The following is a 115,343-nucleotide window of genomic DNA, read 5'->3' as shown; positions in this document are numbered from 1 at the left end:
GGGTCCCAGCAGGGCGCAGGCGATCGACAGCGGATAGATCCCCAGGTCGAGCAGGGCGCCGCCGCCGAGTGCGCGCTTGTTGACGCGGTGCTCGGGGTCGCGCGTGGCCGAGAAGCCGAAGTCGGCCTGCACCTGGGTGACGGCGCCGATCTCGCCGCCGGCGATGAGGCGCTTGACTTCGGCCAGCGCCGGCATGAAGCGCGTCCACATCGCCTCCATCAGGAACAGGTTGCGCGCCCGCGCCAGCGCCACCACTGCATCCGCCTCGCGCCGGTTCATCGCGAACGGCTTCTCGCACAGGACCGCCTTGCCGCCCTCCAGGGCCAGCAGGGCGTTGGCGGCGTGCAGCGGATGCGGCGTGCCGATATAAATGATGTCGACGTCGGGCGCCGCCGCCAGCGCTTCGTAGGAACCGTAGGCCGCCGCAGCGCCGAATGCGCGTGCAAAGGCGTCGGCGCCAGCCTGGGTGCGCGAGCCGACCGCCGCCAGCACCGCGCCCGGCGCGTGCTGCAGGCCGGTTGCAAACGCGTGCGCGATGGCGCCGGTGCCGAGAATGCCCCAGCGGATCGGCGCGGTCATCGTGTCGCTCCCTTCACGCCCAGGTAGTCCTGCAGCACGGCCACCACCAGCGCATGATCCTGCGCGCCGGGCAGCCCGGAAACGGTGATCGTGCCGACCTGTCCCGTCCCCTTCACCACGACCGGAAAGGCGCCGCCATGGGCCGCATACTCGCGCGGGTCGAGCGTCGGAATGGCGTCATGGTCGCCGCCGCTGCGCACCGTCTCGACGTGGGTATAGTAGGAGCTGTGCCCGGTGCGGTTGGCGAGGTTGCTCTTGCGCCGGATCCAGTGGGCGTGGTCCGGCGGCGCGCCTTCCATGCCGTGCGCGAACAGCACCTGGCCGTTGCGCGCGATCTCGACGCTTACCACGGCCTGTTGCGCACGTGCGCGTTCCACCAGCTGCAAGCCGATCCGCAGCGCGGCTTCGTTGCTGAAACTGTCGAATTGCAGCGCCTGTTCCTCGCGCAGCAATTGCGCGAGCGGGTCGGTCGGGTCGGTCATCTTCACGCCTTGTCGGGTCAGTTCGGACAGCGCCGCCGTCACGTACACCAGCGGTGCATTCCAGTTGATGGCAACCTCGTTGCTGGCATAGCTGCACACGTGGTCGAGCCAGGACAGCGCGGGCAGGGCGCTCGGGTAGGGCGGGCACTCGGCCTTGTCCTGCTGGAAGGGTTGCGGGCCGCCGACCACCCAGCCCGGCACCGGCGCGGCGACGCTGTCGCCCTGCGAGGGTCGGTGGTGCGGATGCAGCGGCGGACGCGCCCCGAAACCGGTCACGAACGAGCGCCCGAAGGCATTGCGGCCAAGGACATAGTCGAGCGCCGACTGGGCGGCGTCCAGGTACTCCCGCTTGCCGTTCAAGCGGTAGCCCTGCACCAGCATCATCGCCTGGTTCAGCATCACCGCATTGCTGCCCCAGACGAAGTCAAGGCCGCGCATCGGCACCCGGTAGCCGGAGCCGCGCCACTCGTTGGTCAAGCGCGCGGCCAGGCCGTCGATGCGGGCGGCGATCAGGCCGCGGTCGGCCAGCGGCGTGAGGCGATCGCGATGGTGCGCCAGCGACATCCAGGCCAGGCCGCGCACGTCGTCCCAGGCCGGGTAGGTGGCCGACACGGTTTCCGGCTGCAGCGCAGTGTAATAGCTGTCCTTGCCGCTGCTGATGTAGAGCTCCGCCGCGGCCCAGGCGCGCTCGTCGTCCACGCGCGCGTCGCCGTATTCGCCGGTGACCACATCGGCCGGATTCTTGAACAGTACGGCCGGGTTGGCCGCTGCCCACTCCCAGGCACGCTCGGCCGCCGCCAGCATCCGCGCGGCCATGCCCGGATACTGCTTCTGATACGGCGCCAGCACGCGGCTGGCGGCGGCCATGGTGGCGGCGAAGTTCAGCGCCGCCGAGGTGCTTTTCGCGACCACGTAGCGCGGCCCGGTGGCGCCCGATTGCGTGGCCTGGTGCGGCATTACCATGGCGTCGAAGGTGAGGTTGGTCAGCTTGTGGTACACGCCGCCGTCCGCCGGGTCCTGCATCGTCAGCATCCACGCCAGGTTCCACATGGCCTCGTCGACGACGTCGGGCACGCCGTTGCCCGATTCCGGGATGTTCACGTCGAGCGCATCGAACGGGCGCGGGAAGTGTTCGTAGGCCGCCAGCAGGGTGTAGGTCGAGATGGCCGAGCTGGGAATGTACTTGTTGTAGTCGCCGGCGTCGTACCAGCCCTTCGGACTGGCGATGACCGTGCCGGCCGGGCGCGTGGCGGACGCCGCCGAGGCGTGCACCAGCACCCGCTCGTCCGGGTGGCCGGCGGGACGCGCCCAGGTGCCGGCGTGTCGCGGCGCCAGCGCCAGCGCGGTGCGGTTGTAATAAAAGGCTTTTAACGCAGCGGCGCCGAGCGCGCGGTAGCTGTCGGCGCCCACCGTGAACGGCGCCGACGGCGCGGCGCCGGGCGCCTGCAGGCGGTAGCGGCCGGGCCGGGTGAGGGCGCTGAAGTCGGCCAGGCGCACGGTCTCGCCGGAAGGGTCCCAGCGCAGGGGCGCGGCCAGGGCGCCGTTGAAGACCGGCTTGCCGCTGGCGTCGTCGACGACCTCGAACGCGGCGGTCGCCGACGCAGGCATCACGGCCAGCTTCTGCGCCGCCGGCAGGAAGCCGATGCTGTTGACCTTGATGCCGGGGGCGGTCTGCGCGCAGGCCGCGCCGGCCGCCAGGCACAGGAGGGAGAGAGATGAGCGCTTCATGCCGGCACCGCCCGGGCATCGGCCGCCGGCGTGTTGCCGTCGCCATGGTGGAACGGGGCGAACCAGGTCGCCAGGAACGAGGGAATCGTGGCGATCATCACGAAAACGAAATAGCTGACATAGCCCAGCAGCTCCTGCAGGTGGCCGCTGATCACGCCGGTGACCAGGCCGCACAGGCCCATCACCCCGGTGCCGAACGCGTAATGCGTGGTCGTGTACTTGCCGGGCGCGAGCTGCTGCATCAGGTAGATCATGAAGCCGACCGCGCCGAAGCCGAAGAAGAATTTTTCGACGACGACGCCGGCCGTGATCGCCACCAGGCTGGCGGGCTGGTAGATGCTCATCAGGAGGAAGGTCGCGTTCGGGATGTTGACCGCGCAGCACAGCACGAACAGGGTCGCCTTCAGGCCGCGCCGCGCCACGTACCAGCCGCCCAGCAGGGAGCCGAGCAGCACTGCCGCCAGCCCGTAGGTGCCGTAGACCAGTCCCAGCATCTCGTTCGACAGCCCGAGGCCGCCCCGGGACACCGGGTCGACCATGAAGAAGGGCCCGATCTTTTCCAGGAAGCCGATACTGAGCCGGAACAGGAAGGCGAAGGCGATCATGCGCCACACGCCCGGCTTCTGGAACAGCGTGACGAAGGCGTCGACCAGGATGCGCGCCGCGCCGCGCACGTCGGCAGGGGTGTCGGCGGCGCGCGCGCCCTCGGGCATGAAGCGGTAGTGCCAGGCCGCCATCAAGAGCGTGATCGCCGCGACCAGGAAGAAGATGATGCGCCAGGCGTCGATCCATTCCGGCCCGAAGACTTTCGGGTCGTGTCCGAACACGTGCGTATGCAGGTAGCCGCTCAGGTAAACCATGCCGCCGGCGGCGACGATCGGGCCGATGTTCCACGACAGGCTCTGGATGCCGCAATACAGCGACTGGGCACGGCTGTCGAGCGAGGTGACGTAGACGCCGTCGCTGGCGATGTCCTGCGTCGCGCCGACGAACGAGAGTGCGAAGAAGACCGGCATCAGGAACAGCATGTAGCCGGGCAGCGCCATCGCCAGCGCCACGCCGGCGAAGCCCAGGCCGATCAGCGCCTGCGCGCACAGCACGAAGAACTTCTTGGTGCGGTACATCTCGACGAAAGGAGCGAACAGCGGCTTGACCGTGTAGGCCAGGATCAGCAGGCTCGAATACTGCGCGGCGCGGCCATTGTCCATGCCCAGGTTCTTGAACATGATGGCGGTGACGCTGGTGAGCATCACGTAGCCGAGAGCCATCGTGAAATACCCCGTCGGTACCCACAGCAGCGGCGAAGCTTTGGTATTAGCGCCCATGACCGGCCGCCTCCAGCCGTTGCGAACGCGGCTGCGCCATGCGCCCGCGCATACGGCGCGGCGAAGCCGTGTATTCCGCGCGCGCCAGGTGCGCGGCCAGCATGTTCGACGCACCGGCCAGCGCCGGCTCGGACGCGGTGATGACCCAGGTCGCAATTCCTGCGGTAAAAGCGGAGAAGCGCCCCTTGTTCTCGAAGCGCGCGCGGAAGGGAGAATTAGCGAAGTAGTCGCCCAGGCGCGGCACCACGCCGCCGCCGATGTACATGCCGCCATGCGCGCCGAGGGTGACCGCCAGGTTCGCGGCCACCGTGCCGAGCATGCCGCAGAAGCAGTCGATCGCTTCGCGGCAGAGCGGATCGCTGCCGTCCAGGGCGCGCGCGACGATGTCGGCCGGCGCCAGCGAGAGGTCGACTTGCGCGCCGCGGCTGGCGGCGATCGCTTCGCGGATCAGGGCAATGCCGGGACCGGAGACGAAACGTTCGGCCGATACGTGCTCGTAACGCTGCCAGCCATAGCGCAGCACCGCCACCTCGCGCTCGTCGGACGGCGAAAAGGCAACGTGCCCGCCTTCGCTGTGCAGCGCGGTCCAGCGCCCATCGACGGCCACCAGCCCCGACACGCCGAGACCCGTGCCGGCGCCGACCAGGCCGATGGCGCCGCCCGCACGCGCCGCCCCGCCGCCGACCTGCACCAGGTCGGCCGGGCCGAGGCTGGGCAGGGCCATCGCCAGCGCCGTGAAATCGTTCACCACCAGCAGCGTCGTCAATTGCAGTTCGGCGCGCGCGGCCTCGATCGAGAACGCCCAGTGGTGGTTGGTCATGCGGATGGCGTCGCCGTCGACCGGATTCGCGATCGCAATCACCGCGTGCGCCACCTGCTCGCCGCAACTCGCCAAATAGGCGTGCAGCGCATCCTGGAAGCGCGGGTAGTCGGCGCAGCCCAGCGTCATCGGCGCCTGGATAGTGCCGGGGCCGGTCTCGAGCGCGAAGCGCGCGTTGGTGCCGCCGATGTCGGCCAGCAGGCGCGGGCCGTCGGTGTAGGTGTGCATGTCTCCTCCGTATATTTTTTTATAGAGTCGGTATTGCAGTATGCTTCAGCGGCGCGCGAGAAAATCGCGGTACCACAGCGCGCTCTCCTTCAGCGTGCGCTGCTGGGTCGCGTAATCCACGTGGACGATGCCGAAGCGCTTCTCGTAACCCGAATTCCATTCGAAATTATCCAGCAAGCTCCACAAGAAGTAAGCCTTGACGTCGACGCCGGCCGCCATCGCCGCGCGCAACGCCTCCAGGTGGCTTTGTACAAAGGCGATACGCGCGCCGTCGTGCACAGTGCCATCGGTCACGACGTCGGCGTTGGCCATGCCATTCTCCGTGATGTAGACCGGCGGCAGTTCGTACTCTTCCTTCAGCTTGAGCAGCAGTTGGGTCAAGCCCTGCGGGTAGATCTCCCAGCCCATGTCGGTAAAACCCTGCGCGCCAGGCATCGGCAGCGGCGGCGTGGCGGCGCTGCACCAGGCGCGGAAGTAGTAATTACAGCCGAGGAAATCGATCGGCTGGCGGATGATGTCGAAGTCGCCGGGGCGCACCTCGGGCGCATTCGCGCCATGCGCGCGCAGGGCCAGTTCCGGATAGTGGCCCTTGAAGATCGGGTCCATGAACCACTGGGTCGAGCGCGCGTATTCGAAGGCGGCCAGGTCGCGGTCCGCCTGCGAATCGGTCGCCGGGTCCGCAGTCCATTGGTTCAGAACGATGCCGAGTTTGGCGGGCGTATGCAGGCCGCGCATCGCCGTCATCGCCAGGCCGTGCGAGAGCAGCAGGTGGTGCGAGACCTGGATCGACTGCTTCAGGTCGGCCACGCCGGGTGCGAACTGGGCGTTGCCGTAGCCGAGGTTGGCCGTGCACCAGGGCTCGTTGTGGGTGGCGATCGCCTCGATGCGGTCGCCGAAGCGGCGCGCGACTTCGTGTGCATAGTCGGCGAAGCGGTAGGCCGTGTCGCGGTTGAGCCAGCCGCCCTCGTCCTGCAAACCCTGCGGCAGATCCCAGTGGTAAAGCGTCAGGTGCGCTTTCACGTCGCGCCGCGCCAGTTCGTCGAGCAGGCGGTCGTAGAAATCGAAGCCGGCCGGGTTCCAGGCGCCGCGGCCCGTGGGCTGGACGCGCGACCAGGCCATCGAGAAGCGGTAGGCGTCCACGCCCAGCGAGGCGAGCAGGGCGACATCGTCGCGGTAGCGCCGGTAGTGGTCGCAGGCGACCGTGCCGTCGCTGCCGTCCTTGATGTTGCCGGGGCTGGCACAAAAGGTGTCCCAGATCGACGGACCCTTGCCGTCGGCGTCGGCGCCGCCTTCGATCTGGAAGGCGGACGTCGCCACGCCCCAGGTGAAGTCGGATGGGAAGTCGTTACGAGTGTCAGGTGTGAGGCGATTGGTCATAAGCAGCTTCGTGGAATACGGTGGAGACGGGGGAAATGCGGCGAACGCCGGCCCGCATCGAACGCAGGCCGGCGTCCTGGCTTCAGAAATCGAAGCCGGTATTGATGCCGACCGTGCGCGGCGGCTTGTACTGCGCCAGCCACGGGCCGAAGCCGTTAAAGGCACTGGTCTTGATCTTCTTGTCGTTCACGTTGCGGACAAAAGCGTCCACCCACCAGCCCTTGTTCTGGTAGCGCAGGCCGAGGTCGGCGGTTGCATACGCTTCCTGGCGGTCTTCCGGCCCGAAGTTGAAGACCGACAGTTCCGCATCGGTCTCGTAACGGGCGGTCACGCGCGGCACCAGGATGGCGCCGTTGTCGAAGTCAAAGGTGTGCTGGTACATCACCGTGGTCGAGAAGCGCGGCGCGTGCGGCATCTTGTTGCCGGTGACGTCGAGGCAGGTGTCCGACGGACTGCTGTTGGCAATGGTGCAGGTCGGCAGTGTGTAGTCGTTGGAGCCGGCGATCAGGTAGCCGAGCTTGGCGCGCAGCAGGGCGAAGCTGACCGAGAGGCGGTCCTTGGCCGAGAGGCGCGCCGCGATTTCCGACTCCAGGCCGTAGACCTTGGCGCCTTCGGCGTTCGAGATCGACAGGCCGCGGCTGCCGTCCGTGAAGTTCACCGGGGAGCTGAACTGGAAGTCCTTGAAGTTCATGTGGAACAGCGCATTGTTCACGCGCAGGGCGCCGCCCATGAACGAACTCTTCGAGCCGAGTTCGTAGTTGGTCAGGGTTTCCGGCTCGTAAGGCAGGCCGCGGTCCTGGGTGCCGCCCGACTTGTAGCCGGTCGAGACGCTGGCATACACCATGTGGTCGCGGTTGATGTCGTAGTTGACGCGCGCCAGGCCGGTCACTTTGCTGCCCGAGAATTTGCCGTCGTTGCCCGGCACGTCGGCCGCGAAGCCGGGCTGCACGCGTGGATCGATCGACGGGTTCAGCGGCAGCATCGGCACCGCGCCGCCGCGCCAGGTATAGGCACGGCCGCCGATGTTCTCGCGCTTGTCGTGGGTGTAGCGCACGCCGCCGGTCAGGTGCAGGCGGTCCGAGACGTTCCAGGTGGCCTGGCCGAAGACGGCGGCCGAGTCGACGGTTTCCTTCGGCTGGATGAAGGAACCCTGCCAGGCGACGCTGCCGCTGTCCTTCGTCCCGTTCATGATCGGGATGTCGAAGCGGATGCTGTTCTTCTCGCCGCCGTAGTACACGCCGGCCTGCCAGTCGACCGAGCGGGTGCCGGTCGACTGCAGGTAGACCTCGTGGCTCTGGCTGCGGTAGTCGGAATCGGTGGTGGTGTGCTCCTGCCATTTGGCGCCCGAGATGATGGACGTCGGCACGGTGGCGCCGCCGTCCTGGTCGAAGCGCATCGAGCCCTTGTACTTCGAGAGGCCGGCGACATAGGTCAGGGCCAGGTCGGAGTTGATGTCCCAGCTGACGCGGCTGCGGATGTTGTGGCTGTCGCGCTCGATCCAGGGCGCGCTGTCGCTCAGCATCGACCAGTGCTCCTGGCCGGGGCGCGGGGTCTGCATCAGGTTGGCGTTGGGGGTGCCGCGGTCGGCGAACTTTTCGTAGGCGACGTCCCAGCGCACGTTCGGCGCGACCTGCCACAGCAGGCTGACGCGCGCCGCGCTCTGGTCCTGGGCGTTGTACTTGCGGTCGCCGACGGCGAAGTCGTTCGGGTTGATCGGGCGGAAGGCGGCCGGGTTGCCGCCGGCCGCGGCAAACGCCGCGCGCTGCTGCTCGAGCGGCACGCCAGGGAAGGTCTGATAGTCGACATAGCCGTCGTGCTGCTCGTGCACGATCGCCACGCGCAGGGCTGCCGTATCGGACAGCGGCACGTTCACCGCGCCGCGCATGCCGTAGCGGTTGTAGTCGCCGACGCCGCCTTCGACATAGCCGCTGCTGCTGCCCAGGGTCGGCTTGGTGGTCTGGATGTTGACCGCGCCGACGGTCGAGTTGCGGCCCCACAGCGTGCCCTGCGGACCGCGCAGCACCTCGATGCCGTCGACGTCGAACAGCAGGGCGGTGGCACCTTCGGCGCGCGGCGAATACACGTTGTCGACAAAGGTGGCCACTTCCGGGTCGGCGTACTGGGTCTTGGCGCTGTCGTTGCCGATGCCGCGCAGGGTCATGGTGGTGACGCCATGGTCGCCCTGGGCCGTGGCCTGGAAGCCGGGCACCAGCGCCACCACGTCGAGCATGGTCTGCACGTGGTTGTTGGCCAGCGTGGCGGCCGACAGGGCGGTGACGGCGATCGGGGTTTTCTGCAGCGAGGTCGAACGCTTGGTCGCGGTAACCAGCACTTCGGCCATCGGCTGGCCATCGGCGCTGGTCGATACCGTTGCGGGCTGCGTTTGCGCAGTGGCGGCGTCGGCGGCCGCACCGGCGGCGCCGGTTTGCGCGTGCGCGCTGCCGAGGCTGGCAACGAGGGTCAGGACGGCGAGTTGGATCGGGGCGAGCGCGCGCCGGCGCTGCGATGCGTTGGTTGTCATGCTGTCTCCAAAATTTGAATTATTTGAGTTATGTCGTTACAGCGGTTACTACTCAGAAGCTTTTCAAGAAATCGATTTCATAATTCTTGAAAACGGTTTCATGGTATGTTCGTCAATAGCGAAAAGTCAAACGATATTTTGCGATGTGAATGGGTTTTTACTTGGGAGCTGGTGCAGGTCGAACTTATGAAAAGTTTTCATGAGAAGTCAGAGGAGGGCGCGTCGTGTTACACTTCATGAAACACCCAGGCGGCGCCTCCGAGCGTCGAAGTGAACGCCCCCATGAAAAACGACGCCAGTTTCAGCAGCACTGCCACTACCACCCTGCACCAGGTTGCCCAGGCTGCCGGCGTGTCGCCGGCGACCGTGTCGCGCTTCCTGAACGGTACCGCCAAGGTCTCCGACGACAAGCGCCGCAGCCTCGAACGCGTCATCGAAGAGCTCAACTACAAGCCGAACCGCCTGGCGCAAAGCCTCAAGATGGGCAGTACGCGCACGATCGGCGTGCTGACCCAGTCGCTCGAAAGCGGCTACTTCAGCCGCGCCATGGTCGGGATCGAGGATGCGGTCAAGGCCTCCGGCTACGCGCTCCTGATCATGAGCGGGCACTGGCATGCGGATGAGGAAGCCGAGCGCGTCGAACTGCTGATCGCGCGCCGCGTCGACGGCGTGGCGATCCTGACCGGTAACCTGAGCGACAGCCAGATCCTCGGTTTCTCGAAGCGCGTGCCGATCGTCGCCTTCGGGCGCAAGGTGGCCGGCGACCGGGTGCTGGGCTTTAGTCTCGACAATTACCAGGGCGCCTGCGAAGCGATCGAATTCCTCATCGCGCAAGGCCACCGGCGCATCGCCATGATCACCGGCCCCGACGACCACGAAGATGCACGGGCGCGCCTGGCCGGCTACCGCGACACGCTGGCGCGCCACAAGATCGAGGTCGATCCGGGCCTGGTGGTGCCGGGCGACTTCCAGGAATCCGGCGGCCTGCTGGCGGTCAACAGCCTGCTGGCGTCGAACCAGCGCTTCACCGCCATCTTCGCCAGCAACGACCTCTCCGCCTATGGCGCGCGCCTGGCCCTGTACCGGCGCAGCATCCGGGTACCGGACGACATCTCGATCGTCGGCTTCGACGACCTGCACAGCTCGATGTACACGACGCCGCCGCTGACCACGGTGCGCCAACCGCTGTACGAAGTCGGCATGAATATCGGGCACCGGATGCTCGACATGCTGGGGCATCCGCAAGCGGAGATGGAGATGCCGGCGCTGAGCCTGGTCGTGCGGGAGTCGGTGCGGCGGATTTGAGGGGACGCTGAGGGCGGCGCACGGGCCTCGAAAAAATGGCCTGACGTGACAATTGAATAGTTTTCCCTATGGAAAGTAATGCTACAGTGCAATGCTGTCGCATGACATAACAATAACGGTCTCGGACCTCAACAGGGAAAATCCATGTCACTTCTTCCACGCCGCACAGCGCAGGCTGCCGCGGCACTCTCGGCACTCGCGGTCCTGACCGGCTGCGCCACCCAGGCGCCACCGGTTGCCTCGATCGAAGCGCCGCACACCACGCTCCAGCAAAAGCAGGCCCAGCAGGCAATTGCACAGGCGCCGGCCGCCCGTCCCGCGCTCAAGCGCAAGATCGCCATCGGCCGTGTCTCGAACGAGACCACCTACGGCCGCTCGCTGCTGCGCGACAACGCCGGCGATCCGGTCGGCAAACAGGTATCCGACATGCTGGCCAAGGCGCTTACCGAATCGGGCGCCTACGTCGTGCTCGAGCGCAGCGACCTGTCCAAGCTGAAAGACGAAGCCCAGCTCACCGGCGCCAAACAGGAGCTGGTGGGCGTCGATGCGCTGATCATGGGTTCGCTCAGCGAATTCGGCCGCAAGGCGGTCGGACAGTCCGGCTTCGTATCGAACAGCAAGAAACAGGTAGCCTTTGCCAAGATCGACCTGCGCCTGGTCGACGTCGCCACCGGCCAGAGTTTCTTCGCCGCTTCCGGCGCCGGCGAATCGTCGACCGAAGCGTCGACCACCTTCGGCTTTGGCTCGCAGGCAGGCTACGACGGCACCCTGAACGACGCCTCGATCCGCCAGGCGATCTCGGAAGTCGTCAATCGCCTGAGCACCGAACTGCAGCGCCGCCCATGGCAGACCTCCCTGATCGGCAACGAGCAGGGCAGCTGGTTCATTGCCGGCGGCAAGTCGCAAGGACTAACGCCGGGCATGGTGTTCTCGGTGCAGACGATCGGCAAGAAGGTCAAATCGCCGCAGACCGGTTTCGAGATCACGCTGCCGGGCAAGGAAGTGGCGCAGTTGCGCGTCGATGCGCTGTTCGGCGACACCGAAGTGAGCGAAGGCGCGAGCGCCACGCTGGTCGGCGGTTCGCTGCAGGGCTATACCTTCGACCAGCTGACCGTGCGCGAAAAGGGAGGCCAATGATGCGTACCGACGTGATGTTCAAGCGTGCCGCCGCCGCGCTGGCCTTGGCGACCCTGGCTGCCTGCGTGTCCTACCCGACCGAAAAATCGGGCGTGGCCGACACGCGTCCCCATATCGCGTTCCGCGTCGCCGACGGCGCCGATGCGAATGCACGTGTGCTCGTCGACGGACTCGACATGGGCCGCGCCGCCGATTTCGCCGAAGGCAAGGCCGCGCTGCGCATCCTGCCGGGCACGCACCAGTTGACGGTGCGTACGGGCGACAGGACCCTGGTCTCCGAAAAATTCTACGTGGCCGAGGGTGTGTCGCGCACGTTCGACGTGAAGGGAAGTGCGCAATGAAAAAGCTGCTGACGATCGTCGCCTTGCTGGCATTGACCGGCTGCGCGACCAACAACGCCTTGTACGACTGGGGCGGCTACGATGCCTTGCTGTACCAGTCCTACAAGAAACCGGGCGAACTCCCGAAAAACATGCAGACGCTGGCGACCCACATCGCCGCCGTCGAAAAGAGCGGCAAACGCGTCGCGCCGGGCTTGCATGCCGACCTCGGGACCTTGCAGCTGCAGGCCGGCGACAAGGCCGGCGCACTGGGCAACTTCCGCCGCGAGCGCGAACTGTGGCCGGAAAGTGCCGTGCTGATGGATGCCATGATCAAAACCCTTGAAGCCAAACCTGCGGAGGCCCGTTCATGAAACGCCTGTTGATTCTCGTTGCGGCGCTGCTGACCGGCTGCGCCACCCAGGCCGTCAAGACCGACCTGTCCGCTTTCCAGGCGGCCGCGCCGCGCTCGATCCTGGTCGTGCCGGCCACGAACAAGTCGGTCGACGTCGATGCGCCGAACTACCTGCTGACGACGCTGACCGTGCCGCTGGCGGAAAAGGGTTTCTATGTATTCCCGGTGCATACGGCGAAAACGGTGCTCGAGCAGGAAGGCCTGTACGAAGGCGAGCAGATCCACCAGCAGCCGCCCGCGCAGCTGGCGCAGATGTTCGGCGCCGATGCCGTGCTGTACGTGACCATCAACCAGTGGGATGCGAAGTACGTCCTGCTGTCGACTACCGTCACCGTCGACTTCGACTACAGGCTGGTCTACAAGGATGGCACCGAACTGTGGCGCGCCAACAAGCGCATGCAGTACACGCCGCAGAACCAGAATGCCGGCCACCCGTTGGCTACGCTCGTAGCAGCGGCCATTACGGCGGCGCTCGAACGTGCAGCGCCGAACTACATGCCGTTGGCGCAGATGGCGAACAACGACGTGTTCATCCACGGCCCGACCGCGATCCCGAACGGACCGTATCGCAAGGTCCAGTAAGGCGGGGGCGTCCCCGCACCGGCAACGGATGCGGGGACTTTTTTTTGACGCCTAGCGCGCCACCCCCACCAGTTTGTGCACCAATTCGGACGAGGTCGACGCCGAAAACTTGCGCATCAGTTTCGCCCGGTGCATTTCTACTGTGCGCGGACTGAGGTCGGTCTCGCGCGCGATGATCTTGCTGGTCTTGCCCTCGACCAGCAGCGCCGCGATCTCGCGTTCGCGCGGCGTCAATTCCGCCGTCACCGGGCGCTTTTCGCTCACGTCCTCGAAGGTCCACACGCCCGCGCCCAGCGGCTCGGCCGCGTTCAGCGCGCGTCCCGTCACGTGGCACCAGAACAGCTCGCCGTCGCCGCGGCGCATGATGCGTTCGTCCGAGTAGCGTCCCTTGGCGTTCATGATCGGCACGATCCGGTCGCCCGTGCGCAGGAATTCGTCCATTGTCGGATACAGCACGGCGAACGACTGGCCGTCGAGACGGCCCTGGTCGTAGCCGAACATCGCCGCCAGCGCCAGGTTCGAGGACTGGATCACGCGATTCACCGAAATGCACATGCCGACGGGGGCATGCTGGAAAATCATTTCGTAATCGATGGCGTGGGAAGGGTTCATCTGGAGCGGGTCTTGAGGCAAAGGAGGGGCAAAGGCGAGGCCATGGCCGGTAGTTCTACGGTATTGTGCTTTGAATCGGCGTATTCTATGCTGGGATTCTACTCTGCGGTACATAAAGGAATGCCTGGAGGCAGCGCGCGGCGCCAGTATCCGGGATTCCAACATCGAGCTTGTTGGCTTAATTCATAAAAGGGACGGGTATGAACAAAGTGTATCCTGACGCGGCATCGGCGCTGGCTGGTGTCGTGCAAGACGGCCAGACCATCGCCGTCGGCGGCTTCGGCCTGTGCGGCATTCCGGAAGCGCTGATCGAGGCGCTGCGCGACTCGGGCGTGAAGCAACTCACCGCCATTTCGAATAACGCGGGCGTGGACGGCTTCGGCCTCGGCCAGCTGCTGGAAACGCGCCAGATCAAGAAAATGATCGCGTCCTACGTCGGCGAAAACAAGGAATTCGCACGCCAGTTCCTGGCCGGCGAACTCGAACTCGAATTCACGCCCCAGGGCACGCTGGCCGAAAAGCTGCGCTGCGGCGGCGCCGGCATCCCGGCCTTCTTCACCAAGACCGGCTACGGCACCATCGTTGCCGACGGCAAGGAAACGCGCGAATTCGGCGGCGAACACTATGTGATGGAAATGGCCCTGGTGCCGGACGTGTCGCTGGTCAAGGCCTGGAAAGCGGATAAAGCCGGCAACCTGGTGTTCCGCAAGACCGCGCGCAACTTCAACCCGAACGTCGCCACCGCGGGCAAGGTCTGCATCGTCGAAGTCGAAGAGATGGTCGAGATCGGCGAAATCGATCCGGACCAGGTGCATACCGCCAGCATCTTCGTGCACCGCATCGTCCACAATCCAACGCCGGAAAAGCGCATCGAACAGCGCACCGTGCGCGCGAACTAAGAACACCTTCGGAGACAGAACATGGCATGGACTCGTGATGAAATGGCCGCGCGCGCGGCGCAAGAACTGCAGGACGGCTTCTATGTGAACCTGGGCATCGGCTTGCCGACCCTGGTCGCCAACTATGTGCCGCAAGACATCGAAGTCTTCCTGCAATCCGAAAACGGTTTACTCGGCATCGGCCCGTTCCCGACCGACGATGCGGTGGACGCCGACCTGATCAACGCCGGCAAGCAGACCGTCACGGCGCTGCCGGGCGCCGCCTACTTCAGCTCGGCCGATTCCTTCGGCATGATCCGCGGCGGCAAGATCAACCTCGCCATCCTGGGCGCGATGCAGGTCTCCGAACACGGCGACCTGGCCAACTGGATGATTCCAGGCAAAATGGTGAAAGGCATGGGCGGCGCAATGGACCTGGTCGCCGGCGTCAAGCGCGTGGTCGTGGTGATGGAACACGTCGCCACCGCCAAGGATGGCTCGACCTCGCACAAGATCCTCAAGAAATGCGACCTGCCGCTGACCGGCGTCGGCGTGGTCGACCGCATCATCACCGACCTGGGCGTGATCGACGTTACCGGTAATGGCCTGAAGCTGGTCGAACTGGCGCCGGGCGTGACCAGGGAGCAGGTTGTGGAAGCGACGGCGGCGGAGCTGGACGTGTCAGCGGTGTGAGTGCCTGATGCAGGAGCTGGGGCGCGGTGGATGCCGGCCCCCTCTGTTATCGACGAGCCCGGCAATGCCGGGCTTTTTGTTTTTCCGTCCAATAAGATTGGCTTGCGGATATGGTGATGTGACTCGTACACTGAGCAGTAATTAGGTCCGTTGTCGGCTAAAAGCGGTCATTAAGCCAAGGTGCCGAGGAATTTCGGTTTTCACTCATCAGCACTGAAATCGCGCTTATGCTCGGTCTACCGCCCGGACCACGTTATAATTCTGCAACACTGGAGTTTAAAATGGACCGGCTAGAGCGTAGATCGCTAGCTTCAATAAATCAAAATCGCGCCGCTACGGCCTTCTTTTTATTCGTCGTCGCGGGCCATCTTTATCAGCTGTACGATCCCTATTTTCAGAATCTTTCAGGTTGGATCGGAATCGATCGGCTATCGAGAGAAAATTCTCTCGGCACATCCGGGTCTTTTTTAGTGTTAATAGGTGCTGCCGGCCTTTATCTCATTAAAAGAGAGAGTCGTTTCACATACGGGATCATTGAGTTATTTTTTGCTGTAGCCACTACTTGGTTTTGGGCAATTAACGATTCTGGAAAGGTTGACTGGCTCGGGTGTGGGGCGGCTGTCTATCTGTTCGTTGCTGGCTTTGAAAACTGCTTTGAGGCGAGGAAATCTAACAAGAAAGCTGAGTCATTAGATATTCCTTGCTGAGAGGCCCGATGGACAAGAGTTTATCAATTTGCTGCATAGTCTATGTTGTGCGATCACGGTGAGCCTCGCTGTCGTTGAGCGGCCGCTTTGGGTCGAAAGCGGACGCTACAATACGTCTGCAATCGACCAGGAGCAGTCATTCATCACATCTGTTTGTCCACGAGCATGTAGTGCCATCCATCAAAAGCTACGATGTGGTCAGAATTAAAGAACTGCGTAAGCCAGTCGATTTTCAGCCTGACGGTATTAGCGTTCGCGCACCAAGTGTTGGCGATGTGGCAGCAGTTATCGAGGTGTACAGTAAACCTCCAGGCTATGAGCTCGAATGCAGTGGAAAAGACGGAAGCACCATTTGGCTTTGGTCATTCATGCCTGAAGACGTCGAGCTTGAAGTAGTAGCCTGACTAGAGGTCTCGCCGCTGTTCCAATGTCTGCAATGGGTCGGAAGCGGTCGTTGAGCACCTAGCTTACGTCGCCTGACTTCCTGTCGACCTCAGGCAATTTTACATAATTCACTTTGTACGAAGACAGCTTCTCTGGTTGGCTGTACGATGAAATCTTGACATGACGGCTCTAGCTGAACAAAATATTATGCTTGAGCGGAACGGCACGTTGATGCCAACTTTGTTTGCCTACTGCCGCTCATTTTCGCCTCCGCTTGAGCCGTCCTTTGTCGAGCTAAAGCTATTTTAACTGTGGCGTCGTAGTCAGGTAAGTAGCAAGCTCAAGAGTTGAAGTGGGTGTCTTGCTGCCGAGTGCCGTTATGTCTGGTCTCTCCCGTGACTCGCAATCTCGATTTTCTTTCTCGTCTTGGATTAGTTCAGTTCCTGTCGACTTCTCATAAGCTTCTCTTACGTTACAACTCATCTTAAGGCAACCGTGGAGAGTCCAATTCAGGTTTACCTCGACAGTAGCGATTTCTCGAACTTAGCCAACCCATCCAGCCGCACGGAAGAAGTCGTGGCGGTCGAAACGTTCTTAGTCGAAATGCAAGACAGGGGGCTTCTTGAGCTACGTTTTAGTGAAGCACACATTACTGAAGCTTCACCTGTCAATCCGAGCGCAATCCCAGCGGGACTTGGACGGCTATCTACTATTCAGAAGCTGTGTGGGCGGAAGTGCTTGAGTCATCCAGCTGACTTAATGCAGAGCGAAGTTGATAGTGTTCACGCAGGTGATCCATTGTCCAAGCGGAGGCGTACTGTGCGTCTCGACAATGGGTACTGGTTTCCTAGCGCATTTCGCCTTGGCTCAATTCTGCCGACAAGGGAAGAACTCTTAACTGAATTGGTATCAAATTTACCGCGAGAAGCCCGGCGCAAGTTCTTCCATAATGAAAAATTTACCCGAGAAGCCTTTGTAAGCCTATCGAGTAGGCTTCCTAACATTGAAAGCTTGAGGGAGAAGCTTCCTTTGTCCGTGGAGTCTATCATGGTCATAGATTCTTATTATCGCGGTAAGCATACACTCGTTGATGCCGAGCGCTCGATCTATGATTCGATTGCTGAGCCAGTTCACTTCGGAAGCTTATTTCAGAAAAATTGGAATCAAGCGCACGAATTGACTAAGCACCTCCGGGAAAACAGCGTAAATATGAATAGCACATTGAAAGCACAATACCAAGATATCGCAATTAAAATTAATGCACACTTGGAAGAGGGGTTGTCCATTGATCAAATTGAACGCAACATGGACGAGGCGTTCAAAGCGTTATCAAAGATGACCGGAGCGAAACTCGCTGCGAAGATAGCGCAGGGCATGGATCAGGAAAAAATATTCGCAGCCGACCCATGGGACAAATTTCCGGGCATCGCGACAGCGTCGTCATTAGCGCTTCACGTCGCGCAACGCTCTGCCCGGGCCAGACAAAGTAGAGCTCCTAAAATCAGCGATTTTGGGGATGCGTATCATGCAGTCTATTTACCTTATGTTGATGTTTTTCGCGCTGATGCATTCATTGCGTCTGTTCTACGGCAGTACAAGCTACCTTTCCCGACTGTGGTTGTCGACCGCTTCTTGGATCTTCCTAAGCGAATACAAGAGCTCATTGAGTCAAGGTCAAAGACGATGGCTTAAAGGAGTTTTCAAAGAGCCAAATTGGCGGTCTGCCCACTGCAGCAATCGCATATCCGGCTCCGGTGTCGTTTTGCTGTAGATAGTTCAGGAATTTTTTTGGCCGCCCGGCTCGCTTTAATGAGACCGGGTGCTGAAAACCCGCGAGAGCCCTAGCGAACAAATTTATGTTTTTGCGGAGATATGGACGATGTCCACTTCGGGTCGACAGCCGCCAGAGAAACGTGAGTCGCATGCAACCACCATGACGTCGTTGTTGAACACCCCTATGCTTGAGCCATCACACCCTTTGAAAAATCGCATCCGTATCCCGGTCCTCCTGCACTGGTCGCGGCTCGAACGCGTCGCCGCCGCGCTTACCGTTGTGACCGCAGCGATCGGCCTGGTCGTAGCGATCGCTGTCCGCGGTGGGAACAACAGCCTGCTACTGCTCTCGCTGCTGGGCCTGGCCTCAGGCGTCCTCGCCTGGCGCAGGCAATGGAGCGGACACGCCATCGGCCTGCTGTTCTACGGCCCGCAGCTGGCCAGCTGTTACGCCTATCGGTCGGCTGACGCCTGGCATCTGGGCGGCGCGCTGAGCCTGGCCTTCGTTGCGCACCTGCCGGCGGGCGTGCTGGTCGTGAATGGTTTCGCCATCGCGATGTTCGCGGCCAGCGCCGCGCTGTTGTGGCGGCGCTTTACAAGACGTACCAGTAGATCGTGACGTAGTGCGCGGCGCTCCCCGCCAGCACGAACAAATGCCAGATCCCATGCGCATGGCGCAGCCTGGTGTCGAGCACATAGAACACGATCCCTGCCGTATAGGTGATGCCGCCGCCCAGCAGCCAGGCGAAGCCGGCCGTGCCCAGCCCGGCGTGCAGCGGGCCGATCATCGTGGCCGCCGACCAGCCCATCGCCAGGTAGACCAGCATCGACAGCACGCGCGCACCTTTGCGCGGCCGGGTTTCCTGCAGGATGCCGACGATTGCCAGTCCCCAGACGACGCCGAGCAGGATCCAGCCGGTACTGCCGGTGAGCATCAGAATGCAGAACGGCGTGTAGCTGCCGGCGATGAGCAGGTAGATGCTGAGGTGGTCGAAGCGCTGTAAAAGCTGTTTCCAGGAACCGCTGGCGCCGTGGTAAGCCGTCGAGCAGGCGTACATCAGCACCAGCGAGAGGGCATACACGGCCGTGCTGAACAGGCCGCGCTGGCCGTTGGCGTCGAACGCACGCGCCAGCAGCGGGATGCTGGCGCCGAAAGCCAGCAGCGCCCCGCCGAGATGGGAAATGGTGTTGAACCTTTCGCCGTATTGCATCGCGCCCTCCGCTGAACAGTCGGCGACGGCGGACCGTCGCGTCCTTATTCTAGCGCGGGGCGCTGCATGCACAGTGATTGCGGAGGGCGCTGTCTTGTTAACCCAACGACCAGACGTACTGCACCGGCGCCCAGGCACGCGCCGGCTTGCCATTCGCCATCCCCGGCGTGAAGCGGCACTTGGCGATCGCGGCGCGCGCCGCTTCGTCCAGGGAAGCATCGCCGCTCGACTTCGACACTTGCGCCTCGGCCACGCTGCCGTCGGTATCGACCAGGAAGCGCAGCGAGGTCGTGCCCTGTGCGCGGCGGGCCAGCGCTTCGGGTGTGTATTCCGGTTTCGCGCAGGAATTGAACTGGGCAATCGGCTTGCTGGCGAGGGCGTCGTGTTCGAGCGCGCCGCTGCCGGCGCTGGTGGCCGTGCCGGCGCAGCCGGCCAGGCAGGCGGCCGCCATGGCCAGGACCGGAAGCGCGGCTTTCCAGTTCGATGCGGGTGTATCGGGACGAACCAATCGTTTGATGCGTGACATGAGATCTCCTCCGTTGGCCGCCTGGGCCAGGTGGTGGGTTGAGAACTGGAGACGTTCCAGTTCGGAAAGCGCAAGGGCCAGGCGCCGCGGTTCGCCCAGTTGCCTTGCCGCGATATCGTCCGCGATCAGTTCGCGCTCGACCCGAATGCGGTGCGAGAGCCACCAGACCACGGGGTGGTAAAACAGGATGGTTTCGATGACGCTCTGCGCCAGGTTGACCAGGTAGTCGTGGCGGCGCACGTGGGCCAGTTCGTGGGCCAGCAGGGCTTCCAGCAGTTGCGGCGGCATGCCCGCCACCAGCGAAGCCGGCACCAGCACCACCGGACGCCACCAGCCGGCCGTCACCGGGCTGGCCAGCGCATCGACCACGCGCAGGCGCGCGCCGCGCGCGATGCCGAAGCGGGCCGCCATGTCTGACAAACGCGCGTCCCAGTGTGCATCGGTGCGGGTGCTGCGGCCGGCGCGCCCGATCCATACCATGCCCAGCGCCAGGCGCAATCCGAGTGCGCCGGCCACCGCTGCCCAGCCGGCCACGATCCAGGCAAGGTGCGCCTGCAGGAAGGCTTGCCAGCCGCTGGCGTCGGTGCCGGCGATACCGGGCAGCATCTGCACCAGCACCGGGGTGCCGCTGGCGCCCTCGGCGGCGCCATGCAGGCGTGCGATCAATTGCACCGCCGGCCAGAGCAGGCACAGCAGCAGCGCGACGCACAGGCTCAGGTAGCGCGTTTGCGGACGCGCCTTGCGCAGCCCGATCATGGCGACCGAGGCTTCCAGGCCGACCAGCGCCGCCTGCCAGACGGAATCGAGCAGGGTCGCGCCGATGTGGCCGACCAGTTCGTGGCCGGTCATGCCTTGTCCTCCGGCTTGTCTTCTTTCAGCAGCTTTTCGATCTCGGCGCGCTCCTTTTTCGAGATGCCGCTCTTCAGGGCCGCCAGCACCAGCGCCTTGGCCGAGCCGGCAAACGCCTTTTGCATCAGGTCCTTGAGCAGGTTGGTCTGCAGCGAGGCCTGGGGCTGGGCCGGCGCGTAGACGTGCGAGCGTTCGCTTTCGTCGCGGGTGAGCAAGCCCTTGGTGTGCATGATCTGCATCAGGCGCAGCACGGTGGCGTAGGTCACGTCGGGGCGCGTCTGCTGCATCGACTCGTGCACCTGGCGCGCAGTGGCGGCGCCCAGCGGCCACAGGGTCTGCAGCAGGTCGAGTTCGGCCGCGGTGGGCTTCGGGAGTTCGGGAGGCATGGCCATGGCGGTTCCTTCGGATGCAGGGTAGGTGGATCTAGATTATCTTGTCTAGAAAAGAATGTCTAGATTATTTTGTGGGTGCGCTGGCCGGTGGAAATAAATAGACAGCTTTGTCTAGATCGGCTTATTCTTGCTGTTCAATAACGTTGACAGGAGACTTCATGCTGAAACCGCTCGCCCTTGCCGCCGTCCTCTTTACCGCCGTTGCCAGCCCGGCCGCGGCCCAGGCTTCGCCCTTGCCGGCCTATCCATTCGTGCACGTGAGCGCCGACGCCTCGCGCTACACGACGCCGAACATCGGCGCGCTCGACTTCATCGTCGCGGCGGCCGATGCCGATCCGGCGCAGGCGCGCGCGGCTGTCGAGACCCGCATCGCCGAGGTGCGCGCCTTGCTGCAGGAGCAGGGCGTCCCGCTCGAGGACATGGAAACCCGCGACGTGCGGCGCGAGCCTGGCAGGAATGCGGCGGCCGAGGCGACCGCGCAGGAATTGCGCGTCAGCGTGCACCTGATCGTGCGCGACCTGTCGAAGTGGCAGGCTGTGGTGGCGCCCCTGCTCGACAAGCCGAACCTGCTTGATTTCGCAACCTCGTTCGATATCGTCGAGCGCGAGCAGGTCGAGGCCGAGCTGATGGCCAATGCCCTGGCCGACGCGCGCCGCCGCGCCGAGATCATCGCCAGGGGAGCCAAGCGCAAGCTGGGCGCCGTCACCGCGGTCACCCCCGGCGGCGTGAAGAACGTCGGCGCGACGATCGGACTGGTGCGGGCGGACGTCGGCTTCACGCGGGTAAGGGCGGCGTCAAACGTCGAGGCACGCAATTTCCTCTCGGTCGATGCGCTCAAGCTGGTGCAGCCGGTGGACGTGGTGTTCCGGCTGGAGTGAACGTCGACCTGACTACTTCTTCTCGATCTTGCCATGCACCTCGTTCACCATCATCAGCGCCGCCGAGCCATAGAAGGTGTGGTACTCGGCCACCATTTCGCCGTTGATGATGACCGGGTCGGTAGCGACCCAGGTTTTCGCCGCTTCGATATCGGGCGTGTTGAAGACGAAGATGCCGCGCTGGCCGTCCTTGCCGTCGAGCGGGCCGGCCACGACCAGCTTCTTTTCGCCGGCCAGCCTGCCCATGTTGGCGAAGTGGCCTTCGAACATTTTCGTGCGCGCTTCGCCGGCGGGCATCTTGTTGGGGCCGGTTTTCAGGATCACCAGCACGTATTGGCGCATGCCGCGCTCGTCGGCGCCCAGGGATTTGGCCAAGTCGGCGTCGTAGGCGGGAGCGGTTTGGGCAGCCCCAGCCAGCGGGAGGGCGAGCAGGGCGGCGAGGGCGAGGGCGGGCAGGCGCATCATGGGGTCTCCGGTTTTGATTGTGGCCGGAGCGTAGCACGGGGTGGGGCGAGGGACAACGGGTATGGTTGAGCGTCGGGTTTGCATGGGTGAGACCGCGTGGGCACAAGTGCCCACCCTACGTTTGCCCATAAAAAAACCGCGCCGAAGCGCGGTTTTTACGATGTCACGGAACCTGATTACGCGGCTTCGCGCATCGGCGTCGCATGCTTGGCGTGGTCCTCGACATAGGTACCCGCCAGCACCGCGTCCATGCGGCCCTTGTCCAGCTCGTTTTCCCACTTCGACACCACCACCGTCGCCACGCCGTTGCCGACGAAATTGGTCAGGGCGCGGCATTCGCTCATGAAGCGGTCGATGCCGAGGATCAGGGCCATGCCGGCGACCGGGATGGTCGGCACCACGGCCAGCGTCGCCGCCAGGGTGATGAAGCCGGCGCCGGTGATGCCGGACGCGCCTTTCGAGGTCAGCATGGCCACCGCAAGGATGGTCAGTTCCTGCATCAGGGTCAGTTCGGTGTTGGTTGCCTGGGCAACGAACAGGGCGGCCATCGTCATGTAGATGTTGGTGCCGTCCAGGTTGAACGAGTAGCCGGTCGGGACCACCAGGCCGACGACGGACTTCGAGCAGCCGAGCTTTTCGAGCTTGCGCATCAGGGCCGGCAGCGCGCTTTCCGACGAGCTGGTGCCGAGCACGATCAGCAGTTCTTCCTTGATGTAGGAGATGAACTTGAAGATCGAGAAGCCGGTCATCTTGGCGATGGCGCCGAGCACGACGACCACGAACAGGCCGCAGGTCAGGTAGAACGAGCCCATCAGCTTTGCCAGCGGGATCAGCGAGGCCAGGCCGTATTTGCCGATGGTGAAGGCCATCGCACCGAAGGCGCCGATCGGGGCCAGCTTCATGACGATGTTGACGACGCCGAAGATGACGTGCGAGAAGTCTTCGATGATCTTGGTCGTTGGACGGCCGCGCTCGCCCAGCATCGACAGCGCCACGCCGAACAGGATCGCGATCAGGAGCACCTGCAGGATGTCGCCCTTGGCGAAGGCATCGATGAAGGTGTTCGGGATGATGTTCATCAGGAAGTCGACGGTCGACTGCGACTTCGCCTTGTCGGTGTACTGGGCGATGGCGCTGGCGTCGAGGTGGGCGACGTCGACGTTGAAGCCGGCGCCCGGCTTGGCGACGTTGGCTACGACCAGGCCGATGGCCAGGGCGAAGGTCGACACGACTTCGAAGTAGAGCAGCGCCTTGCCGCCGACGCGGCCGACCTTCTTCATGTCCTGCATGCCGGCGATACCCGCGACGACGGTACAGAAGATGACGGGGGCAATGATCATCTTGATCAGCTTGATGAAGCCGTCTCCCAATGGCTTCATCTTGGTGCCGAGCTCGGGATAGAACACGCCGAGCAGGACGCCCATCACGATGGCGAACAGCACCTGGACGTACAGGATTTTATAGAAAGGCTTTTTCATGACAACTCTTCATGAGAGGTTGATGGTGTTGGCATGATCACGAATTCTCACTGTGGCCGCTATTGTGGATATCCCCAAGCGGGTGAATACCCGTCATTACGGTTTTTGATGTGGGCATCCCAACGCGGTGAATGACGGTCATTATGGTTCTTGATATCGACATTGCAGCGGGGTATCGGACGCTGTGTTGCGAGGTGTTGCGTTCCAGGCCGATATGGAAGAGCAGACCCGTAGGGTGGGCGGCTCTACCGGAAGTGACTGGATTGACGCGACCGTGACGCCGCCCACCCTACGACCCTGCTCACCCAAGCAGGTCAATCGCGCCGATACACCTTCCCACCCTTCATCACGAAACGCACCTTGCGCAGCGCCGCGATGTCCGCCGTCGGATCGCCCTCGACCGCCACCACGTCGGCCAGCGCGCCCGGCACAAGCTGGCCGAGATCCCTGTCCTTGCCGAGGATGCCGGCCGCGACCACGGTCGCCGCGCGCAGGGCTTCCGTCGGCGTCATCCCCAGCCGCACCATCCACTCCAGCTCGCGCGCATTGGTGCCGTGCGCGAAGACGCCGACGTCGCTGCCGTTGCCGATCACGACGCCGATCTTGCGCGCCAGGGCGAAGGCGCGCGCCGCCTCCGCCATCGCCGGGGTCGGGGCGCCGCCGCGCACGTGCTTCTGGAAGTATTCGCCGATCGCTTCCGGCGCCGTGAGGGTCGGCACGTAGGCGGTGCCGCGTTCCTTCATCAGGCGCATCGTCGCTTCGCTGGCGCCGTAGCCGTGCTCGATGGTGTCGGCGCCGGCCAGCACGGCCATGCGGATGGCCGCATCGGTACTCGCGTGCACCGCCACCTTGCGGCCGGTGACGTGGGAGGCCGCGACCATCGCCTTCATCTCCTCGATCGTAAACGTCGGGCGGCTGCTGCCGTCGACGCCGGTGCGGTAGTCGGCATAGATCTTGATCCAGTCGGCGCCGCGCGCGCTCTGTTCGCGCACCGCTTTCGTCACCTCGTCGATGCCGGACGCCGCCTGTGCGCCGTAGGGAATCTCCATGTCGGGCCGGTAGCTGCGTTCGGCCGGGCCGTAGCTGAAGCTGGCGACGATCGCTTTCGTCGCGATCAGCAGGCGCGGGCCCGCCACCACCCCTCCTTCGATGGCGCGCTTGATGCCGACGTCGGCATAGTTCGCGCCTTCGGTGCCGAGGTCGCGCAGGGTCGTGAAGCCGGCCTGCAGCGTATCGGCGCCGTGCTTGCCGGCCAGGAGCGTGCGGTACTCGACCTGCTCCTTGATCACCTGGTCATCCCAGGTGGTCTCGTTATACGGGTGCAGCAGCACGTGCGAATGCAGGTCGATCAGGCCGGGAATCAGGGTCTTGCCGGGCAGGTCGATGCGTTCGGCATCGGCCGGCGCGTTCACCGACGCCGCCGGGCCGACTTCCTTCACGCGGCCGTCGACCACCAGCACCGCCCAGCCGGCGTGCGGCTTGCCGTCGCCGGTCCAGACGCGGTCGGCCGAGAGCAGCAGGCTGCGCGCTTCGAAGGCTTGCGCGCAGGCGCTGGCGAGCAGGGTGAGGGTGGTGAAGGCGAGTTTCCTGGTCCAGGTCGGCATGGCTGTGTTCTTCGAGTTGTGAAGAACTCATCATAGCGGAGCCGGCCGCGCCTGCGTGCGGTATGCTGGCGGCCACATTCATTGGAGAGGGACGTATGGCGGATGCGGGAGTGACGGCGTTGTTGAAGGAAGCGCTGGCGCTGCACCAGGCGGGGCAACTGACGGCAGCGGCGGAGCGCTACCGCGCGGTGCTGGCCTGCGCGCCGCGGCAGTTCGACGCGCTGCACCTGCTCGGCGTGGTCCGGCGCCAGCAGGGCGACGCGCCCGAAGCGGTGCGCCTGATCGAACAAGCGCTTGCCGTCAATCCGGACCAGGCGACCGCCCACTGCAACCTCGGCGCGGCGCTGCAAGACCTTGGCCGCAGCAGCGAGGCGCTGGCCAGCTTCGAGGCGGCCTTGCAGCGCAACGCCAACTACCCGCTGGCCTGGAGCAACCGTGGCAACGCGCTGCGCAAACTCGGCCGCCTGCCCGAAGCGGTCGACAGTCATGAGCGCGCCCTGGCGCTGCGCCCGAACTACCCGGAAGCCTGGTACAACCGCGCGGTCGCGCTGCTCGACCTGGGCGAGGCGCGTGCCGCGCTCGAGAGCAGCGAGCGGGCGCTGCGGGAAAAGCGGGCGTATCCGGAAGCAGCTTGCGTGCGCGCGAATGCCTTGTTCCAGCTGCGCGAGTTCGACGCCGCCTTGCGCGGCTATGACGAGGCGCTCGCGTTTGACACGCAGTCTCCCGCGGCACATACGGGACGCGGCCTGGCGCTGCTGAAACTGGGCCGCGCACAGGAAGCGCTGGCCGCGTTCGAGGCCGCGCTGGCGCTGCGCCCGGCGCACGCGCACAGCCAGCGACAGCGCGGCGATGCCTTGCTGGCCCTCGGCCGGCGCGACGAGGCGATTGCTGCTTACACGGAGGCGCGCACGCTGGCGCAAGCGGCCGGCGAGGACGCCAGCCAGGTCGATTTTGCGCTGGCCGCACTCGGCGTCGGCGCGGCGCCCGAGCGCGCCCCCGAGGCCTACGTCAAGGCCCTGTTCGACCAGTACGCCGGCCACTTCGACGAGCACCTCACCGGCGTGCTGGGCTACCGCACGCCGGCGCTGATCGATGCGGCCATCCGCCGCCATGTGGACCGCACCGGTCTCGCCAGCGTCGACCTGGGCTGCGGCACCGGCCTGTGCGCGCCTTTCCTGCGGCCGCTGTCGCGCAGCCTGGCCGGTGTCGACCTGTCGGCCAACATGCTGGCACAGGCGCGTGCCACCGGGCTGTACGACGACCTGGCCTGCGCCGACATCGTCACCTGGTTGTCGTCGCAAACGGCCGCCTTCGACCTGGCCGTGGCCGCCGACGTGCTGGTGTACTTCGGCGACCTGGACGCACTGTTCGGCGCGGTGCGCCATGCGCTGCGGCCCGGCGGCTGGTTCTGCTTCTCGACCGAAGCCGGCGCGGGAGCGGGCTACACGCTGCTGCCCTCGAACCGCTACGCGCACGCGCTCCTCTATCTTCAGCAACTGGGGGTACGGCACGGCTTCACGGTCCTGGAGATCGAGCGTTCCGTCGTGCGCAGCGAGAACGGCGCCGGCATCGACGGCTACCTGCTGGTGCTGCAGGCAGGCTGACTATCGGGGCGCGGGACGCGTTCTGACGGCCAGGCACAGTGCCCCGGTCACCAGCGCCAGCACTACGTGCATGCCGTACAACGGCAGGAAGTCGGCGCGCGTGACATGCGCATGCCCGACCAGCAGCACCGTGATCGCCACCCCCAGCACGGACCCGAGCTGGCGCGTGGCCTGGTTGACCGCGCTGCCGACCGCGTACTGCGCCTGCGGCAGGCCCGCCACCGCCGCGCCCGAGAGCGAAGGCAGCACCATGCCGACGCCGATCCCGGACAGGAACAGCCCCGGCAGCCAATCGGTGACATAGGCCGGCTCCGTTCCCGGCACCAGCAGCAGCCACAGGCCGCTGGCGGCATACACGACCGAACCGATGACGAGCAGGGGCCGGTGGCCGCTGCGCGCGGCGATGCGGCCGGCGACGATCGCCGTCGGCACCACCATCAGCGGGCCGGGCGTCACCGCCAGGCCGGCCAGCGGCAGGCTGAAATGCCAGATGCGCGTCATGTAGGCGAAAAAGGCGAAGAACATCATCGCGAAAGCCGTGCCGAAGGCGAGCGTCGCCAGGTTGACCGCGCTGTAGCTGCGGTTGGCAAACAGGGCCAGGTCGACCAGCGGCGCCGCCGCCGTGCGCGCCCAGGCGACAAAGGCGCCGAAGGCAATCGCGCTGGTGGCCGCCAGCGCGCCGAGTTCGAGGCGGCTCCAGCGCGGCGAATCGAGCTGGGTGATCGCCATCGCCAGCGCGCCCACCGCCACGATCAGGAGCAGCATGCCGACCAGGTCGACCCGGGCCCGTTTGCCGCTGACGACCGCTTCGCGCAGGCGCCCCGCGCCGAACCACAGCGACACCGCTCCCAGCGGCAGGTTGATGTAGAAGGCCCACGGCCAGCCCAGGTGCTCGACGATGGTGGTGCCCAGGCTCGGCCCGATGGCCGCCGCCAGGCCGCCGACGGCGCCCCACAGGCTGACCGCCACCGCGCGCTTCTCCTTCGGAAAAGCGTCGAGGATGATCGACAGCGAGGCCGGCGTGAGCAGGGCCGCCCCAAACGCCTGCAGCACCCGCGCCACGATCAGCCAGGCCACGCTGTCGGCCATGCCGCAGGCGGCCGACGCCGCCAGGAACAGGGTCACGCCGAACAGGAACACGCGCTTGCGACCATGGGCGTCGGCCAGGCCGCCGGCGGGAATCAGCATGGTTGCGTAGACGACGGTGTAGGCGTTGAGCACCCAGGACAGGTCGGCCGGCGTGGCGGCAGGGAAGGCGGCCTGCAGCGCGCCGAAGGCGGCGAACAGGACGGTGCTGTCGATCGAGACCAGGAACACGGCGATGCAGGCGATCCAGAAGGTCGGCCAGGGCGAGACGGTGGACTGTGATGCCGTATCGGCGGATGGCGTGGCAAGGGTAGTCATGACGTCATCCGATCAGCGCGTGTAATCGACGTATATGCCCGGCTCGTTCGACAGCCCGCGCTTGATCTGGCGCGTGAGGTCGTCGATTGCCACTTCGCTGTCGCCCCGTTCCAGCGCTGCGAAGGCGCGCGCGACGACGTCGCCAGGCGCGTTCTTGGGCACGTCCATGCCGCGCGTGAGGTCGGTGTCGATGAAGCCGACGTGCATGCCGAGTACTTGTGTATTCTGCGCGCGCAAGTCGTTGCGCAAGCCGTTGGTGGCGCTCCAGGCGGCTGCTTTCGAAACCGCATAGGCTGCCAGCACGGGCGCGCTCAGCCAGCTGGCAATCGACAGCACGTTGAGCAAGGCGCCGCCGCCATTCGCCGCCAGCACCGGCGCAAAGGCCTGGCTCACGCGCAGCAGGCCGTAGACGTTGGTTTCCATCATGCGCTGCGTGGCGCCGATGCTGCCCTCGTCCAGCAGGTTGCCGATGTCCGCGATGCCGGCGTTGTTGACGACCAACGTGACGTCGGCGCAGTCGGGCGCGGCGGCCGCCACCTGCGATGGATTGGTGACGTCGAGCGCAACCGGGATCACGCCCGGCAATGATATGGAGGCCGGATCGCGCGCGCCGGCATAGACCTTGCGCGCGCCGTGCGCCAGCGCGTGGCGCGCAAATGCCAGGCCGAGGCCGCGGTTGGCGCCGGTGATGAGGACGGTGGCGTTCTCGAGTTTCATGGTCATTCCTTTCAGGTTGGACTGCTTGTACTGAATATGATGATCGTCATATTTTGGTGTCAAAAAATGGCTGCGCAGAGGCAGCCGCCGATTCAAACGTCGTATTGGGCGATCAGCGCGGCACGGGTGGCCGGCAGCAGGGCGCGGCCATCGTCGCCAAGTGCGCGCGCCAGCTGCAGCGCGCCGACCAGGGTGCTGGCAAGCAGGAAGGCGCGCTCGGGCGGCGCCTCCGCCGGCAAGGCAGCGCGTGCCCGCTCGACCAGGGCGCCGACGCGCTGGCGCGAGGCATCGAGCAGCGTGGCGTCCTGGCGCGGCATTTCGGAACCGAGGGCGGCGACGACGCAGCCGCGCTCGCAGTTGGCGACGTGGACGTCGGCCAGGTAAGCCTCGACCAGCGCCGCGACCGGAGTCGCGCCCGCTTCCTGCAGGGCGACGATGCGGCGGTTCAGGGATTTTGTGCTGTCCGCACCCGCATGTTCGATGGCAGCCGCGAGCAGGGCCTCGCGCGACTTGAAGTGGGCGTAGAAGCCGCCGTGGGTCAGGCCGGCTTCCTTCATGACCTCGGCCACGCCGACGCCGGCATAGCCATGGCGGCGCACGGCGCGCGCGGCGGCGTCGAGGATGCGGCCGTGCGATTGTTCGCGGCGGGTCTGTTTCGATTCGGTAGTCATGACGAGTGCGTAGGAAATATGATGATCTTCATATTATGAGCATCATATTTTGAAGTCAAGCGGCTTTTTCGACGGCCTGGACCGTGAAACGGGCCTCCTGTCGTGATCCGGTTGAGGTTGCGCTCGGTCTTTCCTATATTGCTCACTTGATAAAATTGTTATGGAGAACGTCCAATGGATATTCGCGCATCGCGGCGGCTGGCTGCAGCCTGCCTGCTGCCGCTGTTCGCCTTCGCCTCGATCCCGGCCGCGGCGCAAGTCGATCTGACCAGCCTCGACCGCGACATGGCCGGGCCGCGCGCCCAGGTGCTGGTGCTCGGCACGATCCACCTGCGCGGCCTGCCGCCGAGCTTCAATCCGGCTGCGCTCGACCCGGTACTCGACAAGCTGGCCGCCTTCAAGCCGGAGATCGTCACCATCGAGGACGAGAACGGCGAGGAATGCGACCTGGCGGCGCGCCACGCCGCCAGGTACGGCGCCGATTACTGCGAATCGGTCGCGGCCGCGCGCGCCGCCACCGGGCTGGACGCGCCGGCGGCGATGGAAGAAGCGCGCAAGCTGCTCAAGGCCTGGCCGGCACAGCCCACGCCGCCGCAGCGCCGCCGCCTGGCCGCGCTGTTCCTGGCGTCCTACGACAGCGCTTCGGCCTATGTGCAGTGGCTGCAGCTGCCTCTTGGCGAACGGCGCAGCGGCGATGGCCTGGACGCGGTGCTGGTCGCGCAACTCGAGAAGCTCGGCAAGCGCAACGACGAGAGCTACCAGATCGCCGCGCGCCTGGCTGCGCGCCTCAGGCTGGCGCGCGTGTATGCGGTCGACAACCATACGGGCGACCTCACTGAGGTGCCCGACGTCAAAGCCTTCGTGCGCGAGATCGAGGCCGCGTGGGCGCAAGGCGGTGCGGTCTTCGCACCGAGGAAGAAGCGCGAGGAAGCCTTGAGCGGTGCGCCCGACCTGCTGCCGCTGTACCGCGCCATCAACGAACCCGAAGGCTTGCGCGCGCTGGCCGAAGCCAACGTCGTGCCGGCCCTGCGCGCGCAATCGCAGGCGGGCTATCCGCAGATCTGGGTCGCTGGCTGGGAGATCCGCAACCTGCGCATGGTCGCCAACATCCGCGAAACCTTCCGCGAACGCCCCGGCGCGCGTGTGCTGACGGTGGTGGGCGCCTCGCACAAGCCGTGGTTCGACAGCTGGCTGGGACAGCTGCAGGGCGTGGACATCGTGGACGTGCAGAAGGTGCTGAAGTGAGACCGCTTATTGCATGAAGCCGTCCAGCTCGGCCGCGATCTGCTGCGCCAACTGGTGGATGTGAAAACCGTCGACGAAGCCGTGGTGCGCCTGCACCGAGAACGGCAGTTGCAGGCGTCCGGCAGGGCCATCCCTGAACCGGCCCCAGGCCAGCGACGGGATGTCGGGCGAGCCGAGCGAGGCGGCCGGATGCTGGATCGAGGTGAAGTCGAGCCAGGGGATGCAGGTGATGAAAACCTGGTCCTTGCACTGGCGCGGCGACAGGGCGGCGTACGCGTTGTTCAGGGCCGTCATGGCGCAGGCTTGGTCGCGCGCCGCCATGCCGCGGGCGACGAATTCGCGCAGGTCGTCGGACCAGTCGAACAGGGCGAAATTCAGGTCGTTGTTGTGGTTGACGACGGTGAACGAGGGCATCAGGCGGTCGATCTCGATCACCTCGCCCTCGAACACGCGGTAGCGGAAGTTCTCGATCTTCAGCACCGCGCGCAGCACGGCGCACAGCAGCACGTGGAAGGGCGGCAGGCCCTGCGCCTTGCACCAGGGGCGGTAGTCGGGCAGGTCGAGCGTGAAGCAGAGGTTGACCGCGGGGCTGTCCATGCGGTCGAAGAGGTCGAAGCGGTCGCGCCGCTTGTCGAAGTTGTGCATGTCGGTGGGTGCGTGTGAGGCAAAGGGCGCCATTTTCGCACATGGGGCCAAAGCCACGCCGCGTCGGCGCATGCGGTGATCCGCGTGGGCAGAGCCCACCCTACGTATAGATGTGATCAGCCGTGTACCGTAGGGTGGGCTCCGCCCACGCGTCATCACCGTTCGATCAGCGGCGAAGCAAAACTTATTGCGCCGCCCAACCCCCATCCATGTTCCACGCCACGCCGCGCACCTGCGACCCCGCCGGCGAGCAGAAGAACACCGCTAGCGCGCCCAGTTCGTCCGGCGTCACGAATTCGCCCGACGGCTGTTTCTCGGCCAGCAGCGCGCGCTTTGCCGCATCGTTCGTCACGTTCTCGCGGGCGGCGCGGTCGTCGACCTGTTTCTGCACCAGCGGGGTCAGTACCCAGCCCGGGCAGATCGCGTTGCAGGTGACGCCGGTTTGCGCCGTCTCCAGCGCGGTGACCTTGGTGAAGCCGACCAGGCCGTGCTTGGCCGCGACATACGCCGACTTTTGCGCCGAACCCACCAGGCCGTGCACCGACGCCAGGTTGATGATGCGGCCCCAGTTCTTCTGCTTCATGCCGGGCAGGGCCAGGCGCGTAGTGTGGAAGGCGGAGCTGAGGTTGATGGCGATGATCGCATCCCATTTCTCGACCGGAAAATCCTCGACGGCGGCCACGTGCTGGATGCCGGCGTTGTTGACCAGGATGTCGACGCCGCCGAACTTCTCCTGCGCGAAGGCCATCATCGCCTCGATCTGCCCGGGCTTCGACATGTCGGCGTTGTGGTAGGCGGTCTGCACGCCGAATTCGGCGCCGATGTCGGTATGGAGCTTCTCGATCTGCTGGGCGTCGCCGAAGCCGTTGAAGACCAGGTTGGCCCCTTGTTCGGCCAGTGCGCGGGCGATGCCGAGGCCAATGCCCGAGGTCGAGCCGGTGACGAGTGCCGTTTTACCGCTGAGCATACTGGATTTCATCTTGTCCTCTGTAGGGTGGGTGTTCGGGGTTCTTGCGCGGAATTGGTAGAATTCTAATCGCTCGGGCAGTTAAAATGTGCGGCTGGGCCGAATCGAGCGTCAAAACCGAGTACCAATATCGTCAACTGGAGCAGCGTGTGAGCGAAGTCAGGATCAAGAGCGTGCAGTGCGCCTCGCCGGCCGGCCTGCACCGGATCGCCTACAAGGAGTGGGGCGATCCGGACAACCCGCGCGTGCTGGTGTGCGTGCACGGCGTGACCCGCGTGGCCGACGACTTCGATGCGCTGGCGCGCGACCTGTGCAACCATTACCGCGTCGTCTGCCCCGACGTGGCCGGACGCGGTCGCTCGGAACGCCTCGCCAATCCGCAGCTGTACGCGCTGCCCCAGTACGTGGCCGACATGGTGACGCTGATCGCGCGCGTCACCGCGGGCGGCGCCGACAAGGTGCACTGGTTCGGTACGTCGATGGGCGGCCTGATCGGCATGGTGCTGGCCTCGCTGCCCGGTTCGCCGATCACGCGCCTGCTGCTCAACGACATCGGCCCGACCCTCGACGGCGCGGCCCTGAACCGCATCGCCGACTACATCGGCCAGGACTTGCGCTTTCCCGATTACGCCAGCGGCGCGCGTTTCGTGCGTGAGGTATCGGCGTCGTTCGGGCCGCACACCGACGAACAGTGGGACAAGCTGGCCGCCGACGTGCTGCGCGAGCAGCCGAACGGCGAATGGGTGCGCCATTACGACCTGGCGCTGGCCCAGCCCTTCAAGGCGATGGGCGTGGAACGCGCGAAGCAGGACGAGGCGCTGCTATGGCACGCCTGGGATGCGATCGCTTGCCCGACGCTGCTGGTGCGCGGAGAGCTGTCCGACCTGCTGTCGCACGAGACCGCGCAACTGATGACGACGCGCGGGCCGAAGCCGCAACTGGTCGAGATTCCCGGTGTCGGGCACGCGCCGACCTTTGTCCAGCCCGGGCAGATTGCCATCGCACGCGCATTTTTAACGGGCGCCTGACAGCGCCCAGAACACGAAAGAGAACATGGAAATCAAACGACTTCACGTAGGCAAGCGCCTGTCCGAAACCGCCATCCACAACGGCACCGTCTACCTGGCCGGCCAGATCGCCGAAGACACGACGCAAGACATCGAAGGCCAGACGCGCGAAGTGCTCGGCCACGTCGACCGCCTGCTGCAGGAAGCCGGCAGCGACAAGACCTGCATCCTGATGTGCCAGATCTACATCGCCGACATGGCGCATTTCGCCGGCATGAACGCGGTCTACGACGAATGGGTCGCCTCCGGCCACACGCCGCCGCGCGCGACCGTCGAAGCAAAGCTTGCCAATCCGGCCTGCCTGGTGGAGATCGTCGTCACCGCCGCACTGCGCTGATCGTCGATGGTTTCGACCGCCGCACTCGGCGACGCCGCAACAGGATTGGTATCGGGCCTGAGTCCCGAGGAATGCGTGCGCATCCAGCACGCGCTCGACTATGCCTCGGCCGCCTATGGCGAACGCGCCTGCTGGTCCGGCCAGAACGCGTTCGAATTTTCGCTGGGCGTGGCCGGCACGCTGGCCTACCTGCGCAGCGACGTCGAAACGCGCATCGCCGGGCTGCTGTTCGAACTCGTGATCGTCGAGCCGCCGCTGGTGGAAACGCTCGAGCGCCTGTTCGGGCCCGAGGTGGCGAGCCTGGTGCGCGGCGTGCAGCAGCTGATCCGCCTGCGCGACCTGACGGTCGGCCAGCAGGCGGTCGGACGCGGCAAGAACGCGGCCCAGCAAGCCGGTGCGCAGGTGGAAACGCTGCGCAAGATGCTGCTCGCGATGGCGACCGACATGCGCGTGGTCCTGATCCGCCTCGCCTCATGCATCACGGCGCTGCGCTGGTTCGCCGAGCAGAAGCGCTTCGACGAACTCACCCACGACTATGGGCGCGAGGTGATGGACCTGTACGCGCCGCTGGCGAACCGCCTCGGCATCTGGCAACTGAAGTGGGAGCTGGAAGACCTGGCCTTCCGCTTCATGCAGCCCGATACCTACAAGCGCATCGCCAGGATGCTGGAAGAAAAGCGCATGGCGCGCGAGGGCTTCGTCGCGTCCTCGATCGAACGGCTCGAACGCGAGCTGCACGCGGCCGGCATCAAGGCCGAGGTCAGCGGACGCCCGAAGCACATCTACAGCATCTACAACAAGATGCGCGGCAAGGACCTCGATTTTTCGTCGCTGTACGACGTGCGCGCCTTCCGCGTGATCGTGCAGGACGAGAAAACCTGCTACACGGTCCTGAGCCTGGTGCACAACATCTGGACCCCGATCCCGAGCGAATTCGACGACTACATCGCGCGTCCGAAACCGAACGGCTACCGCTCGCTGCACACGGTCGTCACCGCCGAAGACGGGCGCCCGCTCGAAGTGCAGGTGCGCACCCAGGAAATGCACAGCTTCGCCGAGTACGGCGTGGCCGCGCACTGGCGCTACAAGGAAGAAGGCGGCTCCAACTTCAAGAGCCAGAAGTACGACGAGAAGATCGCCTGGCTGCGCCAGCTGCTGGCCTGGAAGACCGATGTGACCGACGTCACGGACGTCGCCGCCGCCGAGGAAGACCAGAAGGAATGGGTCGAAAAGCTGAAAGCGACCACGCTCGACGACCGCATTTTCGTGCTGACGCCGCAGGCGCGCGTGCTCGAACTGCCGGTCGGCGCGACCCCGATCGACTTCGCTTATCACCTGCACAGCGAAGTCGGCCACCGCTGCCGCGGCGCCAAGATCGATAGCGTGATGGTGCCCCTGAATACGCCCCTTAGCAACGGCCAGACCTGCGAGATCATCACCGCCAAGGGCCCGGCCGGCAGCCAGGGCCCGTCGCGCGACTGGCTCAGCCCCGGCTACACGGTCAGCAGCCGGACGCGATCGAAAATTCGAGCGTGGTTCCACGCGCTCGAGCTGGCCGAGACGCTGGCGCAGGGGCGCGCCCTGGTCGAAAAATCGCTGCAGCGCGAAGGCAAGACCGCGGTCAACCTGGAAGCGCTGGCCCATAAACTCGGCTTCGCCAAGGTCGACGATTTGTTCATCGCGGTGGGCAAGGAGAAGTTCAGCCTGCGCCACGTGGAAGCGGCGCTGCACGAAGCCGTGGAAGCGCCGCCGCCGGACGACGCCGCGGTGGTCAACAAGAGCCGCGCCTCGAGCGTGGAGCAGGGCGCGAAATCGGGCGTGCTGGTGGTCGGCACCGAGGGCTTGATGACGATGCTGGCGCGCTGCTGCAAGCCGGCGCCGCCGGACCCGATCGTCGGCTTCGTCACGCGCGGCAAGGGCGTGTCGATCCACCGGCTGTCGTGCAAGAATTTCGCCGAGATGCGCTCCAAGGCGCCGGAACGGGTGATCCAGACCGAGTGGGGCCGCGGCGTGATCGAGACCGTGTACCCGGTCGACATCTTCATCCTCGCGATCGACCGCCAGGGCCTGCTGCGCGATATTTCGGACGCCTTCCTGCGCGAGAAGATCAACGTCACGGGCGTGAATACGCAGACCACCAAGGGGCAGGCGCGCATGGTGTTCACGGCGGAGATCGGGTCGACGGCGCAATTGCAGAAGGCCTTGAGCGCGATCGCCGAAGTCGGCGGCGTGCAAGAGGCCCGCAGGTCGTAGGGTGGGCTCTCGAGCCCACGCGGTTGAACAGGTGCTTAACCGCGCGAGTAGACACATTCGGTCAGCATGCGTCGCGTGGTTTTGCATCGGGTTCGATATGCCGACGCCGTACCGCCTGGGCACAAGTGCCCACCCTACGCGAAACATGATACGTAATCTCATGCATACTTGCTAAAACCGTATCATATAACCATGCGCCGAACCCTCCACCTCGCCACCCGCCCCAGCCTGTGGGGCCTCGCCCTCGCGCGCTACCTGCGCAGCTGGTGGTACATGTTCTTCCTCGGTGCGGTGGCCGTCGTCACCGCGCTCACGCCGTCGAGCTACAATCGCGCCAGCCGCCTGAACACGGCGCGCTACATCCACGCCAGCACCTGGCAGGTGCTGCCCTGGTTCACGCTGCTCTCGGCGCTGATCAGCCTCGTCATCATCCGCATCGTGCTGGTCACCGCCATGAGTTACGGCCTGTCGCGCTATGCGCTGGAGATGGTGGTGCGGGTGCTGGTGCTGGAACTGATCCCGCTGTCGGCGGCGCTGTTCGCCGCGCTGCGTTCGAGCATGGCCTTCGATGCTTCGGCGCTGGGCCTGGCGCGCGCCGGGCTGCCGGCTGCCGAGGTGAATGCCGAAGCGCTGCGCCGCCTGCGCCGGGACCTGGTGCCGCAGCTGTTCGCGAATGCCTTTGCGGTGCTCAGCCTGGCGATGGTCAGTTCGACCATCGTGCTGCTGCTGGCCTATCTGAACGTGTATGGCCTGTCGCCCTGGGGCGTGTCCGACTACACGCGCACCGTCGGACGCGTGTTCGAGCCGGTCGTCGCGATCGGCTTCGTGCTCAAGACCGTGCTGTTCGGCCTGGCCGTGGCGGTGATCCCGACCGCCGCCATCCTCGAGCTGCAGCGCTATCCGCGCCGCCTCGGTTCGAGCGTGCAGCCGGGCGCGCTGCGGCTGCTGTTCGTGCTGTTGCTGATCGAAGGCGCGTCGCTCGCTCTCAAATATATTTAAGAATCTATCCATGATCGATACCACTCCTGACGAGCCGGCCCATGTCGAAACCAAGGCCATGATCCTGCTGGCGCTGGTCGCCGCGCTGATCGTCGCCTTTGTCCTGTACGTGATGTACGCGCGCGGCGTGTTCGAGGCGACGCAAAAGCTGATCCTGACCACCGAGAATTCCGAAGGCGTCATTCCCGGCATGGACATGACCTTCGCCGGCTTCCCGATCGGGCGCGTGCGCCTGGTCGAACTGGCGCAGGACGGCAAGGTGCAGGTGGTGGTCGACGTCACGAAATCCGACGCCAAGTGGCTGCGCGCATCCTCGGTCTTCACCCTCGAGCGCAGCGTGGTCGGCGAGACGCGCCTGCGCGCGTTTACCGGCGTGCTCGACGACGACCCGTTGCCGGCCGGCGCCGTGCGCCCGATCCTGCGCGGCGACGTGACCGCCGAGATCCCCGGCCTGGTGGCCACCGCCAAGTCGCTGCTCGACAACCTGGAGAACATGACGGCCGAGGGTTCGAGCGTGGCCGGCAGCCTGGAAAACCTGCAAACCCTGACCGGGCGCCTGTCGGGCAAGTACGGCCTGCTGAGCGGCGCGCTCGGCGACGACGAAGCGAAAAAATTCGTCGGCACGCTGCAGCGGCTCGACGGGCTGCTGGCGAAGACCGATCAGCGCCTGTACGGCAAGAAGGGCGTGGTCGACGATGCGCAGGCGGCGGTGGTCGAGCTGCAGGGCGTGCTGCGGGATGCGCGCACGACGCTGAAAAAGGTCGACGCCGTGCTGGTCGAGGCGCAGGCGGTCGGCGCGAATGCGCGCGTGGCCACCGACGACCTGGGCGCGCTGCGCGGCGAAGTCGATGCCAGCCTGCGCAAGGTGAATCGGCTGGTCGACCAGGTCAACCGCAAGTGGCCGTTCGCCGGCAAGACCGAGGAGATCAAGCTGCCATGAAAACGACCACCTTGTTGATTGCGCTGCTGCTGGCCGGCTGCGCCAGCACGCCGGCGCCCCCGAGCTGGCAAGCGGACGCGAAAGATGCGCTCGACGGTTTCACCGACGATTACCTGCGCGGGAAAACGGCTGCCGCCAACGCGGAATTTGCACGCGCGCGACGCGAGACAAGCAGCACCGGGCGCGCGGATCTCGTGGCGCAGGTCGAACTGGTGCGTTGCGCGGTGTTGTCGGCAAGCCTCGAATTCGACGGTTGTCGCGGATTTGTCGCGTTGGCCCCCGACGCCACGCCGCAGCAGCGCGCCTACGCCGCCTACCTCGACGGGCGCTGGCAAGGGCTCGACCTGGCGGCCTTGCCCGAGCAGCACCGGCCGGTGGTCGCCGGCGGCGCCGTTGCCGGCGTGGCGGACCCGCTGGCCCGGCTGGTTGCCGCCGGCGCTTCTCTCAAGGCCGGGCGGATCGGGCTTGAAACGATCGAGGCGGCCACGCAAACGGCTTCGCTGCAGGGATGGCGCCGGCCCTTGCTGATGTGGCTGGGCGTGGCCTTGCAGCGCGCACGCGCGGCGGGCGACGCCGCCGCGGTGGCGCAGCTCGAGCGCCGCATCGCGCTCGCTTCAGGCGCCGATTCGGGTAGCGCTGCGGGCGCCGCTTCGGGCCCCGATTGAAGCGCGCGCCGGCACCGGCTTGCGCCGTCCCGGCATCTGTTAGACTGGATGCATGACCGCCACCCCAACCTCACTCGGGCAGCGGGTGCGCGCCCTGCATCCTGCATCACTTGCCACGCTGCTGTGCGGCCTGGCGGTCAGCTCGCTGCTGTTTTTCATCCTGCAGGCTTCCGAGGATGCGCGCTACGAGTTCGAAGTCGACCGCCGGGTGCAGGCACGCGCCGCGGCGCTTGCGCTCAGTTTCGAAAACGCGGCTGAATCCATGCGCGCGACCAATTTCCTGCTGGACGCAACCGGCGGGGTGAGCGAAGTGCAGTTTGCCAAGTTCACCGCGCCGCTGATCAAGACCCATTCCTACATCCAGGCGTTGGCGGTCTACCATTTCGTTCCCGGCGCCGAGCGCGCCCGCTACGAAGCGCGGCGCGCCGCCGAGTGGCCCGGCTTCGTCATTCGCGAACGCCGCGGCCAGGGATTCGTGCCCGCGGGCGAACGCCCGCTGTACCTGCCGCTGGCGATGATCGAACCGATCCCGGCCGACCATGTGGCGCATGGCTACGATATCTGGTCGTTCGCGCCGCACCGCGCGCTGCTCGACCGGACCATGGCGCGCGGCCGGCCGACGGCAAGTGGCGTGATCCGGCTGATCGAGCCGCGCGGCGCCCATGGCCTGGTGATCGCCATGCCGCTCGCGCCGGGCAGCGGCGGGGCCGGGCCGGGCGGCGCCGCCGGCGTGACCGAAGTGGTGATCGACGTTGGCAAGCTGGTCACTGAAAACCTGCGCCGCGGCACCTTGCTGCAGCATCGCGGCGTCGAAGTGCGGCTCTCCAGCCGGGCCGACGGCAGCAGCACGATGCTGGAAGTGGCGCGTTACGGCGATGCCGGACCCGACGAGCCGGACTGGTGGGGCAAGCTGGTGGGCGCCCACGTGCTCGGGCGGGTGCGCAGCTTCGATGTGTACGGCCAGACCTGGGAGGTGCGCGCGTATGCGGCCGAGACAGCCGCGGTGCACGTCGGCTCGAGCGCGCTGCTGCTGCTGGGCCTGATGTTCACGCTGGCGCTGACCGGCTACGTCAACGCCAGCGTCACGCGCCGGCGCCAGGTCGAGCGGCTGGTCGACGTGCGTACCGCCGACCTGAAGCATGCCTCGGAGGCGATGCGCCTGTATTTCCGGGCGATCGAGGCCAGTGCCAATGCCGTCATCCTGGTCGACGCCAGGCGCCCCGGCTATCCGATCGAGTACGTCAACCCGGCCTTCGAGCGTATGCGCGGCTACGCCGCCCACGAGCTGGCCGGACGGGCGCTGGAGGACTTCGTCGTCGGCCTGCCCGAACAGGCCGCCGTGCATGAACTGCTCAATACGATGCGCGCGCAGCGCGAAGGGCATGCGATGCTGCGCCTGGTGCGCAAGGACGGCAGCGAACTGTTCGCCGAGGTGTACGTGGCACCGGTGCACGGCGCCGACGGCAGCACCGAACACTTCGTGATCACCGAATACGACGTGACGACCGCCAAGCGCTACGAGGAGGAGCTCGGCCACCGGGCGCGCTACGATACCCTGACCGGCCTGCCCAACCGCCTGCTGCTGACCGACCGCATCGAGCGCGCCATGGTATTCGCCGGTTCGCGCGGCGGTGCGGCCTGGGTGGTGGCGCTCGACCTCGACCACTTCAAGTACGTCAACGACAGTCTCGGCCATCCGGTCGGCGACCGCCTGCTGTGCCAGGCCGCGGCGCGCATCGCGGCGGCGGTGCGGCCCGCGGACACGGTCGCCCGCACCGGCGGCGACGAGTTCGTGCTGTTGCTGGTCGACCGCAACGACGACGACCAGGCGCTGGCCACCGTCAACGACGTCCTGCACGCGCTCAGCCTCGCCTTCGAGGACGAGGGCCAGCGCCTGCACCTGACCTGCAGCGCCGGCATCGCCGCCTTTCCGTCCGACGGCCAGGACGCCGAAGCCCTGGTGCGCAACGCCGAAATCGCGATGTACCGGGCCAAGGAAGCGGGCCGCAACACCGTGCGCTCCTACCTGCCGGGCATGAACGAGCACGTGCGCGAACGCCTGGCGCTGGCCGACGCGCTGCGCGGGGCGCTCGACGGTGCGCAATTCGAGCTGCACTACCAGCCGCAGGTCGCGCTCGAGACCGGCGCGGTAGTCGGCATGGAGGCGCTGATCCGCTGGCGCCATCCGGAGCTGGGCATGGTGCGCCCCGACCGCTTCATCTCGCTGGCCGAGGACACCGGGCTGATCGTGCCGATCGGCGCCTGGGTGCTGCGCACTGCCTGCCTGCAGGCAGCGGCCTGGCAGCGCGCCGGCCACGGACCTTTGCGGGTGGCGGTCAACCTGTCGTCGCTGCAGTTCCGCGAAACCGGCCTGGCCGGCATGATCCGCGACATCGTCGCCGAGGCGCAGCTGGCGCCATCCTGCCTGGAGATCGAACTGACCGAAAGCCTGGTGATGGACGAGGTGGAGTGCGCGATCGCGACCATGCGCGAACTGAAGGCGATGGGCGTGCAGCTTGCGATCGACGATTTCGGCACCGGCTATTCGAGCCTGGCTTACCTGAAGCGCTTCCCGGTGGACGTGCTCAAGGTCGACCAGACCTTCGTGCGCGACATCGAAACCGATGCCGGCAGCGCCGCCATGGTGGGGGCGATCATCTCGCTCGCGCACGACCTGGGCATGCGCGTCATCGCCGAAGGCGTGGAAACGGCGCCGCAGCGCGACTTCCTGCGCACGCGCCGCTGCGACGAAGTGCAGGGCTACCTGTTCAGCCGCCCGCTGCCGGCGGCCGAGTTCGGGCGGATGCTGGATGGGTTGCGCGACCCGGTGCCGGCGCAGGGGGCCTAGGCGCCGCGCTCAGGCCACGCTTTCGCGCGTCGGGACGCTGCGGAGCGCCCACGGCAACGCATTGTGAATCGTGGTCGCCGCGATCGCCGCCTGCCCGGCCGCCACCGCGATCTGGTTCAGGCCGCGCACCACGTCGCCGATCGCATACAGCCCCGGTACGCAGGTGCGCTGGTGGTCGTCGACCACGACCTTGTCGCATTCCGCAGTCTCCACGCCCAGCTTCGCCCCCAGCCCGGAGCGGGCCGATTCGCCCAGCATCGGATAGAACACGTCGAACTCGCGGCTCTCGCCATCGGCCGTGTTGAGCACCGGTTTCATGTCCGGGCTCAAGGTCACGCCCAATAACGGCGACTCGATGTAGCGCACCCCGGCCGCGGCGATCTGGCGCCGCTCGTCTTCGCTCAGCATGGGCTCGGTGCTGCGGTCGAACAGCGTCACGTGCTCGCTGAATGAACGCATGAAGAGGGCGTGGCCGACCGGGTTGGTGTCGTTGGTGACGACGGCGATGCGCCGGTCCATGACGTCGAAGCCGTCGCACACGGGGCACAGGCGCACCGCGCCGCTGGCGACGGCTTCGCGCCAGTTCTCGATCGGCAGGCCGGCGTCGGCCACGCCGGTGGCCAGCAGCACGGTCAGGGCGCGGATCGGGTGGGTGACGCCGGCGTCGTCCTGGTAGTCGCCGACGAAGTGGCCGTCTTCCAGGCGCAGGTCGGTGATCTCGCCATGCAGCACGTCGCCGCCGTAGTTGCGCAGCTGGTGGGTCAGGTTGGTCAGCAGCTGGCCGCCCGGCACGCCTTCGGGAAAGCCGGGGTAGTTGTGCGAGACCGGGATCAGGCACAGGCGGCTGTTGCCCTTGTCGACGACGACGACGTTGCGCGTGAAGCGGCGCAGGTAGATGGCGGCGGTCAGCCCGCCGGGGCCGCCGCCGATGATCAGGCAATCGAAAACGCGTTCGGTAATGGGGTTGGCAATTTCGCTCATGCCCCGATTATCGTGACAGGCGCAATTGTGTCCTATCGGCGCGCGTGCCCAGGCCGGGTAAGCGCAGGCTTACAGATGCTGGCGTCGAGCGGGTGGCCGTCGGGGCCTTCCGGCTGCAGGGTGACGTGGTCGATGCCGTGCCTGGCGAACAGCATATCGCGCACGCGCTGCAGCACCGCCGGCCACTCGGCCAGGCTGCGGATCTCCAGGTGGCCGATCAGGGCAGGGTGGCCGGGCGACATGTCCCACACGTGCAGGTCGTGCACCGAGAGCACGCCCTCGACTTCGGCCAGGTCGGCGCCGACCTGCAGGTAATCGATCCCGTGCGGCACGGCTTCCATCAGGAAGTGGGAAGACTCGCGCAGGATGCCCCAGGTCGAGCGCAGGATCAGCAGCGAAACGAAGATCGACAGGATCGGGTCGATGCGCACCCAGCCGGTGAAATAGATGATGGCGCCGGCGGCGATCGCGGCCACCGACCCCAGCAGGTCGCCCATCACGTTCACCAGCGCCGCGCGGGTATTGATGCTCTGGGTGTCGCGCGACAGCACCCAGGCCACGAGGATGTTGATGCAGGCGCCGATCGCGGCGACCACCAGCACCACGCCGCCTTGCACGGCTTGCGGGTGCAGCAGCCGCTGCGAGGCTTCGTAGACGATCCAGCCGACCAGCACCAGCATCGCCAGGCTGTTCACGAAAGCCGCCAGCGCCTCGGCGCGCACGAAGCCGAACGAGTGGCGCGAGGAGGGCGGGCGCTTGGCGACCACCTGGGCCAGCAGCGCCAGGCCGAGCGCGGCGGCGTCGGTGACCATGTGGCCGGCGTCCGAGATCAGCGCCAGCGAATTGCTCATGACGCCGGTCACGGCTTCGATCACGGCGAACAGCAGCGTCAGCGCCAGTGCGATGGCCAGCGCCTTCTGGCTGCGCGCCTCGATGAAGTGGCCATGGCTGGCGTCGCCGTCGAGGTGGGCGTGCAGGTGTTCGGAAGTGGGTGCGGCTGGCATGGTCGTTCAGGAAGTGAAAACTAGCCGGCAGTGTAATGGATATCGCCGCCGGCCGTGTCCCTCAGGCGGCGTGCGCCGCGCTGCCCGGCGCCGCGATCACCCGGCACGCCTCCTCGTAGAATGCCCCGACCAGCTGCGCATGCGGCGAATACGGCGAGGAGAACAGCCCCATGCGGCGCACCGGCGCGCCCTGCGGCAAGGCCAGCCGCACCAGGCCGAGGCGGTCCATCCATTCCGCCGCCCAGTCCGGCACCAGGGAGACGCCCAGGCCCTGCGAGACCAGGGTCGCGATCGCCATGAGGCCGTCGATTTCCAGCCGTTCGTTCGGGTGCAGGTTGTGCTGGCGCAGGTAGCGGTCGGCCAGGCGCCCGCCCCAGACGGTGCGGTCGTAGCGGATGAAGGGTTCGCTGGCGATCAGGTCGAGCGGGTCGCGCGATGCCAGCTGCGGCGGCACCAGCACGATCAGCGGTTCTTCGACCAGCTGGCGCCACTCGTGGCCCTTGGGGATGATGAACTGGGGCTCGACGATGATGGCGGCGTCGAGTTCGCCCTTGAGCACGCGCGGGTAGAGCAGGCTCGAGGTGCCCGGTTCGATGAAGACCTTCAGCTTCGGATGGCTGCTGTAGAAGCTGCGCAGCACCGGCGGCAGGAAGCCGGTCAGGGCCGAGGCCGACACGCCCAGGCGCAGTTCGCCGATGCTGGTTTCGTCGTTGGCGATGGCGCGCAGGTCGCGCACGTCGCGCAGCACGTGGCGGGCGCGGTCGAGGATCTTCAGCCCGGCCTGGGTCGGCTTGACGCGGCGCCCGGCGCGCTGCACCAGCGGCTGGCCCAGCTCTTCTTCCAGCGCGCGCACGCGCGCCGCAATGGCTGCCGCGGTCAGGTTCAGGCGCCGCGCCGCCTCGGCGATCGAGCCGCATTCGACCACGGTGACAAAACTCTGTACGTACTGTGTATCCATGCCGTCCGGTATCTATTGATGTCCGGACGAATGATAGCGTGGAATGGTCCTAATCCGGACGAATCCCCGCTGTGCGCACGATGCCGCTCCATTTCGGCAGCTCGGTCTTCATGAAGGCGGAGAACTGGTCGGTATTGGTGCCCATCACCGTCAAGCCCTGCTGGTCGAGTTTCGAGCGCAGTTCCGGGTTCTTCAGCGCCACGGCGATTTCGTTGTTGATGCGGCCGATGACGGGTTTCGGCGTATTTTTCGGTGCAAACAGCCCGTACCACGTCAGCACCTCGAAGTTGGCGAAGCCCGATTCGGCCACCGTCGGCACGTTCGGCAGGCTGGGCGCGCGCGCCAGGCTGGAAATGGCGATGGTCTTGACCTTGCCCGACTTGATGAAGCCGGCCACCACCGGCAGGTTGGCGAACATCACCGGCACCATGCCGGAGACGACGTCGGTCAGCGCCTGCGATTCGCCTTTATAGGGTACGTGGGTCAGCTTGACGTTGCCCTTCAGGTTGAACAGTTCGCCGGCGATGTGCTGCGGCCCGCCGCTGCCCGACGAGGCGAAGGTGGTGACCTTGCCGCTTCTGGCCAGCGCCACCAGTTCCTGGACGGTATTGGCCGGCACCGACGGGTGCACCACCAGCACCAGCGGCATCGACACCAACTGTGTCACCGGGGTGAAGTCCTTGATCGGGTCGAAGGCGAGCTTCGGATACATGCTCGGGGCGATCACCATGGTCGACTGCGAGGCCAGCATCATCGAATAGCCGTCGGCGCCGGAGGTGGCGACGTTGGCGGCGGCGATGGTGCCGGTGGCGCCGGGCTTGTTCTCGACCACCACCGGCTGTCCCATCTGCGCCTGCAACTGGTTGCCGATCTGGCGCGCGACGATGTCGGCGCCGCCGCCGGGCGCGAAGCCGACCACGATGCGGATCGGCCGCTCCGGATAGTCGCCCGCCTGAGCCGGCAGCGCCATGGCGGCAGCTGTAACGGTGATCACGGAAAGGGGCAGGACGGCGCGCTTCAGCGCGGTTGACAGCGTGAACAGCATGGTGGTCTCCTTGAGTATGATCGTCATGTACTGCGTTGGCGCTGCCGCCTCTGTGGGCGGCATGCGGCCGGATGCTGTGTGGCTTCAGCTGACCACGCCGATATTCCAGGGCACGAATTCGTGGTCGCCCAGGCCCAGTTCTTCGCTGCGGGTGCGGTTGCCGGAGGCCGTCCTGAGCATCAGCTCGAAGATCTTCTGGCCCATCTGGCCGACGGTGGCGGTGCCGTCGAGGATTTCGCCGCAGTTGATGTCCATGTCATCGACCAGCTTTTCGTACATCGGCGTGTTGGTGGCGAGCTTGATCGACGGCGTCGGCTTGGCGCCGAACATCGAGCCGCGGCCGGTGGTGAAGCAGATCAGGTTGGCGCCGCCGGCGATCTGGCCGGTCGCCGAGACCGGGTCGAAGCCGGGCGTGTCCATGAACACGAAGCCGGGTTGCGTCACCGGTTCGGCATAGCGGTACACCTCCATCAGGCCGGTGGTGCCGCCCTTCATCGAGGAGCCGAGCGATTTTTCGAAGATGTTGGCAAGTCCCCCCATCTGGTTGCCGGGACTGACGTTGCCGTTGATTTGCACGTCGCGTCCGGGCGAGTATTCGTCCTTCCACCAGCGGATGCGTTCGACCAGCTTGGCGCCGATCTCGGGACTGCGCGCGCGGCGGGTGAGGGTGTGTTCGACGCCGTAGATCTCGGGCGTCTCCGACAGGATGGCGGTGCCGCCGTGGCGCACCAGGATGTCGACCGCCGCGCCCAGTGCGGGATTGGCCGTGATCGACGAGAAGCCGTCGGAGCCGCCGCACTGCAGGCCGATCTTCAGGTGGCTGGCCGATACCGGCTGGCGCCGCACCAGGTTCGCCTCGGGCAGCAGGCCGCGCACCGCCTCGATGCCGGCTTCGATGGTCTTGCGGGTGCCGCCGTTTTCCTGCATGACGAAGGTATGCAGGCGGCTGTTGGTCTGCAGGCCCTGGTCCTTCAGCAGCAGCGCCAGCTGGTTGCGCTCGCAGCCAAGGCCGACGATCAGCACCGCGGCGAAATTGGCGTGCAAGGCATAGCCGCCGAGCGTGCGGCGCAGCAGGTCCATCGGCTCGCCCGACATCTCCATGCCGCAACCGAGTCCATGGCTGAGGGCGACCACGCCGTCGACCTGCGGGAAATCGGCCATGCGCTCGGGCGTAAACCATGCGGCGATGCGATGCACGACGGTGGCCGAGCAATTCACCGTCGACAGGATGCCGATGTAGTTGCGCGTGCCGACCTGGCCATTGCTGCGCACGATGCCGTCGAAGGTGGCCTGCTGTTCGGGCGGCAGCAGCGGGACCGGCGCGTAATGCTGGGCGTGCGCATAGTCGCGGTCGAATTCGCGGAATTCGGTGTTGTGGGAATGGACGTAGGTGCCGGCGGGGATGTCGGTCGCGGCGAAGCCGATGCAGACGTTGTACTTGAGGATGGGCTCGCCGGCGGCGAGGTCGCGGGCGGCAATCTTGTGCCCGGCCGGCACCTGGCTGCGCGACACGAACCCTTCGGACGGCACCGCGGTGCCGATCCCGACGTTGACGCGGGCGACGACGACGTTATCGGCTGGGTGCAGGCGGATGATGGGGCCTGTGATCTGCTTTTCGCTGGTGGCAATCATGGAGCGCTCTGTGGTTGAAGTTGAAACGATAACGAGGCTCCATCTTTTCATTATCGAAAGATGAAAACAATCTTCTTTTTCCATCTTCAATCGCAAATTATTTTTGGGTCTGGCGCCTGTCCGCCAGCCAGAGAACAAAAAATTATTATGGTGTGAAGACGCCAGCACCCTGTTTTTCGGTGGAAATAATAAATCGATAATGTTCCAGCCGGCCCGCGCCCGCAGTGGGCCTGTATGGGCTATACCAAAACGGAGCTACGATGAACACTTCTACCGGCCTGCGCGGCGTCTTCGCGCCCGTGATCACCCCTTTCGCGGCGGACCTGTCGCCCGACCCCGCGCGCATGGTGCGCCATTGCCGCTGGCTGCTCGGGCAGGGCCTGGGCCTGGCGGTCTTCGGCACCAATTCGGAAGCCAATTCGCTGTCGACGGGCGAAAAGATCGCGCTGCTCGAGGCGCTGGCCGCCGGCGGCATCCCGGGCGAGCGCATGATGCCGGGCACCGGCTGCTGCGCCTTGACCGATACGGTCGACCTGACGCGCGCCGCGCTCGCGCATGGCGCCGGCGGGGTGCTGATGCTGCCGCCGTTCTATTACAAGGGCGTTTCCGAGGATGGCCTGTTCGCCAGCTACAGCGAAGTCATCCAGCGCGTGGGCGACGCGCGCCTGCGCATTTACCTGTATCACATCCCGCAGGTGTCGAACGTGCCGATCGGGTACGGCCTGATCGAGCGCCTGCTGACCGCCTACCCGGAAACGATCGCCGGCATCAAGGACAGTTCGGGCGATTGGGAGAACACGCGCGGCATGATCGAACGCTTCGGGCCGCGCAGCTTCAACGTCTTTGCCGGCAGCGAAAACTTCCTGCTGGCGACCCTGCGCGCCGGTGGCGCCGGCTGCATTACCGCCACCGGCAACGTCAATCCGGGCGCCATCGTGCGCCTGTTCCAGAGCTGGCAGGAAGCCGATGCGGACGCGCAGCAAAAAGCGCTGGACGCGGTGCGCGCGGTCTTTGCGTGCTTTCCGATGATCCCGGCGCTCAAGAGCGCCGTCGCCCACTGGGCCGACGATGCCGGCTACGCCGCGGTGCGCCCGCCGCTGGTGAAACTCGACGCCCATCAGCGCCACGAGCTGCTGGCGGCGTTGGGAGCGCTCGACTTCGCGATGGCCGGACTCTGACATGCACGACTTATTACAGATCGGGACCTTCCCGGCGCCGGCCCAGGCCCTCATCGGCGGCGCCTTCCATTGCCATAGCCTCGAACAAGTCGAGGCGGACGAGGCCTTGCGCGAACGCGTGCGCGGCATCGTCACGCGCGGTAACTACGCGGTGCCGCGCAGCGTGATCGAACGCCTGCCGCGCCTGGGCGTGATCGCCTCGATGGGCGTCGGCCACGACCTGATCGACCTGGGCGCCGCGCGCGAGCATGGGGTGCTGGTCGCCAACACGCCGGACGTGCTCAATGACGCCGTGGCCGAACTGTGCGTCGGCCTGCTGTTCGCGCTGCTGCGGCGCCTGCCGCAGGCCGACCGCCACGTGCGCAGCGGCGCCTGGAAAGAAGGCGTGTTCCCGCTGGCGACGCAATTGTCGGGCAAGCGGGTCGGCATCGTCGGCCTGGGCCGGATCGGCAAGGCGATCGCGCGCCGGCTGGAACCGTTCGGGGTGGCGATCGCCTACCACGGGCGCAGCGACCAGCAACTAGACTGGGATTACCAGCCGGACCTGCCGGCGCTGGCGCGCACGTCCGACGTGCTGATCCTGATCGCGCCGGGCGGGGAAGGGACGCGCCGGCTGGTCGGCGATGCCGTGCTGGACGCGCTCGGCCCCGAAGGTTACCTGATCAACGTCGCGCGCGGCTCGCTGGTCGACGAGGCGGCGCTGCTGGCCGCCCTGGAAGCGGGCCGCATCGCCGGCGCCGCGCTCGACGTGTTCGAGAACGAGCCGGAGATCGACGCGCGCTTCCTGGCGCTCGACAACGTGCTGCTCACCCCGCACATCGGCAGCGCCACCCACGAGACGCGGGCGGCGATGGCGCGCCTGACGCTGGACAACCTGCTGCGCTTCTTCGACGACGGCACGGTGCTCACGCCCGTCTACGGCGCCTGAAGCGACATGCGCGGGAACATAAAACTTCTATCTTTTGAAGATGGGTATGCCTACTTTGTTTTGTTTTTCAGGCAATGAATACTGTACCCATCGACGGACGATCAACCAGCAATCGAGGAACCATGGCAGATTCAGACAACAACGACAAGCAGACGGCGGCCGGGCTGCGCAAGGGCCTGACCAGCTACGGCGACAGCGGCTTCTCGCTCTTCCTGCGCAAGGCTTTTATCAAGGGCGCGGGCTATACCGACAATGCGCTCGACCGCCCGGTGATCGGCATCGCCAATACCGGCAGCGCCTACAACCCCTGCCACGGCAACATGCCGCAGCTGATCGAAGCGGTCAAGCGCGGCATCATGCTGGCCGGCGGCTTGCCGATGGACTTCCCGACGATTTCGATCCACGAAAGCTTCGCTTCGCCGACCTCGATGTACCTGCGTAACCTGATGTCGATCGACACCGAGGAAATGATCCGCGCCCAGCCGATGGATGCGGTGGTGCTGATCGGCGGCTGCGACAAGACCGTGCCGGCGCAGCTGATGGGCGCCGCTTCGGCCGGCATTCCCGCGATCCAGCTGGTCACCGGCGCGATGCTGACCGGTTCGCACCGTGGCGAGCGCGTCGGCGCCTGCACCGACTGCCGCCGCTACTGGGGCAAATACCGCGCCGACGAAATCGACGATGCGGAAATCGGCGCCGTCAACAACCAGCTGGTGGCCAGCGTCGGCACCTGTTCGGTGATGGGCACGGCCAGCACCATGGCTTGCGTAACCGAAGCGCTGGGCATGATGGTGGCGGGTGGCGCCACGCCGCCGGCCGTGACCGCCGACCGCATCCGCGTGGCCGAGCAGACCGGCGCGACGGCGGTGGCGCTGGCCCGCTCGGGCTTGAGGCCGGACCAGGTCATGACCGGCAAGGCCTTCGAGAATGCGCTGCGCGTGCTGCTGGCGATCGGCGGTTCGACCAACGCGTTGATCCACCTGACCGCGATGGCGGGGCGCCTGGGCATCGAGATCGACCTCGACAAGCTCGACGCCATGGGCCGCGAGACGCCGGTGCTGATCGACCTGAAGCCGTCCGGCCAGTACTACATGGAAGACCTGCACAAGGCCGGCGGCGTGCATGCGCTGCTGCGCGAACTGAAACCCCTGCTGCATCTCGATGCGCTCACGGTATCCGGCCGCACGCTGGGAGAGGAACTCGACGCGGCCGGTCCCGGCTTCCCACAGAACGTGGTGCGCCCGTTCGCCGATCCGATCTATCCGCAGGGCGGCATCGCTGTCTTGCGCGGCAACCTGGCGCCGGGCGGCGCGATCATCAAGCAGTCGGCCGCCAGCGCGGCGCTGATGGAGCACGAAGGGCGCGCGGTCGTGTTCGAGAACATCGAAGACCTGACCGGGCGCATCGACGACGACGCCCTCGACGTGCATGCCGACGACATCCTGGTGCTCAAGCATATCGGCCCGACGGGCGCGAGCATGCCCGAGGCGGGCTACCTGCCGATTCCGAAAAAACTGGCGCGCGCCGGCGTCAAGGACATGGTGCGCATTTCCGATGGCCGCATGAGCGGCACCGCGGCCGGCACCATCGTCCTGCACGTGACGCCGGAGTCGGCGGTCGGCGGCCCGCTGGCCTACGTACAGAACGGCGACCGCATTCGCCTCAGCGTCGAGAGGCGCGAAATCAGCCTGCTGGTGAGCGACGACGAACTGGCGGCGCGCCGCGCGGCCATTCCGGTCGTGCCGCCGACGGCCGAGCGCGGCTACCGGAAGCTGTTCCTCGAGCATGTCACCCAGGCCGACCAGGGCGTCGATTTCGACTTCCTGCGCGCGGTCGGGACGCGCGAGCGGATCCCACGCGGGTGACCTTGGCGCCGCATGTATCCCCAATAAAACGAACGAGAAGATTCGTGAGCGACCGCCCGCCAGCGGGCATTCATCATAACCAGGAGACTTCATGACAATTTCTTCCATCGGCCGCCGCAGAAGCATCGCCATGGCGGCCGGCCTGATGTTCGCCATGACGGCATTCGCCGGCCAGGCGCAGGCGGCCTGGCCCGACAAGCCGGTCCGCCTCATCGTGCCGTATCCGCCCGGCGGCGCCACCGACATCGTCGGCCGCGTGCTGGCGCAAAAGCTGACCGACGCGCTCGGGCAGCAGGTGTATGTCGAGAACCGCGGCGGCGCCGGCGGCAATATCGGCGCGGCGGCCGTCGCCAAGGCGGCGCCCGACGGCTACACGCTGCTGATGGCGGCCGTCACTTCGCATTCGATCATCCAGACGCTCGAACGCAAGACCATCAACTACAACCTGGAAAAGGACTTCGCGCCGGTGACCATGGCCGGGTCGGTGCCGCTGGTCTTCGTCGTCCATCCATCGGTGCCCGCCAAGAACATCAAGGAGCTGATCGCCTATGCCAAGTCGAAGCCGGGCGAACTGACCTATGCCTCGTCGGGGCCGGGCGCGCCGCAGCGCATGGCGGCCGAACTGTTCCAGCGCATCGCCGGGGTCAAGATCCAGCACGTGCCCTATAAAGGCAGCGGTCCGGCCATGAACGACCTGGTCGGCGGCCACGTGCTGACCATGGTGGAGACGGTGCCGGCCGCCCAGGGGTTCGTCAAGGCCGGCAAGCTGCGCGCGCTGGCGGTAACCACGCCGCAGCGCATCCCGATGCTGCCGGAGGTGCCGACCGCGGACGAGCAGGGCTTGAACGGTTTCTCGGTCAGCTCGATGTTCGGCGTGCTGGCGCCGGCGAATACACCGAAACCGATCGTCGCGCGCCTGAACGCGGAGCTGGTCAAGATCCTGCAGCAGCCGGACGTCAAGGAGCAGATGCTGCAGCAGGGCGCGTTCGCCATCTCGAGCACGCCCGAGCAGACGGCCGCGCGCATCAGGCAGGAAATTTCGATGTGGGCCAAGGTGATCGAGGAGCAGAAGATCACGCTGGACTGAGGGGTGTATTTCCGGCCGCGTTGGCATAAATCCGAACAAGCCTTGCGCGACGCGGCCACACCCCCTATAATGCACGTCATTGGGCGGTTAGTTCAGCTGGTTAGAATACTTGGTCGACATCCAAGGGGTCGCAGATTCGAATTCTGCACCGCCCACCAGAATACACATGTAAGAGCGAGAAAGGCACCGACGGTTATGACACCGCGAACTACGACTATGTTGTGGGGGAATCGCTAGACGCGGTCGGGTGTGCTTTTGCTCAACACAACGAAATGAACGCGCCTGGTGCGCGTTTTTTTTCGTCCAATGAATTCAGCTTTATAAATTTTCAACTTTTGCGGCGCTAGCGCCAATTGGAGATCACTATGCTTAACGTGCGACTTCCCGATGGCTCCAGCCGTCAGTTCGACGGCCCCGTGACGGTCGCCCAGGTGGCGACCTCGATTGCGCCGAGCCTTGGCAAGGCGGCGCTCGCCGGCAAGGTCGACGGCAAGGTGGTCGATACCTCGTTCCTGATCGAGCAGGATGCCGATTTCGCCGTCATCACCGACAAGGATCCGGAAGGCCTGGACGTCATCCGCCACTCGACCGCCCACCTGCTGGCGCATGCGGTGAAAGAACTGTTCCCGGATGCCCAGGTCACGATCGGCCCGGTCATCGAGAACGGTTTCTATTACGATTTTTCGTACAAGCGCCCGTTCACGCCGGACGACCTGGCCAAGATCGAAAAGAAAATGGCGGAACTGGCCAAGAAGGACGAGCCGGTCACGCGCAAGGTGCTGCCGCGCGACGAGGCCGTGGCCTATTTCAAATCGATCGGCGAAGAATACAAGGCCGAGATCATCGCCTCGATTCCGGCGGGCGAGGACGTCTCGCTGTATTCGGAAGGCAGCTTCACCGACCTGTGCCGCGGCCCGCACGTGCCGTCTTCGGGCAAGCTGAAAGTCTTCAAGCTGATGAAGCTGGCCGGCGCCTACTGGCGCGGCGACTCGAACAACGAAATGCTGCAGCGCGTTTACGGCACCGCCTGGGCCAAGAAGGAAGACCAGGAGCAATACCTGCACATGCTGGAAGAGGCGGAAAAGCGCGACCACCGCAAACTCGGCAAGGCCCTGGACCTGTTCCACTTCCAGGAAGAAGCGCCGGGCCTGATCTTCTGGCACCCGAAAGGCTGGACCATCTGGCAGCAGGTCGAGCAATACATGCGCCACAAATACCAGGTCAACGGCTACGACGAAGTCAAGGCGCCGCAGATCCTCGACGTCACCCTGTGGCAAAAGACCGGCCACTGGGACAACTACCGTGAAAACATGTTCACGACCGAGTCGGAGAACCGTTCGTATGCGCTCAAGCCGATGAATTGCCCGGGCCACGTGCAGATCTATAACTCGGGCATGAAGAGCTACCGCGACCTGCCGCTGCGCTACGGCGAGTTCGGCCAATGCCACCGCAACGAATCGTCGGGCGCGCTGCACGGCATCATGCGCGTGCGCGGCTTTACCCAGGACGACGGCCACGTATTCTGTACCGAAGAGCAGATCGAAGCGGAAGTGACCGCCTTCCACGCCCAGGCGATGGAAGTCTACGACGACTTCGGCTTCAACAACATCGACGTCAAGCTGGCCTTGCGTCCGGACAGCCGCATCGGCAGCGACGCCATCTGGGACGAAGCGGAAGAAGCGCTGCGTTCGGCCCTGCGCGCCTGCGGCGTGGAGTGGACGGAATTGCCGGGCGAGGGCGCGTTCTACGGTCCGAAGATCGAGTACCACCTGAAGGATAGCCTGGGCCGTCCATGGCAGGTCGGCACGATGCAGGTCGACTTCTCGATGCCGGGCCGTCTCGGCGCCGAATACGTTGCCGAAGACAATACCCGCAAGGTGCCGGTGATGCTGCACCGCGCGATCGTCGGCTCGATGGAACGCTTCATCGGCATCCTGATCGAGAACTATGCCGGCGCACTGCCGCTGTGGCTGGCTCCGGTGCAGGTGGAGGTTCTCAACATTTCTGACGCACAGGCAAGCTATGTGAAAGAAGTGCAAGACCGTCTGAAAAAGGCCGGCTTGCGTGTTCACGCTGATTTGCGGAACGAGAAGATTACCTATAAAATACGTGAACATTCCGTCCAAAAACTGCCATATATCTTAGTTGTTGGCGACAAGGAACGTGAAGCAAACACCGTGGCCGTGCGTGCACGGGGCAATGTCGACCTGGGCACCATGTCCGTCGATGCCCTGATCGAGCGCCTCGTTGGCGAAGTTGCAAACAAAGCCAAGTAAGCCGGCCGGTTATTCAGACATTAAAAGGAAACAACATAGCTACTGACAAGTCGCATCGCATCAATGGCGAAATCACTTACCCGGAAATGCGTCTGTCCGGGGTGGACAACGAGCCGCTGGGTATTGTGAGCCTGGCCGAGGCGTTTCGTCTGGCCGAGGAAAAGAACGTCGACCTCGTGGAAATCGCGCCGAACGCGGTTCCACCGGTCTGCCGCCTCATGGATTACGGCAAGTTCAAGTACTCCGAGCAGAAGAAGGCCCACGAAGCCAAGCTGAAACAGAAGATCATCCAGGTCAAGGAAGTCAAGTTCCGTCCAGGTACCGATGAAGGCGACTACAGCATCAAGCTGCGTAACCTCATCAAGTTCCTCGACGAAGGCGACAAGACCAAGATCACGCTGCGCTTCCGCGGTCGTGAGATGGCCCACCAGGACATCGGCTTCCGCATGCTCGAACGTCTGAAGGGGGATCTCGAGCCGTACGGCCAGGTCGAGCAGTTCCCGAAGATGGAAGGTCGCCAGATGATCATGGTGATTGCTCCGAAAAAGAAGAAATAATTCTCCGATTCGTAGGGTGGGCACTTGTGCCCACGCGTAAACTTCGCACATCGTTGGCTCCGGGTTGAGAAACGGCCCTGCCAACACCGTGCGGGCGTCACGCGTGGGCATGAATGCCCACCCTATGTCATTTTTGCGGCCCTGTGGCAACACGTTTGCCCGCAACCTGTGTTAGAATCTGCGGTTCCTGTTTTTCGAAGCAGGTTGTAGCGGACTGGCACGACGTGTAACGGTTCGCTGCAAAACAAGTGAAAGCAGGCATCTAAGCGCAGCACCACGTTGCCACCTGCAATCCTGTTATATGAGGCTGTCCGTCAAAGGACAGAAGACTATGCCAAAAATGAAAACCAAAAGCAGCGCGAAGAAGCGTTTTCGCGTGCGTCCGGGTGGTACTGTGAAATCGGGTATGGCGTTCAAGCGTCACATCCTGACCAAGAAGACCACCAAGAACAAGCGTCAACTGCGCGGCACCCGTAACATCAATGCGTCGGACGTGACCAGCGTTCTCCGCATGATGCCATCTGCTTAATCTCACACTAAGGAGCTAATATGCCTCGAGTAAAACGTGGGGTTACTGCACGTGCCCGTCATAAGAAAGTTCTTGAGCTTGCCAAAGGCTACCGTGGCCGTCGCTCAAAAGTATTCCGTATTGCCAAGCAAGCAGTCATGCGCGCTGGCCAGTACGCATACCGCGACCGCCGCAACAAGAAGCGCGTCTTCCGCGCACTGTGGATCACCCGTATCAACGCGGCATCGCGTTCGCACGGCATGACCTACAGCGCATTCATGAACGGCCTGAAAAAAGCCGCGATTGAACTGGACCGTAAGGTTCTGGCCGACATGGCCGTGCACGACAAGCCGGCGTTCGCCGCGATCGTCGCTGCCGTCCAGGCCAAGCTGGCTGCCTGAGGCATCCGGTTTTGCAAGTTAGCGCTGCGGTAACGCAGCGCAAAAAGAGCGGGGCATCGGTGCAGACCTATGCCCCGTTTTTGATTCTGGATTGCTGTGAATTTGCTAATACGCTGCCGGCGCGTTGCCTAATTGCGACAAATTGCGGACAATTCACGGTGACCGTGGCTCCTGCCATCCCCTACAGGAAAAGAACACAGATGAACTCGCTCGAAGAACTCGTCGTCTCGGCCCAGGCTGACTTTGGCGCCGCGCCGGATGCGGCCGCGCTGGAAAATGCAAAAGCAAAATACCTCGGCAAGACCGGCCAGGTAACCGAACTGATGAAGGGCCTCGGCAAGCTCGACCCCGAGCAGCGCAAGGCGCAGGGCGCCCTGATCAATGCTGCCAAAGGTCAGATCGAAAACGCATTGACCGCGCGCCGCGACGACCTGGCGAACGCCCAGCTGCAGGAGCGCCTGAACGCCGAAGCGATCGACGTCACCCTGCCGGGCCGCGGCCGCGCCATCGGCGGCATCCATCCGGTGATGCGCACCTGGGAGCGGGTCGAGCAAATCTTCCGCTCGATCGGTTTCGACGTGGCGGACGGCCCCGAAATCGAAACGGACTGGACCAATTTCACCGCCCTGAACAGCCCGGAAAACCATCCGGCGCGTTCGATGCAGGATACCTTCTATATCGAAGGCAACGACAGCACCGGCAAGCCGCTGCTGCTGCGTACCCACACCAGCCCGATGCAGGTACGTTATGCGCGCACCCACACGCCGCCGATCAAGGTGATCGCGCCGGGCCGCACCTACCGCGTCGACAGCGACGCCACCCACTCGCCGATGTTCCACCAGGTCGAAGGCCTGTGGATCGGCGAAGACATTTCCTTCGCAGACTTGAAGGGCGTCTACTTGAACTTCGTGAAAGCCTTCTTCGAGACCGACGACCTGCAGGTGCGTTTCCGCCCCTCCTATTTCCCGTTCACGGAACCGTCGGCCGAGATCGATATCGCCTTCGGTTCGGGCCCGCTCAAGGGGCGCTGGCTGGAAGTGTCGGGCGCCGGCCAGGTACACCCGACCGTCGTGCGCAATTTCGGACTCGATCCGGAAAAGTTCATCGGCTTCGCGTTCGGCTCCGGCCTCGAGCGCCTGACGATGCTGCGCTATGGCATCAATGACCTGCGTCTGTTCTACGAGGGCGACCTTCGCTTCCTCAAGCAGTTCGCTTAAACAGACGGTCATTCATCAACCTGAAAAGTCACGCGGTGACGAGGTAAAAGATTATGCAATTCTCCGAAAACTGGCTCCGTTCCATGGTCAACCCGAACATGAGTTCGGATGAGCTGTCCCACCTGCTGACGATGTCCGGCCTCGAAGTCGAAGAAGTCGAGCCGGTCGCGCCGCCGTTCTCGAACGTGGTCGTGGCCGAAGTGGTCGAAGTGGCCAAGCATCCGAACGCGGATCGCCTGAACGTCTGCCAGGTGAACGTCGGCACCGGTACGCTGCTCAACATCGTGTGCGGCGCGCCGAACGTGCGCGCGGGCATGAAGGCGATCTGCGCCCAGGCCGGCGCAGTGCTGCCGCCGGGCGCGGACGGCAAGCCGTTCGAGATCAAGGTCGGCAAACTGCGCGGCGTCGAGTCGCAGGGCATGATGTGCTCGGCCAAGGAATTGAAAATCTCGGAAGAGAGCAGCGGCCTGATGGAATTGCCCGCGGACGCGCCGGTCGGCGCCAGCATCCGCGACTACCTCGGCCTGGACGACCTGAAGTTCACCATCAAACTGACGCCAAACAAGGCCGATTGCCTGTCGGTGCTGGGCGTGGCGCGTGAAGTGTCTGCGCTCACCGGTACCCCGCTGCACCTGCCGACCACCGTCCCCGTGCCGGTCACGATGGACGAGATCCTGCCTGCGAAGATTTCCGCGCCGGACCTGTGCGGCCGCTTCACCGGCCGCGTGATTCGCGGCCTGGATGCGCGCGCCGCCACGCCGGACTGGATGAAGCAGCGCCTCGAACGCTCGGGCCAGCGCTCGGTGTCGGCCCTGGTCGACATCTCCAACTACGTGATGCTGGAAGTCGGCCGTCCGTCGCACGTGTTCGACATGAACAAGATCCACGGCAGCCTGGACGTGCGCTGGGGCAAGTCGGGCGAAAGCCTCAAGCTCTTGAACGGCAACACGGTCGAGGTCGACGAGTGGGTCGGCGTCATCGCCGACGAGAAGGAAATCGAATCGCTGGCCGGCATCATGGGCGGCGATTCCACCGCCGTCACGCTCGACACTATCGACATCTACCTGGAAGCGGCGTTCTGGTGGCCGAACGCGATCCAGGGCCGTGCGCGCAAGTACAATTTCTCGACCGATGCGGCGCACCGCTTCGAGCGCGGCGTCGATTATGCGACCACGGTCGAGCACATCGAGCGCATCACCGCGCTGATCCTGGAAATCTGTGGCACGCCTGAAACGAAAGTCGGCCCGATCGACGATCAGGTCGCGAACCTGCCCGAGCGCCAGCCGGTCGTGCTGCGCACGGCGCGCGCGCAAAAGGTCATCGGCGTGCCGATCACCGACGAGATGGTGGCCGACATCTTCACGCGGTTGCACCTGCCGTTCACCCATGAGGCGGGTCAGTTCGCGGTGACCGCGCCTTCCTACCGTTTCGACATCGAGATCGAGGAAGACCTGATCGAGGAGGTTGCGCGCGTGTATGGCTTCGAGAACATTCCCGCTAATCCACCGGTGGCGCCGAGCGCGATGCTCATCGAGCCGGAAAACACCCGTTCGCTGTTCGCGATCCGTCACCGCGTGGCTGACCTCGGCTACCAGGAAACCGTCAACATGAGCTTCGTGGAAAGCATCTGGGAGCAGGATTTCGCCGCCAACGACGCGCCGATCAAGCTGCAGAACCCGATCGCCAGCCAGATGAGCGTGATGCGCTCGACCCTGATCGGCGGCCTGCTGGCCAACGTGCGCTATAACCTGAACCGCAAGGCGGGCCGGGTGCGCGTGTTCGAGATCGGCGCCATCTTCAAGCGCAACGCGGCAATTGCCGATGGTCCGCTGAGCGTGGCCGGCTTCGAGCAGCCGAAACGCGTGGCGGCGATGGCCTACGGCCCCGCAACGGACGAGCAGTGGGGCATGCCGAGCCGCGCCGTCGACTACTTCGACGTGAAGGCCGACCTCGAGGCGCTGTTCGCGCCGCGTGTGGTACGCTTCGTCAAGGCTGAGCACCCGGCACTGCACCCGGGCCGCTGCGCCAACGTCGAACTCGATGGCCGTGTGGTCGGCTTTATCGGCGAACTGCATCCGCGCTGGCTGCAAAAGTACGACCTGCCGCAGGCGCCGGTCCTGTTCGAGGTCGATGCCGATGCGCTGCGTGAACGCGTCGTCCCGGTCTACACCGAGATTTCGAAGTTCCCGGGTGCCACGCGCGACCTGGCGCTGGTGGTCAAGCAGGACGTTCCGGCCCAGTCCGTGATCGACACCCTGGCCGCGGCGGGGGCTGCTCATCCGAATGGCAAGATCGTGCAAGCCATTGTTTTATTTGATGAATACCGCGGCAAGGGATTGGAGGCGGACGAAAAATCGCTTGCTTTCCGCCTTAGCTTGCAAGATACTCAATCGACCTTGCAGGACGATGTCGTGGAGGCCGTCATGGCTTGCGTGGCTGAGGCCGCAAGAGAAAAACACAGCGCCAAAATGCGCGGTTAGGAACTGTCCCGGCAGGTTCTAAACAATCCAAAACATGTCCAGATCGAAGGCAGGGCTTCAAAATTAATAACAACGACGTTGATTCGGCCGTATTCCAGGAGGCCCTGGCGGCCGACCTGCATCGTGCAATGCAGGTAGCGCGCGTACGGAAGGAAGCGGAGAAGGACCTGCCGACCCTGACCAAGGCCGAGCTGGCCGAACTGCTCTTCGAGCAGGTCGGTTTGAACAAGCGCGAAGCCAAGGACATGGTCGAGACCTTCTTCGACGAAATCCGTAACGCGCTCGAGCGTGGCGAGGCAGTCAAGCTGTCCGGCTTCGGCAACTTCCAGTTGCGCGACAAGCCGCAGCGGCCGGGCCGCAATCCGAAAACCGGGGAAGAAATCCCGATCACGGCGCGCCGCGTCGTGACTTTCCACGCCAGCCAGAAACTGAAGGGCATGGTCGAAGAAACCAGCCCGGCGTCGTCGCTGGCACGCGCCGCCTGAGTGCACCGTGCCGACCGCGTCCGCGAAGTGCGTCTCGAAGTGCGTCTCGAAGTGCGTCTGAAAGTGAGCCATGAACGATCGTCCGAACAAGATTGAACTGACCGCGTTGCCGCCGATCCCGGCCAAGCGCTATTTCACGATCGGCGAAGTCAGCGAATTGTGCGGCGTCAAGCCGCACGTATTGCGCTACTGGGAACAGGAATTTACACAGCTGAAGCCGGTCAAACGCCGAGGTAACCGCCGCTACTACCAGCACCACGAAGTGCTGCTGATCCGGCGCATTCGCGAACTGCTCTACGAACAGGGCTTCACGATCAGCGGCGCCCGCAACAAGCTCGACAGCCGCGCCAGCCACCTGGCCGCCGGCATCGAAGAAGTGCAGGTCGAGGAAATGCCTGTCGTCGATACGGCCAGATTGCGTGCCGATCTGCTTGACATCATTGCTTTATGCAAGCAAAGCATCCGGGCAGTCCAAGAGACGCGATAAAACCGTAGCGAGCGGCGGCAATGTCGTTCGAGCCGCCAAGGCGGTGATGCTCGCTGTACGTGAGTACAGGGAGCTATCGCCTTGGCGGCGCAGAGCGACAGTGCAACGCGCAGTAGGTTTGATCGGGTCTCTTGGCTTAACGTAGCGTTAACGCTGCAGTCGTGCGCTGTTGTAGTAGGGCGCATGAGTGCTAAAATGTTACATGCGGCTTGGATACCAACGCACGACAGCCGGGGTGGGCTAACCCGGCACTTTCCTGTGCCAGGAAAATTTAAGGGAAGATAATGATACGCGTTGCCATTTGTGACGATCACCAGATAGTTCGAGCAGGTTTCAAACAGATTTTCTCCTCGTCCGGCGATTTCGAAGTCGTCGCTGAAGGCGCCACCGGCCGCGAGGCACTGGACATTGCTCGTCGTGAAATCTGCGACGTGCTGCTGCTCGACATCGCCATGCCCGACCAGAGCGGGATCGACATTTTGCGCACGATTCGCCAGGGTCAGCCGAACCTGCCGGTCTTGATTCTCTCCGGCTACCCTGCGCAACAGTACGCACTGAACCTGTTCAAGATGGGCGCCAACGGCTACCTGAACAAGGAATGCGATGCGGACGAGTTGAAGACGGCCGTGCGTACCGTGTTCCAGGGGCGCCGCTACGTGAGCTCGACCGTCGGCGAACTGCTGGCGCAGAGTTTCGACCGCGATCCGAACACGGCGCTACATACCGAACTGTCGGACCGCGAGTTCCAGGTGTTCCTGCGCCTCGCCAAGGGCGCCACCGTGTCCGATATCGGGAATGCGTTGTCGCTGTCGATCAAGACCGTGTCGACCTACCGCACCCGCATCATGGAAAAGATGGGACTGCAGTCGAACAGCGACCTGACCTACTATGCCATGAAGAACAACCTGCTCGACTAAACCTCGATCCACGCAGGTTTGCGAGCGCCGCCCGGCGCTCGCCCTCGGCCGGCAGCTAACAGCCGGCCAGCGGCATCGGCCGCAGGAGCGTCATCGCGCACTGTCCGCGCCGTGTCATGCTGTCATCGAATGGCAGCACGCGGCGCCGGTCACTGCCGCACCTCTGTCTGATCCCACCTACACCGCAAGATTGCCAGGCTGCATTTATGGCCTGTAAGCACTATAATCAGCTCGGTGCGGCAAGTTCCGCGAAAGGAACCAGCAGATGCATTTCTCCTCCGACCCACTCCCGAAACGCCCGCGCTCGCTTCCCCTGTACAAGACGTTGCTGTGCTTTGCCTGCGTGGCGATCCTGCTGGTGAACGGCATCAGCCTGCTGCGCAACCTCGATGCGATGAAGGCGGCCAATTCCCTGCAAGACCAGACCACGGAGGTGACCGAGGAACTGCAGCACCTGAACCTGCTCGTCACCGATGCCGAAAGCAGTTTGCGCGGCTATTTCCTGTCCGGTTCGCCGCTCTACCTGGGCGCCGTCAACGGGGCGCCGGCCCAGATCGACAGTCAGTTGCGCAAGCTGAGCGCGCTGCTGGCCGACAATCCATCGCAGCAAAAGAACCTGGCCCAGTTACGCGCGCTGGTCGAGCACCAGTTGCGCATGATGAACGAGGCACTGACGATCTACCGCGACGGCGGCCTGCAGGAAATCCTCACCATCAGCGGCGCGCCGTCCGAGGGCGACAGCGACGAGATCCGCCTGCAGGTGGTGATCATGCTGAGCGAACAGAACGAACTGCTGAACGCGCGCAGCGCCGCCTTTTATGACCAGTACCGCCATGCCGTGATCCTGGGGCTGGGCATCAATGCCGCCGCGATCGTCGTGCTGTTGCTGTTCTACCAGTTGGTGCAGCGCAGTTTTGCCGCGCGTGCGCGCGCCGAGGCAGCCTTGCAGGCGGCCAACGAGCAACTCGAATCGACGGTGGCGCGCCGCACCGAGCAGTTGTCCGTCTTGTCGCGTCATCTGATCCATGTTTCGGAAGAAGAAAAATCGCGCCTCGCGCGCGAGCTGCACGACGAAATGGGCGCCAACCTGACGGCGATCGGCATGGATCTGGCCACCGTCGGCGAGCAGTTGCGCAGCAGCCGCCCCGACCTGGCGGCGATGCTGGCGCGCGCCCGCGCGACCCTGGTCGATACGGTGCAGCTCAAGCGCCGCATCGTCGAAGACCTGCGCCCGAGCCTGCTCGACAACCTGGGCCTGGCCGCGGCCCTGCAGAGTTACTGCGAGGATTACGCGCGCATCACCGGACTCGATTGCGACGTGCTGATCGACGGCGAGGTCGATTCCGCCGGGCCGATGCATGCGATCGCACTGTTCCGTATTGTGCAGGAATCGCTCAACAACATTGCCAAGTATGCGCGGGCGCGCAGCGTCATCGTGCACCTGGCGCGCGAAGACGACAGCCTGGCGCTGGAAGTGACCGACGACGGCGTCGGCATCGCACCGGATGCGCTGACGCGCACCAAATCGCACGGCTTGCTGGGCATGCGCGAACGCGCTCTGCTGCTAGGCGGCAAACTCGATGTCGAGCGTGGTGTGAATGGGGTGGGAACCTGCGTTCGGGCCTGGATTCCGGCAATGGCAACCCAGGCGGGTGCCGTGGCATGGATGCCGCCGGACCCATCGCCGGTCATGCCGGCGGTGGGTAGTGGCGATCTGGGGAAGTGCGCAGCCTGATTTGACGGCGCATGTGAATGTAGGGTGGACGGCTATACCTTAGCGCCGGAACATGGTCGGCGTTAATGCCGTCCACGCGTCACCGGCGCAAACAACCGCTTAGCGTGCCGCCACGTCCATCAGCAGACGGTCGTATTCGGTCTTGGCGACCTTGTAGCATTCGCCTGCATATTCTTCCAGGCCGGCGCGGTCGAGTACGGTAATGTTGCCGCGGCGGTACTGGATCAGGCCTTCGTCCTGCAGCTTGCCGGCCGCTGCGGTGATGCTTTCGCGGCGCACGCCCAGCATGATCGAAATCAGTTCCTGGGTCACTTTCAGCTCGTTGCCTGGCGAACGGTCCAGGCGGTCCAGCAGCCAGCGGCACAGTTTCTGTTCGATCGAGCTGTGGCGGCCGCCAACGGCGTTCTGGGCCATCTGGGCGAACAGGGCGTTGGTGTAGCGCATCAGCAGCTGGGGCAGGGCGCCGCCTTTCATGAAGGCATCGCGCAGATATTGGGTTTTCAGGCGGTAGCCGTAGCCGGCACTCTGGACCACGGCGCTGCACATGGCACGTTCACCCATGAAGAGCGACACGCCCACCACGCCTTCGTGGCCGACAACGGCGATCTCGGTGGTGGCGCCGTCTTCCATCACATATAGCAGCGACACGATTGAAGTCGTAGGGAAATACACGTATTCCAATTTGCTGCCATACTCAAAGAGTTCCTTGCCGAAAGGCATAGGAACCAGCTCGAGGTGTTCGAACAGGGTTTCCAGGTCCTGGCGGGGAAGGGCGCCGAGCAATTCGTTTTGCTGGGTACCGGAGAAACTGACAACTGGACGGGACGCCGCTTTGATATCGTCTTTGGTCGAAAGGAGCTGGTTGACCGATTGTGCTTTTTGCGTGACACCACCGAGTTGAGCGTTGTTCATTTTCTGTCCTCTTATCTGACTTGCTGCATGGAGTGCGAATTTACTGAGACTTTTCTTGCCACCTGGTAGAAGTTGACAATGTCTTAATCGCGATGTGTGTACGATACGGCTTCCGTCTGTTGGCGAACATAAGACTTGGGGTTGCCCCTGTGTAGGCAGTATGCATGGTGTCGTGTCAGTCCAGTCCTACTGGGAAAAATGCTGTAAATCAGGCTTTTTACGGGCTTTTTGTTCAGGTGGCGTAAGGAATTGCCGCATAATGATTGCTCCCGCAACCATATTTCTTCCGGCACGCGCATGCATGTCCTACTCGTCGAAGACGACGCCGTCCTGGCCGACGGCCTGACCCGTACCCTGCAGGGCCACGGTATACAGGTCGAACTGGCGACCGACGGCCTGCAAGCCGACGCCCAACTGCAACGCAACCCTCCGCAAGTGGCCGTGCTCGACATCGGCTTGCCCGGCATCGACGGCTACGAAGTCGTGCGCCGCCTGCGCGCCCGCGGCGACACGACGCCGGTACTGCTGCTGACCGCGCGCGACGCTATCGAAGACCGCGTGCGCGGCCTCGAACTCGGCGCCGACGACTATCTGATCAAACCTTTCGCCACGCCAGAGCTGGTGGCGCGCATCCGCGCGCTGGGCCGGCGTAACGCCCCCAAGTCCGGCATCCTCGTCCTTGGCAACCTGGTCCTCGATTCCGGCGCCCGGCGCGCACGCATTGGCGAGCGGCCACTGGAACTGTCGGCGCGCGAATGGGCGGTGCTCGAATACCTGCTGCAGCAGGCCGGCCGGGTGGTGTCCAAACAGCAGATCATCGACACCATCGCGCCCTGGGGCGAAGACCTGACCCTGAACGCGGTCGAAGTCTACGTCTCGCGCCTGCGCATCAAGCTCGAAGGCGCCGGCATCGCCCTGCGCACGATCCGCGGTTTCGGCTACCTGCTGGAAGCAGCGCCCTCCACCTGAGATGACCGGTATTCCCAGCATACGCATCCGCCTGCTCAAGTGGCTGGTCGGCCCGATCCTGGTCGTCAACCTGGGCGCCGCGGCGCTGACTTACCTGCTGGCCTGGACCCCGGCCCAGCTTGCCTTCGATGAAGCCTTGCAGGGCGATGCTGCTGCGCTTGCTGCCCGTGTCCAAGTCGGCGGCGCACCCGTGCTCGCGAACGTCGTCGCCGACAGCGGCGCGGGCGAAGCGACCTGGGCCGCCTTGCACGATGCCGGCGGCAAGCTGCTGGCCGGCACGCCCCAGCTGCAAGGAGCGCAGCGCCCGGGCATGCGCGATGCACAGCTGGCCGGCGAGCCGGTACGCGTGGCGGTGGCCGCGGTGCCCGGTTCGAACGGCCAGCACCTTAGCCTGGCGCGCACCACGCGCGCGCGGCAAGGGGTGCAGGCCGCGATCGTGCGCTCGCTGGTGCTGCTCGAAGTGCTGTTCAGCCTGGCGCTGGTGGGGTTGGTCTGGTTCTCGGTCGGCAATGGCCTGGCGCCGCTGGCGCGCCTGCGCGCCCGCCTCGACGCGCGCGGCAGCAGCGACCTGGCGCCGATCGACGACGACGGCATGCCGCGCGAACTGGTGCCGGTGGTCGACGCCTTCAATGCCTTGCTGGGCCGGATCGATGCCGGCGCGCGCGCCCAGGACGAGTTCCGCGCGAATGTCGCGCACCAGCTGCGCACCCCGCTGGCCGGGCTGCGCCTGCAACTGGAATGGCTGGCGGCGCGCCACGCGCACGATCCCGACACCCGCCGTTCGGTCGAGCTGATGCTGGGCGCGAACGAGCGCATGATCCGGCAAACCAACCAGCTGCTCTCGCTCGAGCGCGCCGAACCGAACCGCTTTGCGCGCGCCCGCCTGGCGCCGCTCGACCTGGCCGAACTGGTGGCCGGCAGCGTCCAGAACTTCGTCGAACAGGCCGCCAAGCGCGACATCGACCTCGGCTTCGAGCTCGTGGAGGCAGCCGTGCAGGGAGACCGCTTCCTGCTGCGCGACCTGGTCGACAACCTGGTCGACAATGCATTGCGCTATACGCCGCCGGGCGGGCGCGTCACCGTCAGCTGCGCCGCCCTGGCCGGGGGCGGCAGCCTGCTGCGCGTCGAAGACAACGGCCCCGGCATCCCGGAACACCTGCGCGAGCAAGTGTTCGAGCGCTTCGTGCGCCTTGACGAAGGCACCCACGGCAGCGGCCTGGGACTGGCGATCGTGCGCGACATCGCCAACCTGCATGCGGCCGAACTGAGCCTCGCGGACGCTCCCGGCGGCGGCGCCGTATTCACAATCACATTTCCCTAGGATATAAATCGTCCTGCCGACTGCATTTGTCAGCTTCCCGTCAGCATTTCCTCAGGGTAATGCAAGTTTCGGTCAGTATTATTCCCCAAGGCAACTTTTCTTTCCGGCGTCATGTTTATTGCGCGCCGTTTCCACCTTCGGGAACCACATGAAACCTCAGGCTGGCTTCACGCTCATCGAACTCATGATCACGGTCGCGATCATCGGCATCCTGTCCGCGATCGCCGTGCCGCAATACGGCAACTACGTCCTGCGCGCGCGTTTGACTGATGCCTATGCGGGCCTGGCGGGCGTGCAGCCGCAGGCGGAGCAGCACTGGTCGAACACGAATTCCTACGTCGACTTCAACCGGCTGCCGGCCAACACCGACAATTTCACCTTCGCCGTGGCCAGCGCCAGCGAGACCGCCTACCTGATCACCGCTACCGGCAAGAACGCCACCAGCGGCTTCGTCTTCACGATCGACCAGAACGGCCAGCGCGCTACGACCGGGGTGCCGAGCGGCTGGACCGCGAGCGCCAGTTGCTGGGTGCGCGACAAGGGCGGGAAGTGTAGTCAATGAGGCACGTGATGAGGCACCGCGCGGGCCTGCCTCGCCTGCGCGGCTTCACCCTGATCGAAGCCATGATCGCGCTGGCCATCCTCGCCATCGCGCTATCGATCGGCATGCCGCGCATGAACGACTGGATCTACGCCAGTAAGGTCGCCGCCGCCGGCCAGTTCTATGCCGAGGGCTTGACGCTGGCGCGCAACCAGGCGCTCACCCACAACGGCGCCAGCCGGCTGGTGCTCTCCACGAACGCCGGCAACGGCCAGTTCGACTGGCGCGTCGACGTCTGCTTCCCGAGTCCGGACACGCCGTGCAACGACGGCAGCAGCAACTGGTCGACGCCGCTGGCGCCGGCCGGCGACGACCCCGAAGGCGCCGCCGGCTTCAAGTCGGTGCTGCGCGTGGCGGACGCGCTGCCGCCCAGCAGCGAGCTGGCGATCTCCAGCGGCGAGGACAATCCCCGCGCGGTGTATTTCACGCCGCTCGGCTGGGTCAATCCGGCCATCGGCCCGCGCCTGGAACGCCTCGACCTCACCCCGACCGCCAGGATGGCCGGCAAGGCGCCGGCCTCCGCGCTGGTGCTGACGCTGGCCGGCATCGCCACCCGCTGCAAGCCCGATGTTGCCGCTACCGACTCCCGGAGGTGCCCGCCATGAACCGATTACGCTTCACTCCACGCCGCCAGCAGGGCGTCGCCCTGCTCGAAGCCCTGATCGCCGCCGTGTTGCTGGCAATCGGCCTGCTCGGCACCATCGGCTTGCAGGCGCGCGCCTACTCGGCCCTGTCGGATGCCGGCATGCGCTCGGAAGCGACCATCGCCGCCGAGCGCCTGATCGGCGTGATGACGACCGACAGCGGCCACCTGAACGACTACGTGCTGGCCGCCGGCGGCACACCTGGCCAGCGCCTGCGGCCCTGGTACAGCGCCACCCGCAAGAGCATTCCCGGCGCCACCGTCAGCGTGACCGTCACCGCCGGCAGCGGCGCCGGCGCGCCCAGCCTGGTGGCGATCACGATCGGCTGGCAGCGCAAGGCCGACGCGCCCGCCAACCGCCACGCCGTGCGCGCCTACATCTAGGGGAGGGCGCATGCGAACCACTCCGCGCTCCGGCGGTTTTTCCGTCGTCGAACTGCTGGTCAGCCTGGTCATCGGCCTGCTGGCGCTGGGCTTTGCCACGCGTCTCGTCACCGGTTCCGAGCAGGCCAAATCGGCGGCCCTGGGCAGCTCGGACTCGATGCAGAACGGGATGCTGGCGATGTTCTCGATCAGCGGCGACGCCCAGCAGGCGGGTTTCGGCCTGAACGACCCGCTCCTGCTCGGTTGCGACACCCATTTTGTCGACGACGACGGCTTCGTGCTGGCCGACGCGCCGCGCGGCGCCGCCACCGTCAAGCCGCTCGCCCCCGCCATCATCGAGTCAGGCGGCGCCGGTCCCGACCGCATCAGCCTGTATTCCGGCAGTTCGCTCAGCGGCACCGGCACGGTGCGCTTGATCACCAATTACATCGGCGGCACCAACCTCGACCTGGACCGGGAACCGTTCGGCTTCGCCAGCGGCGACGTGGTCGTGGTGGCGCCCGAAGACCGGGTCGGCAAGTGCGCGCTGACGCAAGTGTCGGAAGCGCCCGGCACCGCGGCGGCGCTGTCTGTGGCCGGCGGCGAGGGCTTCCGCTACAACACCGGTTCGCTCGGCCGCAACTTCAAGGGCGGCACCACGCGCGTCTTCAACCTGGGTCCGGCGGCCGGGCTGTCGCTGCATACCTGGTCGGTCGCCAACGGCTTCCTGCGCCTGCGCGCGACCGACATGGCCGGCGCCGCCTCGGCGCCGGCGACGGTGGCCGACAACATCGTCTCGATCAAGGCGCAGTACGGTTTCGACACGCGCACCGGCGGCGCCTTTGCGCCCAAGGATGGCCTGCGCGTCGGCAAATGGTCGGCGACGATGATCGACGCCGACGGCGACAGCCAGGTCGGCGGCGCCGGCGACTACGAACACATGGCGGCGCTGCGCATTGCCGTGGTCGCGCGCAGCAAGACGCGCGAGCGGCCGGATGCGGCCGGCGCCTGCAGCGCCACCACGGTCCTGCCGACCGTGTTCGCCAGTGCCGAGCCTTTCGACGTCACGCCCGCGCCGATCCAGGTCGACGTGACCGTGGCCGGCGACGGCGCCGACTGGCGCTGCTACCGCTACCGCGTGTTCGAAACCATCGTCCCGCTGAAGAATGCACTCTGGAGGCCTTGAGATGACCCGATTCACGTACTTGCCCGTGCACCGCGCCCAGCGCGGCATCGCGCTGCCCGTCGTGCTGATCATCCTGCTGGTGATGCTGGTGTCGAGCATCTACCTGCTCAAGTCGAGCAATTCGACCACGCTCACGGCCGCCAACCTGGCCTACGATTCGGCCCAGGGCAGGGCAGTCGACGCCGGCCTGCACCAGGGCTTCCAGTGGCTGAGCGACACCGCGCGCACCAGCCGCGCCCTGCTCAACAGCGACTCGCCCGGCAACGGCTACGTCTCGTACCTGATCGCCGGGCAAAGCACGCGCTCGGACGCGTTCTGGGAAGGCGGGCGCGTAATCCAGGTCAACAACCAGCGCATCGAGTACGTGATCCACCGCCTGTGCTCGCGTAACCTGCCGTACGACCACAAGGACAACGCCTGCGTCCAGACCTCGGACAATCCGTCGGCCATGGGTTCGTCGGTCAAGGCCGGCGACAGCATGGCCATGGATGCGCCGCAGTTCGCGGCGATCCCGAAAGTGCATTACGTCGTCACCGCGCGCGTCGCCGGCGCCAGGGGCGGCAATGTCGTCAACCAGCTGGTCGTGCAGATCGGCGCCTGACGGGCGCCCCGCACAATGAAAATGAAAACACGCATGATGAACCGAGTGTTCGCCGCCTTTGCGGCGCTGCTTTTCTCCTCCGTCCTGGTCCCTGGCGCGCAGGCCGCCCCGACCGCGATCGCCACGCTGCCGCTGCTGAACATCACCGGCACCGGCACGGTCAAGCCGAACCTGATGCTCCTGTACGATAACTCGGGCTCGATGAAGAGCGCGTTCACGCCCGATTACGTCGACGACAACACCAGCTGCCGCGCGAAGGACACGATGGCAAGCTCGCGCGGCTGCCGCATCGGCGACCCGCCCTTCGCCAGCGCCGACTTCAACAAGCAGTACTACAACCCGAAGGTGCGCTACCTGCCGCCGGTTGACGCCCTCGGTGTCCCGTTCGCGTCGATGACGCGCAGCGAAACGAACGACTGGAAGTCGGTGCCGACCGATGCCTTCAATGTCGACCGGGTCGACCTGCTGGGCAACGGCGTCAACGCGACCAACCTCGCGGCCGGCTTTCCCGACCTGCGCTGGTGCGACAACAACGGCAACTGCGGCTACAACACGGCCGGCTACGCCTATCCGGACGCCACCCACACGACGGCCCAGTACTTCCTCGGCAATCCGTACTACTACACGATCAACGTCGCCGAATACTGCACCAACGCCACGCTCACCAACTGCAAGGTGACCGCCGTCGGCGCACCGGCGCCAGCCGGCTATCCGGTGGCGGCGCCGGTGCGCTGGTGCGACACGCGCGCGCTGACCAACTGCCAGGCCAAGTACGTCGGCAACTACAAGTACCCGCGTTTTTCCGACCCGGCCCGCAACCCCGATTTCTACGGCACCATCACGATCCGCGCCTCGACCTCCGACAGCCGCGCGCGCATCAGCCAGGTGCAGATCGTCACGCCGGGCGGGACCCAGGTCCTGACCAACAACGAAGTCATCGCCAACGACGGCACCAATACCGCTGCGCGCCAGGCGGCCGCCGCCAACGCGCTGGCGCTGTCGATCGTCGCCAAACGGAACACGGGCGAGCAGTACACCGCTTGCGTGCGCAGCCCGACCTTGGCCGGCGTGCCGGCCTGTTCCAGCTATGGCATCACCCTCGACATCAACAACGTGGTGGCCGTGGTGCCGATCGAGTGCGCCGCCGGCGTGACCAACAAAAACCAGTGCACGTTGCTGGCCGACGGCAGCCGCGCCGGCCGCAGCCTGATCGTCTCGGGCGCCACCAACGTGACGGCGCTCCTGAGCGTGTCGGGCACGGCCAACAACACCAACGGCAGGAACCAGGAACTGAGCGGCGTCGCGCTCGGCGGCACCCAGCTGTTCGGCAGCAAACTGCAGTTCGGCCGCGGCATCAACGCGAACTCCGTGGCATCCGCGATCGCCGGCTGGATCGGCACCCGAGGCGCCGTGCGCGCCTATGTCGGCGGCGACGACGAATCGTATGCCTGCGCCGGCGCCGGCAAGAACACGGTCTGCCTGGTGGCCGACGGCCTTGCGCGCGAAGGGCAGAACGTCGCGCTCGGCAATCTGTCGAACAACACCTACGGCTGGAACAGCGTCTACCTGAGCTTCTCTGCCGACGCCGCCGTCAGCAACGGCATCCCGACCGCGGTGACGCCGCTCGGCGCCTCGGTATTCGTGCGCACCGATATCGTCGCCAGCCGCGAAAGCTATCCGCGCGACCCCGCCCGCAAGGACTGCGCCGGCGCCAACGCCTGCACCTACGACGAAGAGATGACCAACTTCGCCAACTGGTACGCCTATTACAAGACGCGCAACCAGATGATGAAGACGGCCGTCGGCCAGGCCTTCCAGCCGATCGGCGACAACTACAACGTCGGCATCGTCGCGCTGTCGATCGCCGCCGCCGAAGGCACCATCCGCAGCCCGAAGCCGTTCACCGGTTCCGCGCGCAGCAGCTGGTACAGTTCGCTGTACGCAATGACCGGTACCGGCTCGACCCCGATCCGCCAGGCGCTGCACTCGGTCGGCAAGATGTACGCGAACCGCGCGCCCTATAACTACACGGCGGGCAACGAGGTGATCCAGTTCCCGTGCCAGCAGAACTTCACCTTCGTCACCACCGACGGCTACTGGAACGGCGCCGCCGCCGCGGACGTGGTCAACAACGACAACCGGGAAAGCGTGGCGCGCTTCTGCTCGCGCGCCACCGGCTGCGTCGACACCAGCGCGCAAACCGCCAATTCGCTGGCCGACGTCGCCCTCTACTGGTACAACGGCGGCTCCAACGACCGGGTCAGCTCGCTGCGGCCCGCGCTCGAGAACTGGGATGCGCCGAACGGCAACGTCGCCGCCGGCGCCGGCGGCAATACGCGCCTGCACATGAACACCTATGCGCTCGGCCTTGGCGTGGACGGTCTCATGACCTACGAAAAGAACTACGAGACACCGGAATCGGGCAGCGACTTCCACAAGCTGATCACCGGCGTCACCAGCGGCTGCCCGTGGAACAACAACGGCCCCTGGGTCTGGCCGAACCCGGTCACCAACGACGATTCCGGCGGCGCGGCTTACCAGTCGCGCGTGGACGACCTGTGGCACGCCGCCATCAACGGTCACGGCAAGTACTTCAGCGCCTCCGATCCGCTGCAGGTGATCGACGGCCTGGGCAAGGCGCTCTCGGACATCGAAGTCACGACCGGCGCCGCCGCGGCGGCCGCGACCTCGACCCCGAACATCTCGGCCGAAGACAACGACATCTTCGCGGCTACCTTCACCACCGTGCGCTGGTTCGGCGAACTGCAGGGCAAGAAGGTCAGTCCGATCGACGGCGTGGTCGAGAAGGAACCCAGGTGGACCTCGTCGAGAACGCTCGGCAAGAAGGTCGGCGCCGCCACCGACACCCGCACCATCCTGATGTTTGATACGGCCACGCGCGCCCTGAAGAACTTCAAGTTCGACGAGATGAGCGCGGCCGAGCAGGCCTGGTTCGCCAACAAATGCGCCCAGTTGGCGCAGTGCGCGAGCCTCGACACCCTCGACCGCGCCAGGGTCAATGACGGCGCCAACCTCGTCAACTGGCTGCGCGGCCAGCAGCAGCATGCCAACGACAGGCTGATGCGCGCCTATACCATGACCGACGCCGCCAATGGCGGGCCGGCGGTGGCCTTGCCACTGGTGCTGGGCGACGTCGCCACCTCCAAGCCGGCCTACCTGCGCGACCCGCGCAAGGCCTACCCTGAGCGCGACTATCTCGACTTCAAGAACGCCAACGCCGACCGCATGGCGACCGTGTTCATCGGCGCCAACGACGGCATGCTGCATGCGTTCAATGCCGCCAACGGCGACGAGATCTGGGCCTATGCGCCGCGCATCACCATGAAAAAACTGTACCGCCAGGCCGGCACCACCTATGCCAGCAGCCACCAGTTCACCGTCGACGGCTCGCCCGAAGTGGCCGACGTGAAGATCGGCGGCGCGTGGCGCTCGGTGCTGGTGGGCGGACTCAATGCCGGCGGGCGCGGCTACTATGCGCTCGACGTCACCGACCCGGCCGCACCGAAAGCGCTGTGGGAACTGTGCGCCGACGCGGCGGTGTGCAGCGGCGCCAACTTCGACGCCGACCTCGGCCTGTCCTTCGGCAATCCGCAGTTCGGCACCTGGAAGGATGGCTCCGGCGTCGAGCGCTGGGTGGTGTTCCTGACCTCGGGCTACAACAACATCAAGGGCAGCGACGACGTCGACAACGGCAGCGGCGAAGGCTACCTGTACGTGGTCGACGTCGCCAGCGGCGCGGTGCTGTCGAAGACCAGCACCGGCCGCGTCTACGAAGGCAGCGGCGCCAGCACCAGGGACGTCACCGCGACCACGCCCTCGGGCCTGGCGCGCATCACGGCGATCAGCGCCAACCCGAACACCGATCCGCTGGTCACCTACATCTACGGCGGCGACAACCTGGGCCGCATGTGGCGCTTCGACTTCACCGCCGGCGGCGCGCCCCGGCTCCTGAAGATGGGCGATGCCGGCAGCAGCCGCCCGGTCACGACGCGTCCCGACGTGACCCTGTGCCGCCCGAGCGGCAACGGCGCCACCGGGACCGAGACCGGGGAACTCAAACGCGTGGTCGCCTTCGGCACCGGGCGCCTGCTGGCGCTCGAAGACATCGGCAACCTGACGACCCAGAGCGCCTACGTCCTGGTCGACAAGGGACAGACGATCGCGGACCTGCGTTCGGCCTCGAGCATGGCGCAGCAGCGGCTGGCCACGATTCCGGGGACGTCCATCTATACGATCAACGGCGTCAGGATCGATCTTTCGACCCAGAGCGGCTGGTTCATGGACTTCGACCAGAATGCCGGCGAGCGCGTCAACCTCGACCCGAAGATCGTCGCCGGTTCGCTCAACATCGTGACCAACATGCCGAGCAGCTCGTCGGCCTGCGAGGTCGGCGGCACCAGCAACGTCTACCAGGTCAACGCCTGCACCGGCGAGCCGCTGGTGGCGGTCGATACCGACGATACCGACGGTGTCAAGATGATGGTGGTGGCGGGACAGGCGCTCTCGAACAACGCGGCGGCGGTCGGTTCGATCGTGATCAGCCTGCCGTCGGGTGAACTCAAGCAGATCACCACGAATGCCGACGGCACCATGATCACGACCCCGGTGGCGGCCGCCAATTCGGAAGGCGCCTCGCGCGCCGGCTGGCGCCGCGTGCGCGAGTAAGGTCTTCCGCGGGGCGCGGCGGCATGCATGCCGCCGCGCCCATCGCATTCTCTTCACACGATCCGCCCCGGAATCGGTAAAATCGAGGGTTTTCTTCATCTGGGCCAATGGGGCTCGACTATGTCCAACGATCCTGACATCCTCGCCGCAAGCGTCCCTGGCGACGACACGACCGACGCGACCGCAGTTACGCGTCCCGCCGCCGCTCCCGCTGCCATCTCGCGCGAAGTGGGCCGCCGCCGCACCTTCGGCATCATTTCCCACCCCGACGCCGGCAAGACCACGCTGACCGAGAAGCTGCTGCTGTTCTCGGGCGCGATCCAGCTCGCCGGTACCGTCAAGGGCCGCAAGAGCGGCCGCCATGCCACCTCCGACTGGATGGACATCGAGAAGCAGCGCGGCATCTCGGTTGCCTCCTCGGTGATGCAGTTCGAGTTCCGCGACCACGTGATCAACCTGCTCGACACGCCGGGCCACCAGGACTTCTCGGAAGACACCTACCGCGTGCTGACCGCGGTCGACTCGGCGCTGATGGTGATCGACGCCGCCAAGGGCGTCGAGGCGCAAACGATCAAGCTGCTCGACGTTTGCCGCATGCGCAGCACGCCGATCGTCACCTTCATGAACAAGCTCGACCGCGAAACGCGCGACCCGCTCGAACTGCTCGACGAGCTCGAATCGGTGCTGAAGATCGAATGCGCGCCGGTGACCTGGCCGATCGGCATGGGCAAGAACTTCCGCGGCGTCTACCACCTGCTCAACGACACGATCATGCTGTTCAAGGCGGGCGAGGAAAAGGCCGACGGCGCCTTCGAGATCATCAAGGGCATCGACAATCCGAAGCTGGCCGAGATGTTCCCGCTCGAGATCGAGCAGCTGAAAATGGAAGTCGAGCTGGTGCACGGCGCCAGCCACCCGTTCGACCTCGAGCGCTTCCTGGCCGGCATCCAGACGCCGGTGTTCTTCGGTTCGGCGATCAACAACTTCGGCGTGCGCGAGATCCTCTCCGCCCTGGTCGACTGGGCCCCGGGCCCGCGCGAGCGCGACGCCACGGTGCGCGCCGTCGAACCCGCCGAGCCGAAGTTCTCGGGCTTCGTCTTCAAGATCCAGGCCAACATGGACCCGGCCCACCGCGACCGCATCGCTTTCCTGCGCGTGTGTTCGGGACGTTTCGAGAAGGGCATGAAGGTCAAGCACCTGCGCCTGGGCAGAGAGGTGAAGTTGTCGTCGGTGGTGACCTTCATGGCGTCCTCGCGCGAGCAGGTCGAGGAAGCCTACGCGGGCGACATCATCGGCCTGCCGAACCACGGCAACATGCAGATCGGCGACAGCTTCAGCGAAGGCGAGATGCTCACCTTCACCGGCATCCCGTACTTCGCGCCGGACCTGTTCCGCACGGTGCGCATCCGCAATCCGCTGAAGATGAAGCAGCTCCATAAAGGCTTGCAGCAATTGGGCGAGGAGGGCGCGGTGCAGGTGTTCAAGCCGGTGCTCGGCTCCGACCTGATCCTGGGCGCGGTCGGGGTGCTGCAGTTCGAAGTGGTGGCGAGCCGCCTGCTCAACGAATACGGCGTCGATGCCGTCTTCGAGGGCTCCAGCATCAGCAGCGCGCGCTGGGTGTCGAGCGACGACAAGAAGTCGCTGGCCGACTTCGAAACCCAGCTCGGCCACAACGTGGCCTACGATGCGGCCGGCAACCTGGCCTACCTGGCCACCTCGGGCGTGAACCTGCGCCTGACGCAGGAGCGCTGGCCGAAGCTGACCTTCCATGCGACGCGCGAGCACGCGGCCAAGCTGGGCTGACCTGGACTGAACGCGGATGACGCTGCGGCGCTGCCGCCGCTGACTGAACGGACGCACGTGAAAACGCGGGTCCGTTTTTTTTTGACGCGCCACGCCGCAACCCCTTCCTAGGTGGCGGGCGGCGCGGCTTCCGCTTGCATCTCGATGCCGGTCACGACCTGGTTGGCCACGCTGCCGTCGGGCCCGGTGACGCGCAGCTGCACCGGCAGCCAGTTGCGCTGCGGCGCCAGCCAGACGTCCACGCGCGCTTCGCCGGGTTCGGCCAGCTGCATCAGGTGTACGGTGGCCAGCTGCCCGGCCGGCGTGTCCAGCGCTTCCTGGCCGAGTACCTGCCAGCGCACGATGCGCGCGCCGCCGGGGCCGGCCACCACGATCTCGACCACGTCCTGCAACTGGTCGGGATCGGCCAGGCCCATGCCGGCCAGTTGCAGCAGCGCCGAGGCGCGGTCCTGGCTGCCCAGCTGCAGCGGCGAGCTGGCCGCGCCATGGTCGATGCGCTGCGCGTCGCGGTCGAAGCGGGTGGTCTGCGCACCGGTGCCCAGCTCCTGGCTCGCCTGGCTGGGAGCGATGCCGGCATCGTCCTCGCCGCCTTCGCTGCGCAGGCTGCCCAGCACCCCGTCGAGGCGCAGGCGATAGGCGCCGCCGCTCTTTTCCCAGACCAGGTCGGCGCTGTCCCGGTCGATGCCGGGCCGGCCCGGCGCGCTGCGCGTGACCGCGTAGGACAGGCGTGCCGAAGGCGGTGGGCGAACCTGGTAGCGGCCGGGCATCGGGGTGGCTGCGATGCCCGGTGTACCGGCCGGCGCCGGCGCCGGCGTTTCGGTGGCCGGGGCCAGGGCGCTGTCTTCGGCGGGTGGGCGCGAACGTACGGCGACCGGCGTCGGCGCAAGCGCTGCGGCCACCCCGGCGGGTGCGGTCGGAGGTTCGACCGCAGGCGCGGCTGCGGGTGGCGCCGCGGGTGCCGGCCGGGCATCCTCGCGTGCTGTGGCCAGGCGCAGCGCCAGCGGCATGCCGATCTCGGGCAGCGGAGGAGGGCGGACCAGGGTGTCGATCAGGGCCAGTGCGAGCAGGTGCAGCAGTAGGGAAAGCCCGACCCACGCCACCAGGCGCCGGTGCCGGGCCAGGTGGACGGCAATTTTCATGGCGCTAGTGTGTCCGACCTGTCTGCAATTGTCCACCAGCGGGACGGTGTTGATCTGGCACAAGGGCGGCGCCGGGCCGATGCCGTAGATTCGTCGGATGCGTTAAGGAAATATTGCGCATTCTCGACTGCGAGGCTCATCATGGTTCAGCACATGTTCCAGCACCTGCGTTTCCCTGGCGCGCCCGGCCGCGCCGTACGTCCCGTCCTGTCCGAGGAGCGCTGACATGCTCTCGCGCCTGAAGATCGGCCCCAAACTCCTGCTGGCCCCAGGTGTCGTGCTGGTACTGCTGGTGCTGCTCTCCTGCGGCGCCTGGTATGCGATGGTGCGCCAGAACGCCTCGCTGGAAGACATCGTCGGGCGCCGCGCCGCCCACATGCGCGCCGCCAACGAGCTGGCGTTCAGCGCCCAGCGCGGCCACGCCGAGATCTACCAGCTGCAGACCTGGATCGGCGGCAGCTTCCCCAAAAGCCGGATCGAGCCGCTGATCCGCGACATCCACCGCCAGCATGCGCTGACCACCACCGGCCTGCAGCAACTGGCGCGCCTGACACCCGCGAACGGCGACGAGCGCCGCTTCGTCGACGGCGCCGCCGCGGCCTACGCCCGCTACGTGCAGGCCGTGGTCGACGTGATCGACCTGGCGCGCGACGATCAGTCGATCAGCGCGAATGCGATGAGCAAGGCGGAATCGGCGTTTGCCGACGTTGCCCAGCGCCTGGGCGCCCTGGCGCAGCTCGAACAGCAGCTGTCGCAGGAAGCCTCGAACGCCGCCGCCGCCGAGTTTCGCGCCATGACCTGGCTGATGCCGCTCGTGATCGTACTGGCCAGTGCCGTCTCGCTGCGCATCACGGTGGCGGTGCGGCGCGCGCTGCTGGACGAAATCCGCAGCATCGGCGCCGCCGCGGTGGATCTTGCAAGCGGCGACCTGACGGTCAAGGACCGGGTCTACGGCAACGACGAGATCGCGGAAACCTCGCGCGCCCTGAACGCCAGCATCCGCAACCTGAACGGCACGCTGCGCACCATCCTCGAATCGGCGCGCTCGATCGGCTCGGCCTCGCGCGACCTCGCCCTGGGCAACCTGAACCTCACCACGCGCGCCGTGTTCCGCGCCAGTTCGCTCGAACACACCGCCTCCTCGATGCAGGAACTGGCGGCCACCGTCCACCTCACCGCCGACAGCGCGCAGGCGGCCAACCGGCTGGCCGAATCGGCCTCGAACGTCGCCCAGCAGGGCGAGAACGTGGCCGACCGGCTGGTGACGACGATGGCCTCGGTCAAGGGCAGCGCCTGCCGGGTCGGCGAGATCACCCAGCAGATCGACGCCATCGCGGTGGAGACCGGCACGCTGGCGCTGAACGCCGCGCTCGACGCCGCCCGCGCCGGCGAACACGGCCGCGACTTCGCGCTGGTGGCGAGCGAAGTGCGCTCGCTGGCGCTGCGCACCGGCAGCGCCGCGCGCGAAATCCGCGAGCTGATCAACCAGTCGGTGGCCGAGATCGAGGGCGGCACTGCTTATGCCGCGCAGGCCGGCAGCAGCATGGCCACGATCGCCATGTCGGTGCAGCAGGTGGGCGACATCATCAGCCAGATCAGTTCCGCGAACGCCGAGCAGGCCAGCGGGCTGTCGGAAGTGAACGAGGCGATCGTGCAGATGGACCAGGTCACCCAGCGCAATTCCTCGCTGGTGGAAGAGGCGGCCGACGCCGCCCGCACGCTGCAGATGCAGGCCCTGACGCTGTCGCGCGCGGTGGCGACCTTCCGCCTCGACGAAGCGGTGTTGCCGCCGGAGCCGCCGCCGCGCTCATCGAGCGTGGCCGAGCCCGACATGCGCGAAGTATTGAAGGATGGCCGGCGCGACGCCAGCGCGCCCAAGGTGGAGCGGCGCAAGGTGCCAAGGCCGCATTTGCGGCTGGCGTCGCGGCGCGATTCGGGGAATTGAGGTTTCGATTGATCAAACGGTGTAACGCGTGGACTCGGGACTCCACCCTACGGTCATCGGTATTCGTAGGGTGGACTCCCGAGTCCACGCGTGAAGCCGGCACAGACGCCAACGCCAAAAAAACGGCGGCGCAGAGAACAAATCCCTGCGCCGCCGTTTCATTTACCTGCAGGGCGATTACTCGTAATCGCTGATCGGCGCACACCCGCAGAACAGGTTGCGGTCACCATACACATTGTCCGCACGCCCCACCGGCGGCCAGTACTTCTTCTTGCGCAGCGAGGCCACCGGGAAGGCCGCCACTTCGCGCGAGTAGGTGTGCTGCCAGTCGTCGGCCGTCACCACTTCCGCCGTGTGCGGCGCGCCCTTCAGCGGGTTGTCCATCCTGTCGTACTCGCCGCGCTCGACCTTGACGATCTCGGCGTGGATCGTGATCATCGCCTCGATGAAGCGGTCGATCTCGATCTTCGACTCCGACTCGGTCGGCTCGATCATCAGCGTGCCCGGCACCGGGAAGCTCATGGTCGGGGCGTGGAAGCCGAAGTCCATCAGGCGCTTGGCGACGTCTTCGTTCGAGATGCCGGTCTTGTCCTGCAGCGGACGCAGGTCGATGATGCACTCGTGCGCGACCAGGCCGTCGTGGCCGGTGTACAGCACCGGGTAGTGCGGGGCCAGGCGGCGCGCGATGTAGTTGGCGTTCAGGATCGCCGTTTCGGTGGCATTCGTCAGGCCTTCCGCGCCCATCATCGCGATGTACATCCACGAGATCGGCAGGATCGAGGCCGAGCCGAATGCTGCCGCGCTGACCGCGCCGATGCCTTCTTCGCTGCGCACGTAGCCGGTCGAACGCTGGTTCGGCAGGAATGGGGCCAGGTGGGCGCCGACGCCGATCGGGCCGACGCCGGGGCCGCCGCCGCCGTGCGGGATGCAGAAGGTCTTGTGCAGGTTCAGGTGGCTGACGTCGCCGCCGAATGCGCCCGGCGCCGCCACGCCGACCAGCGCGTTCATGTTGGCGCCGTCGATGTAGACCTGGCCGCCGTGGCTGTGGATGATCTCGCACAGTTCCTGGATGCCTTCCTCGAACACGCCGTGGGTGGACGGGTAGGTGACCATCACGCAGGCGAGATTCGCGCTGTGCAGTTCGGCCTTTTTCTTCAGGTCGGCCAGGTCGACGTTGCCGTTCTCGTCGCAGGCGGTGACGACCACCTGCATCCCGACCATGTTGGCCGATGCCGGGTTGGTGCCGTGCGCCGAGGATGGGATCAGGCAGATGTTGCGGTGGCCTTCCCCGCGCGCCTGGTGGTATTTCTGGATCACGAGCAGGCCGGCGTATTCGCCCTGCGAGCCGGCGTTCGGCTGCAGCGAAATGGCGGCGTAGCCGGTGACGGCGCACAGCATCGCCTCGAGCTGGCCGATCATCTCGCGGTAGCCGACGGTCTGGTCGCTTGGCGCGAACGGGTGGATGTTGGAGAACTCGGGCCAGGTGACCGGGATCATTTCCGAGGTCGAGTTCAGCTTCATCGTGCACGAACCGAGCGGGATCATGGTGCGGTCGAGCGCCAGGTCCTTGTCGGCCAGGCCGCGCAGGTAGCGCAGCATTTCGTGCTCGGCGTGGTAGCGGTTGAAGGTCGGGTGGGTCAGGAAGGCGCTGGTGCGGGCCAAAGTCGAAGGAAAAGCGTCAGCCGCATCCTTGTCCAGCGACTCGACGTCCGGGACCGGTTGGCCGTTGGCGAAGATCGAGAACAGCAGGGCGATGTCTTCGCGGGTGGTGGTTTCGTCGAGCGACATGCCGACGTGGTTGTCGTCGACGCGGCGCAGGTTGACGCCGGCATCGGTAGCGGCAGTGTGCAACTCTGCGGCGCGGTCGGTGGCAACCGTCAGCGTGTCGAAGTACGTCGCGTTGGCCAGCTTGTAACCCAGCTGCTGCAGGCCATTTGCGACGATGCCGGTCATGCGGTGCACGCGCCGGGCGATGCGCATCAATCCTTGCGGGCCGTGGTAGACCGCGTACATGCCGGCCATCACGGCCAGCAGCACCTGGGCGGTACAGATGTTCGAAGTCGCCTTTTCGCGGCGGATGTGCTGTTCGCGCGTCTGCAGCGCCAGGCGCAGGGCCGACTGGCCTTGCGCGTCGACGGTGACGCCGACCAGGCGGCCGGCCATCGAGCGCTTGAATTCGTCGCGCGTGGACAGGTAGCCGGCGTGCGGGCCGCCGAAACCGAGCGGCACGCCGAAGCGCTGGCTGTTACCGACGACCACGTCCGCGCCCCATTCGCCCGGTGGCGTGAGCACCGTGAGGGCCAGCAGGTCGGCGGCGACGATGACCATGGCGCCGGCCGCATGCAGCTTTTCGCAGGCGACGCGGTAATCGCGCACTTCGCCGTTCACGCCCGGGTATTGCAGCAGCACGCCGAAGCAGGTTTCATCGAGGGATTCGATCTCGCCGGCGGCGATCGTGCGCACTTCGACGCCGATCGGCTCGGCGCGCGTGCGGATCACTTCCAGCGTTTGCGGCAGCACGTCGTCGGCGACGTAGAACACCTTCGAGGCCGACTTGCCGACGCGCTGGATCAGCGTCATCGCTTCGGCGGCGGCGGTGCCTTCATCCAGCATCGACGAGTTGGCGATGCCCATGCCGGTCAGGTCGGTGATCATCTGCTGGAAGTTCAGGATCGCTTCCAGGCGGCCCTGCGAGATCTCCGGCTGGTACGGCGTGTAGGCGGTGTACCAGGCCGGGTTTTCGAAGATGTTGCGCAGGATGACCGGCGGCGTGTGGGTGCCGTAGTAACCCTGGCCGATGACCGACTTCATCACCTTGTTCTGCGATGCGATGGCTTTCAGCTTGGCGAGGGCTGCCTGCTCCGGCAGCGGCTCGAAGAATTCGCCCAGGTCGAGCTTGTCCTTGCGGCGGATGTTGGCGGGAACGACGGCATCGATCAGCGCGGCGCGCGACGGGTAGCCGAGGGTCGACAGCATCGCCGCTTCTTCGGAGGTCGACGGACCGATGTGGCGCGGGATGAAGGAATCGCGGGCTTCGAGTTGGGTGAGGCTGGAGCGGGTCATGGTGGTGGCCAAATGAGTGACGGTGGCTGGCAGGGCCGGCCGGTCGATGGTAGGGGATTCAGGCGCTGATGCAGCTGGTTGCATAAAGCGGCCTTGCGGTGCAGATGGGGACACCGCAAGGCATTACAACATTAATTGTCGGTCGTCTTGCCGTAGGCGTCGGCGTCGAGCAGGCCGTTGATCGCATTCGGGTCGGCCGGCTGCAGCTTGAACAGCCAGGCGCGGTAGGCGTCTTCGTTGATCGAGTCCGGCGCGTCGGCGGTCGGCTGGTTGACGGCGACGACGGTGCCGGCGACCGGTGCGTAGATGTCGCTGGCGGCTTTCACCGACTCGACCACGGCGGCGTCCTGGCCGGCCGTGAGGGCCTTGCCGACCTGCGGCAGTTCGACGAACACGATGTCGCCGAGTGCGTCCTGCGCGTACTCGGTGATGCCGACGGTCAGGGTGCCGTCTTCTTCGAGGCGGACCCACTCGTGGGACTCGGTGTATTTCAGGTCGGTTGGAATGTTCATGTACAAGGCTCCAGGTTGGTATGGGACGATATTATATTAGACGGCCAGTACTTTGCCGTTGCGGACGAACGGCAGCTTGACGACGGTGGCCGCCAGCTTCTTGTCGCGGATTTCGACGTGAACGGTGTCGCCGACGGCGACGTCCAGCGGCACGCGCGCCAGCGCGATCGCCTGCTGCATCGACGGGCTGAAGGTGCCGCTGGTGATTTCACCAAGCGCGCCCGAGGCGGCGATGACTTTCTGGTGCGAGCGCAGGATGCCGCCTTTTTCGCGCAGGATCAGGCCGAGGAACTGGGCGTTCTGGCCTTTGCTCTGCAATGCCGCCTTGCCGACGAAGTCGCGCTCCGACACCAGGTCGATGGTCCAGGCCAGGCCGGCGTCGAGCGGGTTGACGCTGTCGTCCATGTCCATGCCGTACAGGTTCATGCCCGCTTCCAGGCGCAGCGTGTCGCGCGCGCCGAGGCCGGCCGGCTTGACGCCGGCGGCGATGAGGGCATTCCACAGCGCCTCGACTTGCGTGGCCGGCACGCCGATTTCGAAGCCGTCTTCGCCGGTATAACCGGTGCGCGCCACCATCGCTTCGCCAAAGGCGGTGTCGGGGACGATCACGACATTGAACGGCTTCATGTCCTGCGAAGCGGCTTGCGCGGTCGGCAGTACTTCCCAGACTTTGGCGCGCGCGTTCGGGCCCTGCACGGCGACCAGGGCGATGGCGCGATTTTCTTCCACCATGCCGGCGCGGCGTGGGGTGATCGTCAAGCCGCTGCTGGTGGCGTCGTTCTGCTGGCGCATCCAGGCCACGTCCTTCTCGGCGGTGCCGGCGTTGACGACCAGGCGGAACCAGTCTTCGCGGAAGAAGTAGACGATCAGGTCGTCGATGACGCCGCCTTCGGGATTGAGCATGCACGAGTAGAGCGCCTTGCCCGGCACCTGCAGCTTGTCGACGTTGTTGGCCAGCAGGCCGCGCAAGAAGGGGCGGACTTGTTCGCCGTGCAGGTCGACCACGCACATGTGCGAGACGTCGAACATGCCGGCGTCGGTACGCACGGCGTGGTGCTCTTCGATCTGCGAGCCGTAATTGACGGGCATGTCCCAGCCGCCGAAATCGACCATCTTGGCGCCGAGTGCGCGGTGTGCGGAATTGAGCGGGGTCGCTTTGAGCGTCATGAAATCCTCAGGGCAGAAAGGGCAGTAAATAAGGGAGCCGCCACGGTGGCTGTCGCCAAACGTGGGCTGCGCGCCCCTCTGTCCTTGGTACCTGAGAGATAGCGAGGATATTCATCCACCGCCTGCCCCTTCGGTGGGCCCGGGTGGTTGCCGGGGCCGCTCTCCAGAGTTGACCGGACACGCCATGCGCGCCGACCCCTGACCGGTCCTTTTGCCTGAGAGTTTTTGGGTGATGCCCCTTCGGCGGCAACTTGCGCTGCGCTCTCCCGATCAAGACTGTGGAGAATATGTCAGCCCAAGGTCCCTGTCAATCTCGGAGGCACGGGCTGCCGCGCAACGAAATGCCGTGTTCACCTTGACCTCGCGCAACGTTGGCGCACTGTTCGAGGATGTGCGCGCAAGCTTTTTCCCCGATTTGATAAACTGCGGTTCACACTTTGCGGAAATAGACAGACCATGAGCGAAGATCAAGCTAAACGCAACAAGGAAGCCTGGTTCACCCTGTCGGGCGACGTCAACAGCGACATGGTGCACCGGGTATTCGAGGCGGTCGGCCACATGACCGAAGACGGCATCGAAACCGCGCACGTGCTGGTGCAGTCGAACGGCGGCTATGTCAGCGATGGCCTGTGCCTGTACAACTTCATGTCGAAGTCGCCGATCGAATTCGTGATGTACAACGGCGGGGCGGTGGCCTCGATCGCGGTCGTCATGTACCTGGCCGGCACGCGCCGCTATGCCAGCGAGACGGCGCGCTTCATGGTGCACAAGTCGCATGCAACCGCCTCGCCGGGTTCGCGTCCGGATGCGCTCAACATCATCGTCGAAGGCTTGCGCGCCGACGACGCGCGCACCGAATCGATCCTGCGCAAGCACGTGGAACTGTCGCCCGAGCAGTGGGCGATCCACCAGTATTCCGACCTGCACCTCAATTCGCGCGACGCCAAGACCACCGGGATGATCAACGACGTCGCCGATTTCATGCCGCCGAAGGGCGCGATCCTGCGCAATATCTGAGCCGGTTTTATATCGAAAAACGCGTACAAACAGTATTTGCACATATGGCCGCGCCTGCAAAGAATATTTGCAGGCGCGGCGGTTCGGCAATCAATAAAAATATGTCGGGCAGACTCGATATTATTTGCGCCGCATAATAAAAAAGCCTGGGCCGCATTGGCGCCAGGCTTCTCCATGTCGCCGCCGCCGAAGGCGGCGTACTCAAGGTTATTTCTTTGCGTCGTTCTTGTGGCTTTGACGGCCGGCAGCGGCATGCTGCTCGGGCGTACCGCCGCGGGTGCCGCCACCCGAGCCGGAGCGCGAACCCGCGCCCGAACCCGACTGCTTGTTGCCGCCCTGGCGGCCCAGTTCGAGGTTTTCTTCCTGGGCGCCGCTACGGGAGCCCGACGAGCCAGAACGTGAACCCGAGCCCGAACCGGACTGTTTGTTCGCATCGTTCTTGTGGCTCTGGCGACCCGCTTGCGCGTGTTGCTCGGGAGTGCCGCCTTGCGTACCTTTTTTCTGATTCGAGGCCATGATCGTTTCCTTTCAATAGGGAAAAAGTTGCCTGCTCGCCGAATGCCTGATTATTTCAGCAGTATTTATCGGTGCTGCAATCATGCGAGCCGGACTGTTGAACCGGAATCGGATAATCGCCTGAGCCCGTGTAGGAGAGGTTCCTACTTATTGAAAATAAACCATGCCTCGAATTCGTCAATGTTTTTCGATGACGATTTCTATTTCTCTACTTGGTGGGCCTCGAAGAACCGTAGCGAGCGGAAGGAGGTTTGGCCGGGAAGCGCAGCGGTACGGTGATACGGCGGGTATCGCAGGCCAAACCCACGACGCGCAGTAGGTTGATCGAGGTTCCTTTAAAACTCTTCCCAGTCCATGTCGGGCTTGGTGACGGCGCGGCGGATCGGCGTCACGGTTTTCGCCGCAGTTGCTCCTGCCCCGGCCGGTTTCGTTGCCGCCTTGCGCGGCGCTGGCGCGGCTTTTTTCACTGCCGACAACTGGCGCACGCCGCCCTGGGCCGCTGACGCCGGCTCGGGCGCCGTGTCGCCGGCCAGCACGAAGCCGGTCGTGGCGCGGCCCAGGGCCGCCGCCTGCTCGCGCACCGTGGCGGCGGCCGCGGCCGACTCCTCGACCAGCGCGGCATTCTGCTGGGTCGCCTGGTCCATCGCCGCGATCGCCCCGTTCACCTGTTCGATGCCGGCGGTCTGCTCGGCGCTGGCGGCGGCGATTTCGCCGATGATGTCGGTCACGCGCTTGACGCTGGTGACTACCTCGTCCATCGTGCGCCCGGCCTTGTCGACCAGCTGGGTGCCGGCGTCGACCTTGGCCACCGAGTCGTCGATCAGCGCCTTGATTTCCTTGGCCGCCGCCGCCGAGCGCTGGGCCAGGCTGCGCACTTCCGAGGCGACGACGGCGAAGCCGCGTCCCTGTTCGCCGGCGCGCGCCGCTTCCACGGCCGCGTTCAGGGCCAGGATGTTGGTCTGGAAGGCGATGCCGTCGATGACGCCGATGATCTCGGCGATGCGTTTCGAGGAATCGTTGATCGAGGCCATGGTGCCGACCACGTCGGTCACCACCGCGCCGCCCTTGACCGCCACTTCCGAGGCCGACAGCGCCAGTTTGCTGGCCGTGTGGGCCGAATCGGCGTTCTGGCGCACGGTGGCGGTCAGCTCTTCCATCGAGGACGCGGTTTCTTCCAGCGAAGCGGCCTGCTGCTCGGTGCGTTTCGACAGATCCATGTTGCCGCTGGCGATTTCGGTGGTGCCGGTGGCGATGCCGACGGCGCTGCCGCGCACCTCGCCGATCATGCCGGCCAGTTTGGCGGCCAGCGCACCCAGCGCCGTCATCAGCGCGGCGGCGTCGCCGGCAGCCGCATCCCCGGACGTCGTACGCAGGCGCAGGTCGCCCTCGGCCACCCGTTGCGCCACCGCCAGCGCTTCGCGCAGGGGCCGGCCTGCTTCGCGTACGACCCAGCCCGTCAGCAGCACCGTGACGGCGAAACCGGCGCCCACGCAGAGCAGGACGCCGCCGCGCAACGCCGCGGCAGCCTCGCCGGTCTGCGCCAGCAGCCACAGCATGGAGGCGGCGCCGAGTACGAACGGCAGCGCGAATGCGCCGGCGATCTTGAACCTGATGCCAAGTTGACGAATCTGTTTCATAAGAGTTTCCTCGGAAAGATGCGCGTGTGAAAAAACCGCCATGGCGGCGTTGTATCGTGTCGCCGTACCACCGTACTGTCTTCGACGATGCGCCGGAGGGCCGTATCCCTTGCCCTGACGATTTTTTCACACGCTCGGTGGGGAAAAGGGAACCTAGTTATGTTAGGGAAACAAAACAGGTGGCATTTGCGTCGCCGCAAAGTTAAAGATGCCGCCAGGACATGCCGTGAATGGAGGAGGGATGGTTTGCAACGGTCCGGTGCGGTGAAAAAGCCGCAGTTTTCGGCTGCAGACTATTGCCTTTTGGAAATAATGTGCAACAATGACGTGTCGGCGCCGCGCGCCACAGGATGAATCCACCATGGCCACCACCGCCAAGCATGACGAAACTTCGAAGCCGCCCGCGCTGCCGCGCGAGGTGCTGGCCGAACTCGTCCGCGATGCCTGCGGCGCCGTCAACGAGCAATTGACGGCCATGGCCGGCCGGCTGGTGGCGGCCCTGGCCGACATGACCGCGGCCGGCTTCGATGCGCAAGCAGCCTACCGCCGTGCCCGCGCCGGCAATCTCCTGAAAAACAATACCTACGCCTTTGTCCACCTGGCCGGCGAGGCGGTCGAGCGCGCCCTGCGCGAAGCGGTCGACGACCTGGTGCCGGGTGCGAAAACCCGGGCCGACGCCATTTCGCTGTCGCTGGTGCCGCTGGAAGTAATCGATACCCGCGTCGCCTTCGGCGCGCTGTGCCGCCCCTTCGAGATCGCCCACTCCGAAGTGCTGGCCAGCCTGTGCGTGCGCATCGGCCAATTGCTCGGGCGCCCGTTGCTGCGCCCCGACCAGAATCCGTTCCGGCCCGACGTCTTCCTGGGCGCCATCCACGATGCCTGGCGCGCCTTTGCGCCGGAAGAAGAAGACCACCCGCTGCTGGCGCCGCTGCTGCGTCCCGAACTCTTCCTCGACCTGGGACCGCTCCTCGATGCCCTCGACGCCTCGCTGCGCAATCGCAGCAAGCGGGCGCGCGAGCGCTTCCATATCAGCAAGACCGTCGATGCCGGAGGTACCCATAAAACCGGCATGGACGCCGCCCTGGCCCAGCAATTGCGCAGCCTGCTCGGCGCTGCCGATGGCGCGGGGCCGACCCTGGTGCCGGACCTGCCGAATATGCCGCAGGGGAATGGCTGGCGGCCGAGCGCGGCGGCCGGATTCGCCGTGGCGGCGCAGGACGCCGGTGCTGTCGTTGCAACGCTCGGCCCGCACTCCGTTGCCGGCGCGGCAACCGCGCACGCTTATCCGGGTTTCGCTGCCGCGCAAGGGACGGCAAGCGTCCCGGCCGCCGGCTTCCTGGTCGCGCCTGGCGCTGCGGGTGCGGCCACTCCGGCAGGTGTCCAGCCCGCCTCGCTGCTGGCGCTGCTGGCCGGCCTGCAAGCGCCTGGGACGGATGCCGCCGTCGGCAATCCGGCAGCGCTGCCGCACAACGCGCATCACAACGCGCATCACAACGCGTATCACAACGTTTTCTACCTGCCGCGCTTCAAGCAGAGCCTGCCCCAGGGTTCCCTGTCGCGCGGCGAAGAAAACACGCTCGACCTGCTGTCGCGGATTTTCGAAACCGTGCTGCTCGACGACAGTATCCCGCTTGAAACGCGCGAACTGATCCGCTTCCTGCAGGTGCCGGTGCTGAAGGCGGCGTTGCTCGACCAGGATTTCTTCTTCGAGGAAGCGCACCCGGCGCGGCGCATGATCGACCTGCTTTCGCACATGGGCTGGGAGGGTCGCAAAGGCGCGGACGATCCGGTGGTGCAGGCCATGCAGCGCGGCGTCGAGCGCATCGGGCGCGAGGGCGAGGGCGATGGCAATGCTTGTCCAGCCGCCTTTGCCGAAGCGGTGGCCGACCTGGAGGCGCAACTCGCGCTCGAAGCCCGCGCGGCCGAGGAAGCGATCGCCGCCCCGATCGCCCGCGCGACGCAGCAGGAAAAACTGCAGGAGCGCCAGGCCGTCGCCACCCGTTCCGCGCGCCAGGCGGTGCGCGTGCGCGTGGCCGACGGCGAATTGACCGCGACTGTCTCGGGCTTCCTCGAACAGCGCTGGGTCGACGTGCTCACCTTCGCCTGGCTGATCGACGACGAGCGTCCCGGCGCCCTGGCCAATGCGACCCGCACCATGGACGAACTGGTCTGGACCGTGAAGCCCAAGGCCACCCAGGAGCAGCGCAAGACCCTGATCGCCAAGCTGCCGGGCCTGCTGGCCGCCCTGAACAAATGGCTGGACGCGATCAAGTGGCAGGATGCCGAACGCCTGCAATTCTTTGCCGACCTGGCCAGGTGCCACCTCTCGATCGTGCGCGCGCCGCTGGACCTGTCGCCCGAGCGCCAGCTCGAACTCGCTGTCGAGGCAGCCCGGCAGGATGCGCTGCGCCGCATCGCCCTAGAGGAAGCTGCCCAGCAGGAGGTTGCGCAAGAAACGGCGCCGCAAGACGCCGCCGCCCGCACCGCCGGCGCCCTGGAGCGCGGCATGCGCCTCGAGTTTACTCAGCCCGACCGCAGCGTACGCAAGGTCAAGCTGGCCTGGGTCAGCCCGCTGCGCACGCTGTTCATCTTCTCGCACAGCGGGCGCCAGGAATCGTTCTCGCTGCCGTTCGAGAAGCTGGTCGCCTCGCTGCGCAGCGGCAGTGTGCGGGTGGTCGCGCCGGAAGGCGTGGTCGGGCGCGTACTGACCGAGGCGCTGCAGGCGGTGAACGATCCGGCGCCCTTGCAAGCCATGCGCTGATCAGGTTTGCCGTGGCCCGAGCCGCAGAAGCCGGGCAGCGGTGGCCCCGATGAATTCGCCGTCGTGGGTCGAGAAGAAGAACAGGCGGCGCGCACTTTCCGCACCGATGTAATCCGCCAGCCAGCGCTTGGCGTCGGCATCGATGCCATTGGTCGGCTCGTCCAGCACCACCAGCGGCGCCGGGCTCATCAAGCCGCTGACCAGCATGAACTTTTTGCGCGTGCCGAGCGACATCACCTCGAAGCGGGTATCCATGTGCGGCGCCAATCCCAGGCCCTCGATCAGCCGCGCCGCATGGCGCAGGTCGCGCCGGCCGCGCAGGGCATCGGCCATCGCCAGGAACTCGCTCCCGCACATGAAGTCGTAAGCGGCCGGTTCGTCCGGCACGTAGGCCAGCTGCGCCCGGGCGCGCGCCGGTTGCCGGCGCAGGTCGTGGCCGGCGATCGTGATCGTGCCGGCGGTGGGAAGCTCGACCCCGCACAGCAGCGCAATCAGCGTCGACTTGCCGCTGCCGTTGGGGCCGACCAGGGCCACGGCGCCCGCGCCGAACGAAAACGACAGGTCCGCGAACACGGGCTGGGCGCCGAAGCGCATGGCGAGGGCTTCGGCGGTGAGGAGGGGGGTAAAGGTGCCGTCGGTCATAGATTGAAGATGAGGATGAGCGCTGCAGCGACGAGCGCATATTTGAACAGGTTGCCGTCCTTGTGGCGCTGCAGGATTGGCAGTCCCAGCAGCGACAGCCAGGGCAGCCACCAGGCCGCCGCCCATGCCATCGCGCGCGCCACCGCGTGGCCTGGCCCGAAGGCCAGCGCCAGGGCGGCATACGCGCCGCCGAACAAGACCGCGGTTGCGCCCAGCACCAGCAGTTGCGACGCCAGCGCCAGGCGCAGGCCGCCAAAAGGGATACTGCGCAGCCAGGCCGCCAGGCCTTGCCCGCCCACGTGCAGCGCATAGAAAAAGCCCGAGGCGATGCAGACGCTCAGGGCGCAGGCCACGTGCAGGAAGCCGCGCGCTTCCTCGACCTTGCCGGCATACGTGATCATCCACCACGCCGCCAGCAGCGGCAGGCCGGCCAGCAGCAGGCGCATGCCCGACTCGTGGCGATGGCGGTGGAACAGCAATCCGGCCTGGGCGCGCAGCAGCACGGGAACGCGCTTGAGCATGCGGCCGAATGCGGGCGCCGCGCCGTGTGCAGCTGCATCGCTCTCCGCACAGCAGGCGAAACCGATCGCCGCCAACGCCGCCAGGCACGCCGGCGCCAGCAGGAGTGGCGGCAGCCAGGGCGCGGCGGCGAGCAGGCCAAGGCTGGCGCCAGACAGGCGCCGTGCCCGTGGCGCAGCGCCGAACGCGACGGCCAGCGCGGTCGTGATCGTCAGCGCCGCGAACAACAGCATGTACAGGGGGAAGCGCCCGTCGGCCCCGAGCGGTTGCGCCGCATGCCAGGCAGTCCAGAGCGCAACCGCGAACGGCAGCGCCAGCACCGGCAAGGCCAGGCCAAGGACGGCGAGGTCGACCAGGCGCAGCGTATGGCGCGGCAGCGGCAGGCTGCGGCTGTAGCGCGCCAGCGCGCCGCCGCGGATGAAGGGCGCGTGGATGCCGGTCCAGGTGGCGACCAGCGCCATCCACACGGCGCCCCAGGCGAGACCGGTCGGCAACTCGCCCGGCGCGCGCCAGAAATGCAGCAGGGGTGCGGCCAGCAAGTCCGGACGCTCGCGCAGCAGGATGCCGAACAGGGCCAGGAACAGCATGATGGCTTGCCCGTAGCGGCGGTACAGGGCCATCGACTGTTGGCGGAACGCGCTGCGGCGGATGCGGTACAGGATCAGGAAAGCCGAGGGGCCGTGGGGCGCTGTCGCATGCGTGAGCGAAGAATCATTGACCAGCGATTTGTCCTGCATGCGCGTGCTTTCCAGATGCGTGCCGATGCTGGCCTGCAGCTTGCCGAATTGCCCAAGAGAAGTGCCGGATTATCGCATATGGCCGAGCGGGCGATCGACGACCGGCACCGCCGTCCCGTTCGTCGTCAAACTTGGCCGAAATGCAAGCAACAGATGGTATGATGCGTCCTTTATTGCTTTACAAGTCACCGAAGCAACGTGCGACTATCTTCCATCAAATTGTCGGGATTTAAGTCTTTCGTCGATCCCACCAATTTCCAGGTGCCTGGGCAACTGGTTGGCGTGGTCGGTCCGAACGGCTGCGGCAAGTCGAACATCATCGACGCCGTGCGCTGGGTGCTGGGCGAATCGAAAGCGTCGGAGCTGCGCGGCGAGTCGATGCAGGACGTGATCTTCAACGGCTCGACCCACCGCAAGCCCTCGGGCCGGGCTTCGGTCGAACTGGTGTTCGACAACAGCCTGGGCAAGGCCGCCGGGCAGTGGGGCCAGTACGGCGAAATCGCCGTGAAGCGCACGCTCACGCGCGACGGCACGTCCACCTATTACATCAACGGTCAGCCGGTGCGCCGGCGCGACATCCAGGACATTTTTCTGGGCACCGGCCTGGGGCCGCGCGCCTACGCCATCATCGGCCAGGGCATGATCGCGCGCATCATCGAATCGCGTCCGGAAGAGTTGCGCGTCTTCCTGGAAGAAGCGGCGGGCGTCTCGAAGTACAAGGAACGCCGCCGCGAAACCGAAAACCGTTTATCCGATACCCGCGAAAACCTGCTGCGCGTCGAAGACATCCTGCGCGAACTGAACGCCAACCTGGAAAAGCTCGAAGCACAGGCGGCGGTCGCCAACCGTTTCCACCAGCTGCAAAGCGACCAGGAAGAAAAGCAGAAGCTGCTCTGGCTCTTGCGCAGGAACGAAGCGAAAGCCGAGCAGACGCGCTGGTTCCGCGAGATGGAAGAAGCGCAGAACAGCCTGGAAGCGCAGACCGCGCAACTGCGCAACGTCGAACTCGAACTCGAGCACCTGCGCCAGCACCACTTCGCGGTGGGCGACCGCCTGCACACGGCACAGGGCGTGCTCTATCAAACCAACTCCGAGATCGGCAGCCTGGAAGCGCAGATCAAGTTCGTGATCGAGTCGCGCACCCGCCTGCAGAACCAGCTCGGCACGCTCACCGCCCAGCGCGACGGCTGGCTGGCACAGGCGCAGGAATACGAAGAACAGATCGAGGAAGCGACGTATAAAGTCGAGGAACTGGCTGCGCGCGCCGAAGGCGCCCAGATCGCCGTCGAAGCGCAGGGCGACCGCCTGCCCGAACTCGACGCCGCCTGGCGCGAGGCCCAGCGCCGCGGCGACGAAGCGCGCGCGCGCATCGGCGAAGTACGCCAGCGCATCGAATTGGCCGCCGCCCACGGCCGCAACGCCGGCAACATCCTGAGCGGCCTGACTACCCGGCGCGAACGGCTGCAGGCGGAAAAGAAGATGCTGGCCCCGCCCGACAGCGCGCACCTGGCCAACCTGCGCATGCAGCTCGAGGAAAAGCAGCAGTCGCTGGAAGAGCAGACCCTGCTGCAGGAAGAAGCCGCCGCCTTGCAGGACGCGGCCGAGACCGAACGCCGCGAAGCCCATGCCCAATCGCAGCGCGAATCGACCACCAATGCGCAACTCGAAGCGCGCCTGTCTGCATTAAAACAGTTGCAGGAGCGCGTGCAAACCCAGGGCAAGGTCGCGCCCTGGCTGAAAAAACACGAACTCGATACGCTGCCGCGCCTGTGGCAAAAGGTGCAGGTCGAAGAGGGCTGGGAAACGGCGCTGGAAGCGGTGCTGCGCGAACGCGCCGGCGCGCTCGAACTCTCCAGCATCGACTGGGCCAAGGCCTTTGTCGGCGACGCCCCGCCGGCGCGCCTGGCCCTGTACGCGCCGTCGCCGAGTGCGCCCGCCGCGATCGAAGTCATGGGCCTGAAATCCTTCGCCAGCCTGCTGAAACTGAACGACCCGGGCCTGCGCGGTGTGCTGAACGACTGGCTGCACCTGGTGTTCACCGCCGAGACGGCGACCGAAGCCTTTGCCGAGCGTGGGCGCCTGCCGCAGGGCGGCGCTTTCGTCACGCGCCAGGGGCATGTCATCACGGCGTCGAGCGTGCGCTTCTACGCCGCCGACGCCGAGCAGGATGGCATGCTGGCGCGCCAGCACGACATCGACAACATCGGCAAACAACTACGCGCCCAGGCCCTGCTGACGGACGAGGCGCGCACCCGCGCCACCCGCGCCGACGCGGCCGTCACCGAACTCACGCGCCGCCTGCAGGATGCGCGTGCGCGCATCGCCACGCTGCAGCGCGAAACCCATGCGCTTCAGATCGAGGTGGTGCGCCAGAACGAAGTCGAATCGCGCTTCAACCAGCGTAGCAGCCAGATCGACGTCGACCTGGCGGAAATCGCGGCCCAGGAAGAAGAGCAGCGCATGGTCCAGCAGGAGGCCGAGCAGCAGTTCGAACAGCTCGACATGGAACTGGCCGAGCTGCAGGGCGGTTTCGAGGATGGGCAGACCTTGTTTCTGCAACGCGAAGCGGCGCTGGCCGAGGCACGCGACAAGCTGCGCGAACTCGAGCGCAGTGCCCAGGAAGCGCTGTTCGCGGAAAAGACCGGTCGCGCGCGCATCGAGGAGCTGCGGCGCAGCATCGCCACCGCGCGGCAACAGGCGGCGCAGGTGGCCGAGGCGCTGGCCGGCGGCCAGTCGGAACTGGCGCTGCTGGAGTCCGGCAGCGCCCACGAAGGCTTGCAGGAATTGCTGGAACGGCGCACGGCGCAGGAAAAGGCGCTGTCGGATGCGCGCCATGAGCTCGACCAGGTGGCGCAGCAGTTGCGCCATGCCGAAGAGTCGCGCATGGGTTCCGAGCGCAGCCTGCAGCCGCAGCGCGACCGCATCACCGAAATGCAGCTGAAGGAACAGGCCGCGCGCCTGAACCAGGAACAGTTCGCCGAAGCCCTGGCGGCCACCGGCGCTGACGAAGCGGCGTTGGCTGTCAAGCTCGATCCCGACCTGAAGCCGCAATACCTGCAGGGCGAGGTCACGCGCCTGACGAATGCGATCGCCGCGCTGGGCGCGGTCAACCTGGCCGCGGTCGAGGAACTGGCGACCGCGTCGGAACGCAAGCGCTTCCTCGACGCCCAGAACGCCGACCTGAACGAAGCCATCGCCACGCTGGAAGACGCGATCCGCCGCATCGACAAGGAGACGCGCGAACTGCTGCAGGACACCTTCGAGCGCGTGAATACGCACTTCTCGGAGCTGTTCCCGATCCTGTTCGGCGGCGGCCAGGCGCGCCTGGTGATGACCGGCGACGAGATCCTCGACGCCGGCGTGCAGGTGATGGCGCAACCGCCGGGCAAGAAGAACGCCACCATCCACCTGCTGTCGGGCGGAGAAAAGGCGCTGACGGCCACCGCCCTGGTCTTCTCGATGTTCCGCCTGAACCCGGCGCCGTTCTGCCTGCTCGACGAGGTCGACGCGCCGCTGGACGACGCCAATACCGAGCGCTTTTGCCGCATGGTCAAGCGCATGTCCGAACATACCCAATTCCTTTTCATCAGCCACAATAAGATAGCGATGGAAATGGCCAATCAACTGATCGGTGTGACGATGCAGGAGCAGGGCGTATCGCGCATCGTTGCGGTGGACATGGAGTCCGCCGCCAACTTCGCACAAGAGGCACAAGCAGCATGACAGACCTTCAAATGAGCCTGATCGCGGCTGGCGGCGTCTTCGTCGTCGGCGTCATCTCCTATAACAAGTGGCAGGAGCACAAGGCGCGTAAAAGCGTCGAGCGCGCCTTCGCTTCCGACCATGACGACGTGTTGATGCGTCCCGACGGCACGCCCGCCGAGCGCAGCGAACCGGTGCTCGACATCGGCGCCACGCCGCCGCTCGGGCCGGTCGAACCGGGCTTCGGCACGGGTGCGCCCGTTGCCGGTGCGACCGTTGCCGGTGCTGCCGGTGCTGCCGCTGACGGCGACACGGATGCGCCGGCCGCGCTGGCGCCGGCCGGTCCCCAGGCCCCGGCGGACGCCGAACCGAGCGAACTGGCCGAGAACCTGGTCGACCCGCTGATCGACTGCATGGTCCCGCTGGCCCTCGAGGGTCCGACGCGTGGCGACAGGATCCTGCCGGCGCTGCAGAAACTGCGCCGCGTCGGCAACAAGCCGATCCACTACATCGGCCAGGCCGAGAACGGCGAATGGGCGCCGATCACCCATGGCGGCGTCTACACCAAGCTGCAGGCCGGCGTGCAGATGGCCACGCGCACCACGGCCCTCAACGAACTGGAATACTCGGAACTGGTCACGCGCCTGCGCGCGGTGGCCGACGAGATCGGCGCCGAGCCGGAAGTGCCGGACATGATCGAGGTGATGAGCGAAGCGCGCACCCTGCACAAGTTCGTCGCCGGCCACGACGCCCAGCTGGGTGTGAATTTGAAATCGAACGGTGCGCCATGGGCGATGTCGACCCTGATCGGCGCGCTCGAAAATGCCGGCTTCGACGTCGGCCCGAGCGGCCGCTTCGCCATGCCCGACGGCGCCGGCGGCGAGTTGTTCACGCTCTCGACCAACGTCACCCTGGGCGCCGACACCACCGACCGCCTGACCCTGCTGCTCGACGTGCCCTGCGTGGCGCCGAGCCGCGACGGCTTCGGCGCCATGGTGAAATGCGCCAAGGACCTGGTGTTGCGCCTGGACGCCTTGATGGTCGACGACTTCGAACAGCCGCTGCTCGACTCGACGCTGGCCGAGATCGCCGAGCAGGTCAAGGAGTTCTATACCGAGATGGAAGCGGCCGACATCCCGGCCGGTTCGACCCGCGCGCTGCGCCTGTTCAGCTGAGGTGTCGATGAGTGAACAACTGACTGAGCAAGCCGATGATCTGGCGCGCATGCAGGCGCTGGTCGAGGAACTGAACCGTCACATCTACAACTACCACGTGCTCGACGCGCCGACGATTCCCGACGCCGAGTACGACCGCATGTTCCGCGAACTGCAGGCGCTGGAAGCGGCGCATCCGGAGGCGGTGACGCCCGACACGCCGACCTCGCGCGTGGGCGCCGCGCCCATCCCCGAGTTCAGGCAGGTGACCCATGCGGTGCCGATGCTCTCGCTGAACAACGGCTTCCAGGACGAGGACGTCGACAATTTCGACCGCCGCGTGCGCGATGGCCTCGACCTGAGCGCCAACGGCGAAGTCGCCTATGCGGCAGAACTGAAATTCGACGGCCTGGCGATAAGCCTGCGCTACGAGAACGGCGTCTTCGTGCAGGCCGCTACCCGCGGCGATGGCTATACCGGCGAAGACGTGACGGCGAATATCCGCACCGTGCGCGTGATTCCGCTGCGGCTGCACGGCGACGAGATTCCCGCGGTGCTGGAAGTGCGCGGCGAAGTGCTGATGTTCAAGGACGACTTCGCGAAACTCAATCAGCGCCAGCGCGACGCCGGCCAGAAGGAATTCGCCAATCCGAGGAATGCCGCCGCCGGCAGCCTGCGCCAGCTCGACGCGCGCATCACGGCCCAGCGCAAGCTGCGCTTCTTCGCCTACGGCATCGGCCTGCTGGAAGGCGCCGAGATGCCGGAATCGCATTCGAAGGTGCTCGACTGGTTCGACCGCCTCGGCTTGCCGGTGTCGAAGGAACGCGCGGTCGTCCATGGCCGCGACGGGCTGCTCGGCTATTACCGCAGCATCGGCGAAAAACGTCCGGCGCTGCCCTACGAGATCGACGGCGTGGTCTATAAAGTCGACCGCCTGGCCGACCAGCGCGCGCTCGGCTTCGTGTCGCGCGCGCCGCGCTTCGCGCTGGCCCATAAATTCCCGGCCGAAGAGGCGCTGACGGTGGTGTCGGCCATCGACGTCCAGGTCGGACGCACCGGCGCCATCACGCCGGTGGCGCGCCTGGTGCCGGTGTCGGTGGGCGGCGTGACCGTCACCAACGCCACCCTGCACAACGAGGACGAAGTGCGGCGCAAGGACGTGCGCGTGGGCGACACCGTGGTCGTGCGCCGCGCCGGCGACGTGATCCCGGAAGTGCTGTCGGTGGTGCTGGAACGACGCCCAACGCCGGAGCCGCTGGTCTACACGCTGCCGGCGACCTGCCCGGTCTGCGGCTCGCACGTGGTGCGCGAAGAAGGCGAATCGGTGGCGCGCTGCTCGGGCGGCCTGTCGTGCGCGGCCCAGCGCAAGGAAGCGATCCGCCACTTCGCCGGCCGCCGCATGATGGACATCGAGGGCCTGGGTGACCGCTACATCGACAGCCTGGTCGAGTGCAGCCTGATCCACGGCGTGGCCGACCTGTATAAACTGACGCTGGACGACCTGCTCAGGATGAAGCGCCTCGCCGACGAACGTGACGGCACCACCCCGGAGACGGTCAAGGGCGGCAAGGTGCCGACCAAATGGGCCGACAACCTGTTGAACGCGATCGCCGCCAGCCGCCAGCCGCCGCTGGAACGCCTGCTGTTCGCGCTCGGCATCCGCCACGTCGGCGAATCGACCGCCAAGACCCTGGCCGACTGGCTCGGCAGCCTGGCGTTGGTGCGCCGTGCCCCGGCGGCCTTGCTGCGCGTGCTGCCCGACATCGGCGGCACCGTGGCCGAGTCGATCGCCGACTTCTTCGCCGAACCGAAGAACCAGGCCGCGCTCGACGCGCTGCTGGCGACCGGCGTCGCGCCCCAGGGCGAACATGCGCCCAAGGCGGCACTGCGCGAACGCCTCGATGAAGTGGCGCTGCTGGCCGCGCTCGGCATCCCGAAACTGACCGAACCGCGCGCACGCCAGCTGCTGGCCGGGCGCACGCTCGACGACCTGGCGCACCTGAAGGTGTTCAGCGTGTTCGGCTTGCCCGACACGGTCGTCGCCGCGCTCGAAGCCTGGATGGCCGTGCCGGGCAACCGCGAAGACTTGACGATGCTGGCAAGCTTGCGCGCCGAACTGCTGGCGCAACTGCCGCAGGAAGCCGAAGCCGAGGAGGGCGCCCTGAGCGGGCAGACGTTCGTCCTGACCGGCACGCTGCCGACCATGTCGCGCGATGCGGCGGGCGAGTTGATCGAGGCGGCCGGTGGCAAGGTCTCCGGTTCGGTATCGAAGAAAACCTCCTACGTGGTGGCGGGTGCCGATGCCGGCAGCAAGCTGGCCAAGGCCGAGTCGTTCGGCGTGACTGTACTCGACGAGGCCGGGCTGCTGGCCCTGCTGGCGACGGCAGGTGCGAAACAAGCACAGAAAGAGTGAAAATACGATGAACACGATTCGCAAGGCCGTCTTTCCCGTCGCCGGTCTCGGCAGCCGCTTCCTGCCCGCTACCAAAGCGCAGCCGAAAGAGATGCTGCCGATCGTCGACAAGCCGTTGATCCAGTACGCGGTCGAGGAAGCGGTGGCCGCCGGCATCACCGAAATGATCTTCATCACCGGCCGCAACAAGCGCGCCATCGAAGACCATTTCGACAAGGCCTACGAGCTCGAGGCCGAGCTGGAAGCGGCCAACAAGCAGGCGCTGCTCGAACTGGTGCGCGGCGTGATCCCGAAGAACGTCACCTGCATCTACATCCGCCAGTCGGCGCCGCTCGGCCTGGGCCACGCGGTGCTGTGCGCGCGCCCGGTGGTCGGCAACGAGCCGTTCGCCGTGCTGCTGGCCGACGACTTCATGGACACCGCTCCCGGCACCGCGCCGGTGCTGGCGCAAATGACCGAGGTCTACGCCTACGAAAAATGCAGCCTGCTGGCGGTGCAGGACGTACCGCGCGAGAACACGCGCCAGTACGGCATCGTCAAGGCCGAGGCCTATCGCAGCAACCTGGAACTGGTGTCGAACATCGTCGAGAAGCCGACGCCCGCGGAAGCGCCGTCGACGCTGGCCGTGGTCGGGCGCTACGTGCTGTCGGGCGCGATTTTCGATCACCTGGAAAACCTTGGCCAGGGCGCCGGCGGCGAGATCCAGCTGACCGACGGCATCGCTTCCCTGATGCAGGCCGAGCGCGTGCTCGCCTACCGCTACGCCGGACAGCGCTATGATTGCGGTTCGAAACTGGGCTACCTGCAGGCGACCGCCGCGATGGGGCTGAAGCACCCGGAAACGGCGGCCGGCTTCCAGGCCTTCCTGGCGCAGCTCGCAAAGGAGAATGGCGATGGCAATACGTGAAATTCTCAAAATGGGCGACCCGCGCCTGTTGCGCGTGGCCGAACCGGTGCGCGAATTCGACACGCCCGAATTAAAGGCGCTGATCGCCGACATGTTCGACACCATGCACGCCGCCAACGGCGCCGGCCTGGCCGCGCCGCAGATCGGCGTCAACCTGCAGCTGGTGATCTTCGGCTTCGCGCACAACGCGCGCTATCCGGACGCGCCCCAGGTGCCGGAAACGGTGCTGCTCAATCCCGTGCTGACGCCCCTGTCGGACGAGATGGAAGAGGGCTTCGAAGGCTGTCTGTCGGTGCCCGGCCTGCGCGGCAGCGTGCCGCGCTTCACGCGCCTGCGCTACGAAGGCGTCGACCCGTACGGCAAGCCGATCCGGGTCGAGGCCGAGGGCTTCCACGCCCGCGTCGTCCAGCACGAAGTCGACCACCTGCTCGGGATCCTGTACCCGATGCGCATCACCGACTTTTCGCGCTTCGGGTTCACGGAAGTGATGTTTCCCGACCTCGATCCGAACGCGGACGATTGATCGTTCTGCCTTGTTTGCGACTGACGGGCACGTGTTGTTGGAATGCCGGCCGTGAACGCGTGGGCCCGGGGCGCCCACCCTACGGTACCTCGACGTTCCGGGCTGCGTCCACAATCCTTGGCCGCAACCAACCGTAGGGTGGGCGCCCCGGGCCCACGCGAACGTGTGCACCGTGTTGACCGTCGATTGCGGCCAATACGACGCTTGCATCCTACGGATACGGACTCTTCCCACCCTCGGCAATGAACGCATCGATGCGCGCCGCGAGCACCGGCAGCGGCACCGACCCCAGTTGCAGCACGGTGTCGTGGAAGGCGCGGATGTCGAAACGCGACCCCAGTGCCTTTTCGGCCCTGGCGCGCGCTTCCATGATCGCCATCTGCCCCAGGTAGTACGACAGCGCCTGCCCGGGCCACGAGATGTAGCGGTCGACTTCCGTCGTCACTTCGTGATCCGATAAAGCCGTGTTCTCGCGCAGGTAGGCTTGCGCCTGCTCGCGCGTCCAGCCCATGGCGTGGATGCCGGTGTCGACCACCAGGCGCGAGGCGCGCCAGGCCTGGTAGCTGAGCATGCCGAATTCCTCGTACGGCGTCTCGTAGATGCCCATCTCGGTGCCGAGGCGCTCGGTGTACAGGGCCCAGCCTTCGCCAAAGGCCGAGATGTAGGCGCGGCGGAACGGCGGCACGCCCTTCTGTTCGAGCGCGATCGGCATCTGGAAGGCGTGGCCCGGGGCCGACTCGTGCAGGGTCAGCGCCGGCAGGCTGTAGAGCGCGCGCGCCGGCAGGTTGTAGGTGTTGACCAGGTAGACGCCGGGGCCGCCGCGTCCGGCAGTGTAGTAGGGCGCCTGGTCCGGCGGGACCGGGCGGATCGCGAAGCGCTGGCGCGGCAGGTAGCCGAAATACTGGCCGGCCCTGGCGTCGAATTTCTTGGCGATCCAGGCCGCGCGCATCAGCAGTTCGTCGGGTGTCTTCGCATAGAACTGCGGATCGGTGCGCAGAAAAGCCAGAAAGGCGGGCAGGTCGCCCTGGAAACCGGCTTTTGCGATGGTCGCCGTCATCTCGGCGCGGATCTTGGCCATCTCGGCCAGGCCGATGCGGTGGATCTCTTCCGCGCGCAGGTTCGTGGTCGTGAACTCGACGATCTTCGACTGGTAATAAGCCGCGCCGTCGGGCAGGCTGTGAGCGGCCAGCGCCGTGCGCGCGCCGGGAACGTATTCTGCGCGGACGAACGCCAGCACGCGCGCATACGCCGGCTGCACGTGGGTGTGGATCGCCGCGACGGCTTGCGCGCGCAGGGCGGCCTGCTCGGCGGCGGGAATGGCGGCCGGCATCGTCTTGAACGGCGTGTAGAACACCGTCTGTTCCGGTGGAGCGTCGACGACCGAAGCCAGCGCCGCATCGCGCCCCTGCAGGGTCACGCGCGGCGGCGTGAAGCCGCGCGCCAGGCCGGCGCGCATGTTGTCGACCTGTTCGGCAAAGTAACGCGGCATGTTGCCCAGGCGCGCCAGGTAGTTGCGGTAATCCTGCGCCCTGGCGAAGGGCTGGCGCGCGCCGTAGGTGACGTCGGTCCAGAAGGCGCTGTCGGCGTTGACCGGCTGCTCGTATTCGCGAAAGCGCAGCGCCTCGACAAAGGCCGCGATCTGGGCGCGGTAGACCTGGTAATCGATGCGCTGCGGCGCCGACAGGGCAGCCGGGTCGAGCGTGCGGAGCTGGCGCAGCACGCTTTGCCAGTACACCAGGCGCGCGGCTTGCGCGGCGGCGTCGACGCGGGCGAAGTCGCGGTCGACCTGGCCGCGTTCGGATTCGTCGTCGGCCAGGCCCTGCTGCACGCGCCATTGCCATTCGGCGCGGTGGATCACGGCAAAGCGCGCATCGGCCGCGGATGTTGCCGCCGGCGATGCCACCGCGGGTTGCGGCACAGCCTGCGCCGGTCCGGCCATCGCGATTCCGGCCGCGCACAGCGCGCCCGCCAGGATCTGTCTCATCATCTTGCTGTCCTCGCCTCGAATTATTTGTCTGTCATTATGTCCCAGAGAATAAATGACCAGCAGAAAATTTTTCTAAGAATCAAGAGGATACGTGTAGGAGTTAATCCCGTCTTCATGTGAGATAGATAAAATTGTGCGTTTAGCCTTTATAATTGCGCTTCAGCCGGCCACACGGCGCCTAAAACATATAACGAACGACAGCCCGACAGCGAGCATGGAACACACCCAGGGGCAGCGGCCCCGTTCGCCTTCAGAGGCAGATACGACGAGCACGGACGTCGCCGCGGTACTGGTATTGCCCTGGCTGCGCCTGAGCGAACAGCTCATGCCCCTGATCGGCGAAAGTGGCTTCTGTGCGCTGTTCGGACGCGCACTGCGCCTGTCGAGCCCGCGTTTCGAGGGCTTGTCGTCCTGCGACAGCACCCGGCCCGCGGCCGACCTGTTCATGTCCCTGACCAGAACCCTGAACGAGATAGGACCCGGGCAAGCGGGCGCCGCCAACGGCGTCCTGCTCGAGACATTCACCACGCTGCTGGGCACCTTGATCGGCGAAGCGCTAACGAAACAGCTGTTACACGTCGCACAGGTAGGCGGAGACGGGCAGACGCATGGACAGGAGCAGAAGTAAATGAGCGATAAAGTGGCCCTCGGGCTCTTGCAAACCGGTGTGCCGGGACTGGACATCCTTCTAGGAGGAGGATTGCCCGAGTTCTCGTTCAACCTCGTCGCCGGTCCGCCCGGCAGCGGCAAGACCACGCTCGCGCACCAGATCATGTTCACCCTTGCCACTCCCGAACGGCGCGCGCTGTTTTTCACGGTGCTGGGCGAGCCGCCCTTGAAGATGCTGCGCTACCAGCAGCAGTTTTCCTTCTTCGACGTCAGCAAAGTGGGTCCGGCGATCCGTTACGTGAACCTGGGCGAGAGCCTGCGCACCGGCGACTTCAGCGGCGTGCTGGAACGCATCATGCTGGAAGTCGAGGCGTTTTCGCCGGCGCTGGTGTTCGTCGACTCATTCCGCTCGGTCGTGCAGACGGCCAAGTCGGGCAACGAGGGCGTGGCCGACCTCCAGTATTTCATCCAGGAACTCGGCACGCGCATGACCAGCTGGCAGGCCACGACCTTCCTGATCGGCGAGTACGTCACTTCCGATCCGGAAGCCAACCCGATCATGACCGTGGCCGACGGCATGCTGTCCTTGACCCAGGTGCACGAGCACAACACCGTGGTGCGCAAGATGCGCGTCATGAAAATGCGCGGCCGCGCCCACCTGACCGGTTCGCACAATTTCCGCATCACCGACGACGGCCTGCGTGCCTACCCGCGCATCCTGCCGCCGCTGGCGGCCGACCGCCAGTCCGGCGTCGACATCGACCGCGATCCGAAGCGCATCTCGACCGGCGTGCCGGGCCTCGACGCGCTGCTGCATGGCGGCTTGCCGCAGGGGCATACCATGCTGCTGGCCGGGCCGACCGGCTCGGGCAAGACCATCATCGCCACCCGCTTCCTGCAAGAGGGCCAACGCCTTGGCGAAAAAGGCGTTGCCCTCTATTTTGAGAAGGGCACGCCGCGCCTGCGCAATGCCGACCTCGCCGAGATGGTGCAAAGCGGCGACGTCACCATTGTCGAAAGCCGCCTGCTCGACCTGACTGTCGACGAACTGATCGACGAGCTGATGACGGCCTTGCAGCGCACCGGCGCCACGCGCCTGGTCATCGATTCGCTGTCCGAACTCGCGCTCTACATGGCGCCCGAGTTCCATTCCGACCTGCGCCTGGCCGTGTTCCGCCTGCTGTCGACGGTGGCCAAGCAGGGCGTGAGCGCGATGGTCACGATCGGCATGAACGACGTCTTCACCGAGCTGAGCTTCGGACAGGCGAATATTTCCTACCTGACCGACGCCATCGTTGCCCTGCGCTATGCCGAGGTGGACGGCCGGATCAACAAATTCATGTCGGTGGTGAAGGTGCGCGGCAGCGACCACAGCAGCGACCTGCGCGGCTACCGCATCACCGACGCCGGCCTCGAGGTGGACGAACTCCCTACCGAAGTGGCCGGGGTGCTGGGCGGCGGTTCGGCGCGCAACCTGGCGTCAAGCTGAAGGGGAACGGGAATGTTCGAGAGCGACGACACGAGTTCGATGCAGCGTTCCCTCGACACCCAGGATGCGCGTGCCCAGGCCGACGCTTATACCGGGGCGCTGCTGCGCCACATCGGCGGACTCGAAGACGAAGTGGCGCGCCTGCACGCGGCCCTGCAGGAGAAAGAAGCGCTGGAGCAGAGCGTGGCCCGGCTGCGCGAGGCGAACGAACACCTGGTCGTCGCCGCCGTCAGCGCCCAGAGCCTGCGCGACGATGCCGAGGCGACCAACCGGCGCCAGAATGAGTTCCTGGCCATGCTGGCGCACGAACTGCGCAACCCGCTAGTCCCGATCAGCATGTCGTCGATGATGCTGGAGCGCTCGGCCAACGCCAGCCCGCAGCTGCTCAATTTCACCAGGGTGATCCGGCGCCAGGTCGACCACATGGCGCACCTGCTCGACGACCTGCTCGACGCCGCCCGCATCAGCAGCGGCAAGATCACCCTGAACCCGGAACCGCTGCCGCTGTCCGCCATCATCGACCAGGCCCTGGAAATGGTGCTGCCGCGCATCGGCGAGCGCCGCCAGCATTTCGAGCTCGATGTTGCGCCCGACCTGAAGGGGCGCGCCCTGGGCGTGCGCGCCGACCGCGTGCGCCTGACCCAGGTATTTACGAACCTGATCGGCAACGCCTCGAAGTACACCGGCGACGGCGGGCGCATCGCCTTGACGGTGACGCTCGAGGGGGACGAGATCGTCGCTGTGGTGAGCGACAACGGCACCGGCATCGCGCCCGAGGTGCTGCCGCATATCTTCGACCTGTTCACCCAGGGGCCGCGCTCGCTGGCGCGTTCCGAGGGCGGCCTCGGCGTCGGCCTGAACGTGGTGCGCAACCTGGTCGGCATGCATGGCGGCACGATCACGGCCGACAGCGCCGGCGTCGGGCAGGGCAGCCGCTTCACCCTGCGCCTGCCGGCCTGCGCGCTGCCCGCCGCCACGCCGCAGTCGCCAGCCGAACAAGCCCCGGCCGGCGACTGCTGCCGCGTGCTGATCATCGAAGACAATGCCGACGCCTGCGAGACGCTGAAGGCTTTCTTCGACATGGAAGGCCACACGGTCAGCATCGCGCACGACGGCCAGGCCGGCCTCGACCTGCTGTTGAGCGAACGGTTCGACGTCGTCGTCTGCGACATCGGCCTGCCCGGCATGGACGGCCTCGAAGTCATGCGCCGCCTGCGCGCTTCGGAGCGCGGCGCCGATCCGGTGACGATCGGCCTGTCCGGCTACGGCCAGGCCGAGGACCGCGCACGCGCGGCCAGTGCGGGGTTCGATCATTACCTGGTGAAGCCGGTCAATCCCGACGCGCTGCTGGCGCTGGTGGCTGCGCGGGTTTAACTGCGCGAAGGCAGGGGGGTAACGTAGGGTGGACTCCGTCCACGCGTGCGGCACATGCACGCAGCCTGCCCTGATCCGGAACGCGGCTGCCGCGTACTGCGATCACGCCGCACGGTTGCCGCTTTCGCACCGCGTGGACGGAGTCCACCCTACATTACGCGACGGCCAATAAAAAGGGCCGGCGAACCGGCCCTCCATCTAAAACACGCGCTTACTGGTGCGCGTGGTGCGTCGCCGTCAGCCTGCGCATCAGCGGCAGCACCGACAGCGCGATCAGCGTGCAGATCACCGCCGCGATGCCCAGCTTGTTGAACAGGCCCGTGTAGATCGGCAGCGTCTGCAGCGGATCGGTCATGCCTTGCGGGACGCTGGCGTAGTTGGCCACCACGCCGCCCAGGTACTGCGAGATGCCGACCGCGACGAAATAGGCGCCCATCATGAAGCCGCCCATGCGCGCCGGCACGTAGCGCGCCACCATCGCCAGGCCCAAACCCGACACCAGCAGTTCGCCCAGCGAATACAGGCCATAGCCGGCGATCATGATCCACGACGAGGTCAGGCCGTTGACGGCGAAGGCGCCGGCGAAGCCGTAGGTGAAGAAGCCGGCGGCCACCACCGAGAAGCCGAGCGCGAACTTGCCGGCGATCGAAAGGTCGGTGCCGGCGCGGCCGGCGCGGGTGTAGATCCAGGCCAGCACGGGCGAGAGCACCATGATCCAGATCGCGTTCAGGGCCTGGAACTGCGCCGGCGACCAGGTCCACAGGTGCGCGCCGAACACGTTGAATTCGAGGTCGACGTTACGCAGCGCGAACAGCGACAGCGAGGTGCTCATCTGCTGGTAGAAGATGAAGAAGAACACGGTCTGCAGCGTCAGCACCAGCGCCGCGATCAGGCCGGCGCGTTCGCTCGGCTCGCTCTTGCGGATCAGGTGCACGAAGATGCCCAGCACCACGAAGCCGGCCAGGTAGACGAACATGCGCGCCAGGCTCTGGTATTGCAGGATGACGGCGGACAGGCCCACCGCGACCACGCCACCCGCCAGCACCATGGCCAGCTTGCCCTTGTCGAGCGGCAGTTCGTCCGGCAGCGAGCCGACGTGGCGGATGGTGGCGCGCATCATCATCACGGTCAGCAGGCCGACGATCAGGCCGACGCTGCAGACGCCGAACGCCACGTGCCAGCCCAGTTCGTTGCCGTAGGCGGCATTGATGTGGTCCTTGATGGCGGGCGTGGCCAGCATCGAGAAGGTCGAGCCGACGTTGACGGCCATGTAGTAGATGGTAAAGGCGCTGTCGATCTTCGAATCGTCGCCTTCGTAGATCTTGCGCACCAGGTTGGCGGTGTTCGGCTTGAACAGGCCGTTGCCGACCACGATCACACCCAGCGCCGAGAACAGGAACCACGAGTTCGCGGTCGGCACTGCCATCAGGGCATAGCCGAGGGTCAGGATCATGGCGCCGAGCACCATGCTGCGGCGCGTGCCGAGGACCTTGTCGCCGATCCAGCCGCCGATGGCCGGCGCGACGTAGATCAGCGCGGCGGCGGCGCCCCAGACCAGGTTGGCGCGGCTGTCGTCGAAGCCCATGCGCTGGACCATGAAGTAGACGATCAGCGCCTGCATGCCGTAATAGCCGAAGCGCTCCCAGAGTTCGATCAGCGCCACCGTCATGAACGAGCGGGTCTGGCTGGTCGGCAGGATTTCCGTTTTCAATTTCTCTCCTTGTTGGAATATGCTTCACCGCCGGCTCATGACCAGCGGCAAGCCGTTGCATGCTACGCCACGACAACGCAATGCGCAATCCTGACAGGCCCAGCGCCGCGATGTTCCGTATTTCCGCACATGTGCGTGACGATGGCGCCGGCTGGACCACTCGGCCGTCTTTGACGAATTGCCCGCGAATGGGCCTGCGCCGGGACGCGTGGACGGGGAACCCGTCCACGCTACGCGGCAGCGGGGATGGCTTCGTTTTGCAGCAAGGCCGCGCAATCCGCGGCCGGCAGCGGCTTGCTGATGTAGTAGCCCTGGATCTCGTCGCAGCCGTAGGCCCGCAGCGCGTCCAGGTGGGAGATCGTCTCGACACCCTCGGCCACCACCTTCAGGTTCAGGCTGTGCGCGAGGCTGATCACGGCCTTGGTGATGGCGGCGTCGTCGGCGTCGTCGGGCAGGTCGCGCACGAAGGTGCGGTCGATCTTCAGCGCGTCGAGCGGGAAGCGCTTCAGGTAGGCCAGGCTCGAGTAGCCGGTGCCGAAATCGTCGACCGACAGGCGCATGCCCTGCGCCTTCAGGCAGGTCAGGATGCCCACCGCGCTTTCCGGGTCCGCCATCAGCATCGATTCGGTCAGCTCGAATTCGAGCAGGCGTGGGTCGATGCCGGCTGCGGCGACGATGCCGTGCACGGTGCCGGCAAAGCCGGCCTGCGCCAGCTGGCGCGCCGACAGGTTGCTCGCCACCGGCGGCACCGATGCATGCAGGGCGGACCAGGCGTGCACCTGGCGGCAGACTTCGGTGATGATCCATTCGCCTACGGGCAGGATCAGGCCGGTCTCCTCGAGGATCGAGATGAACTCGCCTGGTGCCACCAGGCCGCGCTCGGGATGGCGCCAGCGCAGCAGGGCTTCGAAGCCGCTCAGTGAGTTGTCGGCCAACTTTACTTTCGGCTGGTAATGCAATTCGAATTCGCCGCGCTCGAGCGCCAGGTGCAGCTGGGATTCGGTCTGCAGGCGCAATGCGGCATTCGCGTTCATCTCGGCGCGATAGAAGCGGTAGTTGTTGCGGCCGTCCTGCTTGGCGCTGTACATCGCCGTGTCGGCGTTTTTCAGCAGGGTGGCGGCGTCGATCCCATCCTCGGGCCAGGCGGCGATGCCGACGCTGGCCGAGACGAACAGCTGCTGGCCCTGCAGCAGGAAAGGCTGGGCCAGCGCCTCGACGATGCATTGCGCGATGGCCTCGGCCTGGCCGGGTGCCGCGAGCTGCGGCAGCACGACGGCAAACTCGTCGCCGCCCAGGCGCGCCACCACGTCGACAGCGCCGACGCAGGCCTGCAGACGCGCGCCGGCCTGCGCCAGCAGGGCGTCGCCGGCGCTGTGACCGAGCATGTCGTTGACGCTCTTGAAGCGGTCGAGGTCGATGAACATGACGCCGGCGCGCTCCCCGGACAGCGCCGCGCCGGCGATCGCTTCCTCCAGGCAGGTGCCGAGGCGATGGCGGTTCGGCAGGCCGGTGAGAGTGTCGAATTGCGCCAGCCAGGTCAGGCGCTTGCGTGCCTCCTCGCGCTCGACGGCGCTGGCCAGGATGTTGGCCAGGCTGCCCAGGAAGGCATCCTCGTCTTCCTGGAAGGTGCGTGCGGCGTCGGCGTAGACGACCAGCGCGCCAAAGGCGCGGCCGCCACCGGCGACGGCCGCCTCGATGCTTGCGCCGTCGAAGCCGAGCACGGCGGCGCTCCAGTGGGCCAGCGCCTCGCCCCCAGCGGGCGTGCAGGGAAAGGCAGTGCCGAGCGTGTTGGCCGGGAAGCCGTGCGCTGCCCGCAGGGTGGCGCTGCCGGCCGCCGGGTCGAAGTCGAACAGCGCGGCGTGGCGTACGTTGAGACCTTCGCAGGCGACCGCCGCGGCCATGTCGAACAAGCCGGCCAGCGGACCGCCTTCCAGCGCCTTGCGCCCGAGGCGTGCGAGCAGGCCCTGGCGCATCGCGTTCCAGACGATCGCATCCTCGAACTGCTTGCGCTCGCTGATGTCGACATCGATGCAAATGTATTTTTCGACCTGCGCGGCAGTATCGAAGATCGGCACGATGGTGCGGTACCACTGGCGCTCGCCGGCGCGCGTTGCGACCGCGACTTCGCCGCGCCAGACCGTGTCGGCCGGCGTCCAGCCGTTGCCGGCCTGGGGCAGCGGGCGCCCGACCAGTTCCTCGCGCGCATAGCCGGACTCCTGTATGAACAGGTCGTTGACGGCGATGACCAGCCCGGCGCGGTCGACTTCGCAGACGATCGCCGCCTGGTCGAGCGCGCTCTTGTGCTGGACCAGCGAATCCATCAGCGTGGAGATGCGCTGGCCGTAGGCGTCGCGCATGCTGGCGGCGCTGCGGTTCACGGCCAGGATCGCTTCGCGGATCTCGAGCGGCGTATCGGAGGAAATCGCGGCGCCGCCGTCGCCGTCTCCGGCGTCGAAGCGCAGGCGGCCGAGGTTTTTCAGCCAGCGTGCCAGCAGCGCACGCGCCAGCGCCAGGCTGAGCGCGAGGATCACGCCGGCCAGCAGGGCCGACTGCACCAGCAGCAGCCACAATTGCGAGGCCAGCCGGTGTTCGTCGAAATGCAGGCGCAGTACCCCGTAATCCGTGCCGCCGATATTGACTACCCGGTTGACGTCGTAGAGTTCGTGCGCGACGTGTTCGCTGAGCCAGGCGGGAGCCGGGGCCAGTGCCTGATCGGGCGCGGCCTCCACTCGGATGGTGCCGCCGTCCAGGTCGATGAAGACCGCGCTCTGGAACGGCGAGCGCAGCATCATCGTCGCCAGGGTGCGCCGCACCGTGTCGTAGTCGCCGATCACCGCGCTGTCCTCGACCGCGCGCGCCGCCACTTCGATCAGGGTATTGGCCGCATCCTGGGTTTCTTCGATATGCGCGAGGTACTGGTGGCGATAGAACATGCCCAGTCCGACCCCGGCGAACACCAGCATGCTCAGCGCAAACAGGGCGAAGACGCGCCCGACCAGGGTGCGCGGAAGCAGCAGGGTGACCAGTTTCAGCATGGGGTGCCGTGCCGCCTAGCGCAGCTCGGCCGGGGCGGCCTGGTAGAAGAGGCGGTAGGCCGCGTAGTCGGCGTCCGTGGCGGCGACGAAACCCACCGGCTGCGGCGCATGGATCAGCGCCGTCGCCGCGTCGAGAATGCGGCGGCCCTCGGGATCGCTGCGCATGCCCAGGAATGCCGCGGCCACGGCGCGCACTTGCGCCGCGGGTACCCGCCCCGACGCCATCAGCCCCAGGTCGTTGAACGGCGCCGAACTCCACAGCACGCGAAAGGACTGGTTCTCGCGTCCGCCATAATTCTGCACCAGTTGCGAATTGGCGCCGGCCGCCCTGGCCCGTCCGCTCGCGAGCTGGGTAAAGGCGGCATCCATGTTGCCTGCGAATGCCACCGTTACCGGGATTTTACGGCGCAGCAGTTCGGCGTAAGCGACCTTGTAGGCGACCAATGCTTCGGGTCCGGGAAAGGCAACGGTGCTGCCGGCCAGTTCCTCCAGGCGATGCACGGGCGAGTCGGCCGGCACGACGATCTGGGAACGCACCGGGTCGGCGTCGCGCCGCCCGAACACGGTCCAGCCCATCTTTGCCCGCTCCGGGCTGAACAGGTGATTGGTAAAGGCGAAATCGACTTCGCGCGCCAGAATGAAGCTGGTGGTGTCGGCTGAGGTACGGCCGAGTTTCAGGTTCAGCCGTACCCCGCTTTTGTGCGAGACATAGCGGATGATCGGGTTCCAGAAGCTGGCCGACACCTGCAAGTTGTACTGGTTAACGGGCGAGAAGTTATAGACGGGATGATTGGCGGCCACGGCGGTCGCGGCAAGGCCGGCAGGCGATACAGCGAGGAGCGCGGCGAAGCCGGCCCATAAGGTCATGCGCATGATAATGGGAACGGAAGGGGCGCTCGGCGAACGCGTGGAGCGGAACTATAGCAGAGTTCAACTAAAAGTTCTCAATTGCAACTGTTCCTGTTGCAAAGTCGCCGCGCCCTCCGTGTGCGTGCTTAAAACTGCTCCTCCGCCCGCAGATAACGCCACTGTCCGACCGGCAAGTCGCCCAGCTTGACCTTGCCGATGCGTACGCGCTTGAGGCCGACCACCTTCAGGCCGACCATGTCGCACATGCGGCGGATCTGGCGCTTCTTGCCTTCTTTCAGGGTGAAACTGAGCTGGTCGTCGTTTTGCCAGCGCACCTTGGCCGGCAGCAGCGGCTTGCCGTCCATCCACAGGCCGTGGTTGAGTTTCTTGAGGTCGGACTCGGGCAGCTTGCCCGGTTTGGTGTACTCGACCCGTACCAGGTATTCCTTGTCGACCGAGGTGGTCTCGCCGATCAGCTGCTTGGCGATGCGCCCGTCCTGGGTCAGCACCAGCAGGCCCACCGAGTCGATGTCGAGGCGCCCGGCCGGCACCAGCGAGCGCAGCTGGGTCGGGTGGAACTGTTCCGGCGCCGGATCGTCGGGCCAGCGGTTTTCCGGCTTGATCAGCGCCACGGCCGGCGTGTAGCCGTCTTCGGCCTGGCCCGACACGTAGCCCATCGGTTTGTTGATCAGGATCGTGACGCGCTTGGACTGCTCGGCCGCGGCCTGGCGCTCGACCGTGATGCGCTGGCTCGGGAGGACCTTGCTGCCCAGCTCCGCGACGACCTTGCCGTCGACCCGCACCCAGCCGCGCGCGATCCATTCATCGGCTTCGCGGCGCGAGCACAGGCCCAGTTCGGACATTCGTTTGGAGAGGCGGAGCGGTTCGGTCATTGGTAACTACTTATCAAGTGAGATGGGTTGTATCGGATCGTCTGAGTCAGATCGCCAGCGCGGCCAGCAGCTCTTTTTCCAGCTGCACCAGCACGCGCGGGTTGTTCAGGTTGGGGCCGTCGACGAGGAACACGTCCTCGACGCGCTCGCCCAGGGTCATGACCTTGGCCGTGTGCAGGTTGATGCGGTAGCGCGTGAGCACGTTCGCGATCGCATACAGCAGGCCGGTGCGGTCGTTGGCCGTGATCGAGAGCAGGTAATGCTGGCCGCGCTCGTCCGGGCGCAGTTCCACGTTTGGGGCCACCGGGAAGTGGCGCGACAGGCGCGACAGGCGCCCGCGCGTGGGGGCCGGCAGCGGCGCCTGCGAGATCAGCAGTTCGCACAGTTCGTGTTCGATCAGGCTGATGATGTCGCGGTAGTTGCGCGCGAAGTTTTCCTGGGTGACGAGGAAGCTGTCGAGCGCGTAGCCGCCCTGGGTGGTGTGGATCTTGGCGTCCAGGATCGAAAAATTCTGGCGGTCGAAATAGCTGCAGATGCGCGCGAACAGGTCGGGCTGGTCCTTCACGTACACGGCCACCTGCAAGCCTTCGCCGACCGGCGCCAGGCGTGCCTTGACCACCGGCCTGGTGCTGTCGACCTTGTCGTGCAGGCAGCGCGTCTGCCAGGCGATGTCGGAAGCGTCGTGGCGCAGGAAATACACCACATCGAGCTGGTTCCAGAGCGCCTCGTGCGCGTTGGCTGCGAGGCCGAACAGGCGCAACGTGGCCAGCGCTTCCTGCTGGCGCGTACGCAGTTCGCGGTCGGCCGAATGCTCTTCGCCGCCGAGCACGCGCAGCGTGATGCGGTACAGGTCTTCGAGCAGCTTCGCCTTCCAGGCATTCCACACCTTGGGGCTGGTGCCGCGGATGTCGGCCACCGTCAGCAGGTAGAGCGCGGTCAGGTGGCGCTCGTCCTTCATCACGGCGGCAAAGGCTTGGACCACGTCCGGGTCGGACAGGTCCTGCTTTTGCGCGACGTGCGACATGGTCAGATGGCGTTCGACCAGGAACACCACCAGTTCGGTGTCGCGCTCGGACATGCCGTGGTCGCGGCAGAACTCCTCGGCGTCGATCTTGCCCAGTTCCGAATGGTCGCCGCCGCGCCCCTTGGCAATGTCGTGGAACAGCGCCGCCACGTACAGCAGCCAGCGGTCGCGGAAGTTGGCGATGAGCTGGCTGCAGAACGGGTATTCGTGCGCGTGTTCGGCCATCGTGAAGCGGCGCAGGTTACGCACCACCATCATGATGTGCTGGTCGACGGTGTAGACGTGGAACAGGTCGTGCTGCATCTGGCCGACGATGTTGCGGAAGTTCGGCAGGTAGCGGCCCAGCACGCCGAAATCGTTCATGCGGCGCAGCGCGTGCACCAGGCCGATCGGCGCCTTCAGGATGCGCAGGAAGTTGGCGCGGTTGCCCTGGTCGGCGCGGAAGGCCTCGTCGATCAGGTTGCGCGCATGCCAGAGCGCGCGCGTGGTGCGCGCCGTCATGCCCCTGAGTTCGGGGCGCTCGGTCATGACGACGAAAATGGCGAGCACCGCCGACGGCGTGGTCTCGAAGGTATCGTCGCGCACGATGTCGATGAAACCGTTGACGTTGTTAAAGGAGGCGTCGATCGGCACCGGCACAGTGGGCTGCGGGAACAGGCGCGCCTCGATGTTCTGCAGCAGGATCGTGTTCAGCTGGGTCACGGTTTTCGCCGCCCAGTAGTAGCGCTGCATCAGGTATTCGCTGGCGCGGCGGGCGCCGGGGCCGGGCGGGTCGGATTCGAGGCCGAAGGATTCGGCGATCGCGGTCTGCACGTCGAACAGCAGGCGGTCTTCGCGCCGGTTGGTGTGCAGGTGCAGGCGCACGCGGATGTCCTTGAAGGCGCGCTCCTTTTCCATCAGCTGGCGCGCCTCGTCCTGGGTGATCAGTTCGCGCACGGCGAGCTGGCCCCAGGAGCTGGCCAGACCGGCCGCCTTGGCCACCCACAGGATCACCTGCAGGTCGCGCAGGGCGCCCGGGCTCTCCTTGCAGTTCGGCTCGAGTGCGAAGGCGGTGTACTCGTACTTGGCATGGCGCAGGCGCATCTCCGCGGTCTTGGCCTGGAAAAAGGCTTGCGGGTCGAGCGCTTCCTGGTAGCGTGTTTGCAGCTGTTCGAACAGTGCGGCGTCGCCGGTGACCAGGCGCGCTTCCAGCAAACTCGTCTGCACGGTGATGTCGGCCGCCGACTCGATCATGCATTCGTCGACCGTGCGGATGCTGTGGCCGATCTCCAGGCCGAGGTCCCACAGCAGCTGCACCAGGCCCTCGAGCCTGGCTTCGGTGATGGCGTCGGGCCGGGCGCCCAGCAGGATCAGCAGGTCGACGTCGGAATAGGGGAAGAGTTCGCCGCGGCCGTAGCCGCCCACGCCCACCAGCGCCGTGTTGACCGGCAGGCGCGCCGCCACCCAGGCTTCGGCGAGGATGTCGTCGACCAGCTGGCGCAGCCCGCGCAGCAGCTTTTCCGGCTTGCCGTCCTCGTGGAAGGCCGCGAACAGGACCTGGCGTTCGGCCTTCAGCCGGCTT

Annotated in this window: 93 protein-coding genes, 1 tRNA gene and 2 riboswitches (2 of these 96 cut by a window edge); of the genes, 56 read left to right on the top strand and 38 right to left on the bottom strand. The window is 65.8% G+C overall.

The genetic code is table 11. The annotated features are described in order from the left end of the window. From AC56LG_RS18640 to AC56LG_RS18615, 6 genes are all read right to left on the bottom strand, one after another. Positions 1-579: the 5' portion of a Gfo/Idh/MocA family protein gene (locus AC56LG_RS18640; protein WP_497167555.1), read on the bottom strand. It extends 411 nt beyond the left edge of the window; only the first 579 of its 990 coding nucleotides appear in the window; it begins with the start codon at positions 577-579; its stop codon lies off the left edge, out of view. After that, entirely contained in the window at positions 576-2,789 is a 2,214-nt protein-coding gene (locus AC56LG_RS18635; protein WP_497167554.1) for a heme-degrading domain-containing protein, read from the bottom strand. Before AC56LG_RS18635 ends, AC56LG_RS18640 begins: the two co-directional genes overlap by 4 nt. After that, positions 2,786-4,114 (bottom strand): MFS transporter, encoded by a 1,329-nt coding sequence (locus tag AC56LG_RS18630; protein ID WP_497167553.1) that lies wholly within the window; start codon positions 4,112-4,114, stop codon positions 2,786-2,788. The genes AC56LG_RS18635 and AC56LG_RS18630 overlap by 4 nt, the downstream gene beginning before the upstream one ends. Then, a complete protein-coding gene (locus AC56LG_RS18625; RefSeq protein ID WP_497167552.1) occupies positions 4,104-5,162 on the bottom strand; it encodes a glucokinase in 1,059 nt (352 codons plus the stop codon). The genes AC56LG_RS18630 and AC56LG_RS18625 overlap by 11 nt, the downstream gene beginning before the upstream one ends. Before the next feature lie 45 nt (positions 5,163-5,207). Next, on the bottom strand, positions 5,208-6,539 hold the full coding sequence (locus tag AC56LG_RS18620; RefSeq protein WP_497167551.1) for a GH1 family beta-glucosidase: 1,332 nt from the start codon (positions 6,537-6,539) through the stop codon (positions 5,208-5,210). A gap of 82 nt (positions 6,540-6,621) precedes the next feature. Next, complete coding sequence (locus AC56LG_RS18615; protein WP_497167550.1) at positions 6,622-9,060, bottom strand: TonB-dependent receptor; 2,439 nt, start codon at positions 9,058-9,060, stop codon at positions 6,622-6,624. 282 nt (positions 9,061-9,342) lie between these two features. On the opposite strand from AC56LG_RS18615, the gene AC56LG_RS18610 reads away from it, so the two are divergent. The 5 genes from AC56LG_RS18610 to AC56LG_RS18590 all read left to right on the top strand — a co-directional run bounded on the left by AC56LG_RS18610 (position 9,343) and on the right by AC56LG_RS18590 (position 12,819). Next, positions 9,343-10,365: a LacI family DNA-binding transcriptional regulator gene (locus tag AC56LG_RS18610; RefSeq protein ID WP_497167549.1), complete on the top strand. Its 1,023-nt coding sequence runs from the start codon at positions 9,343-9,345 to the stop codon at positions 10,363-10,365. Positions 10,366-10,509: 144 nt separating this feature from the next. After that, positions 10,510-11,502 (top strand): CsgG/HfaB family protein, encoded by a 993-nt coding sequence (locus AC56LG_RS18605; protein WP_497167548.1) that lies wholly within the window; start codon positions 10,510-10,512, stop codon positions 11,500-11,502. After that, on the top strand, positions 11,499-11,843 hold the full coding sequence (locus AC56LG_RS18600; RefSeq protein WP_497167547.1) for a hypothetical protein: 345 nt from the start codon (positions 11,499-11,501) through the stop codon (positions 11,841-11,843). The genes AC56LG_RS18605 and AC56LG_RS18600 overlap by 4 nt, the downstream gene beginning before the upstream one ends. Next, positions 11,840-12,196, top strand: coding sequence for a DUF4810 domain-containing protein (locus tag AC56LG_RS18595; protein WP_497167546.1), 357 nt, complete (start codon positions 11,840-11,842; stop codon positions 12,194-12,196). Before AC56LG_RS18600 ends, AC56LG_RS18595 begins: the two co-directional genes overlap by 4 nt. Further along, the gene (locus AC56LG_RS18590; protein WP_497167545.1) at positions 12,193-12,819 is read left to right on the top strand and encodes a DUF799 domain-containing protein; all 627 of its coding nucleotides are present in this window, start codon (positions 12,193-12,195) and stop codon (positions 12,817-12,819) included. Before AC56LG_RS18595 ends, AC56LG_RS18590 begins: the two co-directional genes overlap by 4 nt. A 51-nt stretch (positions 12,820-12,870) precedes the next feature. Here AC56LG_RS18590 and AC56LG_RS18585 read toward each other — a convergent pair whose 3' ends face one another. Then, on the bottom strand, positions 12,871-13,431 hold the full coding sequence (locus tag AC56LG_RS18585) for a LuxR C-terminal-related transcriptional regulator (RefSeq protein WP_497167544.1): 561 nt from the start codon (positions 13,429-13,431) through the stop codon (positions 12,871-12,873). Between the two features lie 200 nt (positions 13,432-13,631). Between AC56LG_RS18585 and AC56LG_RS18580 the strand changes: the two genes are divergently transcribed. The 6 genes from AC56LG_RS18580 to AC56LG_RS18555 all read left to right on the top strand — a co-directional run bounded on the left by AC56LG_RS18580 (position 13,632) and on the right by AC56LG_RS18555 (position 18,485). Further along, positions 13,632-14,330, top strand: coding sequence for a CoA transferase subunit A (locus AC56LG_RS18580; RefSeq protein WP_497167543.1), 699 nt, complete (start codon positions 13,632-13,634; stop codon positions 14,328-14,330). 21 nt (positions 14,331-14,351) lie between these two features. Next, on the top strand, positions 14,352-15,002 hold the full coding sequence (locus AC56LG_RS18575; RefSeq protein WP_497167542.1) for a 3-oxoacid CoA-transferase subunit B: 651 nt from the start codon (positions 14,352-14,354) through the stop codon (positions 15,000-15,002). A 281-nt stretch (positions 15,003-15,283) separates the two neighbouring features. Then, positions 15,284-15,709 carry a hypothetical protein gene (locus AC56LG_RS18570; protein WP_497167541.1) on the top strand — a complete coding sequence of 142 codons (426 nt, stop codon included), beginning with the start codon at positions 15,284-15,286 and terminating at the stop codon, positions 15,707-15,709. Positions 15,710-15,879: 170 nt separating this feature from the next. Beyond that, complete coding sequence (locus AC56LG_RS18565) at positions 15,880-16,113, top strand: hypothetical protein (RefSeq protein ID WP_497167540.1); 234 nt, start codon at positions 15,880-15,882, stop codon at positions 16,111-16,113. A gap of 475 nt (positions 16,114-16,588) precedes the next feature. Beyond that, complete coding sequence (locus AC56LG_RS18560; RefSeq protein ID WP_497167539.1) at positions 16,589-17,785, top strand: hypothetical protein; 1,197 nt, start codon at positions 16,589-16,591, stop codon at positions 17,783-17,785. Positions 17,786-17,912: 127 nt separating this feature from the next. Further along, positions 17,913-18,485, top strand: coding sequence for a hypothetical protein (locus AC56LG_RS18555; protein WP_497167538.1), 573 nt, complete (start codon positions 17,913-17,915; stop codon positions 18,483-18,485). On the opposite strand, the gene trhA is transcribed toward AC56LG_RS18555, so the two are convergent. The 3 genes from trhA to AC56LG_RS18540 form a co-directional block, all read right to left on the bottom strand. Then, entirely contained in the window at positions 18,460-19,077 is a 618-nt protein-coding gene (gene trhA / locus AC56LG_RS18550; RefSeq protein WP_497167537.1) for a PAQR family membrane homeostasis protein TrhA, read from the bottom strand. The two genes, AC56LG_RS18555 and trhA, sit on opposite strands and share 26 nt — an antisense overlap. 97 nt (positions 19,078-19,174) lie before the next feature. Beyond that, positions 19,175-20,452 carry a M56 family metallopeptidase gene (locus AC56LG_RS18545; RefSeq protein ID WP_497167536.1) on the bottom strand — a complete coding sequence of 426 codons (1,278 nt, stop codon included), beginning with the start codon at positions 20,450-20,452 and terminating at the stop codon, positions 19,175-19,177. Beyond that, the gene (locus AC56LG_RS18540) at positions 20,449-20,844 is read right to left on the bottom strand and encodes a BlaI/MecI/CopY family transcriptional regulator (RefSeq protein WP_497167535.1); all 396 of its coding nucleotides are present in this window, start codon (positions 20,842-20,844) and stop codon (positions 20,449-20,451) included. Before AC56LG_RS18540 ends, AC56LG_RS18545 begins: the two co-directional genes overlap by 4 nt. Before the next feature lie 158 nt (positions 20,845-21,002). On the opposite strand from AC56LG_RS18540, the gene AC56LG_RS18535 reads away from it, so the two are divergent. Continuing rightward, entirely contained in the window at positions 21,003-21,722 is a 720-nt protein-coding gene (locus AC56LG_RS18535; protein ID WP_497167534.1) for an SIMPL domain-containing protein, read from the top strand. A gap of 12 nt (positions 21,723-21,734) precedes the next feature. Here the strand turns inward: AC56LG_RS18535 and AC56LG_RS18530 are convergent, their stop codons facing one another. The 3 genes from AC56LG_RS18530 to AC56LG_RS18520 form a co-directional block, all read right to left on the bottom strand. Continuing rightward, positions 21,735-22,187, bottom strand: coding sequence for a YciI family protein (locus tag AC56LG_RS18530; protein ID WP_497167533.1), 453 nt, complete (start codon positions 22,185-22,187; stop codon positions 21,735-21,737). A gap of 176 nt (positions 22,188-22,363) precedes the next feature. Next, positions 22,364-23,665 carry a dicarboxylate/amino acid:cation symporter gene (locus AC56LG_RS18525; RefSeq protein WP_497167532.1) on the bottom strand — a complete coding sequence of 434 codons (1,302 nt, stop codon included), beginning with the start codon at positions 23,663-23,665 and terminating at the stop codon, positions 22,364-22,366. A gap of 314 nt (positions 23,666-23,979) precedes the next feature. Continuing rightward, positions 23,980-25,269 carry a metal-dependent hydrolase family protein gene (locus tag AC56LG_RS18520; protein ID WP_497167531.1) on the bottom strand — a complete coding sequence of 430 codons (1,290 nt, stop codon included), beginning with the start codon at positions 25,267-25,269 and terminating at the stop codon, positions 23,980-23,982. Positions 25,270-25,364: 95 nt separating this feature from the next. Here AC56LG_RS18520 and AC56LG_RS18515 point away from each other — a divergent pair, with 95 nt between their 5' ends. After that, entirely contained in the window at positions 25,365-26,873 is a 1,509-nt protein-coding gene (locus AC56LG_RS18515) for a tetratricopeptide repeat protein (protein WP_497167530.1), read from the top strand. On the opposite strand, the gene AC56LG_RS18510 is transcribed toward AC56LG_RS18515, so the two are convergent. The 3 genes from AC56LG_RS18510 to AC56LG_RS18500 form a co-directional block, all read right to left on the bottom strand. Continuing rightward, positions 26,874-28,277 carry an MFS transporter gene (locus AC56LG_RS18510; protein WP_497167529.1) on the bottom strand — a complete coding sequence of 468 codons (1,404 nt, stop codon included), beginning with the start codon at positions 28,275-28,277 and terminating at the stop codon, positions 26,874-26,876. It lies immediately after the preceding gene. A 12-nt stretch (positions 28,278-28,289) separates the two neighbouring features. Then, positions 28,290-28,994, bottom strand: a complete 705-nt coding sequence (locus AC56LG_RS18505) for an SDR family oxidoreductase (RefSeq protein WP_497167528.1) — start codon at positions 28,992-28,994, stop codon at positions 28,290-28,292. Between the two features lie 92 nt (positions 28,995-29,086). Continuing rightward, positions 29,087-29,665: a TetR/AcrR family transcriptional regulator gene (locus AC56LG_RS18500; protein WP_497167527.1), complete on the bottom strand. Its 579-nt coding sequence runs from the start codon at positions 29,663-29,665 to the stop codon at positions 29,087-29,089. Between the two features lie 174 nt (positions 29,666-29,839). Here AC56LG_RS18500 and AC56LG_RS18495 point away from each other — a divergent pair, with 174 nt between their 5' ends. Continuing rightward, the gene (locus AC56LG_RS18495; protein ID WP_497167526.1) at positions 29,840-30,910 is read left to right on the top strand and encodes a DUF5694 domain-containing protein; all 1,071 of its coding nucleotides are present in this window, start codon (positions 29,840-29,842) and stop codon (positions 30,908-30,910) included. 6 nt (positions 30,911-30,916) lie between these two features. Here AC56LG_RS18495 and AC56LG_RS18490 read toward each other — a convergent pair whose 3' ends face one another. Both AC56LG_RS18490 and AC56LG_RS18485 read right to left on the bottom strand, forming a co-directional pair. Then, positions 30,917-31,555 carry a CatA-like O-acetyltransferase gene (locus AC56LG_RS18490; RefSeq protein ID WP_497167525.1) on the bottom strand — a complete coding sequence of 213 codons (639 nt, stop codon included), beginning with the start codon at positions 31,553-31,555 and terminating at the stop codon, positions 30,917-30,919. 184 nt (positions 31,556-31,739) lie between these two features. Continuing rightward, on the bottom strand, positions 31,740-32,534 hold the full coding sequence (locus tag AC56LG_RS18485; RefSeq protein ID WP_497167524.1) for a 3-hydroxybutyrate dehydrogenase: 795 nt from the start codon (positions 32,532-32,534) through the stop codon (positions 31,740-31,742). A 137-nt stretch (positions 32,535-32,671) separates the two neighbouring features. On the opposite strand from AC56LG_RS18485, the gene AC56LG_RS18480 reads away from it, so the two are divergent. The 7 genes from AC56LG_RS18480 to AC56LG_RS18450 all read left to right on the top strand — a co-directional run bounded on the left by AC56LG_RS18480 (position 32,672) and on the right by AC56LG_RS18450 (position 41,631). Next, positions 32,672-33,550 carry an alpha/beta fold hydrolase gene (locus AC56LG_RS18480; RefSeq protein WP_497167523.1) on the top strand — a complete coding sequence of 293 codons (879 nt, stop codon included), beginning with the start codon at positions 32,672-32,674 and terminating at the stop codon, positions 33,548-33,550. A 25-nt stretch (positions 33,551-33,575) separates the two neighbouring features. After that, the gene (locus AC56LG_RS18475) at positions 33,576-33,926 is read left to right on the top strand and encodes a RidA family protein (protein WP_497167522.1); all 351 of its coding nucleotides are present in this window, start codon (positions 33,576-33,578) and stop codon (positions 33,924-33,926) included. A gap of 6 nt (positions 33,927-33,932) precedes the next feature. Then, entirely contained in the window at positions 33,933-36,179 is a 2,247-nt protein-coding gene (locus tag AC56LG_RS18470) for a RelA/SpoT family protein (RefSeq protein WP_497167521.1), read from the top strand. Between the two features lie 192 nt (positions 36,180-36,371). Then, the gene (locus AC56LG_RS18465; protein ID WP_497167520.1) at positions 36,372-37,178 is read left to right on the top strand and encodes an MlaE family ABC transporter permease; all 807 of its coding nucleotides are present in this window, start codon (positions 36,372-36,374) and stop codon (positions 37,176-37,178) included. Between the two features lie 10 nt (positions 37,179-37,188). Continuing rightward, complete coding sequence (locus AC56LG_RS18460; RefSeq protein WP_497167519.1) at positions 37,189-38,118, top strand: MlaD family protein; 930 nt, start codon at positions 37,189-37,191, stop codon at positions 38,116-38,118. Next, positions 38,115-38,783: a hypothetical protein gene (locus tag AC56LG_RS18455; RefSeq protein ID WP_497167518.1), complete on the top strand. Its 669-nt coding sequence runs from the start codon at positions 38,115-38,117 to the stop codon at positions 38,781-38,783. The genes AC56LG_RS18460 and AC56LG_RS18455 overlap by 4 nt, the downstream gene beginning before the upstream one ends. 52 nt (positions 38,784-38,835) lie before the next feature. Further along, positions 38,836-41,631: a bifunctional diguanylate cyclase/phosphodiesterase gene (locus tag AC56LG_RS18450; protein WP_497167517.1), complete on the top strand. Its 2,796-nt coding sequence runs from the start codon at positions 38,836-38,838 to the stop codon at positions 41,629-41,631. A gap of 9 nt (positions 41,632-41,640) precedes the next feature. Here AC56LG_RS18450 and AC56LG_RS18445 read toward each other — a convergent pair whose 3' ends face one another. The 5 genes from AC56LG_RS18445 to AC56LG_RS18425 all read right to left on the bottom strand — a co-directional run bounded on the left by AC56LG_RS18445 (position 41,641) and on the right by AC56LG_RS18425 (position 47,251). Next, positions 41,641-42,612 carry an NAD(P)/FAD-dependent oxidoreductase gene (locus AC56LG_RS18445; protein WP_497167516.1) on the bottom strand — a complete coding sequence of 324 codons (972 nt, stop codon included), beginning with the start codon at positions 42,610-42,612 and terminating at the stop codon, positions 41,641-41,643. A gap of 32 nt (positions 42,613-42,644) precedes the next feature. Further along, positions 42,645-43,616, bottom strand: coding sequence for a cation diffusion facilitator family transporter (locus AC56LG_RS18440; protein WP_497167515.1), 972 nt, complete (start codon positions 43,614-43,616; stop codon positions 42,645-42,647). 61 nt (positions 43,617-43,677) lie between these two features. After that, the gene (locus AC56LG_RS18435; protein ID WP_497167514.1) at positions 43,678-44,574 is read right to left on the bottom strand and encodes a LysR substrate-binding domain-containing protein; all 897 of its coding nucleotides are present in this window, start codon (positions 44,572-44,574) and stop codon (positions 43,678-43,680) included. A 49-nt stretch (positions 44,575-44,623) separates the two neighbouring features. Next, positions 44,624-45,646 carry a Bug family tripartite tricarboxylate transporter substrate binding protein gene (locus tag AC56LG_RS18430; protein ID WP_497167513.1) on the bottom strand — a complete coding sequence of 341 codons (1,023 nt, stop codon included), beginning with the start codon at positions 45,644-45,646 and terminating at the stop codon, positions 44,624-44,626. Positions 45,647-45,703: 57 nt separating this feature from the next. Then, complete coding sequence (locus AC56LG_RS18425; protein WP_497167512.1) at positions 45,704-47,251, bottom strand: UxaA family hydrolase; 1,548 nt, start codon at positions 47,249-47,251, stop codon at positions 45,704-45,706. Positions 47,252-47,511: 260 nt separating this feature from the next. On the opposite strand from AC56LG_RS18425, the gene AC56LG_RS18420 reads away from it, so the two are divergent. The 15 genes from AC56LG_RS18420 (at position 47,512) to AC56LG_RS18350 (ending at position 63,372) form a co-directional block, all read left to right on the top strand. Further along, positions 47,512-48,429 carry a dihydrodipicolinate synthase family protein gene (locus AC56LG_RS18420; RefSeq protein WP_497167511.1) on the top strand — a complete coding sequence of 306 codons (918 nt, stop codon included), beginning with the start codon at positions 47,512-47,514 and terminating at the stop codon, positions 48,427-48,429. A gap of 1 nt (position 48,430) precedes the next feature. Continuing rightward, positions 48,431-49,357, top strand: a complete 927-nt coding sequence (locus AC56LG_RS18415) for a 2-hydroxyacid dehydrogenase (protein ID WP_497167510.1) — start codon at positions 48,431-48,433, stop codon at positions 49,355-49,357. A gap of 122 nt (positions 49,358-49,479) precedes the next feature. Continuing rightward, positions 49,480-51,222 carry an IlvD/Edd family dehydratase gene (locus AC56LG_RS18410; RefSeq protein ID WP_497167509.1) on the top strand — a complete coding sequence of 581 codons (1,743 nt, stop codon included), beginning with the start codon at positions 49,480-49,482 and terminating at the stop codon, positions 51,220-51,222. A gap of 91 nt (positions 51,223-51,313) precedes the next feature. Next, complete coding sequence (locus tag AC56LG_RS18405; RefSeq protein ID WP_497167508.1) at positions 51,314-52,309, top strand: Bug family tripartite tricarboxylate transporter substrate binding protein; 996 nt, start codon at positions 51,314-51,316, stop codon at positions 52,307-52,309. A gap of 81 nt (positions 52,310-52,390) precedes the next feature. Beyond that, positions 52,391-52,467 (top strand) — tRNA-Val (locus tag AC56LG_RS18400). Between the two features lie 207 nt (positions 52,468-52,674). Beyond that, entirely contained in the window at positions 52,675-54,585 is a 1,911-nt protein-coding gene (thrS, locus tag AC56LG_RS18395; protein WP_497167507.1) for a threonine--tRNA ligase, read from the top strand. 11 nt (positions 54,586-54,596) lie between these two features. Then, positions 54,597-55,142, top strand: a complete 546-nt coding sequence (gene infC, locus AC56LG_RS18390) for a translation initiation factor IF-3 (RefSeq protein WP_497167711.1) — start codon at positions 54,597-54,599, stop codon at positions 55,140-55,142. A 331-nt stretch (positions 55,143-55,473) separates the two neighbouring features. Continuing rightward, positions 55,474-55,671 carry a 50S ribosomal protein L35 gene (gene rpmI / locus AC56LG_RS18385; RefSeq protein ID WP_057262756.1) on the top strand — a complete coding sequence of 66 codons (198 nt, stop codon included), beginning with the start codon at positions 55,474-55,476 and terminating at the stop codon, positions 55,669-55,671. A 20-nt stretch (positions 55,672-55,691) separates the two neighbouring features. Then, positions 55,692-56,051 carry a 50S ribosomal protein L20 gene (gene rplT, locus AC56LG_RS18380; RefSeq protein WP_056334468.1) on the top strand — a complete coding sequence of 120 codons (360 nt, stop codon included), beginning with the start codon at positions 55,692-55,694 and terminating at the stop codon, positions 56,049-56,051. A gap of 200 nt (positions 56,052-56,251) precedes the next feature. Further along, positions 56,252-57,268: a phenylalanine--tRNA ligase subunit alpha gene (gene pheS / locus AC56LG_RS18375; RefSeq protein WP_497167506.1), complete on the top strand. Its 1,017-nt coding sequence runs from the start codon at positions 56,252-56,254 to the stop codon at positions 57,266-57,268. Positions 57,269-57,321: 53 nt separating this feature from the next. Continuing rightward, entirely contained in the window at positions 57,322-59,748 is a 2,427-nt protein-coding gene (gene pheT / locus AC56LG_RS18370; protein WP_497167505.1) for a phenylalanine--tRNA ligase subunit beta, read from the top strand. A gap of 128 nt (positions 59,749-59,876) precedes the next feature. Further along, the gene (locus AC56LG_RS18365) at positions 59,877-60,233 is read left to right on the top strand and encodes an integration host factor subunit alpha (protein ID WP_192052136.1); all 357 of its coding nucleotides are present in this window, start codon (positions 59,877-59,879) and stop codon (positions 60,231-60,233) included. A 70-nt stretch (positions 60,234-60,303) separates the two neighbouring features. Beyond that, positions 60,304-60,720 (top strand): MerR family transcriptional regulator, encoded by a 417-nt coding sequence (locus AC56LG_RS18360; protein WP_497167504.1) that lies wholly within the window; start codon positions 60,304-60,306, stop codon positions 60,718-60,720. 284 nt (positions 60,721-61,004) lie between these two features. Further along, positions 61,005-61,637, top strand: coding sequence for a response regulator (locus AC56LG_RS18355; RefSeq protein ID WP_056334485.1), 633 nt, complete (start codon positions 61,005-61,007; stop codon positions 61,635-61,637). Positions 61,638-61,902: 265 nt separating this feature from the next. Next, entirely contained in the window at positions 61,903-63,372 is a 1,470-nt protein-coding gene (locus AC56LG_RS18350; protein WP_497167503.1) for a CHASE3 domain-containing protein, read from the top strand. Between the two features lie 99 nt (positions 63,373-63,471). On the opposite strand, the gene AC56LG_RS18345 is transcribed toward AC56LG_RS18350, so the two are convergent. Then, entirely contained in the window at positions 63,472-64,284 is an 813-nt protein-coding gene (locus AC56LG_RS18345; RefSeq protein WP_192052133.1) for a Crp/Fnr family transcriptional regulator, read from the bottom strand. Positions 64,285-64,581: 297 nt separating this feature from the next. On the opposite strand from AC56LG_RS18345, the gene AC56LG_RS18340 reads away from it, so the two are divergent. The 9 genes from AC56LG_RS18340 (at position 64,582) to AC56LG_RS18300 (ending at position 76,457) form a co-directional block, all read left to right on the top strand. Next, entirely contained in the window at positions 64,582-65,253 is a 672-nt protein-coding gene (locus AC56LG_RS18340; RefSeq protein WP_497167502.1) for a response regulator transcription factor, read from the top strand. 1 nt (position 65,254) lies between these two features. Next, positions 65,255-66,574, top strand: coding sequence for a sensor histidine kinase (locus tag AC56LG_RS18335; RefSeq protein ID WP_497167501.1), 1,320 nt, complete (start codon positions 65,255-65,257; stop codon positions 66,572-66,574). A 148-nt stretch (positions 66,575-66,722) separates the two neighbouring features. Then, positions 66,723-67,136, top strand: coding sequence for a type IV pilin protein (locus tag AC56LG_RS18330; RefSeq protein ID WP_497167500.1), 414 nt, complete (start codon positions 66,723-66,725; stop codon positions 67,134-67,136). Positions 67,137-67,144: 8 nt separating this feature from the next. Further along, entirely contained in the window at positions 67,145-67,780 is a 636-nt protein-coding gene (locus AC56LG_RS18325) for a pilus assembly FimT family protein (protein ID WP_497167499.1), read from the top strand. After that, entirely contained in the window at positions 67,777-68,202 is a 426-nt protein-coding gene (locus AC56LG_RS18320) for a type IV pilus modification PilV family protein (protein WP_497167498.1), read from the top strand. The genes AC56LG_RS18325 and AC56LG_RS18320 overlap by 4 nt, the downstream gene beginning before the upstream one ends. A 10-nt stretch (positions 68,203-68,212) precedes the next feature. After that, entirely contained in the window at positions 68,213-69,367 is a 1,155-nt protein-coding gene (locus AC56LG_RS18315; protein WP_497167497.1) for a PilW family protein, read from the top strand. Between the two features lies 1 nt (position 69,368). Continuing rightward, positions 69,369-69,968 carry a pilus assembly PilX family protein gene (locus AC56LG_RS18310; RefSeq protein WP_497167496.1) on the top strand — a complete coding sequence of 200 codons (600 nt, stop codon included), beginning with the start codon at positions 69,369-69,371 and terminating at the stop codon, positions 69,966-69,968. A 33-nt stretch (positions 69,969-70,001) separates the two neighbouring features. Next, the gene (locus tag AC56LG_RS18305; RefSeq protein WP_497167495.1) at positions 70,002-74,654 is read left to right on the top strand and encodes a pilus assembly protein; all 4,653 of its coding nucleotides are present in this window, start codon (positions 70,002-70,004) and stop codon (positions 74,652-74,654) included. A gap of 120 nt (positions 74,655-74,774) precedes the next feature. Continuing rightward, positions 74,775-76,457, top strand: a complete 1,683-nt coding sequence (locus tag AC56LG_RS18300; RefSeq protein WP_497167494.1) for a peptide chain release factor 3 — start codon at positions 74,775-74,777, stop codon at positions 76,455-76,457. Positions 76,458-76,564: 107 nt separating this feature from the next. Here AC56LG_RS18300 and AC56LG_RS18295 read toward each other — a convergent pair whose 3' ends face one another. After that, positions 76,565-77,596 carry a DUF3108 domain-containing protein gene (locus AC56LG_RS18295; RefSeq protein WP_497167493.1) on the bottom strand — a complete coding sequence of 344 codons (1,032 nt, stop codon included), beginning with the start codon at positions 77,594-77,596 and terminating at the stop codon, positions 76,565-76,567. Between the two features lie 226 nt (positions 77,597-77,822). On the opposite strand from AC56LG_RS18295, the gene AC56LG_RS18290 reads away from it, so the two are divergent. Beyond that, positions 77,823-79,541: a methyl-accepting chemotaxis protein gene (locus AC56LG_RS18290; RefSeq protein ID WP_497167492.1), complete on the top strand. Its 1,719-nt coding sequence runs from the start codon at positions 77,823-77,825 to the stop codon at positions 79,539-79,541. Positions 79,542-79,718: 177 nt separating this feature from the next. Here AC56LG_RS18290 and gcvP read toward each other — a convergent pair whose 3' ends face one another. The 3 genes from gcvP to gcvT form a co-directional block, all read right to left on the bottom strand. Further along, positions 79,719-82,604 (bottom strand): aminomethyl-transferring glycine dehydrogenase, encoded by a 2,886-nt coding sequence (gene gcvP / locus AC56LG_RS18285; protein ID WP_497167491.1) that lies wholly within the window; start codon positions 82,602-82,604, stop codon positions 79,719-79,721. 131 nt (positions 82,605-82,735) lie between these two features. Next, positions 82,736-83,116, bottom strand: a complete 381-nt coding sequence (gcvH, locus tag AC56LG_RS18280; RefSeq protein ID WP_497167490.1) for a glycine cleavage system protein GcvH — start codon at positions 83,114-83,116, stop codon at positions 82,736-82,738. Between the two features lie 36 nt (positions 83,117-83,152). Continuing rightward, the gene (gene gcvT, locus AC56LG_RS18275) at positions 83,153-84,283 is read right to left on the bottom strand and encodes a glycine cleavage system aminomethyltransferase GcvT (protein ID WP_497167489.1); all 1,131 of its coding nucleotides are present in this window, start codon (positions 84,281-84,283) and stop codon (positions 83,153-83,155) included. Between the two features lie 68 nt (positions 84,284-84,351). Further along, positions 84,352-84,460, bottom strand: a riboswitch (glycine riboswitch). A 16-nt stretch (positions 84,461-84,476) separates the two neighbouring features. Further along, positions 84,477-84,562: riboswitch (glycine riboswitch) on the bottom strand. 177 nt (positions 84,563-84,739) lie between these two features. Here gcvT and AC56LG_RS18270 point away from each other — a divergent pair. Further along, complete coding sequence (locus AC56LG_RS18270; protein WP_497167488.1) at positions 84,740-85,300, top strand: ATP-dependent Clp protease proteolytic subunit; 561 nt, start codon at positions 84,740-84,742, stop codon at positions 85,298-85,300. A 207-nt stretch (positions 85,301-85,507) separates the two neighbouring features. On the opposite strand, the gene AC56LG_RS18265 is transcribed toward AC56LG_RS18270, so the two are convergent. Both AC56LG_RS18265 and AC56LG_RS18260 read right to left on the bottom strand, forming a co-directional pair. Next, complete coding sequence (locus AC56LG_RS18265) at positions 85,508-85,816, bottom strand: hypothetical protein (RefSeq protein WP_497167487.1); 309 nt, start codon at positions 85,814-85,816, stop codon at positions 85,508-85,510. Between the two features lie 335 nt (positions 85,817-86,151). Beyond that, positions 86,152-87,453 (bottom strand): methyl-accepting chemotaxis protein, encoded by a 1,302-nt coding sequence (locus AC56LG_RS18260; RefSeq protein ID WP_497167486.1) that lies wholly within the window; start codon positions 87,451-87,453, stop codon positions 86,152-86,154. A gap of 361 nt (positions 87,454-87,814) precedes the next feature. On the opposite strand from AC56LG_RS18260, the gene AC56LG_RS18255 reads away from it, so the two are divergent. After that, a complete protein-coding gene (locus AC56LG_RS18255) occupies positions 87,815-90,214 on the top strand; it encodes a DUF1631 family protein (protein WP_497167485.1) in 2,400 nt (799 codons plus the stop codon). Here the strand turns inward: AC56LG_RS18255 and AC56LG_RS18250 are convergent, their stop codons facing one another. Continuing rightward, positions 90,215-90,856: an ATP-binding cassette domain-containing protein gene (locus AC56LG_RS18250; protein WP_497167484.1), complete on the bottom strand. Its 642-nt coding sequence runs from the start codon at positions 90,854-90,856 to the stop codon at positions 90,215-90,217. Continuing rightward, positions 90,853-92,112: a hypothetical protein gene (locus AC56LG_RS18245; RefSeq protein ID WP_497167483.1), complete on the bottom strand. Its 1,260-nt coding sequence runs from the start codon at positions 92,110-92,112 to the stop codon at positions 90,853-90,855. The genes AC56LG_RS18250 and AC56LG_RS18245 overlap by 4 nt, the downstream gene beginning before the upstream one ends. A gap of 198 nt (positions 92,113-92,310) precedes the next feature. Between AC56LG_RS18245 and smc the strand changes: the two genes are divergently transcribed. From smc to def, 5 genes are read left to right on the top strand one after another with little or no spacing between them, the layout of a single operon-like run. Further along, positions 92,311-95,835, top strand: a complete 3,525-nt coding sequence (smc, locus tag AC56LG_RS18240; protein ID WP_497167482.1) for a chromosome segregation protein SMC — start codon at positions 92,311-92,313, stop codon at positions 95,833-95,835. Further along, on the top strand, positions 95,832-96,989 hold the full coding sequence (locus AC56LG_RS18235; protein WP_497167481.1) for a cell division protein ZipA C-terminal FtsZ-binding domain-containing protein: 1,158 nt from the start codon (positions 95,832-95,834) through the stop codon (positions 96,987-96,989). The genes smc and AC56LG_RS18235 overlap by 4 nt, the downstream gene beginning before the upstream one ends. Positions 96,990-96,996: 7 nt before the next feature. Beyond that, positions 96,997-99,381, top strand: coding sequence for an NAD-dependent DNA ligase LigA (gene ligA / locus AC56LG_RS18230; protein WP_497167480.1), 2,385 nt, complete (start codon positions 96,997-96,999; stop codon positions 99,379-99,381). A 7-nt stretch (positions 99,382-99,388) separates the two neighbouring features. Continuing rightward, positions 99,389-100,288, top strand: a complete 900-nt coding sequence (gene galU / locus AC56LG_RS18225; protein WP_497167479.1) for a UTP--glucose-1-phosphate uridylyltransferase GalU — start codon at positions 99,389-99,391, stop codon at positions 100,286-100,288. Beyond that, positions 100,275-100,811, top strand: a complete 537-nt coding sequence (gene def / locus AC56LG_RS18220; RefSeq protein WP_497167478.1) for a peptide deformylase — start codon at positions 100,275-100,277, stop codon at positions 100,809-100,811. Before galU ends, def begins: the two co-directional genes overlap by 14 nt. 211 nt (positions 100,812-101,022) lie before the next feature. On the opposite strand, the gene AC56LG_RS18215 is transcribed toward def, so the two are convergent. Then, the gene (locus tag AC56LG_RS18215; RefSeq protein WP_497167477.1) at positions 101,023-102,798 is read right to left on the bottom strand and encodes a DUF885 domain-containing protein; all 1,776 of its coding nucleotides are present in this window, start codon (positions 102,796-102,798) and stop codon (positions 101,023-101,025) included. Positions 102,799-103,012: 214 nt separating this feature from the next. Here AC56LG_RS18215 and AC56LG_RS18210 point away from each other — a divergent pair, with 214 nt between their 5' ends. The 3 genes from AC56LG_RS18210 to AC56LG_RS18200 are packed head-to-tail and all read left to right on the top strand — an operon-like array spanning position 103,013 to position 106,270. After that, positions 103,013-103,426 carry a hypothetical protein gene (locus AC56LG_RS18210; RefSeq protein WP_497167476.1) on the top strand — a complete coding sequence of 138 codons (414 nt, stop codon included), beginning with the start codon at positions 103,013-103,015 and terminating at the stop codon, positions 103,424-103,426. Continuing rightward, on the top strand, positions 103,427-104,896 hold the full coding sequence (locus AC56LG_RS18205) for an ATPase domain-containing protein (RefSeq protein WP_497167475.1): 1,470 nt from the start codon (positions 103,427-103,429) through the stop codon (positions 104,894-104,896). A gap of 12 nt (positions 104,897-104,908) precedes the next feature. Then, positions 104,909-106,270 carry a hybrid sensor histidine kinase/response regulator gene (locus AC56LG_RS18200; protein ID WP_497167474.1) on the top strand — a complete coding sequence of 454 codons (1,362 nt, stop codon included), beginning with the start codon at positions 104,909-104,911 and terminating at the stop codon, positions 106,268-106,270. 211 nt (positions 106,271-106,481) lie between these two features. Here the strand turns inward: AC56LG_RS18200 and AC56LG_RS18195 are convergent, their stop codons facing one another. From AC56LG_RS18195 to AC56LG_RS18175, 5 genes are all read right to left on the bottom strand, one after another. Further along, the gene (locus tag AC56LG_RS18195; RefSeq protein ID WP_497167473.1) at positions 106,482-107,981 is read right to left on the bottom strand and encodes a peptide MFS transporter; all 1,500 of its coding nucleotides are present in this window, start codon (positions 107,979-107,981) and stop codon (positions 106,482-106,484) included. A gap of 230 nt (positions 107,982-108,211) precedes the next feature. After that, positions 108,212-111,016, bottom strand: coding sequence for a putative bifunctional diguanylate cyclase/phosphodiesterase (locus AC56LG_RS18190; RefSeq protein WP_497167472.1), 2,805 nt, complete (start codon positions 111,014-111,016; stop codon positions 108,212-108,214). Positions 111,017-111,031: 15 nt separating this feature from the next. Further along, positions 111,032-111,889 carry a phosphate/phosphite/phosphonate ABC transporter substrate-binding protein gene (locus tag AC56LG_RS18185; protein ID WP_497167471.1) on the bottom strand — a complete coding sequence of 286 codons (858 nt, stop codon included), beginning with the start codon at positions 111,887-111,889 and terminating at the stop codon, positions 111,032-111,034. 122 nt (positions 111,890-112,011) lie between these two features. Beyond that, positions 112,012-112,758: a pseudouridine synthase gene (locus AC56LG_RS18180; RefSeq protein WP_497167470.1), complete on the bottom strand. Its 747-nt coding sequence runs from the start codon at positions 112,756-112,758 to the stop codon at positions 112,012-112,014. A gap of 46 nt (positions 112,759-112,804) precedes the next feature. Next, positions 112,805-115,343, bottom strand: the 3' portion of a protein-coding gene (locus tag AC56LG_RS18175; RefSeq protein WP_497167469.1) for a [protein-PII] uridylyltransferase. Its footprint extends 38 nt past the window's final position; 2,539 of the gene's 2,577 nt are visible here — the last part of the coding sequence; its start codon lies off the right edge, out of view; its stop codon occupies positions 112,805-112,807.

The organism is Telluria sp. ZB2R32 (assembly GCF_059685715.1).
Note: the sequence above shows the minus strand (reverse complement) of the source record. Positions and strands in the feature narration are given on the sequence as shown.

Bases quoted from the DNA above. Each gene is read 5' to 3' on its own strand.
- AC56LG_RS18260 (WP_497167486.1), bottom strand. From the start codon at position 87,453: ATGAAACAGATTCGTCAACTTGGCATCAGGTTCAAGATCGCCGGCGCA.
- AC56LG_RS18300 (WP_497167494.1), top strand. From the start codon at position 74,775: ATGTCCAACGATCCTGACATCCTCGCCGCAAGCGTCCCTGGCGACGAC.
- AC56LG_RS18610 (WP_497167549.1), top strand. From the start codon at position 9,343: ATGAAAAACGACGCCAGTTTCAGCAGCACTGCCACTACCACCCTGCAC.
- gcvH (WP_497167490.1), bottom strand. From the start codon at position 83,116: ATGAACATTCCAACCGACCTGAAATACACCGAGTCCCACGAGTGGGTC.
- AC56LG_RS18355 (WP_056334485.1), top strand. From the start codon at position 61,005: ATGATACGCGTTGCCATTTGTGACGATCACCAGATAGTTCGAGCAGGT.
- AC56LG_RS18330 (WP_497167500.1), top strand. From the start codon at position 66,723: ATGAAACCTCAGGCTGGCTTCACGCTCATCGAACTCATGATCACGGTC.
- pheT (WP_497167505.1), top strand. From the start codon at position 57,322: ATGCAATTCTCCGAAAACTGGCTCCGTTCCATGGTCAACCCGAACATG.
- AC56LG_RS18325 (WP_497167499.1), top strand. From the start codon at position 67,145: ATGAGGCACCGCGCGGGCCTGCCTCGCCTGCGCGGCTTCACCCTGATC.
- AC56LG_RS18590 (WP_497167545.1), top strand. From the start codon at position 12,193: ATGAAACGCCTGTTGATTCTCGTTGCGGCGCTGCTGACCGGCTGCGCC.
- AC56LG_RS18625 (WP_497167552.1), bottom strand. From the start codon at position 5,162: ATGCACACCTACACCGACGGCCCGCGCCTGCTGGCCGACATCGGCGGC.
- AC56LG_RS18635 (WP_497167554.1), bottom strand. From the start codon at position 2,789: ATGAAGCGCTCATCTCTCTCCCTCCTGTGCCTGGCGGCCGGCGCGGCC.
- ligA (WP_497167480.1), top strand. From the start codon at position 96,997: ATGAGTGAACAACTGACTGAGCAAGCCGATGATCTGGCGCGCATGCAG.
- rplT (WP_056334468.1), top strand. From the start codon at position 55,692: ATGCCTCGAGTAAAACGTGGGGTTACTGCACGTGCCCGTCATAAGAAA.
- def (WP_497167478.1), top strand. From the start codon at position 100,275: ATGGCAATACGTGAAATTCTCAAAATGGGCGACCCGCGCCTGTTGCGC.
- AC56LG_RS18500 (WP_497167527.1), bottom strand. From the start codon at position 29,665: ATGACTACCGAATCGAAACAGACCCGCCGCGAACAATCGCACGGCCGC.
- AC56LG_RS18460 (WP_497167519.1), top strand. From the start codon at position 37,189: ATGATCGATACCACTCCTGACGAGCCGGCCCATGTCGAAACCAAGGCC.
- AC56LG_RS18235 (WP_497167481.1), top strand. From the start codon at position 95,832: ATGACAGACCTTCAAATGAGCCTGATCGCGGCTGGCGGCGTCTTCGTC.
- AC56LG_RS18515 (WP_497167530.1), top strand. From the start codon at position 25,365: ATGGCGGATGCGGGAGTGACGGCGTTGTTGAAGGAAGCGCTGGCGCTG.
- AC56LG_RS18470 (WP_497167521.1), top strand. From the start codon at position 33,933: ATGGTTTCGACCGCCGCACTCGGCGACGCCGCAACAGGATTGGTATCG.
- AC56LG_RS18320 (WP_497167498.1), top strand. From the start codon at position 67,777: ATGAACCGATTACGCTTCACTCCACGCCGCCAGCAGGGCGTCGCCCTG.
- AC56LG_RS18445 (WP_497167516.1), bottom strand. From the start codon at position 42,612: ATGAGCGAAATTGCCAACCCCATTACCGAACGCGTTTTCGATTGCCTG.
- AC56LG_RS18360 (WP_497167504.1), top strand. From the start codon at position 60,304: ATGAACGATCGTCCGAACAAGATTGAACTGACCGCGTTGCCGCCGATC.
- gcvP (WP_497167491.1), bottom strand. From the start codon at position 82,604: ATGACCCGCTCCAGCCTCACCCAACTCGAAGCCCGCGATTCCTTCATC.
- AC56LG_RS18210 (WP_497167476.1), top strand. From the start codon at position 103,013: ATGGAACACACCCAGGGGCAGCGGCCCCGTTCGCCTTCAGAGGCAGAT.
- AC56LG_RS18250 (WP_497167484.1), bottom strand. From the start codon at position 90,856: ATGACCGACGGCACCTTTACCCCCCTCCTCACCGCCGAAGCCCTCGCC.
- AC56LG_RS18340 (WP_497167502.1), top strand. From the start codon at position 64,582: ATGCATGTCCTACTCGTCGAAGACGACGCCGTCCTGGCCGACGGCCTG.
- AC56LG_RS18585 (WP_497167544.1), bottom strand. From the start codon at position 13,431: ATGAACCCTTCCCACGCCATCGATTACGAAATGATTTTCCAGCATGCC.
- AC56LG_RS18420 (WP_497167511.1), top strand. From the start codon at position 47,512: ATGAACACTTCTACCGGCCTGCGCGGCGTCTTCGCGCCCGTGATCACC.
- AC56LG_RS18185 (WP_497167471.1), bottom strand. From the start codon at position 111,889: ATGCGCATGACCTTATGGGCCGGCTTCGCCGCGCTCCTCGCTGTATCG.
- AC56LG_RS18335 (WP_497167501.1), top strand. From the start codon at position 65,255: ATGACCGGTATTCCCAGCATACGCATCCGCCTGCTCAAGTGGCTGGTC.
- AC56LG_RS18190 (WP_497167472.1), bottom strand. From the start codon at position 111,016: ATGCTGAAACTGGTCACCCTGCTGCTTCCGCGCACCCTGGTCGGGCGC.
- AC56LG_RS18345 (WP_192052133.1), bottom strand. From the start codon at position 64,284: ATGAACAACGCTCAACTCGGTGGTGTCACGCAAAAAGCACAATCGGTC.
- AC56LG_RS18430 (WP_497167513.1), bottom strand. From the start codon at position 45,646: ATGACGATCATACTCAAGGAGACCACCATGCTGTTCACGCTGTCAACC.
- AC56LG_RS18180 (WP_497167470.1), bottom strand. From the start codon at position 112,758: ATGACCGAACCGCTCCGCCTCTCCAAACGAATGTCCGAACTGGGCCTG.
- AC56LG_RS18245 (WP_497167483.1), bottom strand. From the start codon at position 92,112: ATGCAGGACAAATCGCTGGTCAATGATTCTTCGCTCACGCATGCGACA.
- AC56LG_RS18205 (WP_497167475.1), top strand. From the start codon at position 103,427: ATGAGCGATAAAGTGGCCCTCGGGCTCTTGCAAACCGGTGTGCCGGGA.
- AC56LG_RS18570 (WP_497167541.1), top strand. From the start codon at position 15,284: ATGGACCGGCTAGAGCGTAGATCGCTAGCTTCAATAAATCAAAATCGC.
- AC56LG_RS18475 (WP_497167522.1), top strand. From the start codon at position 33,576: ATGGAAATCAAACGACTTCACGTAGGCAAGCGCCTGTCCGAAACCGCC.
- AC56LG_RS18595 (WP_497167546.1), top strand. From the start codon at position 11,840: ATGAAAAAGCTGCTGACGATCGTCGCCTTGCTGGCATTGACCGGCTGC.
- AC56LG_RS18540 (WP_497167535.1), bottom strand. From the start codon at position 20,844: ATGGCCATGCCTCCCGAACTCCCGAAGCCCACCGCGGCCGAACTCGAC.
- AC56LG_RS18520 (WP_497167531.1), bottom strand. From the start codon at position 25,269: ATGCCGACCTGGACCAGGAAACTCGCCTTCACCACCCTCACCCTGCTC.
- AC56LG_RS18415 (WP_497167510.1), top strand. From the start codon at position 48,431: ATGCACGACTTATTACAGATCGGGACCTTCCCGGCGCCGGCCCAGGCC.
- AC56LG_RS18255 (WP_497167485.1), top strand. From the start codon at position 87,815: ATGGCCACCACCGCCAAGCATGACGAAACTTCGAAGCCGCCCGCGCTG.
- AC56LG_RS18580 (WP_497167543.1), top strand. From the start codon at position 13,632: ATGAACAAAGTGTATCCTGACGCGGCATCGGCGCTGGCTGGTGTCGTG.
- AC56LG_RS18495 (WP_497167526.1), top strand. From the start codon at position 29,840: ATGGATATTCGCGCATCGCGGCGGCTGGCTGCAGCCTGCCTGCTGCCG.
- AC56LG_RS18350 (WP_497167503.1), top strand. From the start codon at position 61,903: ATGCATTTCTCCTCCGACCCACTCCCGAAACGCCCGCGCTCGCTTCCC.
- AC56LG_RS18435 (WP_497167514.1), bottom strand. From the start codon at position 44,574: ATGGATACACAGTACGTACAGAGTTTTGTCACCGTGGTCGAATGCGGC.
- AC56LG_RS18295 (WP_497167493.1), bottom strand. From the start codon at position 77,596: ATGAAAATTGCCGTCCACCTGGCCCGGCACCGGCGCCTGGTGGCGTGG.
- AC56LG_RS18600 (WP_497167547.1), top strand. From the start codon at position 11,499: ATGATGCGTACCGACGTGATGTTCAAGCGTGCCGCCGCCGCGCTGGCC.
- galU (WP_497167479.1), top strand. From the start codon at position 99,389: ATGAACACGATTCGCAAGGCCGTCTTTCCCGTCGCCGGTCTCGGCAGC.
- gcvT (WP_497167489.1), bottom strand. From the start codon at position 84,283: ATGACGCTCAAAGCGACCCCGCTCAATTCCGCACACCGCGCACTCGGC.
- AC56LG_RS18410 (WP_497167509.1), top strand. From the start codon at position 49,480: ATGGCAGATTCAGACAACAACGACAAGCAGACGGCGGCCGGGCTGCGC.
- AC56LG_RS18620 (WP_497167551.1), bottom strand. From the start codon at position 6,539: ATGACCAATCGCCTCACACCTGACACTCGTAACGACTTCCCATCCGAC.
- AC56LG_RS18575 (WP_497167542.1), top strand. From the start codon at position 14,352: ATGGCATGGACTCGTGATGAAATGGCCGCGCGCGCGGCGCAAGAACTG.
- AC56LG_RS18440 (WP_497167515.1), bottom strand. From the start codon at position 43,616: ATGCCAGCCGCACCCACTTCCGAACACCTGCACGCCCACCTCGACGGC.
- AC56LG_RS18490 (WP_497167525.1), bottom strand. From the start codon at position 31,555: ATGCACAACTTCGACAAGCGGCGCGACCGCTTCGACCTCTTCGACCGC.
- AC56LG_RS18535 (WP_497167534.1), top strand. From the start codon at position 21,003: ATGCTGAAACCGCTCGCCCTTGCCGCCGTCCTCTTTACCGCCGTTGCC.
- AC56LG_RS18505 (WP_497167528.1), bottom strand. From the start codon at position 28,994: ATGAAACTCGAGAACGCCACCGTCCTCATCACCGGCGCCAACCGCGGC.
- AC56LG_RS18315 (WP_497167497.1), top strand. From the start codon at position 68,213: ATGCGAACCACTCCGCGCTCCGGCGGTTTTTCCGTCGTCGAACTGCTG.
- AC56LG_RS18615 (WP_497167550.1), bottom strand. From the start codon at position 9,060: ATGACAACCAACGCATCGCAGCGCCGGCGCGCGCTCGCCCCGATCCAA.
- AC56LG_RS18405 (WP_497167508.1), top strand. From the start codon at position 51,314: ATGACAATTTCTTCCATCGGCCGCCGCAGAAGCATCGCCATGGCGGCC.
- AC56LG_RS18200 (WP_497167474.1), top strand. From the start codon at position 104,909: ATGTTCGAGAGCGACGACACGAGTTCGATGCAGCGTTCCCTCGACACC.
- AC56LG_RS18290 (WP_497167492.1), top strand. From the start codon at position 77,823: ATGCTCTCGCGCCTGAAGATCGGCCCCAAACTCCTGCTGGCCCCAGGT.
- AC56LG_RS18510 (WP_497167529.1), bottom strand. From the start codon at position 28,277: ATGACTACCCTTGCCACGCCATCCGCCGATACGGCATCACAGTCCACC.
- AC56LG_RS18530 (WP_497167533.1), bottom strand. From the start codon at position 22,187: ATGATGCGCCTGCCCGCCCTCGCCCTCGCCGCCCTGCTCGCCCTCCCG.
- AC56LG_RS18365 (WP_192052136.1), top strand. From the start codon at position 59,877: ATGCAGGTAGCGCGCGTACGGAAGGAAGCGGAGAAGGACCTGCCGACC.
- AC56LG_RS18545 (WP_497167536.1), bottom strand. From the start codon at position 20,452: ATGACCGGCCACGAACTGGTCGGCCACATCGGCGCGACCCTGCTCGAT.
- rpmI (WP_057262756.1), top strand. From the start codon at position 55,474: ATGCCAAAAATGAAAACCAAAAGCAGCGCGAAGAAGCGTTTTCGCGTG.
- AC56LG_RS18310 (WP_497167496.1), top strand. From the start codon at position 69,369: ATGACCCGATTCACGTACTTGCCCGTGCACCGCGCCCAGCGCGGCATC.
- AC56LG_RS18215 (WP_497167477.1), bottom strand. From the start codon at position 102,798: ATGATGAGACAGATCCTGGCGGGCGCGCTGTGCGCGGCCGGAATCGCG.
- AC56LG_RS18305 (WP_497167495.1), top strand. From the start codon at position 70,002: ATGATGAACCGAGTGTTCGCCGCCTTTGCGGCGCTGCTTTTCTCCTCC.
- AC56LG_RS18465 (WP_497167520.1), top strand. From the start codon at position 36,372: ATGCGCCGAACCCTCCACCTCGCCACCCGCCCCAGCCTGTGGGGCCTC.
- AC56LG_RS18270 (WP_497167488.1), top strand. From the start codon at position 84,740: ATGAGCGAAGATCAAGCTAAACGCAACAAGGAAGCCTGGTTCACCCTG.
- AC56LG_RS18425 (WP_497167512.1), bottom strand. From the start codon at position 47,251: ATGATTGCCACCAGCGAAAAGCAGATCACAGGCCCCATCATCCGCCTG.
- trhA (WP_497167537.1), bottom strand. From the start codon at position 19,077: ATGCAATACGGCGAAAGGTTCAACACCATTTCCCATCTCGGCGGGGCG.
- AC56LG_RS18265 (WP_497167487.1), bottom strand. From the start codon at position 85,816: ATGGCCTCGAATCAGAAAAAAGGTACGCAAGGCGGCACTCCCGAGCAA.
- AC56LG_RS18630 (WP_497167553.1), bottom strand. From the start codon at position 4,114: ATGGGCGCTAATACCAAAGCTTCGCCGCTGCTGTGGGTACCGACGGGG.
- pheS (WP_497167506.1), top strand. From the start codon at position 56,252: ATGAACTCGCTCGAAGAACTCGTCGTCTCGGCCCAGGCTGACTTTGGC.
- AC56LG_RS18525 (WP_497167532.1), bottom strand. From the start codon at position 23,665: ATGAAAAAGCCTTTCTATAAAATCCTGTACGTCCAGGTGCTGTTCGCC.
- AC56LG_RS18485 (WP_497167524.1), bottom strand. From the start codon at position 32,534: ATGAAATCCAGTATGCTCAGCGGTAAAACGGCACTCGTCACCGGCTCG.
- AC56LG_RS18450 (WP_497167517.1), top strand. From the start codon at position 38,836: ATGACCGCCACCCCAACCTCACTCGGGCAGCGGGTGCGCGCCCTGCAT.
- AC56LG_RS18455 (WP_497167518.1), top strand. From the start codon at position 38,115: ATGAAAACGACCACCTTGTTGATTGCGCTGCTGCTGGCCGGCTGCGCC.
- thrS (WP_497167507.1), top strand. From the start codon at position 52,675: ATGCTTAACGTGCGACTTCCCGATGGCTCCAGCCGTCAGTTCGACGGC.
- AC56LG_RS18605 (WP_497167548.1), top strand. From the start codon at position 10,510: ATGTCACTTCTTCCACGCCGCACAGCGCAGGCTGCCGCGGCACTCTCG.